102 protein-coding genes (2 of these 102 running past the window's edge) are annotated in these 115,343 nt (G+C 61.8%); 56 read left to right on the top strand and 46 right to left on the bottom strand.

From position 1 onward, the window contains the following. Both M2497_RS12565 and M2497_RS12560 read left to right on the top strand, forming a co-directional pair. On the top strand, positions 1–573 hold the 3' portion of the coding sequence (locus tag M2497_RS12565) for a TIM barrel protein (RefSeq protein WP_248487786.1). Its footprint begins 207 nt before the window's first position; only the last 573 of its 780 coding nucleotides appear in the window; its start codon lies off the left edge, out of view; it ends in the stop codon at positions 571–573. Between the two features lie 19 nt (positions 574–592). Next, entirely contained in the window at positions 593–1,519 is a 927-nt protein-coding gene (locus tag M2497_RS12560; RefSeq protein WP_248487785.1) for a sugar ABC transporter substrate-binding protein, read from the top strand. Between the two features lie 91 nt (positions 1,520–1,610). On the opposite strand, the gene yghU is transcribed toward M2497_RS12560, so the two are convergent. After that, positions 1,611–2,438, bottom strand: coding sequence for a glutathione-dependent disulfide-bond oxidoreductase (gene yghU / locus M2497_RS12555; RefSeq protein ID WP_248487784.1), 828 nt, complete (start codon positions 2,436–2,438; stop codon positions 1,611–1,613). 102 nt (positions 2,439–2,540) lie between these two features. Next, on the bottom strand, positions 2,541–3,764 hold the full coding sequence (locus tag M2497_RS12550) for an MFS transporter (RefSeq protein ID WP_248487783.1): 1,224 nt from the start codon (positions 3,762–3,764) through the stop codon (positions 2,541–2,543). A gap of 100 nt (positions 3,765–3,864) precedes the next feature. On the opposite strand from M2497_RS12550, the gene M2497_RS12545 reads away from it, so the two are divergent. Continuing rightward, complete coding sequence (locus M2497_RS12545; protein WP_248487782.1) at positions 3,865–4,827, top strand: AraC family transcriptional regulator; 963 nt, start codon at positions 3,865–3,867, stop codon at positions 4,825–4,827. A gap of 102 nt (positions 4,828–4,929) precedes the next feature. After that, entirely contained in the window at positions 4,930–5,526 is a 597-nt protein-coding gene (locus M2497_RS12540) for a glutathione S-transferase (RefSeq protein WP_248487781.1), read from the top strand. 151 nt (positions 5,527–5,677) lie between these two features. On the opposite strand, the gene M2497_RS12535 is transcribed toward M2497_RS12540, so the two are convergent. Then, a complete protein-coding gene (locus tag M2497_RS12535) occupies positions 5,678–6,445 on the bottom strand; it encodes an SDR family oxidoreductase (protein WP_248487780.1) in 768 nt (255 codons plus the stop codon). Positions 6,446–6,582: 137 nt separating this feature from the next. On the opposite strand from M2497_RS12535, the gene M2497_RS12530 reads away from it, so the two are divergent. Then, positions 6,583–7,731 (top strand): aldose epimerase family protein, encoded by a 1,149-nt coding sequence (locus M2497_RS12530; protein WP_248487779.1) that lies wholly within the window; start codon positions 6,583–6,585, stop codon positions 7,729–7,731. A 116-nt stretch (positions 7,732–7,847) separates the two neighbouring features. Here M2497_RS12530 and araH read toward each other — a convergent pair whose 3' ends face one another. Genes araH through M2497_RS12495 form a run of 7 tightly spaced genes read right to left on the bottom strand, consistent with a single transcriptional unit; the run spans position 7,848 to position 16,182 of the window. Next, on the bottom strand, positions 7,848–8,816 hold the full coding sequence (araH, locus tag M2497_RS12525; protein WP_248487778.1) for an L-arabinose ABC transporter permease AraH: 969 nt from the start codon (positions 8,814–8,816) through the stop codon (positions 7,848–7,850). 9 nt (positions 8,817–8,825) lie between these two features. Then, positions 8,826–10,328, bottom strand: a complete 1,503-nt coding sequence (araG, locus tag M2497_RS12520) for an L-arabinose ABC transporter ATP-binding protein AraG (protein ID WP_248487777.1) — start codon at positions 10,326–10,328, stop codon at positions 8,826–8,828. Then, positions 10,325–11,329 carry a substrate-binding domain-containing protein gene (locus M2497_RS12515; protein WP_248487776.1) on the bottom strand — a complete coding sequence of 335 codons (1,005 nt, stop codon included), beginning with the start codon at positions 11,327–11,329 and terminating at the stop codon, positions 10,325–10,327. The genes araG and M2497_RS12515 overlap by 4 nt, the downstream gene beginning before the upstream one ends. Before the next feature lie 36 nt (positions 11,330–11,365). After that, on the bottom strand, positions 11,366–12,229 hold the full coding sequence (locus M2497_RS12510; protein WP_248487775.1) for an SMP-30/gluconolactonase/LRE family protein: 864 nt from the start codon (positions 12,227–12,229) through the stop codon (positions 11,366–11,368). A 33-nt stretch (positions 12,230–12,262) separates the two neighbouring features. Continuing rightward, a complete protein-coding gene (locus tag M2497_RS12505) occupies positions 12,263–13,843 on the bottom strand; it encodes an aldehyde dehydrogenase (NADP(+)) (protein ID WP_248487774.1) in 1,581 nt (526 codons plus the stop codon). Between the two features lie 11 nt (positions 13,844–13,854). Beyond that, positions 13,855–14,844 (bottom strand): AraD1 family protein, encoded by a 990-nt coding sequence (gene araD1 / locus M2497_RS12500; RefSeq protein ID WP_248487773.1) that lies wholly within the window; start codon positions 14,842–14,844, stop codon positions 13,855–13,857. Between the two features lie 15 nt (positions 14,845–14,859). Beyond that, entirely contained in the window at positions 14,860–16,182 is a 1,323-nt protein-coding gene (locus M2497_RS12495) for an MFS transporter (RefSeq protein WP_248487772.1), read from the bottom strand. Positions 16,183–16,374: 192 nt separating this feature from the next. On the opposite strand from M2497_RS12495, the gene M2497_RS12490 reads away from it, so the two are divergent. Together M2497_RS12490 and M2497_RS12485 are read left to right on the top strand one after the other, a co-directional pair. Then, positions 16,375–18,111: an IlvD/Edd family dehydratase gene (locus M2497_RS12490; protein ID WP_248487771.1), complete on the top strand. Its 1,737-nt coding sequence runs from the start codon at positions 16,375–16,377 to the stop codon at positions 18,109–18,111. 48 nt (positions 18,112–18,159) lie between these two features. Next, positions 18,160–18,882, top strand: coding sequence for a FadR/GntR family transcriptional regulator (locus tag M2497_RS12485; protein ID WP_248487770.1), 723 nt, complete (start codon positions 18,160–18,162; stop codon positions 18,880–18,882). 5 nt (positions 18,883–18,887) lie between these two features. Here M2497_RS12485 and M2497_RS12480 read toward each other — a convergent pair whose 3' ends face one another. Then, positions 18,888–20,249: a hypothetical protein gene (locus M2497_RS12480; RefSeq protein WP_248487769.1), complete on the bottom strand. Its 1,362-nt coding sequence runs from the start codon at positions 20,247–20,249 to the stop codon at positions 18,888–18,890. Positions 20,250–20,564: 315 nt separating this feature from the next. Here M2497_RS12480 and M2497_RS12475 point away from each other — a divergent pair, with 315 nt between their 5' ends. From M2497_RS12475 to M2497_RS12465, 3 genes are read left to right on the top strand one after another with little or no spacing between them, the layout of a single operon-like run. Next, positions 20,565–21,914: an MFS transporter gene (locus M2497_RS12475; RefSeq protein ID WP_248487768.1), complete on the top strand. Its 1,350-nt coding sequence runs from the start codon at positions 20,565–20,567 to the stop codon at positions 21,912–21,914. Between the two features lie 21 nt (positions 21,915–21,935). After that, positions 21,936–22,925 (top strand): LysR family transcriptional regulator, encoded by a 990-nt coding sequence (locus tag M2497_RS12470; protein WP_248487767.1) that lies wholly within the window; start codon positions 21,936–21,938, stop codon positions 22,923–22,925. Next, entirely contained in the window at positions 22,912–24,324 is a 1,413-nt protein-coding gene (locus M2497_RS12465) for an aspartate ammonia-lyase (RefSeq protein ID WP_248487766.1), read from the top strand. The genes M2497_RS12470 and M2497_RS12465 overlap by 14 nt, the downstream gene beginning before the upstream one ends. Positions 24,325–24,371: 47 nt before the next feature. On the opposite strand, the gene M2497_RS12460 is transcribed toward M2497_RS12465, so the two are convergent. From M2497_RS12460 to M2497_RS12420, 9 genes are all read right to left on the bottom strand, one after another. Then, positions 24,372–26,489 (bottom strand): TonB-dependent siderophore receptor, encoded by a 2,118-nt coding sequence (locus M2497_RS12460; protein WP_248487765.1) that lies wholly within the window; start codon positions 26,487–26,489, stop codon positions 24,372–24,374. A 222-nt stretch (positions 26,490–26,711) separates the two neighbouring features. Then, positions 26,712–27,257, bottom strand: a complete 546-nt coding sequence (locus tag M2497_RS12455) for a peroxiredoxin (RefSeq protein ID WP_248487764.1) — start codon at positions 27,255–27,257, stop codon at positions 26,712–26,714. A gap of 43 nt (positions 27,258–27,300) precedes the next feature. After that, positions 27,301–28,002: a TerC family protein gene (locus M2497_RS12450; protein WP_248487763.1), complete on the bottom strand. Its 702-nt coding sequence runs from the start codon at positions 28,000–28,002 to the stop codon at positions 27,301–27,303. Between the two features lie 122 nt (positions 28,003–28,124). After that, positions 28,125–29,441: a CitMHS family transporter gene (locus M2497_RS12445; protein ID WP_248487762.1), complete on the bottom strand. Its 1,317-nt coding sequence runs from the start codon at positions 29,439–29,441 to the stop codon at positions 28,125–28,127. A 190-nt stretch (positions 29,442–29,631) separates the two neighbouring features. After that, positions 29,632–31,272, bottom strand: a complete 1,641-nt coding sequence (locus M2497_RS12440) for an acetolactate synthase large subunit (RefSeq protein WP_248487761.1) — start codon at positions 31,270–31,272, stop codon at positions 29,632–29,634. 20 nt (positions 31,273–31,292) lie between these two features. Further along, positions 31,293–32,078: a fumarylacetoacetate hydrolase family protein gene (locus M2497_RS12435; protein ID WP_248487760.1), complete on the bottom strand. Its 786-nt coding sequence runs from the start codon at positions 32,076–32,078 to the stop codon at positions 31,293–31,295. A gap of 16 nt (positions 32,079–32,094) precedes the next feature. Further along, positions 32,095–33,135 (bottom strand): isocitrate/isopropylmalate family dehydrogenase, encoded by a 1,041-nt coding sequence (locus M2497_RS12430; RefSeq protein WP_282579048.1) that lies wholly within the window; start codon positions 33,133–33,135, stop codon positions 32,095–32,097. Positions 33,136–33,162: 27 nt separating this feature from the next. Beyond that, positions 33,163–34,083, bottom strand: coding sequence for an NAD(P)-dependent oxidoreductase (locus M2497_RS12425; RefSeq protein WP_248487758.1), 921 nt, complete (start codon positions 34,081–34,083; stop codon positions 33,163–33,165). Positions 34,084–34,103: 20 nt separating this feature from the next. Next, a complete protein-coding gene (locus M2497_RS12420) occupies positions 34,104–35,867 on the bottom strand; it encodes an IlvD/Edd family dehydratase (protein WP_248487757.1) in 1,764 nt (587 codons plus the stop codon). Between the two features lie 139 nt (positions 35,868–36,006). Between M2497_RS12420 and M2497_RS12415 the strand changes: the two genes are divergently transcribed. Beyond that, entirely contained in the window at positions 36,007–36,897 is an 891-nt protein-coding gene (locus tag M2497_RS12415; protein ID WP_248487756.1) for a LysR family transcriptional regulator, read from the top strand. 52 nt (positions 36,898–36,949) lie between these two features. On the opposite strand, the gene M2497_RS12410 is transcribed toward M2497_RS12415, so the two are convergent. Beyond that, positions 36,950–38,041 (bottom strand): NADH:flavin oxidoreductase/NADH oxidase, encoded by a 1,092-nt coding sequence (locus M2497_RS12410; protein WP_248487755.1) that lies wholly within the window; start codon positions 38,039–38,041, stop codon positions 36,950–36,952. A 92-nt stretch (positions 38,042–38,133) separates the two neighbouring features. On the opposite strand from M2497_RS12410, the gene M2497_RS12405 reads away from it, so the two are divergent. After that, positions 38,134–38,433, top strand: a complete 300-nt coding sequence (locus M2497_RS12405) for a helix-turn-helix domain-containing protein (RefSeq protein ID WP_058427156.1) — start codon at positions 38,134–38,136, stop codon at positions 38,431–38,433. A gap of 16 nt (positions 38,434–38,449) precedes the next feature. Here M2497_RS12405 and M2497_RS12400 read toward each other — a convergent pair whose 3' ends face one another. Together M2497_RS12400 and M2497_RS12395 are read right to left on the bottom strand one after the other, a co-directional pair. After that, positions 38,450–39,475: a sensor domain-containing diguanylate cyclase gene (locus tag M2497_RS12400; RefSeq protein ID WP_248487754.1), complete on the bottom strand. Its 1,026-nt coding sequence runs from the start codon at positions 39,473–39,475 to the stop codon at positions 38,450–38,452. A 26-nt stretch (positions 39,476–39,501) separates the two neighbouring features. Beyond that, a complete protein-coding gene (locus M2497_RS12395) occupies positions 39,502–40,365 on the bottom strand; it encodes a hypothetical protein (RefSeq protein WP_248487753.1) in 864 nt (287 codons plus the stop codon). A gap of 404 nt (positions 40,366–40,769) precedes the next feature. Here M2497_RS12395 and M2497_RS12390 point away from each other — a divergent pair, with 404 nt between their 5' ends. The 3 genes from M2497_RS12390 (at position 40,770) to M2497_RS12380 (ending at position 44,026) form a co-directional block, all read left to right on the top strand. Next, the gene (locus tag M2497_RS12390) at positions 40,770–40,961 is read left to right on the top strand and encodes a hypothetical protein (protein WP_248487752.1); all 192 of its coding nucleotides are present in this window, start codon (positions 40,770–40,772) and stop codon (positions 40,959–40,961) included. An 87-nt stretch (positions 40,962–41,048) separates the two neighbouring features. Continuing rightward, the gene (locus tag M2497_RS12385; protein ID WP_058426992.1) at positions 41,049–41,939 is read left to right on the top strand and encodes a bestrophin family ion channel; all 891 of its coding nucleotides are present in this window, start codon (positions 41,049–41,051) and stop codon (positions 41,937–41,939) included. Positions 41,940–42,082: 143 nt separating this feature from the next. Then, positions 42,083–44,026 (top strand): methyl-accepting chemotaxis protein, encoded by a 1,944-nt coding sequence (locus M2497_RS12380; protein ID WP_248487751.1) that lies wholly within the window; start codon positions 42,083–42,085, stop codon positions 44,024–44,026. On the opposite strand, the gene M2497_RS12375 is transcribed toward M2497_RS12380, so the two are convergent. Beyond that, positions 43,964–45,295, bottom strand: coding sequence for a dicarboxylate/amino acid:cation symporter (locus M2497_RS12375; protein ID WP_248487750.1), 1,332 nt, complete (start codon positions 45,293–45,295; stop codon positions 43,964–43,966). The genes M2497_RS12380 and M2497_RS12375 overlap by 63 nt on opposite strands. Before the next feature lie 92 nt (positions 45,296–45,387). Beyond that, positions 45,388–46,443, bottom strand: coding sequence for a tartrate dehydrogenase (locus tag M2497_RS12370; RefSeq protein WP_248487749.1), 1,056 nt, complete (start codon positions 46,441–46,443; stop codon positions 45,388–45,390). A gap of 139 nt (positions 46,444–46,582) precedes the next feature. Here M2497_RS12370 and M2497_RS12365 point away from each other — a divergent pair, with 139 nt between their 5' ends. Further along, positions 46,583–47,503, top strand: a complete 921-nt coding sequence (locus M2497_RS12365) for a LysR family transcriptional regulator (protein WP_248487748.1) — start codon at positions 46,583–46,585, stop codon at positions 47,501–47,503. Positions 47,504–47,570: 67 nt separating this feature from the next. Continuing rightward, complete coding sequence (locus tag M2497_RS12360) at positions 47,571–48,392, top strand: DeoR/GlpR family DNA-binding transcription regulator (protein ID WP_058426997.1); 822 nt, start codon at positions 47,571–47,573, stop codon at positions 48,390–48,392. Between the two features lie 12 nt (positions 48,393–48,404). Here the strand turns inward: M2497_RS12360 and M2497_RS12355 are convergent, their stop codons facing one another. The 6 genes from M2497_RS12355 to ltnD form a co-directional block, all read right to left on the bottom strand. Next, a complete protein-coding gene (locus M2497_RS12355) occupies positions 48,405–49,484 on the bottom strand; it encodes an alpha/beta fold hydrolase (RefSeq protein ID WP_248487747.1) in 1,080 nt (359 codons plus the stop codon). 72 nt (positions 49,485–49,556) lie between these two features. After that, on the bottom strand, positions 49,557–50,339 hold the full coding sequence (otnI, locus tag M2497_RS12350) for a 2-oxo-tetronate isomerase (protein WP_248487746.1): 783 nt from the start codon (positions 50,337–50,339) through the stop codon (positions 49,557–49,559). 15 nt (positions 50,340–50,354) lie between these two features. Beyond that, on the bottom strand, positions 50,355–51,815 hold the full coding sequence (locus M2497_RS12345) for an SLC13 family permease (protein ID WP_248487745.1): 1,461 nt from the start codon (positions 51,813–51,815) through the stop codon (positions 50,355–50,357). A 98-nt stretch (positions 51,816–51,913) separates the two neighbouring features. Continuing rightward, positions 51,914–52,558 (bottom strand): aldolase, encoded by a 645-nt coding sequence (locus tag M2497_RS12340; RefSeq protein WP_248487744.1) that lies wholly within the window; start codon positions 52,556–52,558, stop codon positions 51,914–51,916. Beyond that, positions 52,555–53,847, bottom strand: coding sequence for a 3-oxo-tetronate kinase (gene otnK / locus M2497_RS12335; protein ID WP_248487743.1), 1,293 nt, complete (start codon positions 53,845–53,847; stop codon positions 52,555–52,557). Before otnK ends, M2497_RS12340 begins: the two co-directional genes overlap by 4 nt. Before the next feature lie 10 nt (positions 53,848–53,857). After that, positions 53,858–54,847, bottom strand: a complete 990-nt coding sequence (gene ltnD / locus M2497_RS12330; protein ID WP_282579056.1) for an L-threonate dehydrogenase — start codon at positions 54,845–54,847, stop codon at positions 53,858–53,860. A 171-nt stretch (positions 54,848–55,018) separates the two neighbouring features. Between ltnD and M2497_RS12325 the strand changes: the two genes are divergently transcribed. From M2497_RS12325 to M2497_RS12300, 6 genes are all read left to right on the top strand, one after another. After that, on the top strand, positions 55,019–55,609 hold the full coding sequence (locus M2497_RS12325) for an amino acid synthesis family protein (protein WP_058427004.1): 591 nt from the start codon (positions 55,019–55,021) through the stop codon (positions 55,607–55,609). A gap of 45 nt (positions 55,610–55,654) precedes the next feature. Next, positions 55,655–56,488 carry an alpha/beta fold hydrolase gene (locus tag M2497_RS12320; protein WP_248487742.1) on the top strand — a complete coding sequence of 278 codons (834 nt, stop codon included), beginning with the start codon at positions 55,655–55,657 and terminating at the stop codon, positions 56,486–56,488. Continuing rightward, positions 56,485–57,966, top strand: coding sequence for an aldehyde dehydrogenase (locus M2497_RS12315; protein WP_248487741.1), 1,482 nt, complete (start codon positions 56,485–56,487; stop codon positions 57,964–57,966). Before M2497_RS12320 ends, M2497_RS12315 begins: the two co-directional genes overlap by 4 nt. Positions 57,967–57,978: 12 nt before the next feature. Then, positions 57,979–58,464, top strand: a complete 486-nt coding sequence (locus tag M2497_RS12310; RefSeq protein WP_058427007.1) for a flavin reductase family protein — start codon at positions 57,979–57,981, stop codon at positions 58,462–58,464. A gap of 114 nt (positions 58,465–58,578) precedes the next feature. Next, the gene (locus M2497_RS12305) at positions 58,579–59,331 is read left to right on the top strand and encodes a GntR family transcriptional regulator (protein ID WP_071494895.1); all 753 of its coding nucleotides are present in this window, start codon (positions 58,579–58,581) and stop codon (positions 59,329–59,331) included. Positions 59,332–59,333: 2 nt separating this feature from the next. Next, the gene (locus tag M2497_RS12300; protein ID WP_248487740.1) at positions 59,334–59,897 is read left to right on the top strand and encodes an NUDIX hydrolase; all 564 of its coding nucleotides are present in this window, start codon (positions 59,334–59,336) and stop codon (positions 59,895–59,897) included. A 140-nt stretch (positions 59,898–60,037) separates the two neighbouring features. Here M2497_RS12300 and M2497_RS12295 read toward each other — a convergent pair whose 3' ends face one another. Next, a complete protein-coding gene (locus M2497_RS12295; protein ID WP_248487739.1) occupies positions 60,038–60,331 on the bottom strand; it encodes a DUF1330 domain-containing protein in 294 nt (97 codons plus the stop codon). A gap of 68 nt (positions 60,332–60,399) precedes the next feature. Here M2497_RS12295 and ribBA point away from each other — a divergent pair, with 68 nt between their 5' ends. The 5 genes from ribBA (at position 60,400) to M2497_RS12270 (ending at position 65,603) form a co-directional block, all read left to right on the top strand. Then, positions 60,400–61,509: a bifunctional 3,4-dihydroxy-2-butanone-4-phosphate synthase/GTP cyclohydrolase II gene (ribBA, locus tag M2497_RS12290; RefSeq protein WP_248487738.1), complete on the top strand. Its 1,110-nt coding sequence runs from the start codon at positions 60,400–60,402 to the stop codon at positions 61,507–61,509. Between the two features lie 166 nt (positions 61,510–61,675). After that, entirely contained in the window at positions 61,676–62,701 is a 1,026-nt protein-coding gene (locus M2497_RS12285; RefSeq protein WP_248487737.1) for an ABC transporter substrate-binding protein, read from the top strand. Beyond that, positions 62,698–63,615 carry an ABC transporter permease gene (locus tag M2497_RS12280; RefSeq protein WP_248488193.1) on the top strand — a complete coding sequence of 306 codons (918 nt, stop codon included), beginning with the start codon at positions 62,698–62,700 and terminating at the stop codon, positions 63,613–63,615. The genes M2497_RS12285 and M2497_RS12280 overlap by 4 nt, the downstream gene beginning before the upstream one ends. A gap of 6 nt (positions 63,616–63,621) precedes the next feature. Further along, on the top strand, positions 63,622–64,431 hold the full coding sequence (locus M2497_RS12275; protein ID WP_071494901.1) for an ABC transporter permease: 810 nt from the start codon (positions 63,622–63,624) through the stop codon (positions 64,429–64,431). 17 nt (positions 64,432–64,448) lie between these two features. Then, positions 64,449–65,603, top strand: coding sequence for an ABC transporter ATP-binding protein (locus M2497_RS12270; RefSeq protein ID WP_248487736.1), 1,155 nt, complete (start codon positions 64,449–64,451; stop codon positions 65,601–65,603). 121 nt (positions 65,604–65,724) lie between these two features. Here the strand turns inward: M2497_RS12270 and M2497_RS12265 are convergent, their stop codons facing one another. Beyond that, positions 65,725–67,131, bottom strand: coding sequence for a cytosine permease (locus M2497_RS12265; RefSeq protein ID WP_248487735.1), 1,407 nt, complete (start codon positions 67,129–67,131; stop codon positions 65,725–65,727). A gap of 321 nt (positions 67,132–67,452) precedes the next feature. On the opposite strand from M2497_RS12265, the gene M2497_RS12260 reads away from it, so the two are divergent. Next, the gene (locus M2497_RS12260; RefSeq protein WP_071494906.1) at positions 67,453–67,938 is read left to right on the top strand and encodes a flavin reductase family protein; all 486 of its coding nucleotides are present in this window, start codon (positions 67,453–67,455) and stop codon (positions 67,936–67,938) included. A gap of 42 nt (positions 67,939–67,980) precedes the next feature. Here the strand turns inward: M2497_RS12260 and M2497_RS12255 are convergent, their stop codons facing one another. After that, complete coding sequence (locus M2497_RS12255) at positions 67,981–69,927, bottom strand: methyl-accepting chemotaxis protein (RefSeq protein ID WP_248487734.1); 1,947 nt, start codon at positions 69,925–69,927, stop codon at positions 67,981–67,983. Between the two features lie 188 nt (positions 69,928–70,115). Here M2497_RS12255 and M2497_RS12250 point away from each other — a divergent pair, with 188 nt between their 5' ends. The 3 genes from M2497_RS12250 to M2497_RS12240 all read left to right on the top strand — a co-directional run bounded on the left by M2497_RS12250 (position 70,116) and on the right by M2497_RS12240 (position 75,053). Continuing rightward, positions 70,116–71,159: an LLM class flavin-dependent oxidoreductase gene (locus M2497_RS12250; RefSeq protein WP_248487733.1), complete on the top strand. Its 1,044-nt coding sequence runs from the start codon at positions 70,116–70,118 to the stop codon at positions 71,157–71,159. 163 nt (positions 71,160–71,322) lie between these two features. Continuing rightward, positions 71,323–73,731 carry a glucose/quinate/shikimate family membrane-bound PQQ-dependent dehydrogenase gene (locus M2497_RS12245; RefSeq protein WP_248487732.1) on the top strand — a complete coding sequence of 803 codons (2,409 nt, stop codon included), beginning with the start codon at positions 71,323–71,325 and terminating at the stop codon, positions 73,729–73,731. 56 nt (positions 73,732–73,787) lie between these two features. Continuing rightward, positions 73,788–75,053: a carbohydrate porin gene (locus tag M2497_RS12240; protein ID WP_248487731.1), complete on the top strand. Its 1,266-nt coding sequence runs from the start codon at positions 73,788–73,790 to the stop codon at positions 75,051–75,053. Positions 75,054–75,059: 6 nt separating this feature from the next. Here the strand turns inward: M2497_RS12240 and rpiB are convergent, their stop codons facing one another. After that, positions 75,060–75,542, bottom strand: coding sequence for a ribose 5-phosphate isomerase B (gene rpiB / locus M2497_RS12235; RefSeq protein ID WP_248487730.1), 483 nt, complete (start codon positions 75,540–75,542; stop codon positions 75,060–75,062). 256 nt (positions 75,543–75,798) lie between these two features. Here rpiB and M2497_RS12230 point away from each other — a divergent pair, with 256 nt between their 5' ends. Genes M2497_RS12230 through dhaL form a run of 5 tightly spaced genes read left to right on the top strand, consistent with a single transcriptional unit; the run spans position 75,799 to position 80,722 of the window. Continuing rightward, entirely contained in the window at positions 75,799–77,286 is a 1,488-nt protein-coding gene (locus M2497_RS12230; protein WP_248487729.1) for a sugar ABC transporter ATP-binding protein, read from the top strand. After that, positions 77,283–78,260 (top strand): ABC transporter permease, encoded by a 978-nt coding sequence (locus M2497_RS12225; protein ID WP_248487728.1) that lies wholly within the window; start codon positions 77,283–77,285, stop codon positions 78,258–78,260. The genes M2497_RS12230 and M2497_RS12225 overlap by 4 nt, the downstream gene beginning before the upstream one ends. 14 nt (positions 78,261–78,274) lie before the next feature. Beyond that, on the top strand, positions 78,275–79,033 hold the full coding sequence (locus tag M2497_RS12220) for an SDR family oxidoreductase (RefSeq protein ID WP_248487727.1): 759 nt from the start codon (positions 78,275–78,277) through the stop codon (positions 79,031–79,033). A 36-nt stretch (positions 79,034–79,069) separates the two neighbouring features. After that, complete coding sequence (locus M2497_RS12215) at positions 79,070–80,071, top strand: dihydroxyacetone kinase subunit DhaK (protein ID WP_248487726.1); 1,002 nt, start codon at positions 79,070–79,072, stop codon at positions 80,069–80,071. Between the two features lie 3 nt (positions 80,072–80,074). Continuing rightward, on the top strand, positions 80,075–80,722 hold the full coding sequence (dhaL, locus tag M2497_RS12210; RefSeq protein ID WP_248487725.1) for a dihydroxyacetone kinase subunit DhaL: 648 nt from the start codon (positions 80,075–80,077) through the stop codon (positions 80,720–80,722). A 253-nt stretch (positions 80,723–80,975) separates the two neighbouring features. Here the strand turns inward: dhaL and M2497_RS12205 are convergent, their stop codons facing one another. Together M2497_RS12205 and M2497_RS12200 are read right to left on the bottom strand one after the other, a co-directional pair. Beyond that, entirely contained in the window at positions 80,976–81,953 is a 978-nt protein-coding gene (locus tag M2497_RS12205) for a sugar-binding transcriptional regulator (protein WP_071491483.1), read from the bottom strand. A gap of 88 nt (positions 81,954–82,041) precedes the next feature. Beyond that, positions 82,042–83,214, bottom strand: a complete 1,173-nt coding sequence (locus tag M2497_RS12200) for a XylR family transcriptional regulator (protein WP_058427030.1) — start codon at positions 83,212–83,214, stop codon at positions 82,042–82,044. A 139-nt stretch (positions 83,215–83,353) separates the two neighbouring features. Here M2497_RS12200 and xylA point away from each other — a divergent pair, with 139 nt between their 5' ends. The 4 genes from xylA to M2497_RS12180 all read left to right on the top strand — a co-directional run bounded on the left by xylA (position 83,354) and on the right by M2497_RS12180 (position 88,637). Continuing rightward, positions 83,354–84,670, top strand: coding sequence for a xylose isomerase (gene xylA / locus M2497_RS12195; protein ID WP_248487724.1), 1,317 nt, complete (start codon positions 83,354–83,356; stop codon positions 84,668–84,670). Between the two features lie 284 nt (positions 84,671–84,954). Next, complete coding sequence (gene xylF, locus M2497_RS12190) at positions 84,955–85,947, top strand: D-xylose ABC transporter substrate-binding protein (protein ID WP_248487723.1); 993 nt, start codon at positions 84,955–84,957, stop codon at positions 85,945–85,947. Between the two features lie 5 nt (positions 85,948–85,952). Further along, entirely contained in the window at positions 85,953–87,500 is a 1,548-nt protein-coding gene (gene xylG, locus M2497_RS12185) for a D-xylose ABC transporter ATP-binding protein (protein ID WP_248487722.1), read from the top strand. After that, positions 87,501–88,637 (top strand): sugar ABC transporter permease, encoded by a 1,137-nt coding sequence (locus M2497_RS12180; protein WP_248487721.1) that lies wholly within the window; start codon positions 87,501–87,503, stop codon positions 88,635–88,637. Positions 88,638–88,732: 95 nt separating this feature from the next. Here the strand turns inward: M2497_RS12180 and M2497_RS12175 are convergent, their stop codons facing one another. From M2497_RS12175 to M2497_RS12155, 5 genes are all read right to left on the bottom strand, one after another. After that, positions 88,733–89,326 (bottom strand): LysE family transporter, encoded by a 594-nt coding sequence (locus M2497_RS12175; RefSeq protein WP_071491489.1) that lies wholly within the window; start codon positions 89,324–89,326, stop codon positions 88,733–88,735. Positions 89,327–89,512: 186 nt separating this feature from the next. Further along, positions 89,513–90,340: an iron-containing redox enzyme family protein gene (locus M2497_RS12170; RefSeq protein WP_058427036.1), complete on the bottom strand. Its 828-nt coding sequence runs from the start codon at positions 90,338–90,340 to the stop codon at positions 89,513–89,515. 448 nt (positions 90,341–90,788) lie between these two features. Continuing rightward, positions 90,789–92,039, bottom strand: a complete 1,251-nt coding sequence (locus M2497_RS12165; protein WP_248487720.1) for a glycoside hydrolase family 68 protein — start codon at positions 92,037–92,039, stop codon at positions 90,789–90,791. A gap of 251 nt (positions 92,040–92,290) precedes the next feature. Further along, entirely contained in the window at positions 92,291–93,229 is a 939-nt protein-coding gene (locus tag M2497_RS12160) for a polysaccharide lyase (RefSeq protein WP_248487719.1), read from the bottom strand. A 243-nt stretch (positions 93,230–93,472) separates the two neighbouring features. Next, entirely contained in the window at positions 93,473–94,972 is a 1,500-nt protein-coding gene (locus M2497_RS12155; RefSeq protein ID WP_248487718.1) for a CoA-acylating methylmalonate-semialdehyde dehydrogenase, read from the bottom strand. 109 nt (positions 94,973–95,081) lie between these two features. On the opposite strand from M2497_RS12155, the gene M2497_RS12150 reads away from it, so the two are divergent. From M2497_RS12150 to M2497_RS12130, 5 genes are all read left to right on the top strand, one after another. After that, entirely contained in the window at positions 95,082–96,023 is a 942-nt protein-coding gene (locus M2497_RS12150; RefSeq protein WP_248487717.1) for a LysR family transcriptional regulator, read from the top strand. 184 nt (positions 96,024–96,207) lie between these two features. Then, positions 96,208–96,420: a hypothetical protein gene (locus M2497_RS12145; RefSeq protein WP_248487716.1), complete on the top strand. Its 213-nt coding sequence runs from the start codon at positions 96,208–96,210 to the stop codon at positions 96,418–96,420. Between the two features lie 84 nt (positions 96,421–96,504). Further along, positions 96,505–97,449, top strand: a complete 945-nt coding sequence (locus M2497_RS12140; protein ID WP_248487715.1) for an ornithine cyclodeaminase family protein — start codon at positions 96,505–96,507, stop codon at positions 97,447–97,449. Beyond that, on the top strand, positions 97,446–98,579 hold the full coding sequence (locus tag M2497_RS12135; RefSeq protein WP_248487714.1) for an FAD-binding oxidoreductase: 1,134 nt from the start codon (positions 97,446–97,448) through the stop codon (positions 98,577–98,579). The genes M2497_RS12140 and M2497_RS12135 overlap by 4 nt, the downstream gene beginning before the upstream one ends. Then, positions 98,579–99,205 carry a PAS domain-containing protein gene (locus M2497_RS12130; RefSeq protein ID WP_179029027.1) on the top strand — a complete coding sequence of 209 codons (627 nt, stop codon included), beginning with the start codon at positions 98,579–98,581 and terminating at the stop codon, positions 99,203–99,205. Before M2497_RS12135 ends, M2497_RS12130 begins: the two co-directional genes overlap by 1 nt. Before the next feature lie 129 nt (positions 99,206–99,334). On the opposite strand, the gene M2497_RS12125 is transcribed toward M2497_RS12130, so the two are convergent. Continuing rightward, complete coding sequence (locus tag M2497_RS12125) at positions 99,335–100,111, bottom strand: ABC transporter substrate-binding protein (protein ID WP_248487713.1); 777 nt, start codon at positions 100,109–100,111, stop codon at positions 99,335–99,337. Between the two features lie 263 nt (positions 100,112–100,374). Between M2497_RS12125 and M2497_RS12120 the strand changes: the two genes are divergently transcribed. Continuing rightward, complete coding sequence (locus M2497_RS12120) at positions 100,375–102,057, top strand: AMP-binding protein (RefSeq protein WP_248487712.1); 1,683 nt, start codon at positions 100,375–100,377, stop codon at positions 102,055–102,057. Positions 102,058–102,114: 57 nt separating this feature from the next. Here M2497_RS12120 and M2497_RS12115 read toward each other — a convergent pair whose 3' ends face one another. Further along, positions 102,115–104,076, bottom strand: a complete 1,962-nt coding sequence (locus tag M2497_RS12115) for a methyl-accepting chemotaxis protein (RefSeq protein ID WP_248487711.1) — start codon at positions 104,074–104,076, stop codon at positions 102,115–102,117. Between the two features lie 315 nt (positions 104,077–104,391). Between M2497_RS12115 and M2497_RS12110 the strand changes: the two genes are divergently transcribed. From M2497_RS12110 to M2497_RS12100, 3 genes are read left to right on the top strand one after another with little or no spacing between them, the layout of a single operon-like run. Next, positions 104,392–104,847 (top strand): (2Fe-2S)-binding protein, encoded by a 456-nt coding sequence (locus tag M2497_RS12110; RefSeq protein ID WP_071494947.1) that lies wholly within the window; start codon positions 104,392–104,394, stop codon positions 104,845–104,847. Continuing rightward, on the top strand, positions 104,847–107,066 hold the full coding sequence (locus M2497_RS12105; protein WP_248487710.1) for a xanthine dehydrogenase family protein molybdopterin-binding subunit: 2,220 nt from the start codon (positions 104,847–104,849) through the stop codon (positions 107,064–107,066). The genes M2497_RS12110 and M2497_RS12105 overlap by 1 nt, the downstream gene beginning before the upstream one ends. A gap of 16 nt (positions 107,067–107,082) precedes the next feature. After that, positions 107,083–108,426, top strand: coding sequence for a cytochrome c (locus M2497_RS12100; RefSeq protein WP_248487709.1), 1,344 nt, complete (start codon positions 107,083–107,085; stop codon positions 108,424–108,426). A 2-nt stretch (positions 108,427–108,428) separates the two neighbouring features. Here the strand turns inward: M2497_RS12100 and M2497_RS12095 are convergent, their stop codons facing one another. Both M2497_RS12095 and gabP read right to left on the bottom strand, forming a co-directional pair. Continuing rightward, the gene (locus tag M2497_RS12095) at positions 108,429–109,505 is read right to left on the bottom strand and encodes a GlxA family transcriptional regulator (RefSeq protein WP_248487708.1); all 1,077 of its coding nucleotides are present in this window, start codon (positions 109,503–109,505) and stop codon (positions 108,429–108,431) included. Next, a complete protein-coding gene (gabP, locus tag M2497_RS12090; RefSeq protein WP_248487707.1) occupies positions 109,502–110,911 on the bottom strand; it encodes a GABA permease in 1,410 nt (469 codons plus the stop codon). The genes M2497_RS12095 and gabP overlap by 4 nt, the downstream gene beginning before the upstream one ends. A gap of 347 nt (positions 110,912–111,258) precedes the next feature. On the opposite strand from gabP, the gene M2497_RS12085 reads away from it, so the two are divergent. The 6 genes from M2497_RS12085 to M2497_RS12060 all read left to right on the top strand — a co-directional run. Continuing rightward, positions 111,259–111,540 (top strand): BrnT family toxin, encoded by a 282-nt coding sequence (locus M2497_RS12085; protein ID WP_248487706.1) that lies wholly within the window; start codon positions 111,259–111,261, stop codon positions 111,538–111,540. Between the two features lie 3 nt (positions 111,541–111,543). Continuing rightward, a complete protein-coding gene (locus tag M2497_RS12080) occupies positions 111,544–111,897 on the top strand; it encodes a BrnA antitoxin family protein (RefSeq protein WP_248487705.1) in 354 nt (117 codons plus the stop codon). 191 nt (positions 111,898–112,088) lie between these two features. Further along, complete coding sequence (locus M2497_RS12075) at positions 112,089–113,192, top strand: serine hydrolase domain-containing protein (protein ID WP_248487704.1); 1,104 nt, start codon at positions 112,089–112,091, stop codon at positions 113,190–113,192. Positions 113,193–113,318: 126 nt separating this feature from the next. After that, positions 113,319–114,104 carry a flagellar basal-body rod protein FlgG gene (gene flgG / locus M2497_RS12070; RefSeq protein ID WP_248487703.1) on the top strand — a complete coding sequence of 262 codons (786 nt, stop codon included), beginning with the start codon at positions 113,319–113,321 and terminating at the stop codon, positions 114,102–114,104. A gap of 63 nt (positions 114,105–114,167) precedes the next feature. Further along, complete coding sequence (locus tag M2497_RS12065; RefSeq protein ID WP_248487702.1) at positions 114,168–114,917, top strand: response regulator; 750 nt, start codon at positions 114,168–114,170, stop codon at positions 114,915–114,917. Beyond that, positions 114,914–115,343, top strand: partial view of an ATP-binding protein gene (locus M2497_RS12060; protein WP_058427071.1) — the 5' end (the start) only. It continues 632 nt past the right edge of the window; the window shows 430 of its 1,062 coding nt (coding positions 1–430); the start codon lies at positions 114,914–114,916; its stop codon lies off the right edge, out of view. The genes M2497_RS12065 and M2497_RS12060 overlap by 4 nt, the downstream gene beginning before the upstream one ends.

The following is a 115,343-nucleotide window of genomic DNA, read 5'->3' as shown; positions in this document are numbered from 1 at the left end:
ATCCGCCAACTGCTCGACAGCGCCCGCGAATCCCTGGGGGTAGCCGAGCGGTTGAGTTGCCCCAGCCTCAACCTGCACGGCACCGGCCTGGGCGAAGGCGGCCTGCCCGTTCAACCGGTGAGCCGGACCACCGGGCGCATGTGGCTGAGCGCCTGCAAGACCCTGGAAAAAATCGCCCGCCTGGGGCAGGACGCCGGCCGTGTGTTCCTGCTGGAAAACCTCAACACCGAGGTCGATCACCCCGGCACGCCATTCGCCCGCGCCGACGACACTCTGGCGTTGATCAAGGCCGTGGGCAGCCCGCATTTGAAGATGAACCTGGACCTGTACCACGCGCAGATCGGCGAAGGAAACCTGATCGAGCTGATCCAGCGCGCCGGCCCGCACATCGGTGAAATCCAGGTGGCCGACGTGCCGGGGCGCCAGGAGCCCGGCACCGGCGAAATCCACTACCCGGCCATCGCCCGGGCCTTGCATGCCATGGGCTACAGCGGCGTGGTCGGCCTGGAAGGCTGGGCCAGCGGTGACAGTGAGTTGGCCCTGGCACGTTTCCGCCAGGCGTTCACCCTATAACAATAAAAGGAACCCCCTTATGAACCGCTATTCATTGCTTGCTGCCACGCTGTTGCTGCTGTTCAGCCAATGGACCTTCGCCGCCTATCGCATTGGCGTGAGCATCGCCCGGGTCGACGATAACTTCATGACCTACGTGCGCACCGGCCTCGAAGCCGCCGCCAAGCAGCAGGATGTGCAGATCCAGTTCGAAGACGCCCAGGGCGACGTGGTGCGCCAGCTCAATCAGGTCGAAGGCTTTCTCAACCAGAAGGTCGACGCGGTGATCGTGCTGCCGGTGGACACCGCCGCCACCGCCAACATGACCCGCGCCGCCGTCACCGCCAAGACGCCACTGGTGTACGTCAACCGCCACCCGGACGAACGCACCCTGCCCAAAGGCGTGGTCACCGTGGCCTCCAACGACATCGAGGCCGGGCAGTTGCAGATGCGCTACCTGGCGGAAAAACTCGGTGGCAAGGGCAACGTGGCAATCATCATGGGCGACCTCGCACAGAACGCCACCCACGACCGCACCGAGGGCGCCAAACAGGTGCTCAAGGACTTTCCCGGGATCAAGGTGGTCGAGCAGCAAAGCGCCGAATGGCTGCGCAGCAAGGGCATGGACCTGACCAGCAACTGGCTGCTGGCGGGCACGCAGTTCGATGCCATCGTGGCCAACAACGATGAAATGGCGATTGGTGCGGCCATGGCTTTACAGCAAGCGGGCAAAGCCAAGGGCGATGTGGCGATTGTGGGCATCGATGGCTTGCCCGACGGGCTGGCGGCGATCAAGCGCGGCTTGCTGACGGCCTCGGTGTTCCAGGACCCGAAGGCCCAGGCCACACAGGCCTTGCAGGCGGCGGTGCGAATGATCAAGGGCGAGGCGATTGAGCCGGAGGTGTGGGTGCCGTTTGAACTGATCAAGCCGGAGCAGGTGGCGGTGTTCGAGCAGCGCTACAAATAAATGTGGGAGGGGGCTTGCTCCCGATGAGGGTGGGTCAGTCGATACATCCGTGCCTGATCCACCGCTATCGGGAGCAAGCCCCCTCCCACACTCAGTCCAGGTCGCTTGCGTCATGGCGTTCGGGTAACTGCTCCTCGCCAGACACCCGATTCACCCGCCGTCCACGCTGCACCGCCGGCCGTGCTTCAATCGCATCGGCCCAGCGCAGCACGTGCTTGTATTCATGCACCGAGAGGAACTCCGCCGCGCCGTACAAACGGCCTTTGACCAACCCGCCATACCAGGGCCAGATCGCGATATCGGCGATGGTGTATTCATCACCCGCGATGTATTGGCTCACCGCCAGGCGCTGGTCGAGCACATCGAGCTGACGCTTGGTCTCCATGGCAAAGCGGTCGATCGCATATTCCATCTTGCTCGGCGCATACGCATAGAAGTGGCCGAAACCACCGCCTAGGTAGGGCGCGCTGCCCATCTGCCAGAACAACCACGACAGGCATTCGGCGCGGGCCGCCGGCTCGGTGGGGAAGAACGCGCCAAACTTCTCGGCCAGGTACTGCAGGATCGCTCCGGACTCGAACACCCGAATCGGCGTGGCGTCGCTGCGGTCCAGCAGTGCCGGGATCTTGGAGTTGGGGTTCACCCCCACGAAGCCGCTGCCGAACTGGTCGCCGTCACCGATCTTGATCAGCCAGGCATCGTACTCCGCGCCGCTGTGCCCCAGGGCCAACAGCTCTTCCAGCAGGATCGTGACCTTCTGCCCGTTGGGCGTGGCCAGGGAGTACAACTGCAGTGGATGCTTGCCCACCGGCAATTCCTTTTCATGGGTCGCGCCGGCCACAGGGCGGTTGATGCTGGCGAAAGTGCCGCCATTCTCGGTGTCCCAGGTCCACACTTTCGGGGGTACGTAATCGGTCATGCTTACTGCTCCAAATGTGCTTGCGTTCAACGAAGCGCTCCAGACTAAACCAAAGGTCGATGGCTCGTCACACCGTGAATACGGCCAATCTCCAGGCTGACGTCAAAGATGCAGCGGTGCACCCACGGCGTCATTGCCCGGCACTGTTACCCGCAGTGCAATCAACAGGGCAGCCAACAGCATCAACACACCGGCGCCGAGAAACACGCCGCTGATGCCACTGAGACTGAACATCGCGCCCCCTCCGGCCGCGCCCGCCGCAATGGCCGATTGCACGGACGCCACCACCATGCCGCCGGCACTTTCAGCTTGATCCGGTACAGCGCGGGCCACCCAGTTCGACCACGCCACGGGCACCCCGCCAAAGGCCATGCCCCACAGCGCCAGCAGCAACGCCTGGCCTGGCAGCGAGGCCGGCAGCAACACCAGGGCCAGCGCCGCGACGCCTACCAACACCGGCATCAGCACCAGCGTGCCGCGCGGATAACGCACCAGCATCCAACCGGCCAACAGCGTGCCGACGAAATTGGCGGCGCCGAAGCCCAGCAGCATCAAGGCCAGCCCTTCGGTGCCCACGCCCGTGGTGCTTTCCAGGAAGGGCCGGATGTAGGTGAACAACGCAAAGTGCCCGGTGTGCACCAGCACGCAGCCCAACATGCCGATGGCGATGCCTGGACGCAGCAGCACATCCAGCACCGTGCGCAAGCGTGCACTGCCCGTGGGAGCCAGGCGCGGCAGCGTGAACAGCTGGAACACCAGCGTCACCGTGCCGACCGCTGCCGCTGCCACAAATGCACTGCGCCAGCCGTACACGCCGCCGAGGTAGCTGCCCAGCGGCACGGCAACCACCGTGCCCACGGCAATCCCACTGAAGATGATCGACAGCGCCCGGGGCAGCAGCGCCGCCGGCACCAGGCGCATCGCGACAGCCGCCGCCATGCTCCAGAAGCCGCCCAGGGCAACCCCCAGCAGGATGCGCATCAACAGCAGCACCGCCAGGCTGGAAGAAAACGCCACCAACAGGTTGGAAGCAATCATCAGCAGGGAAAAACCCAGCAGCACCACGCGCCGGTCGATTCCACGCGTCAGGCCCGGCACCAGCAACCCGGCGAACAACGCCACCACCGCCGTCACAGTCACGGCCTGCCCGGCCAGCGCCTCCGACACGCCAAGGTCCATCGCCATTGGCGTCAGCAGGCTGGCCGGCAGGTATTCGGCCGTCAACAAGCCGAACACCCCCATGGCCAGGGAAAACACCGCCATCCAGGCGGGCGCATCGGGCGCCACCTGGGCAGGGTGAGCGGCTTGGGCTACACAATCATTCATCACACGACATCCTCGGTCATTAGCACGACGGCCAGTCTAGGTTTGCCAACCCGGATGATCTATGATTCAAACACTTTAGTTTTTGACCGAAACCCCGAACATGACTGCAGCGGCACCGTTCACCCTGTCCTCCGACCTTATCGACGAACTGCTGCGCGGCATGCGCCTGCGCGGCGTGCAGTATCGACGTATCCAGGCCGGGCCGAGCTTCGGCATGGGCTTTGACGCCAGACCGGGGCATGCCTACTTCCATTTCCTTGCCGCAGGGACAGCCACCCTGCGCACCGACGACGACAGCCTGTTCGAATTGTCCGCGGGCAATGCCGTGTTCATCTCCCACGGCGGTGCCCATGCGCTGCTGTCCAGTGCGGACAGGCCGGTGCAGGACATCGGAGGCTTTGACGCGACGTCGCTGGGCGATAGCGTCTGCGCTGTGGATGCATCACCGGACTCGCCGCCACGTACCTTGCTGTTCAGTGCCTGCATGGAGTTCGAACTCGGCAGTCTCCAGGGGCTGGGCAGCCTGATGCCGGCCTTGATGCTGATCGATGCCCAGGGCCAGCGTTACCCCGGCCTGATGCCGATCCTGGCGGTGATGGAACGCGAAGTCGCCACGGCTCGCGTCGGCTACCCCGGCATCCTCACGCGCCTGGCCGATGTGGTGGCCGCCATGATTGTGCGGGGTTGGGTGGAGTGTGCCTGCGGCAATGCCTCGGGGCTGGTGGCGGCGTTGCGCGACCCACGGTTGGCGGGCGCCCTGCTCGTGCTGCACCAGCAACCCGGGCGCGATTGGAGCGTGGCCGAACTGGCCGCGCAGTGTCATACCTCCCGCTCGGTATTCGCCGAACGCTTCCAGGCGACCTTGGGTATCCCGCCACTGCGCTACATGACGGAACTGCGCATGCGCCTGGCCAGCCAATGGCTGACCCTGGAGCGTTTACCCATCGAAGAAGTGGCGCTGCGCCTGGGCTACACCTCCCAGGCGGCGTTCAGTCGTGCATTCAAGCGCATTACCGGCCAGCCACCGGGGGCCAGCCGGCAGAACATCAGGCGTCCTGCCTGAATGACCGCAGCCTGACCTTTGCAGGCAACATTCAGTCATTGCGCATGCCGATCCTGTGCCCTTACTCTCTGGAGCCATCACCTTGTGAGCAACGGAGGCTTCATGAAACTGATCGGCATGCTGGACTCGCCCTACGTACGCCGCGTGGCCATTTCCCTGGACCTGTACGGCGTGGATTTTGTGCATGAACCACTGTCGGTGTTCAGCACCTTCAGCGAGTTCGCCCAGATCAACCCGGTGGTCAAGGCCCCGACCCTGGTGCTGGATGACGGCACGGTGCTGATGGATTCCAGCCTGATCCTCGACTATCTGGAAACCCTGGCCCCGGCCGACAAAAAGCTGCTGCCCCCTTCCCCCGACGCCCGTGCCCATGACCTGCATATCCTTGGCCTGGCCCTGGCGGCCTGCGAGAAAAGCGTGCAGATCGTTTACGAACACAACCTGCGCCCGGCCGAAAAGCTGCATGCGCCCTGGCTGGATCGCGTCAGCGGCCAGTTGCTGGCGGCCTACTCGCTGCTGGAAAAACAACTGCCTGACAGTCAGGAGTTGACCCAGGCTTCCCTGACAGCGGCAGTCGCCTGGTCGTTCAGCCAGTTCACCGTGGCGTCGGTGGTCGAGGCCGATGCGTTCCCCAACCTGAAACGCCACGCCGAGCGCCTGGAACAGCACTCGGCTTTCAAGCGTTATCCAATCGAGTAGGCAAGCCAGTTCTAATGTGGGGGGCGGCGTGACGATTCGAATTGCCGCCGATAGCGTGGCCTCAGTCTGCACACCTGTTACTGAAACACTGCCATCGGGGGCAAGCCCCCTCCCACATCAGTTCAGTGTTGACTGAAGGATTGAGCCCGACTCAGACCCACCCACCATCCACAATAAAGTTCTGCGCCGAACACATCGCCGAGGCATCCGAGGCAAGAAACAACGCCATGTTGGCGATGTGTTCCGGCAACACACTCCCCGGCAAACATTGGCTGCGGCTGATCAGTTCCTTGGCGGCATCGTCGACCCACATCGCCAGTTGTTTTTCCGTCATCACCCAACCCGGCACCAGCGTGTTCACGCGGATGCGGCTCGGCCCCAATTCTCGGGCCAGGGCGCGGGTCATGCCGTGGGCGGCGGCCTTGCTCGCGGCGTACACCGGGTAGCCGGCCGAAGCCATCATCCAGCCCACCGAGCCGAGGTTGATGATCGCCCCACCGCCCGCGCCCTTCATCATTGGCACCACCGCCTTGGCGGCGAAGAAGGCGTGCTTGAGGTTGACGGAGATCAGCTGGTCGAACATCTGCGAGTCGACCTCCTCCAAGGTATGCCGCACGTCATTGGCGGCGTTGTTCACCAGTACGGTGATCGGCCCCAGGGAGTGTTCGAAACGAGTGATGGCGGCTTTATAGGCGATCTCGTCGGTGATGTCGCAATTGACGAATTCCACGCTGTGCCCGCGCGAACTCAACAGCGCCGCCAGGCGTTCGCCCTGGCTTTGTGCGCGGTCGACAAAGCCGACCTTGGCGCCTTGGGCCGCGAAGGCGCGCACCATGAATTCGCCGATGCCCGAGGCACCGCCGGAGACCAGGACGGTTTTGCCTTCAAGGTCGGGGTAAATGGCGTGCTGAGTCGTCATAAAAGGTTGCCTCGCTTAATTAGTCTTATTTTATTTTGCAAAAATGCGGTTTAAGGCTATAAATTCGCTGTCATATCGACAAAATATCGCACATTAGTAGAACTATTCCACTCAAAACAACAAAAGGAAGTTCGACCATGAAGCATCCTCGTTACCTGCTTTCGGGCCTCGCCCTGTCCATGCTGGTCGCCAGCGGCGGCGCCCAGGCAGCGGGCCTTACCAGCGAACACAAAGCGTTCGGTAAAACCAATGACGGCACCGCCGTCGAGCAGTACATCCTGCGTAACAGCCATGGCATGCAAGCCACGGTGATCACCTACGGTGGCGTGTTGCAGTCGCTGAAGGTGCCGGACAAAAATGGCAAGCTCGACGACGTGGTACTGGGCTTTGACGACGTGCAAGGCTATCAGAGCGGTACGGCGTTCTTCGGCGCAACCATCGGTCGTTTCGGCAACCGCTTGGCCGGCGGCGCCTTCGAACTCGACGGCAAGCGCTACCAGGTGCCACTCAACGACGGCCCCAACTCGCTGCATGGCGGCGCCCAGGGCTTCGACAAGCGGGTGTGGAAAGCCACGCCGGTCAAGGCCAAGGACTCGGTCGGCGTGACCCTCACCTACCTGTCCAAGGATGGCGAAATGGGCTTCCCCGGCAACCTGAAGACCGAAGTCACCTACCGCCTCAACGACAACAACGAACTGCACATCGACTACGCCGCCACCACCGACAAACCCACGGTGCTCAACCTCACCAACCACAGCTATTTCAACCTGGCCGGTGCGGGCAATGGCGACATCCTCAAGCAGGTCGCCACCTTGCATGCCAGCCATTACACGCCGGTGAATGCGACGCTGATTCCCACCGGCGAGCTGGCGCCGGTCAAGGGCACACCGATGGACTTCCTCACGCCGACGCCGATCGGCCAGCACATCAAGGACGATCACCCACAGCTCAAATTTGCCGAGCCGAAACAGGGTGGGTTCGACTTCAACTGGGCGCTGGACACCCAGGGTGATGTGAAGCAGTTGGCGGCCGAGGTGCATGATCCTGCCTCGGGGCGGCGCTTGCAGCTGTTTACCACGGAGCCTGGGGTGCAGTTTTATACCAGCAACTTCCTCGATGGATCGGTGAAGGGCAAGGCTGGCAAGACCTATCAGCACTGGAGCGGTTTTACGCTGGAGACCCAGCATTTTCCGGATGCGCCTAACCAGCCCAAGTTTGCATCCACTCGCCTGAACCCAGGTCAGACCTACACCCAGAACACCGTCTTCAAATTCTCCGCCGACTAAACTTGTGGGAGGGGGCTTGCCCCCGATAGCAGAGTGTCAAAGACAGAGATGCACACTGACACACCGCTATCGGGGGCAAGCCCCCTCCCACATTTGGAACTACATTTGGCTTGGGATCAGCGTTGTTTCATGCGATCGATGACCACCGCCAGCAGCAGGATCGAGCCGCGGATCACGTACTGGTAGAAGGTATCGATGTTCTTCAGGTTCATCGCATTCTCGATGATCGCCAAAATCAACACCCCGGCAATCACATGGCGGATCATCCCCACCCCACCACTCAACGACACCCCGCCCAGCACACAGGCCGAGATCACCGTCAGCTCAAAGCCCTGGCCGATCATCGGCTGGCCGGAGGTCATGCGTGACGCCAGGATCACCCCGGCCAACGCACCGATCACCCCGTGCATGGCAAAGATCAGGATCTTGGTGCGGTCCACATTCACGCCCGCCAGCAACGCCGCTTCCGGGTTGCCGCCGATGGCCATGGTGTTGCGCCCGTAGGTGGTGTAGTTGAGCAGCCAGCCAAAGAACAGGAAGCACAGGATCGTGATCAGGATCGGCACCGGCACCCCCAGCAACTGGCCGTTGCCGAAGATGAAGAACTGATCCTGGGACACACCCACCGCCTTGCCGTTGGCGAAGATGTACGCCAGGCCGCGCACGATCTGCATCGTCGCCAGGGTGGTGATCAGCGCGTTGACCCGCAGCTTGGCGATCACGATACCGTTGATCAGCCCCACCAGCAGGCCCATCAGCAAGGCGGCGCCAATGCCGAGCAGGACACTGTCGGTGTCGCGCATCACAATCGCCGCCACCACCCCGGCGCAGGCGATCACCGAGCCCACCGACAGGTCGAAATGCCCCGACGCCAGGCAGAACAGCATGGTGCAGGCCGCGATGCCCACGGTGGAAATCGCCAGGCCCAGGCCACGCATGTTCAGCGGTGACAGGAAGTTGTCGATCAGCAAGGCGCACAGCAAAAAGATGCTCACTGCCGCCAGCAGCATCGCCCAGTTATCCAGCAAGGCCCGCAGATCCAGAGGCTTGCGTGCCGTGGGCAGCACGTTGTGTTGAGTGGTCATAGTCGTCTCTCAGTTCGCCACGCTGCGCGGCAGGGCCAGTTGCAGCAGGTTGGATTCGGTAGCGTGCTCGCGGGTTTGTTCGCCGCGCATCGCGCCTTCGCACAGCACCAGGATGCGGTCGGAGATGCCCATCACTTCCATCAGGTCGCTGGACACCACAATCACCGCAATGCCCTGGGCCGCCAGGTTATGGATGATCTGGTAGATCTCGGCCTTGGCGCCGATATCGATGCCACGGGTCGGTTCGTCCAGCAGCAGCACTTTCATCGGCATCGACAGCCAGCGACCGAGAATGGCCTTCTGCTGATTGCCACCGGACAGGTACATGATCTTCTGCGCGGCGTTGGGTGTCTTGACCTTCATGGCCTGGATCTGCTGGTCGGCGTTGCCCTTTTCCCAGCCCTCGCGCAGCAGCCAGCCGAACCTGGAGTGGGCACCGCGTGCGCTGATATTGATGTTCTCGGCGACGCTGGACAGCGGAATGATGCCCTCTTTCTTGCGGTCTTCCGGGCACAGCAGCACGCCGGCGGCGATGGCATCCCTGGGCGAGCGCAGTTGCAGCGCCTGCCCGCACAAATGCAGGCTGCCGGCACTGGCGCGCTCCAGGCCGCTGAGCAGCCGGAACAGCTCGGTGCGCCCTGCCCCGACCAGCCCGAACAGGCCAAGGATCTCGCCCTTGCGCACGCTGAAACTGATCGGCTCACGCAGGCCGGGACCGAGCAGGCCATCGACCTTGAGCGCGACTTCGCCGTGCTCACGCGGGCGGTAGTCGTAGATGTCCTGGATGTCGCGACCGACCATGCAGGTCACCAGTTGGTCGTGGGTCAAAGCGCTCATGTCCTCGAACGTACGCACATACCGACCGTCCTTGAACACCGTGACGGCGTTGCAGATGCGGAACACTTCTTCCATGCGGTGCGACACATAGAGCACCACTTTGCCCTCATCGCGCAGGCGCGTGATGATCGCCATCAGGCGGTCGATTTCCCGCGCCGACAGGCTGCTGGTGGGCTCGTCGAAGGCGATCACCTGGGCGCCACGGGACAGCGCCTTGGCGATTTCCACCAATTGGCGCTGGCCCAGGGACAGACGTCCAAGTTTCTCGGCCGGGTCGATTTCATCCGCCAGCCCCTTGAGGCACGCGAGGGCCTGCTTGCGCAGGAGCCCCCGGTTGACCACGCCAAAACGCGACGGCAAGTGGCCGAGGAACAGGTTCTCGGCCACCGTCATTTCCGGCACCAGGTGCAACTCCTGGTGGATCACCGCCACGCCGCTGGCAATGCTGTCGGCGGCATTTCGGAAGGCCATGGCCTGCGCGCCGATCCGCAGCGTGCCGCTGCTGGGAATGTAGGCGCCGCCGAGGATCTTCAGCAGCGTCGACTTGCCCGCACCGTTCTCGCCCATCAGGGCGTGCACCTGCCCAGGGTGGGCGCTGAAGCTGATGCCATCCAGCGCCTTGACCCCAGGAAAGGTCTTGCCGATGCCGTCAAACTGCAGGACGGCAGCGGTCATTGCCACAACCCGATCTTGGTCAGTTCGTCCTTGAAATTGGCGCGGGTGATCAGCGTCACTTCGTCCATCGCCGTGTATTTCGCAGGCTCGGTGCCTTTAGTGACCCAATCGAACATCATCTTCGCAGTGTTGTAGCCCTCGATATGCGGGCTGGGCAGCATCGAGCCAAAGAAGCCGCTTTCAGGCTTTTTCAGTTCGCCAATGGCGTCGGTGCCATTGATGCCGATACCGATCACATTGGCAGCCTTGAAGCCGGCGCTTTCGGTGGCGCGTACGCCGCCCAGCACGGTGTTGTCGTTCATGCCGCCGGTGATCAGGTTTTTCGCGCCGCTGGGCAGCTTGACCAGGGCCGAGTTGGTGGCGTCCATGCTGCCGGGTACGTCGAGGGTCTTGGCGGCGGTGAACAGGATGTGGTCCTTGGGCATGCCGGCCTCTTCCAGGGATTTGACCGAGCCGTCGGTGCGTTTCTTGCCGGTGTCGAGTTCGTTGAAGGTGTTGATCACCGCGTAGGTGTCCTTCCAGTCCCAGCCGCGTTTTTTCGCTTCGGCCGCCATCGCGGCGCCCTGCTTCTGGCCCACTTCAAAGGCCGCCATGCCCAGGTACGGCACGTCCTCCATGAAGTTGCCCTTGGCGTCGACAAAGCGGTCATCCACGGCAATGACTTTCAAACCGTTGGCCTTGGCCTTGGCGACGATGGCCGGGCCGAGGGACACATCCGGCGGGCAGATCACAAAGCCCTTGGCACCGTTGGCAGCCAGGCTGTCGATGGCCGACAGGGTCTTCTCGCCATCGGGCACGGCGATCTTGATCACGGTGAAGCCATGCTCCTTGCCGGCTTTCTCGGCGAAGGCCCATTCGGTCTGGAACCACGGCTCCTCGGCCTGCTTGACCAGGAAACCGATCTTCACTTCTTCAGCGGCCAGCAACAGCCCGCTCAAGCTCATGGCCGAGACCGCCACAGCGGCGCAGCACAGGGAACGCAAACCACGACGACGATTCATACGGGTGACTCCTTGTTGTTGTTTTTAAACGGGGACTTATCCGGCAAAGCGATGACAGGGTGTTCCAGGCACATCGACCTCGATGGCCAACACCGCGCCATCCAAGGGGTGATCCAACGGGCTGGCCGCGCTGGTGATGTACAGAGTGGTCAGGTCCGGGCCACCAAACACACAACTGGTGGGGCGGCTGACGGGCAGTTCGATGATGCGCTCGACGGTGCCGTCGGGGGTCAAGCGCAGCAGGCAACTGCCATCCCAGCGGGCGTTCCAGATATAGCCTTGCACATCCATGGCTGAACCGTCCGGCCCGCCACGCTCGTGGGGACCGAACCACACCTGCGCGGATTCGAGTTGGCCGTCCGGCTGGATAGCGTGGCGGTACAGCGTGGCGTCCAGGCTGTCGCCGAAATGCACCTGCCGGCCGTCATCACTCCACAGCAAGGTATTGGGAATGCCCAGGCCGCTGAGCAACGGCGTGACCTGCGCATCGGCATCGATACGGAACAGGCCACCGGAGCGCCGGGTGATGGGCAGGTCTTCACCCTGCTCGCCGATGTTGTTCTGCATGGTGCCCAGCCACAGGCGGCCCTGGGCATCGCAGCGTGCTTCGTTGCCACGGTTGCCCGGTTGCGGGTCAGCCACGCACAGCAGGGTCAGGGCCTCGGTGGCCAGGTCGAGGCGATACACGCCGCTGCTCAGGGTCACCAGGGCATCGCCGCGTTCACACGGAATGAACGCCGAGACATGCTCGGGCAACTGCCATACCCGCAACTGCCCGCCCATCAGGCGCAGCGCCTGTTTGCCGGCGATATTCACCCAGTACAGCGCCTGGGTGGGCGCGTCCCAGAACGGCCCCTCGCCCAATTGCGCACGGTGCGGGGTAACGGCGATACACGACATGATGCCTCCTGGATTGTTGTTCTCAGGTGCGCGTTACAGCGGGTCGCGGGATGGCGTGCCATCCACCAGCCGCTGGATACGCAACGGGTTGGCGTTTTTCAACGCGTCGGGCAGCAGGCTATCAGGGTAATTCTGGAAGCACACCGGGCGCAGGAAACGCTCGATGGCCAAGGTGCCGACCGAGGTGCCACGGGCATCCGAGGTGGCCGGGTACGGGCCGCCGTGCACCATCGAATCGCAGACTTCCACACCGGTCGGGTAGCCGTTGAGCAGGATGCGCCCGACTTTCTGCTCCAGCAGCGGCGTGAGTTCGGCGAACTGTTGCAGGTCGGCCGGCTCGCCAATGATCGTCGCCGTGAGTTGCCCGTGCAGGCCGTGCAAAGCGGCACTGAGCTGGGCCTGGTCGGCGACTTCGACGAACACGGTGGTGGGGCCGAACACTTCTTCCTGCAGCACTTCATCACCGTCGATCAACAGGTTCACATCGGCCTTGAACAGCTGTGGTTGCGCCTGATGGCCGGCCTGCTGGTTGCCCGCCAGGTGCTGGATGCCCGGGTGCGCCAGGAGTTTTTCCAGGCCTTTGCCGTAGCTGCCCAGGGTGCCGGCGTTGAGCATGGTCTGCGCCGGTTGCGCGCCGATCAGTTGCGCGACTTGCTGGGTGAACGCGGTGAATGCGGGCGACGCGATACCGATCACCAGGCCAGGGTTGGTGCAAAATTGGCCGCAGCCTTGTACCACCGAGGCGGTCAGGTCGCGCGCCACGCTGTCGGCCCGCGTTGTCAGGGCCTGGGGCAATACGATCACTGGGTTGATGCTCGACATCTCGGCGAACACCGGGATCGGCTGCGGGCGCGCCGCCGCCATGTCGCACAAGGCACGCCCGCCCTTGAGCGAGCCGGTAAAGCCCACCGCCTGGATCGCCGGGTGCTTGACCAGCGCTTCACCCACGCCACCGCCGAAGATCATATTGAACACACCGGCCGGCATCTCGGTAGCCTCGGCCGCGCGGATGATCGCATCGGCAACGCGTTCGGCAGTCGCCATATGCCCGCTGTGGGCCTTGAACACCACCGGGCAGCCGGCCGCCAAAGCCGCCGCCGTATCACCGCCCGCGGTGGAAAACGCCAGGGGGAAGTTGCTCGCGCCAAACACTGCCACCGGCCCAAGGCCGATGCGGTATTGACGCAGGTCCGGGCGTGGCAGCGGTTGGCGGTCGGGCAGTGCCTTGTCGATGCGCGCACCGTAGAAATCACCGCGACGCAGCACTGTGGCAAACAGGCGCATCTGGCCGCTGGTACGTCCGCGTTCGCCCTTGATGCGGGCGGCCGGCAGCGCGGTTTCGCGGCAGACCAGCTCGACAAAATCATCCCCCAGCGCGTCCAGCTCATCGGCCACCGCATCCAGGAACTGTGCACGGCGCGAGGCACTCAAGGCGCGGTACGCAGGGTAGGCCTGCGCGGCAGCCTTGGCGGCGGCGTCGACTTCCTGCGGCGTGGCCTGGAAAAAGTCCTGGGGCAAGGCTTCGCCGGTGCTGGCGTCGACGCTTTTCAGCGTGATGCTGCCGTTGGCGCTGCGCTGGCCGCCGATGTAGTTGTGGCCGAGAAACTGAGTCATGGGGTTCTCCATTAAAGGGTGATGACGTTGCCGGGTTCGAACGCCGCAGCGCTGCTGCCGACATGGTTGACCAGCGGCGCACCGAACTCGGCCTGGCTGATCTCGAACACATCGCCGGCCTGGGTCCGTATACCGTCGGCGAATGACAGCGTGGCGGTGCCGAAGAAGTGGATGTGCACATCGCCGGGCTTGAGGAACTGTTGGTATTTGAAGTGGTGGTACTCAAGGTTCTCCAGGCTGTGGCACATATTGGCCTCGCCGCTGAGGAACTCGTTCTGCCAGATCACTTCGCCGTTGCGCAGAATACGGCTGGTGCCCGCCAGATGCTGGGGCAACTCGCCCACGCGCAACTCCGGGCCATAGCTGCAACTGCGCAGCTTGGAATGGGCCAGGTACAGGTAGTTCTTGCGCTCCATGATGTGGTCGGAGAATTCATTGCCCACCGCAAAACCGACGCGATAGGGCTTGCTGTCCGGGCCGATCACATACAGGCCGCCGATCTCCGGCTCTTCACCGGCATCCTCGGCAAACGGTGGCACCGGGAAGGCTGCGCCGGGGCGCACCACGATGCTGCCGTCGCCCTTGTAGAACCACTCGGGTTGCACGCCCGCCTGGCCAGCCGGTGGACGGCCGCCCTCCACGCCCCATCGGAAGATGCGCATGGTGTCGGTCAGCGCCGTGTCGTCGCCGGCCTGGTGCATCTTGTCCCGTGCCGAGGCGCTGCCCAGGTGGGTCAGGCCAGTGCCGCTGATCAGCATGTGGGCCGGGTCCGGGTGGTCCAGCGGCGGCAGAATCCTCAGGTCGGCCAGCAGCGTTGCGTAGTCGTAGCTGTCATCCAGGCCCAGGCTGTCCACGTATTGCGCCAGGCCTACGCCGGCGTCGATGGCGGCGAGGGCCAACTCGCGCACGCTGCGGGCTGTGTGTACTTCGCGCAGCTGGGTGCCGTCGACCACGCCGACGCGGCGGTCACCGTTACGCAACTCGAACTGAACTAAACGCATGACTGTTCTCCTGGATTAAGGTCGGGTGGCGCCACGGGCACTGGCGGCAAATTGGTCGGCGGGCAGCACGTGCTTGCGCTCGAGCAGGCGGTAGACCACCAAGGTCAGGACCAGCCCGAACAGCATCACCCCGGACAGAAAGTACAAACCCGATGCGAGGTTGCCGGTGTATTCCTTGAGCGCGCCGATCACGAACGGGCCGATATAGCCGCCGAGGTTGCCCACCGAATTGATCAGGGCAATGCCCGCCGCCGCACTGGCGCCGGCGAAGAAGCGCCCGGGCAGGGTCCAGAACACGGCGGTGCAGGAAAACATCGCGAACGCCGCCAGGCACAACGCAGCCATTTGCAGCACCGGCACACTGAGCGCGGCACTGAAAAACAGGCCGATGGCGCCCAGCACGTAGAGCACCGCAAGGTGGCCGTAGCGGTCGTTCAAACGGTCGGAGCTGCGCGGGATGATCAGCAGGCCGATGATGCCGAAGATATATGGCACCGCAGCGATAAAGCCGGTGACCAGGTCAGTGCCGCCGAATTGCTTGATCAGGGTCGGCAGCCACAGGCCCAGACCGTAGATGCTCAGGGTCACCGGCAGGTAGAACAGCGCCAGCAGCAACACGCGTTTGTCTTTCAAGGCATGCAGCGGGTTGCCGTGACGGGTCTGGCCGTAGGTTTGCAAGTCTTTGGCGAGCTCGCCGGTGAGCCAGGTCTTTTCGTCGTCGCTCATCCAGGTGACTTGCTTGGGGCCATCCGGCAGGAAGCGCAGCACCGGCCAGGTCAGCAGGATCGCCGGAGTGCCGATGACGATGAACAGCCATTGCCAGCCGTGCAGCCCCAGGATGCCGTCCATGCCCAGCAGGCCACCGGACACTGGCCCGGTGATCATCATCGCGATGGGTTGCGACAGGATGAACAGCCCGAGGATCTTGCCGCGATGGCGTACCGGAAACCATTGGGTGATGTAGTACAGCACGCCGGGGAAGAACCCCGCTTCCGCCGCGCCGAGCAGAAAGCGCATCACATAGAAGCTGTGCGGCCCCTGCACGAAGGCCATGCCGATGGTGATGGCGCCCCAGGTGATCATGATCCGCGCAAACCAGCGGCGTGCGCCGAAGCGGTCGAGCATCAGGTTGCTGGGGATCTCGAACAGGAAGTAGCCAATGAAGAACAACCCCGCGCCCAGGCCATAGGCAGCGTCGCCGATGCCGACGTCGGCGCCCATGTGCAACTTGGCGAAGCCCACGGCGGAGCGGTCCACGTAGGCGATCAGGTACAGCAGGATCAGGAAGGGAATCAGTTTCAGCGTGATGCGCCGAATAAGCCGCAGTTCCTGGCTCATGGGGTCGATCTCCGATTGTTGTTTTTATAGAAGCTCGGGGGACGCCTCTCGCGAAAATCCGCCAGGGCCATACCTCAGTTGAACCAGACTATATAGTATGACTATTTGCAAAACAACTCTTCCAAAGCAGCGTTTTTGCGCTTATGTTTAAGCACGCATAGAACATATAGTCATACAATAAGAGAATCGATCATGCCTGATAAAAAGCCCGGCCTCCGCTCCGCCCAGTGGTTCGGTACCGCCGACAAGAACGGCTTCATGTACCGCAGCTGGATGAAGAACCAAGGCATTGCCGACCATCAGTTCCATGGCAAGCCGATCATCGGCATCTGCAATACCTGGTCGGAGCTGACCCCGTGCAACGCGCATTTCCGCCAGATCGCCGAGCACGTCAAACGCGGCGTAATCGAGGCCGGCGGCTTCCCGGTGGAGTTCCCGGTGTTCTCCAATGGCGAATCCAACCTGCGCCCCACCGCCATGCTCACCCGCAACCTGGCGAGCATGGACGTGGAAGAGGCGATTCGCGGCAACCCGATTGACGGCGTGGTACTGCTGACCGGCTGCGACAAAACCACCCCGGCCCTGCTGATGGGCGCCGCCAGTTGCGACGTGCCGGCCATCGTGGTCACCGGCGGGCCGATGCTCAACGGCAAGCACAAGGGCCAGGACATCGGCTCGGGCACCGTGGTGTGGCAGCTCAGCGAACAGGTGAAAGCTGGCACCATCACCCTGGATGACTTCCTCGCGGCCGAGGGCGGCATGTCGCGCTCGGCGGGCACCTGCAACACCATGGGCACCGCATCGACCATGGCCTGCATGGCCGAGGCGCTGGGCACGTCCCTGCCCCACAACGCGGCGATCCCGGCGGTGGATGCGCGGCGTTATGTGCTGGCGCACATGTCCGGCATGCGTGCCGTGGAGATGGTGCGCGAAGACTTGAAGCTGTCGAAGATCCTCACCAAAGAGGCGTTTGAAAACGCGATCCGCGTCAACGCGGCCATCGGCGGCTCGACCAATGCAGTGATCCACCTCAAGGCCATCGCCGGGCGCATCGGCGTCGAACTCGACCTCGACGACTGGACCCGCATGGGCCGTGGCATGCCGACCATCGTCGACCTGCAACCCTCGGGGCGCTTCCTGATGGAAGAGTTCTACTACGCCGGCGGCCTGCCCGCGGTGCTGCGCCGCCTGGGTGAAGCCAACCTGATCCCGCATCCGAATGCCCTGACCGTCAACGGCAAGACCCTGGGCGAGAACACCCAGGACTCACCGATCTACGGCCAGGACGAAGTGATCCGCACCCTCGACAACCCGATCCGCGCCGACGGCGGCATCTGCGTGCTGCGCGGCAACCTCGCCCCGCTGGGCGCGGTGCTCAAGCCGTCCGCCGCCAGCCCAGAGCTGATGCAGCACCGTGGCCGTGCGGTGGTGTTCGAGAACTTCGACATGTACAAGGCGCGCATCAACGACCCGGAACTGGACGTGGACGCCAACTCGATCCTGGTCATGAAAAACTGTGGGCCCAAGGGCTACCCGGGCATGGCCGAGGTCGGCAACATGGGCCTGCCGGCCAAGCTGCTGGCCCAGGGTGTGACCGATATGGTGCGGATTTCCGATGCGCGCATGAGTGGCACGGCGTACGGCACGGTGGTGTTGCACGTGGCACCGGAAGCCGCTGCCGGCGGGCCGTTGGCCACGGTGCGGGAAGGCGACTGGATCGAACTGGACTGCGCCAACGGCCGCCTGCATCTGGACATCCCCGACGCAGAGCTGGCGGCGCGCATGGCAGACCTGGCGCCTCCGCAGAACCTCATCGTCGGCGGCTACCGCCAGCTGTACATCGACCATGTGCTGCAGGCCGACCAGGGCTGCGACTTTGACTTCCTGGTGGGTTGCCGTGGGGCGGAAGTCCCACGGCATTCCCACTAATTGGGATGCTATGATGCCGCGTCTTTAAGCCAGAGCCTCCCCGTCGTCATGGATCACCAGCCGCCCAAGCCGCGCAAGAGCCAGCATGCCCAGATCGTTCAGGACTTGGGCATGCACATCGTTTCCGGCCGCTTCAAGCCCGAAGAACGGCTGCCCATGGAGGCCACGCTCTGCGAGGAGTACCAGGTCAGCCGCTCGGTGTTGCGCGAAGCCACGCGGGTGCTCAGCGCCAAGGGCCTGGTGTATTCCAAGCCACGGGTGGGCGCGGTGGTGCGGCCTCGCGTGAAGTGGCACCTGCTCGACCCGGACGTGTTGTCCTGGTTGATGCAGTCCACACCCCACAGTGAGTTCTTCAACACCCTGGCCGGTGTGCGGCGCATCCTCGAACCGGAGATCGCCGCCATGGCCGCGACCACCGCCACCGACGAAGACATCGCCACCATCGAAAAAGCCTACCAGGGCATGGAAACCGCGCAGACCCACGAACAGCTGCTGCAGGCCGACCTGGACTTCCACCGCGCCATCGCCGACGCCACGCGCAACGATTTGCTCGCCTACATGTGCAACATGCTGTCGCTGCCGTTGCGCGAGTCGATCAACATCACCAACCGCCGCCCCGACATCCAGGGCCTGAGCCTGCCCCGGCACAAGGCGATCCTCACCGCGATCCAGAACCGCGACGCCCTCGGCGCGCGGCATGCGTCGCTGGTGCAACTGGATGACACGCGGGTGGCGTTGGATACGGTGATGAACGTGTTGACGCCGTTGTAGGCGATTCAGCGCAGGCCATAGGCTTGAATGAGGGTGTCGTCGGCGTAATTCTGTTTGCTCCAGAACACCCGATCACTGGCACCGTCAAACCCGCGCACGCCCATGTACCCGTCCAGCGACAGACGCTTCCAGGAATGGCCCCAGTCCGTCGAATAGAACACCGCATCGGCGGAGATACTCGCCTCGCTCCACCAGTACAGCCAACGCGGCGGCTTATGATCGCTGTAGGTATTGACCACCAGGCTGTTGCGCCCTACCCATAGCCCACGCGCCTGGGTATCGGCACTCAAGGGCGAGAACACACTGGGCAAGTCGCCCACCGTTTTCCAGGCCAGCGTCGCGGTGTTCAATTCGGCGACCACCGCGCGCCCATGGGGCCCCTGGTCGATCAGGCCGATCACGCGCCCGGCGCCGTTGTCCGCAAGCTCGCTGATGTACAGGCCGTTTTCCCGCTGAATATCCTCGACTTGCCACGTGCCGGCCGTGCGCTTCAACTGCACGCGAGTGGTGACACCGATCGCCAGGTTGTCGCTCTTGCCATCGGGATGGCTGCCCCAGAAGCGTTGCGACACCCAGATCACCGCGTGCTGCGCATCCTGTTGCAATACGTGGGTCAGTTGTTCAGTTGAGTCACGCCACTCCTGGATATCCGGGCGCAGGCTGTGGGCGTAGTCTTGGGTCACCGCCAGCGGTTGCGGCACCGTGATCGGCGTGCTGTGGGCGCCACCGTCGGCGGAGTAGTACACCCCGGCCTGCGGCTCGACGTCATCGGCCCAACGCGAGGCCCAGACCTCGTCCTGATTATAGAAGTACGGCGAAACCAGGGTGGCCACACCGCTCACCTCGGGGAAAAACCCGTCGGCCACCCAGCGCCAGGTCTTGCCCTGGTCATCACTGCGGAACACCGCGTTCTGGCCCCCCGCATCGTTGGGTCGATAGAGCGAACTCAGCAGAAACACGCGCGCGCCCTCCGCACTCGCCACCAGGCAGGCCGAGCCGCTGACCTGGGCGACCTGCTTGAACACCCCGTCAGCCCCCAGACGCGCAACCACGGTGGTCTCCGGCTCCGAACGCAGTTCGCCGTCGAGCAAGCCATTCAAGTCCACCCGCTCGCTTGAGGGTTCCAGCTGTTCATATTCATTCGTCACCCGCCCCACCAGCCACGTGCCCTGGGCGGTCACCTTCACTCCGGTGCAATCCTGGCTGACCGCGTGTGGCCGCACGCCCGGCAGTGTGCCCAGCCGTTGTTGATTCGGGCTGGCACCGCCGATTTCCAGCTTGGCGCTGACGATGATCCAGATATACCCGAGCGCAAGACTGGCCAGCAGCGCGACGAACACACGAACGATGAGGGTTGAACGAGGCATGCGATGTCCATATCCGAGGGAATGGACGTGCTTTTCTCATCGATTGGGGGTGGACGTAAATGCTTATTGGCCGCCATCTGTCGCAGCTGTGATGTGGGTCCTACTTTGCGGCGACTCAAGCTCGTGAGTCAGTTGCGCGTACTCGCTCATATCTTTCACGTTTGTGCCCTGTTCAAGAAAAGCGGCTCTCAGTATCAGCTATCTTGATACTCACAGGGCACCTGCTGATTTCGTGAAGCTGTCGCCCTAGACTCGCTCTCAGCCGGTGCCGATGCACCGGTTCCCACAACTATAAAAACGCAAGTGGAGAGACGAATGAGTGGTCAAGTAGCGTTCGAAGACCTTCCGCTGAGCCGCTTCCATATCCGCACGGTATTCAGCGGCACGGGTGGCCAGTTCAGTGATGGTTTCGTACTGGGCATTATCGGGATCGCCGTCAGCATGGCGGCCGGCCCGTTACAGTTGACGGCATTGTGGATGGGCTTGCTGGGCGCCGCGTCCTTGGCGGGACTGTTCCTTGGCAGCCTGTTGGCCGGCCCTATCGCGGACAAGTTCGGCCGGCGGGCAATCTTCGCCTGGGACATGCTGTTGTTCGCCGTCATCTCTGCGTCGCAGTTCTTTGTCACCTCGCCCGAACAATTGTTGGCGCTGCGTTTGCTGCTGGGGCTGGTGCTGGGCTTCGACTATGTCGTGAGCAAGTCGCTGGTGACCGAATTTGCCCCGCGCCGCTATCGGGGACGCCTGCTCAGTGTGCTAGCGGCAGCTTGGGCGGCGGGCTATGTGGCGGCGTATCTGGTGGGCTTTGCCATCCGCGATATCGGCCCAGATGCCTGGCGCGTGATGCTGGCCCTCAGCGGCGTCCCAGCCCTGTTGATTCTGCCCTTGCGCATGGGCGTGCCGGAATCGCCGATCTGGTTGATGGCTCGCGGGCGTAGCCAGGAAGCCATGGCCATTGTGCGCAGCAAGTTCGGCCCGCATGTGTTCCTGCCAGCACCCGTGGCCCCGGCCAATGGGCACAAGCAGCGTGGCAGCTGGGCAGAACTGTTCAGCCCGCGCTGGCGCAAAAATACGCTGGTGGGTTGCGTGTTCTACACCTGCCAGGTGATTCCGTTCTTCGCCCTCGGCACATTCGCACCCAAAGTCCTGGAAGCCCTGAACGTGCAGGACAAGTTTGCCGGTGGCCTGGTCTACAACGTGTTGCTATTGCTCGGCGCACTGCTCGGTCTGCTGGTCATTGATCGGCTGTCCCGGCGCGTATTCCTGGTCGGCACCTTCTACTTGAGTGCTGCGGGCCTGGCAGTATTGGCCTACGCCGGTTTCGGCCCCCTGGGCACCATCCTCGCCTTCGGCATTTTTGCCTGTGTGATGGCGGCGGCGGTCAACCTGGAGTTCGTCTACCCACCCGAATTGTTCCCCACCCATCTGCGTGCCTCGGGGATCGGCCTGGCCGTGGCGGCCAGCCGGTTCGGCTCGGCGGTGGCGACGTTCCTGCTGCCAGTCGCGGTGCAGCACGTGGGGGTCCATGCGGCGTTGGGCGTATGCGTTGGCGTGCTGGTCTTCGGCGGCGTGTTCTGCCACGTGTTTGCGCCAGAAACCAGCAAGGAAGACTTGTCGGGGGTCACGCCCGATCCTCTTCGGACGGACGCCAAGGTTGCCATTGAATAACACCATCAAGTGAGGTTGAGGATGTCTGCGAACAGGCTGATCGACATGTATGCAGTCCAGGTGTTCATCGCGGTTGCCGAGGAAGGCAGCATGTCCGGGGCCGCCGCGCGCATGGGTATTTCCCAGTCCGGCGTGTCACAGATGGTGCGTCAGTTGGAGGAGGAACTGGGGGTGGTGCTGGTGGACCGCACCACCCGGCCCATGGCCCTCACCGCATTCGGGGTTGCCTTGCGCAACCGGGGTTCGGTGTTGAGCGAGGAACTGTCCCACCTCAAGGCTCAGGTGATCGACGCCGGGCGCGGTGTGAACCCCGACCTGCGCATCGGCCTGGTGGACTCCTTCGCCGCCACCTGCGGGTCGGTGTTCACCCGGCAATTGCTCGGCAAGGTCGCGCAGTTGTCCATTCGCACAGGGCTCAGCCCGCAACAAGGTGAATCCCTGTTGCGGCGCGACCTGGACCTGATCGTCACCAGCGACCCGTTGATGGACGCCAATGACGTGATCCGCTATCGGCTGTTTTCAGAAAAGTACTTTGTTATCACGCCCAGGCAAGCGCGCTGCGATATCCACACGGTCGAGGACGTACGCGCGCTGGCCAATGTGCTGCCGGTGGTGCGCTTCAACCGGATGTCCCAGGTGGGGCTGCAGATCGAGCGTCATCTGCGCAGCCTGAACGTACGAGTGCCCAACCGCCTGGAGCTGGATAACGCCGATGCACTGACGTCGATGGTCGCCGAAGGCATCGGTTGGGCCGTTACCAGCCCCATGTGTTTTTTGCAGGCCAGTGCCTGGGTCGACAACGTGACCGCGCACCTCACACCGGACCTGCAACTGGAACGCTCGCTTTACCTGGTAGCACGACGCAATGAATACAGCGCCTTTTTCGCCGATGCGTGCGAAGCGGCGCGTGATGTGATCCGCCACTCCTTCCTGCCCAGGCTCACGGCCCTGGACAAAGGGGTGGAGGCGTTAATCCAATTTGATGAGGGTGATGCTCGTGAGTATTTTTGATGCTGTTGCTACACGGCTGGAAACCGATTACGTCGGCGACGTACAGATTCCGGCAGACAAGCTGTACGGGGTGAACTCGGTGCGCGGGTTCGACAACCTCAGCGTATCACCGCTGACCATCGCTTATTACCCGGCCTTCCGCGATGCCTTTGCCCAGTGCAAGTGGGCGGCCGCACTGGCCAACCGCGCCTGCGGCGTACTTGCCCAGCCCCAGTGCGACGCCATCGTGCAAGCCTGCGCCGAGGTGATCGCCGGCCGGTGCGACGACTCGCTGATCGTTGACCTGCTGGAAGGCTCCGGCGGCACGTCCACCAACATGAACTTCAACGAGGTCATCGCCAACCGCGCCCAGCAATTGATGGGCCACGCGGCGGGTTCGTATGACGTGGTGCACCCCAATGACCATGTGAATGCCTCGCAGTCGACCAATGATGTGTACCCGGCGGCATTGAAGATCGCGACACATGCGATGCTCGGGCCATTGATCGATGAAGTGGAACAACTGGCTACGCGCTTCGACCAGAAAGCCGTGCAGTTTGCCGATATTCTGCACCTGGGCCGCACCTGCCTGCAGGATGCCCAGCCGATGCGCCTGGGCCAGCTGTTTTCCGGGTACGCTGCCCTCACCCATCGCCTGGCGACCGCGCTGGCTGGCGTGCGCGACACACTGCGCACCCTGCCGCTGGGCGGCACAGCGATCGGCACCGGGTTTGGTGCGCCGCCCGCTTATCGCGCCGCGGTGTATCAGCACTTGGTACAGGTCACTGGCATCGAGTACCAGGCCCCCTCGAACGCCTTCGATGCGATGCAGAACATGGATGTGTTTTGTCGAGTTTCGGCTGAGTTGCGCACCGGTTCCGCGTCCCTGGCCAAGATCGCCTCTGACCTGACCTTGCTGTCCTCCGGGCCGGTCGGTGGGATCGGCGAATTGAAGCTGCCCGAAGCCCAGGCCGGCTCGTCGATCATGCCAGGCAAGGTCAACCCGGTGTTGCCCATGGCGATGATCCAGTTGAGCTTCGCCGTCATCGGCAATGATGTGGCGGTGGCGCAGGCGGTCCAGGCCGGTCAGTTGGAGATCAACCACTTCGAGCCGCTGGTGGCGTCCCGCGTGTTCGACAGCATTGCGCTGCTGACCCAAGGCATCCAACGGTTTCGCGAGAAGTGCATCAGTGGGATAACCGCCGATGCCGAACGTAACGAACAACACCTGGCTCAATCAATGGCCGTGGCCACCGCGCTGGTTCCGCAGCTAGGCTACGCCCGTGTGAGCAAGCTGGCACGCCAATCGGTGGCGCAAGGGCGCTCGCTGTTGTCGATTCTGGAAGAGTCGGGGTTGATGAGCCAGGCCGATGCCATGGTGGCGATTGAAAGGTCGTCGCACCCAGTGTTCGAGGGCTGAGGAATACGGTGTGCAATCACCCAGAGGGATTGCACACCGCCCCGGTTTTACAGGGTGTAGGCGATGCCCACCTGCACCGTGCGTGGCGCGCCTGGGTAGGCGTAGAAGTTGCCGAACGCGCCTTCCTCAAAATCGCGGTTGAACAGGTTCTTCACATCCAGGTTCAGGCGCACCTTGTCATTGACCTTGTAGTAGCCCAGCAGGTCTACCACGGTGTAGGCGTCCATGGAGAAGGCGGTGTTGGAGGTCTGGCCGACACGTTCATCGACGTATTTGGCGCCCGCGCCCAGCCCGAGCCCCTTGAGGCGACCGTCCTGGAATTCGTAGACGTTGAGCAGGCTGAAGCTGTTACGCGGGATGTTGGCCAGGTGTGAACCGACGCGGATGGTGTTGTCTTTGGTGACTTCGGCGTCGACATAGGCGTAGCCGCCGATCACGCGCCATTCAGGGGTGAGGTTGCCGGCGACGTTGAGGTCGAAGCCGCGGCTGCGCACTTGACCCGCTGCGACTTTGTAGTTGGAGTCTTCAGGATCGGTGGTCAACACGTTCTTCTTGTCGATCTGGTAGATCGCTGCGTCCACACTCAACTGACGGTCCAGCCCTTCCCATTTGATCCCCATTTCATAGGACTTGCCCTTTTCCGGCTCGAAACCGGCACCGTCGCGACTGGCGCCGGTGTTCGGCTTGAAGGAACGCGCGGCGTCGGCGTAGACCGCCAGGGTCTCAGTCAGGTCATAGGTCACGCCGACACGGGGCGTGACCGCGTTGTCGCTGGCCTCCCAGCTTTGCCCGCCCTTCACGTAGGTCTCGTACTGGTGCTCGAAGCGTTCGAAGCGCGCACCCGCCAGCACCTTCAAGCGTTCGGTGAGGGCCACCTGGTCCTGGACGAACGCGGCGTAGGTCTTGAGGTTTTCCTTGTCATGAGTCGGCGTGCTGGTAAGCGCCGGGCGCGGCTTGCCGTAGACCGGGTTGAAGATATCGCTGGTGTAGGCGGCGGACGAACGCTGGATGATCGACTTGTAGTCGTAATCCTCAAACTCGACGCCAGTCAGCAAGGTGTGATCAAAACCACCCGTGGAAAAATGCCCGGTGAGGTTGAGCTGGGTGTCCTTGTCGGTCCATTCCAGCTTGCGGTAGTTGAAGTTGCGGTTGAGCGTGTGGCCGTCCGCAGCCAGGCTGTTGGCCTCGATGGCGTTGCCCTGCAAGGTGCCGTCCAACCACTGGAAACCACCGCCCAGGGTCCAGTTGTCATTGAGCAGATGCTCGAAACGCAACTGGGCCATGCTGTTGTCGTTATGCAGCTTGCCGACGTCTTTATCGCCCCAGAAGGTATCGCGGGAAGCCGTGCCTTTCTGAGTAGCAAAGCGTGTCAGCCCCCGGTCCAGCGGGTGGTTGTTGCGCATGAAGTCGCCTTCGAAGATCACCTTGGTGTCGTCGCTGGCCTGCCAGGTAAGCACCGGGGTGATGCCGTAGCGTTCGGTTTCCACATGGTCGCGGAAGGTGTCGCCGCCCTCGCCCACCACGTTCAGGCGATAGGCCAGGCGGCCCTCTTCGTCCAACGGGCCGGAGGCGTCCAGGGTGCCGCGCTTCATGCCCTGGTCATTCAATTGGCTGCCGAGGGTGACCGTGCGTTCGGCCAACGGTTGCTTGGTCACCACGTTGAAGGTGCCGCCGGGATCACCACGGCCATAGAGCATGGTCGCTGGGCCGCGCAGCACTTCCAGGCGTTCGATGGTGTTGGCATCCGGCATGTTCGGGTAGCCACGGTTGATCGGGAAACCGTTGCGGTAGAACTCGCCGGTGGTAAAGCCGCGCACGGTGAAGGTAGTGAGACCCTGCCCGCCGAAGTTGTTGGCGCGGCCGACACCGCCGGCATAGTCCAGCGCGTCCTGCAGGCGAGTGGCGCCGATGTCTTCGACCACCGCCTTGGACACTACGCTGATGGACTGCGGGGTTTCATGGATCGAGGTGTCGGTGCGCGTCGCACTGGCTGAACGGGTGGCGTGATAGCCCTGCACGGGACCCTGGGCGGTTTCATAGTCGGCAGTGCCAGTGACGCTGGTGGCTTGCAGCTCGATGGCGGCTTTTTCAACTGGTTCGACCTCCGCCCAGCTCAAGGGGGAAAACGCCTGAAGCACACACACGGAAAGCAGGGTACGACGCATGGAGGATGAACCTAGTGAAAGAGCCAGATGGGGCGGCATATCAGCCAGTTATTTTGGCGGGCATGATAGGCCAAATCATTAACAATTGAAATCCATTCTCATTGGCAGCTTTTCAAGTAACCACTGTGTATCAACGCAAAAAAAAGCCCATCGAATGATGGGCTTTTCATTTCAAGTGTCCGCAAGAAGCGGTTTTCGTCCACGCACCTCAGAGCGCGCTTGTCATGCTTCAGTCAGCTTGTTTTCGACAATCCACACAAGCACCTCGCTTGCATTGGCGCCGGGATCCTGAATGTCTTCAAATACTTTTACGACACGCCCCTCCTGAGTGATCAGCGTTGTTCGGGCATAAAACGTTTGTCCTTCCACATCAAAGGTTTTCAGCCCCAGGCTGGATGCCAACGTGCAGTTGGGGTCTGAGAGTAAGGGGTAGTTAAGGCTCATGCGCTCTACGAACTCTTGCTGGTACGTACTCGCCTGAGTCGAAAGCCCAAACACAGACAAGATGCCTGACTCTGCCAGTTGATTGCGTGTGTCTCTAAACCCACAGGCCTGAGGGGTACAACCTCTGGCGCCGGGAACATCGGACAACCCCTCAGGTGCAGGTTCGTTCGGGTTTCCGGTGCGTGGGTAAATAAAGAGCACACACCACCCTGCAAGACTCGACAAGTCGACATCTACGCCCGTTGTAGAGGGCAACGCAGTTGCGGGCAGTCGACGCCCGAGCAAACTGTTAACGCGGTGATCGGTAGACGAGTTGTTATTCACAAAGCCTCCAGGTTATGGGTTCTGTCTGCATGTATCAGTTGTGTTAGAGGGACGCGTCCTCTCTTTCAGGTTTCGACTTGATCCTGGCGTAGCAATAGCCCGCGCAAATAACCAGCGCCGCCCCGGAACTTGACGCAACGTAGTGCAGGGTTTTATCGACAGTTATGCTGGACTGCACGAGGATGTCCGAACTTGCCATTGCGCCAGCTATCCACCCGAGCAGCCCGGCGCCGAATATGACCACCTGCGGGAACCGGTCGATCAGGGCGAGCAAACCCTTGCTGCCCCCTACGATGATGGGGATGCTGATCAACACGCCCAGGGAGACCACCCACCTATCTCCGCCTGCGGCGCCCGCCAAGGCCAGGACGTTGTCCAGCGACATAATGGCGTCGGCGATGACAATCGTTTTTATCGCGCCCAGTAGCAGGGTTGTCGCCTTGACGGCGCCGTGGTTGTCGTCTTCTGCCTGCATCAATTTGATACCCACGCCTACCAGCAAAATCGCCCCGACGATTTTCAGGCCGGGCAGTGACAGCAACTGCATAGCAAAGAAGAGCATGAGTATGCGCAGCATAATGGCACCCGCCACGCCGAAAAAAATCGCCTTGCGTCTAAGGTGCAGGGGAAGATTTCGACACGCCAAGGCGATGACCACGGCATTGTCGGCCCCCAACATGATGTCAATGGCGACAACTTGCGCGATCGCCAGCCAGGTACCTGGCTGGCTCAAGAACTCAATCAACTGAAAACTCCTGGCTGCGGTGCAGCGAGCATTGGATAGGTTCAAACCGTGGGCATTCGGGGCTGTGCATTTGGGTGTCGAATTACCCCTGGCGAGCGAGACAGCCCTGTAGCGCGTAGCATCTAAGTGAGTTGGTAAAGTGGAAATGCCCCGAATAGCAGCCCGCCCGCCAACAGGCTCAAACTGGAAAGGATTGCCCACTTCAGGGCAAAGCGCTGGTGGTCACCCAGATCGACCTTCGCCAGGGAAATCAGTAGATACAACGCCGGCACCAAAGGGCTGAGCAAGTGCACAGGTTGACCCACGATGGAGGCACGAGCGATCTCCAGGGGGCTGATGCCATATTGAGCAGCGGTGTGGGCGATTACAGGCAGGATGCCGAAGTAAAAGGCATCGTTAGACATGAAGAACGTCAAAGGCATGCTGACCAGTGCAGTGAACGCCGCAAGGAACGGACCGAAACTGTCGGGGATGACACCCAGCAGGCTTTTGGCCATGGCGTCTACCATGCCAGTCCCGGAAAGAATGCCGGTAAATATACCCGCCGCGAATATCAGCGCCGTCACTGCCAATACGTTTGATGCGTGGGCAGCAATCCGCTCCCGTTGTTGCTCAATGCTTGGGTAGTTGACCACTGTCGCGATCGCGAACCCCACCATGAACAATATCTGAATAGGCATTGCATCGACGACGAGGCAGGCAATCAATACCAAGGTAACGATCAAATTGGGCCAGAACATTTTGGGGCGTCGCAGATTTTCACACTCTTCTGCCGAACCATGCCCCAAGGCCAGCGAGCCGTTATGAAAGTCTTCCAGCTGTATCACGCCCAGTCGAGCACGCTCGCGGCGACCCAGCACGATGGCGGTGAACACCAGCATCGCAGCGGCAATCAGCATGGCGGGAATCATCGGCAGAAATATATCCAGCGCATCCACGTGCAGCGCGGCAGCGGCACGGGCCGTGGGGCCGCCCCACGGTGAGATATTCATGATTCCGGTGGCAATGCTCAGCAGGCAAGTGAGACCGAGAACGTCCATGCCAAGGCGCCGGTAGAGCGGCAAAAATGCAGCGCACGCGATCATGTACGAGGTGGAACTGTCACCATCGAGCGACACGAGCATGGTGAGTATCGCGGTGCCCACTAATACTTTCAGCGGGTCGCCTTTTACCAACTTGAGAATATTGCGTACCAGTGAATCGAACAGCCCGGCATCGATCATGATGCCGAAATAGAGAATCGAGAACGTCAACATCACCCCCGTGGGGGCCAACGTCTTGATCCCGTCCAGCATCATCGAGCCCAGCCCGGCAGGGTGACCTCCCAGCACCGCGAAAACGATAGGCACGATGATCAAGGCAATCAGCGCCGACAGGCGCTTCGTCATGATCAGGTACATGAAGCAGATAACCATTGAAAAACCGAGGATTGCCAACATGGCCGGACTCTCTCTTTTTATTAGGCGTACAGGGCCCCAGCGGCCATATCTGGCCGAGCTGAAGATGGTGTGCGGGCAGGCAGGGATCAGGCTAAGGCTCAGGTGCCCCACTGGATGGCAGGCGGTGGATCATGGGAAAACCTCGCGTTTGGGGAACGAAGCACGGTTTCATACCGCTGCACTGACAGTTTCATATCGCTGCGCTGAGCGTCTTGATTTCCCGATGCAGGATGCGGTCATTTTCCGAATAGTCGACCGGGCAGTCGATCACATGCACACCGGGCGTTTGCAGGCAGTGCTGCACCAACGGCGCGAAAGCGCCTGCGCTTTTCACGCGGTGGCCAAAGGCACCGTAGCTTTGTGCGTAGAGCACGAAGTCCGGGTTCGTGTAGTCCAGGCCGAAGTCCTCAAACCCCATCTGCGCCTGCTTCCAACGGATCATTCCGTAGCCGTCGTCGCGCAGGATGATCACCACTAGATTCATCTTCAAACGCACGGCGGTTTCAAGCTCCTGGCTGTTCATCATGAAACCACCGTCGCCGCATACCGCCACAATCGGGGTGTGGGGATAAACCAGGCGTGCCGCCATCGCCGACGGCAAACCGGCCCCCATGGTTGCCAATGCGTTATCCAGCAATACGGTGTTCGGCATGTAGGCCTTGTAGTTGCGGGCGAACCAGATCTTGTAGATACCATTGTCCAGGGCAACGATGCCGTTAGCCGGCATGACCTGGCGCAAGTCCGCAACCAGTCGTTGCGGATAAACCGGAAAACGCTCGTCAGTGGCGCCTTCGGCGACATGTGCCTCGTTGGCTTCGCGAATCGCCAGCAAACGTCGGAAATCCCAAGTGGGCTGCGCAACAATCGCTTCGTTGATCTGCCAGATCGCATTGGCGATATCGCCGACCACCTCGATCTGCGGGAAATACACCGGATCAACCTCGGCGGACCGGAAACTGACATGGATCACTTCGGTACCGCCGCGAACCATGAAAAAAGGCGGCTTCTCGATGACGTCATGACCGATGTTGACGATGAGATCCGCCGACTCCAGTGCACGGTGAACGAAGTCATTGGCCGACAACGCCGCATTGCCCAAAAACCGTGGATGGCGTTCGTCGACGACCCCTTTGCCCAACTGCGTTGTGACGAACGGAATGCCGGTTTTTTCAATCAGTTGAAGCAGCACTCGGGCAGTCGACTTGCGGTTGGCCCCAGCGCCGATGACCAATACCGGGCTACGTGCACCTTGCAACCTGGCAACGGCGGCACAGATGGATTTCGCTTCGGCCACCGGGCGGCGGCTGAGGCTTGGCGCAACGGGCGTGCTGTCGGTGTCTTCGGCGGCGATATCTTCCGGCAGCTCCAGGTGCACCGATCCCGGTTTCTCTTCTTCGGCTAGCCGTATCGCTTCACGGATACGCGATGGAATGTTATCGGCGGAGGCCAGTTGATGGGTGTACTTGGTCAAAGGCGCCATCATCCCGCAGACATCGAGAATCTGGAAACGGCCCTGCTTGGACTTTTTGATGGGCTTCTGACCTGTAATCATCAGCATCGGCATGCCGCCCAGGTAGGCATAGGCGCCGGCGGTCACCAGGTTGGTAGCGCCTGGGCCAAGCGTTGAGAGGCACACTCCGGTCTTGCCGGTAAGGCGACCGTAAGTGGCGGCCATGAAGCCTGCGGGCTGCTCGTGGCGCGTCAGGATCAGCTTGATCGGCGAACGAGACAGCGAGTCCAGCAAGTCGAGGTTTTCTTCGCCGGGGATGCCGAATACATATTCGACCCCTTCGTTTTCCAGGCAGCGCACAACCAGCTCAGCAGCTTTCATTTTTCAATGTGTCCCGAGTTTTAAAGAGAGAACGTCAGCTGTTTATTGAAGTAACTGACTGACAACACGTGACCGGGTCCTTTCAGGTCGAAGGGTTCGCACATGGCGCCAGTCGAGACCAGTTGACCGGCACGCAGCGTCACGCCCCGCTCGGCGGCATGTTGGTAGAGGGCCGCCAGCGAGCTCAGGGGGTCTGTCGCCGTGTCACCAAACAGACCTTTTGCCTTGGGTACTCCGTCCAGATGGACGACAGCCGTTTCAGCCAGCTCACGCATGGCGTGCAGGTCAATGCCCTCGCAAATCGACTTGCCCACGACCAGCGCTTCAAAACCAACGTTATCCGCAGCAAAGCTTGGCCAACCGACTGTCTTGCGGTCGGTGAAACGCGAGCGCACCACCTCGAACGTCACGCAGGTCGTGCGAATATCGTCAGGAACCACCGTCCTGCCCATCAGGGGAGGCAGGTCCCGGTCCAGGACAAAGGCGATTTCGCACTCGATCGTCACCGCGGTATCGGCGGGGAGCTTCAGGTGAATGCCACTTGCATGCAGGCGCGATCTTTCGAGCTGCCCGACCAGGGGCCGTGACAATTTTGCGGCGCGCATTGCGGCGGGGCTGCCCACGCCGAGCTTCCAGCCAGCCAGCGTCCCGCCAGCCAATTCAAACAGTGCGTCCTGTGCGTCATAACCCTGTTCAAGCGTTGGCGGCTTGACGTCGGCAGGCAGCAGGTTCAACAGCTCGCCACTGCGCCACGCATTCAACAAGACTGATGCGGTAGCGTTTGGATCAAAAAGAAAAGTTGTCACGTTGATCTCCGGATTATCAGGCGCGCAGTCGTTGGCAGACGGCGTCGGCAAATTCGAGTGTGGAGGCCTGACCTTTCAGGTCCCCTGTGCGCACATTGTCGATATTCAAGGTGTCGTCGATGGCAACGCGCAGGCGCTGGGCGTGTTTTTCCAGGCCCACATGAGTCAGCATCATGGCCGCTGCCAGCATCAAGGAAATCGGGTTGGCGATACCCTTGCCAGCAATATCCGGTGCAGAACCATGAACGGCCTCGAAAATCGCGGCATCCTTGCCAAAGTTGGAACCCGGCGCCATGCCCAGGCCGCCCACCAGGCCTGCCAATTGGTCGGAGAGAATGTCGCCAAACAGATTGGTGCACAGCAACATGTCGAAGCGCCAAGGGTTGAGCACCAGTTGCATGGCGCAGGCATCAACGATCATGTCCTCTATCTCGACCCGGCCGGCGTACTCCTTGGCGACTTCACGCGCGGCCTCAAGGAACAACCCGGTCAGCTTCTTGAGGATGTTGGCCTTGTGCACGACCGTGATTTTTTTGCGGCCATTTTTAATCGCGTATTCAAAGGCAAACCGCGCAATGCGCTCGCTGCCTTCACGGGTGTTGACGCCACTGGAAACCGCGACTGCACGAGGATCGTCACCCATCGGGATGTAATACTCGTTGGCGACGTAGAAACCCGCCAGATTCTCCCGAATGAGGACCAGGTCGATGTTTTCATAGCGTCCCGGGATCAGCGTCTTGGCGGGGCGGACATTGCCGAACAACTCAAACGTTTCCCGCAGTCGCACATTGGATGAGCGGAAGCCTTCGCCGACCGGCGTCGTCAGCGGACCTTTGAGCACCAGCTTGCGTGCACGGATGCTGTCCAGGGTGGCGCTCGGCAGTGGATCACCCACGGCGGCCACCCCGGCCATCCCCGCTACCTGGACATCCCACTCGAAAGGGCTTCCCAGCGCGTCCAGCACACGGACAGTCGCCTCGACCACTTCCGGCCCGATACCATCACCTGGAATAAGCGTTGCCGGGATTTTGTTTGAGTTTGAAGATGATTTTTCCACAATGGTTTCTCTGTTGTAGATGCCGGGTTACTGAAGATGAGCGATGGCGCCATCGGCTGACGTCGCTGTGGCGCGAAATTCCACGCCTAGCAGCCGCTCATACACTTTGATCATCGCGCCCTTGTCACTGTCGCCATGGCCCTGCAGCACGGCTGTCTGGTAGGTCGCCGTGGCAGCGGATAACACCGGTAGCGGAATGCCCATCTTCGCGCTCAACCCGGCACCACTGATGAGGTCCTTGTAGGCATGCTTGAGCGGGTATCCGCTGCTGAACTGGCCATTCAGAATATGCGGCACAAAAAATTCCGAGGCGTAACTACGCCCTGTTCCACTGTTCACGATTGCGGCGACTTTCTCCGCGTCCAGCCCCAACTTGACGGCCATCGGCAAGATCTCGGCAATCGCGGCGCAGTTGATATCGAACAGCAGCTGATTGATGAGCTTCGTCAGCTGGCCTGCACCGGCTGCGCCCATGTAGAGAGTGTTTGAGGCCATGGTTCTCAAGTAAGGGGCGACGGCATTGAAGACCTGCTCGCGCCCACCGCACATGGCGGTCAGCGTCCCATCGATGGCACGCGAAGCCATTCCGGAAACCGGCGCGTCGAGAAAGTGGATACCCAGCGCAGCCAACCTGGCGTCGATGCTCAGGGTTTGCGCATAACTGATCGTGCTGGTATCGACGACGGTGCTGCCGGGACGCATCCAATTCGCGATGCCGTCGGCACCCAACAGAAAGTTATCGACCACCTCGTCGTCGGGCAGTGACAGAAACACCAGATCGCAGTCGGCCAGGGTGCGGCGATCATTCACCGCTATCGCCCCCAGCCTTTCCAGCTCGGCATAGGCCCGACCGCTGAAGGCATTCACCAGCAAGCCAGGGTGGGAACGGAGCAGGTTGATTGCCATGGGCTTTCCCATTTGGCCCAGCCCGATGAACGCCATTTTCATATTGAAGTTTCCTGATCCGGTCATTTACGCGGTACAGCGCCATTGCGGGTGGTGGCCCGCAGGAAATCGAAATCCACACCGGTGTCCGCCTGAGTAACCGTTTGCAGGAACAGCTTGTGGTACCCCCGTTCGCCGGTGGGTATCAGGACCTGGCTTGCTTCAGCACGGCGGCGCAACTCTTCATCCGGAATCAGCAGCGAAATTTGCCGATTGGACAGGCTGAGGCGAATGCGATCGCCGTTCTGGACGTAAGCCAGCGGGCCACCGACTGCCGCCTCGGGGGTGACGTGCAGAACGATGGTGCCGAACGCCGTACCGCTCATGCGCCCATCAGAGATGCGGATGATGTCCTTCACGCCGGCCTTGGCCAGCTTTTGCGGGATGGGGATGTATCCCGCCTCAGGCATGCCCGGCCCGCCTTTCGGGCCAATGTTCTTGAGCACCAGGACATCCTCGGCAGTCACGTCCAGTTCATCGCTGTCAATTCGGGCGGCGAGATCCGCCATGTTTTCGAAAACCACTGCGCGACCTTCATGCTCCATCAAACCCGCATCAGCCGCCGATTGCTTGATGATTGCCCCGCCGGGCGCCAGGTTGCCGTGCAGTACAGCGATGCCACCCTGGGGATAGATGGGCTGCGAGAAAGGGCGTACCACGTTTTGCGCAAAGGCCGGTTCGGCGCGTTCAAGCTCTTCGCCCAGGGACCGGCCGGTGACGGTCAGCGCGTCAAGGTTGAGTAACGGTTTGAGTTCACGAAGCAACGTGGTCATTCCGCCGGCATTGTGAAAATCCTCCATGTACTGCGTGCCGGAAGGCTTGAGGTCCACCAGTACCGGCGTCTCACGGCTCATACGGTCCAGTGCGGCCAAATCCACGTCGAGCCCCATGCGCCCCGCGATGGCGGTGAGATGGACAATGCCGTTGGTAGACCCACCAATGGCGAGCAGTACACGCATGGCATTCTCGAACGCGGCGGGCGTGAGGATCTGGTCGATGGTTCGACGCTGGCGAGCCATGTCGACAATGCACTTGCCGGTCTCCTCGGCAATTCGCATGCGATCCGAGGTAACCGCCGGTGGCGTAGCGCAACCCGGCACGGTCATGCCAAGTGCTTCAGCGATACACGCCATCGTGCTGGCGGTGCCCATCACCGAGCAGGTCCCCACGCTCGCCACCAGGCGGCTGTTGACGTCTGCGATTTCAACGCTGTCTACCTCGCCGGCACGGAACTTACCCCAGTAGCGTCGGCAATCAGTGCAAGCCCCGACGCGCTCTCCCCGATGACTGCCGGTCAGCATCGAACCGGTGATCAACTGGATGGCGGGGATACCTGCGGAGGCGGCGCCCATCAATTGCGCAGGGACGGTTTTGTCACACCCACCAATCAGGACCACGGCGTCCATGGGCTGCGCCCGAAGCATTTCTTCGGTGTCCATCGACATCAAGTTGCGCAGGTACATGCTGGTGGGCGCCGAGAAGCTTTCGCCGATAGAGATCGTCGGAAATTCCATTGGCAAGCCACCGGCGTGCTGGATTCCACGCTTCAGGGCTTCGACCAGTTGCGGCATGTTGCCGTGACAAGGGTTGTACGCACTGCCGGTGGAAGCGATGCCAATGACGGGTTTCTCAAGCGCCCCATCGGTGTAGCCCGAGCCTTTGATGAAGGCTTTTCTCAGAAACAACGAAAAGCCTTTGTCGCCGTAGTTGGTCAGGCCCCGACGCAGGCCCGAGGCTTCACTCGAATCGTTCAGGGCATTGGAAGGCAGGTCATCGTCAAAAGGCATGGCGTCATATTCCGTATTGCAAGGGAACGGGAATGTTGTGAGGCCATACTAGGAATGCTTGCTCATCATGTGAAATATATTGTTATGATCACTTTGATCACAAAATGTGATGTTATTTTGAACGGGGAGTAACCTCGCAGTGAATCTGAAAGCCCTCAAATGCTGTGTCGAAATAGCCCGTCTCGGCAGTTTCACCAAAGCGGCTCAGTCGATGCACATCGCACAACCGGCGCTGAGCATGGCCGTGACGCGCCTTGAGGAGGAGTTGGGTGTTGTGCTGTTCAACCGCGCACCACGACAAATCACTGTCACGGCCGAAGGCCAATGCTTTCTGAACCGCGTGGAACTGGCACTGCTGGAGCTGGATATGGCGCGCCAGGAACTTCGCGATATGGCTCAGTTGCAGAGCGGCGAAATAAAGCTGGGTGTGCCGCCGATGTTCGGGATCAACTATATCCCGGACCTGCTCCGCGCCTTCCGATGCGAGTACCCCGGGATTGTCATGACCGTCATCGAGGGCAGCGCGGACGCAATCAGCCGACGCCTCGAAAACCGTGAAATCGATGTGGCATTGCTCGAATCGCGGCGAGTGGGGAGCGCATGGGAATCGGTGCTGCTTGGCAATGACGAAATGGTGCTGTGCATGCGAGAGGATCATGCTCTGGCGACCGAACCCCACCTCGAAGCCCATCAGTTACAAGGCGCAGAAATGGTGGTTTTCGATGAGACATTTATGCAGCGTCATCTGCTCGATGCCTTCTGCGAGGCCGCTGGCGTGAGTTATCGAATCGCACTGCAAAGCAACTTCGTCTCCCTGGTGACCAAGGCAACCTTCGATGGCATGGGCATATCCACCCTGCTGCGTTCCGTTCAGGAACGCGAACCGGGGATCGTGGGCGTACCGTTCAAACCCGCCCAACCCATGAGCTTCAGACTGTGTTGGCGAGCCAACGAGTACCTTTCCCTGGCGAACAAGCGCTTCGTGGACTTTGCCCAGACGGCGGGCTTCTTCAACAGCCCCTCAGTTTGAGATGCCGCCAAAAAGCCACCCTTGCGAGTGGCTTGCGTCTGTGGCTACCGCCTCAGCGATAACGTTCCAACCAATGCGCGTAAGGCGCAGGCAAGGTCCACGAGGACTTCTCGACCCCCAGTTCCTTGGCCGCAAAATACGCCCAATGCGGGTCGGCCAGGTGCGCACGCCCCACCGACACCAGGTCCAGGTGCCCGGCCTGCAACGCACCTTCCGCCAGTTGCGGCGTGCCGAAGCCCCAGGCTGACGTGACCGGGATACCAGCTTCGCGACGTACACGCTCGGCAATCGGCCCCATGAACGCCGGGCCCCACGGGATGTGGGTGTCGGGGATGGTGAAACCGACGCTGACGCTCAGCAGGTCCAGGCCACCGGCCTTGAAACGGCGGGCCAGTTCGATGGATTCGGTGAGGGTCTGCTCGTCGTGGCCGTCGTACTCGATCACGCCGAAACGTGCGGTGAGCGGCAGGTTTTCCGGCCAGACTTCACGCACGGCGGCCAGGGTTTCCAGGAGGAAACGGCTGCGGTTGTCGAAGCTGCCGCCGTAGGCATCGGTGCGCTGGTTGGAGTGTTCGGAGAAGAAACTCTGGCCCAGATAACCATGGGCAAAGTGCAACTCGATCCACTCGAAGCCGGCGTCACGGGCGCGGCGGGCGGCGTCGACGAAGTCCTGGCGCACCCGGGCGATGTCGTCCAGGGTCATGGCGCGAGGCACCTGTGGCAGGTTGGCACCGAAGGCGATGGCCGAGGGAGCGATGGTTTCCCAGCTGCGGGCGTCGGAGGCGGCGATATGGTCATCCCCTTCCCACGGACGGTTGGCGCTGGCCTTGCGGCCGGCGTGGCCGATCTGGATGCCCGGCACGGAACCGGCGGCCTTGATCGCCTGGACCATCGGCACGAACGCCTCGGCATGCGCATCACTCCACAGGCCCGCGCAACCGGGGGTGATACGGCCTTCCGGCGCGACAGCAGTGGCTTCGACCACCACCAGGCCGGCACCGCCACGGGCCATGCTGGCCAGGTGCACGAGGTGCCAGTCGTTGACGATGCCGTCATCGGCCATGTATTGGCACATCGGCGGGATAGCGATGCGATTGCGCAGGGTGACATCTTTGAGTTTGAACGGTTCGAACAGTGCGGCCATGGGACAACTCCAGTGAGCAGGTGGTTGATTCGATAGTTCGATGGTAATCGAACTATGGTATTCAACGATAGCCCCCTGTTATGATTCGTTTCATGCGAGCCTTCAAACACCCTCCCCTGCAAGACCTGACCCTTGAGCGCGTGCTGTACGCCCTGAGTGATCCGGTGCGCCTGGAAATCGTGCGCTGCCTGGCCGGCGTACCCGAGGCCACGTGCGGCGAACTAGACGGCGGGCGGCCCAAGTCGAGCATGTCCCATCACTTTCGGGTGTTGCGCGATGCCGGGTTGGTGCAAACCCGCAGCGTGGGCACCACTCATCTGAATGCGTTGCGTGCTGAAGATCTTGAAGGCCGCTTTCCCGGTTTGCTTGCGAGCATTCTGGCCCAGCACTGAGGCCCGTCTTTGCGTTTCACCGGGAAGCAGCCACCGGCTCGCCATCCAGATACACACAGTCCTTGCCATTGCGCTTGGCGGCATACAGGTTGCGGTCGGCGCACTTGAGTACCGCTGACATATCGGCGCCCGCCGAGAAATGCGTCATGCCGGCACTGCACGTGTAGTGATGGGGTGGCGGGACACTGCCGCGAATCGCTTGCAGCAGGCGCGCGGCAAAATCCGTGGCCGCCCAAGGGTCATCCCCCACCAGCAAGACACCGAACTCCTCGCCCCCGATCCGGCCAAAGCTGTCGCTGCCAGGGGTGGCTTTCAGGCAATGAGCCATCGCGCAGAGAATCTTGTCGCCGACATCATGGCCAAACTGGTCATTTTTCAGCTTGAAGCTATCAATATCCATCATCATGAAGTAGCCGCCTTGACCGTCGGCGATCACCTTGGCGAAACGTTCGATAAAGGCCCGTCGGTTCAGGATGGAGGTCAAGTAATCCGTTTCTGCCAGTTCCCGGAACTCACTCTCGACCAGCAACACAGAACGCAGGTTCTTCACGTAGGAATAATTCAAGATGAAGCCGATCGACACCGACGCCAGGCAGAACATCACCAGGTAAACCTCCACCCCGGCATACATCGACACATGAATGGCTGGCCACATCATCGACCAGACCAGTGCAGCGCTTATCAAGAAATCCTCGACGGCAATAAAGAGCAAGGCACTGCTCACTACCAGAATCAGCGCCAGTGGCAAAGCGAATACCTGCAACGCCTGGTGCGTATGTATCACCAGCGCAAAACCGCCGGACAACACCGCGATGTAGACCACACCGAACGCCCGCCAGGCCAAGAAGTTGACCAGCCGCCGGTGAAATCGACACAGCGCCGTCAAACAAATGGTAATGAGCACCGTGTACCAGCCAAATTGCATCACCGGATCCACCAACAGCACCCACCACCAGGCAATCAGGCCGATCCATTCAGCCTGTGCGACAGCGGGCGACAATAACCTCTGCATCCGTGGCCTGAGCTTTAAGTTAGCCGGCATCTCAACACTCCCTGCGCATAAGTTGCCTATCCTTTGCTGGCCTGGCCCAATTCAATACTGTGCAGGGTGATTGCAAATGAATACGCCATAAAACGACGCACCAACTTTACGAAGGGCGGCAACACTTCCAACTGTGTCTTGGAGTGCACTCTAAAGCAGCCCTTTTCAACACCCTCCTGGACCAAACGAATGACATGGGTCTTGGACACGGAAAGTTGTGTCGCCAATGAAAGATAAGAAGACGCCCTGAAACTTGCACCCTGATTGTCCAAGGAACACGCATCGTTATAAATCGCCAACATCAGCATATGTCCAGCATCGCGATTAACCAGCCAGTCACATTCCGGCAGCAATACATCGATGGTCAGCTTATTTGAAAGAAGGGTGGCAAAACCTTTGAAATAAAGTGCCAGGAACGCTTGGTCGTCCAATGCACTCATCCGCTGGACCATCGCCTCACCGGGGCACATCGGCCCCAGCGGCTGCACCACGGAATTGAGCATCGACCTGACTTCATGGCAAGCCTGCGGCGATGGGCTGAACACCCGAAAACGACTGTCGTCAGGGTGGCCAGCGACCTTCATGAACCCCAGGGCCCTGAACAGCAGGAAGATCGACTCCAGGCTGTTCCTGGAACAGAAACCGCGTGCCAGGCAGAACGCTTTCACGTCGGACAACAACGGCGCCGGCTTGGAGAAATATTCACTCAGCAACGTGAAGGACACCATCAAACGGTTGAACTTCAGCGCTGTCTTGTAAAAAAACGGTCGTTTTGAATAGGGACCAAGCAGAATGGCGTAGTGCGCGCGGATACTGCACTCAAATTCCCGGTGACGTTCCAACGCCTGCGCGGAATGATCCAAAGCCAACTTCAACGAACTGACGCACATGAGAAAGAGCCCTGATCAACCTACTGGATTTCACTGATCGATGGCGCAGTACTGCTGCAACCAGGTCTCACAACTACTCACGTCGTAAACACCACCAGTGATGGCGTTTTGCCTTGAACGCAATGTATCGCGATTAACCCGACAGACATCATCGCTACCAAAATTGTTCCAAAAAGTGCTGCCCTCCTTGAAACCGGCCTGCCGATTTACGTTTTGCAACAATCATCCAATGCGCGTAAGACTGACTACCAAATAAGGTCCCTCGGCATTTCAAAGAAATGTTGTACGGTCGCAGCGCTATTGAAACAGCGCATTCATACACGCCGGCTTATTCATCATTAAATGCGCCAGTGCTTGGCTGTTTTCCACTCATTCAATACCGACTTGTTACGCTAGGACTTGTTATGAACTGTTCAATCGACTTGTTCGCCGATGCCATCGAATCCAAAGCTCACGAAATCCTGAAAAACGCCCACCAACTGGAACAGCACGGCCATGATCGACTGGCCCGCAATGTCATCGAGCAAGCACGCACGCTCCTCACTGCACTGGAAGAACTGCGACGACTCTCACGGGAGCCGGTGTGCACCACTTAAACGATTCAGGCCATGGGGCGAACCTTTCACCGCGACCCGCGTCCGAGCTTAAGCACTGTTGCTTACCGTTCGCCGCGAGGTCCCCATTTGAAAGCCGCCATCCTCAAAAAGTACCGCCTGATCATCAAGACCATGGGCTACGTGGGCTGGGCGCTGTTCTGGCTGTTGCTGTGGGACGTCGCCGTCACCGTGGACTTCATGTTGTTTCTCACCTACAAGATCAATCTGCCGCTGATGCCCCTGACCCTGCTGGGTTCGGCGCTGGTGGTGCTGATCAGTTTCCGTAACAGCAGTGCCTACAACCGCTGGTGGGAAGCCCGCACCCTGTGGGGCGCAATGGTCAACAATTCGCGCAGTTTTGCGCGCCAGGTGCTGACCCTGCTGGACGACCCCGACGGCGAAGTGAACCCGGTCAAGGCCACCCTGCTGCGTCGCCATGTGGCCTATGTGAATTGCCTGGCCGCGCACCTCAAGGGCCAACCGTGCCCCGAAGAAGTCCGTGCGTTTATCCCCGGCGATGAGTTTGCGCGCAACGGCGCCACCAACAACTTTGCCAACGATATTCTCACCGGCTCGGCGGCGTTGCTGGCCAGGGAGTACAAGGCCGGTCACCTGGACAGCATCCGCCTGGCGCGGCTGGAGTCGACCCTGGTGGACTTGTCCAACGCCCAGGGCGGCATGGAACGGATCGCCAACACCCCGCTGCCCTACCCTTACGTGTACTTCCCCCGGCTGTTTATCTCGCTGTTCTGCCTGATCGTACCGGTGGGCCTGGTGGAGTCGCTGGGTTGGTTTACCCCGCTGGCCTCGACGGTGGTGGGCTTCATGCTGCTGGCCATCGAGCGCATCGGCACCGACCTGCAAAGCCCGTTCAACTCCAGCGAACACCAGATCCAGATGGACACCATCTGCGAAACCATCGAGAAAAACCTGCAGTCGATGCAGCGTGATGCGCTGGGCGGCGAACGCATCGGTTAAACCTTCCCTCGGCCCTAAAGTGCGTGCCCGCGCAGTCGATATACAGGGGGTACGCATGGCCACACCCCCTAAAAACAACACATGCGACGCTCGACGCTACTGTTTTCTCCTTGCCAAAATTATAAATACCCGCGGGTGAAGTCATGAATATCAAGCAAAAGCTGACCTGGGCATTTGCCGCCATCGCGTGCGTGCCGGTTATCCTGGTGGCCGTGCTGGTCGTGTTGAATCTGCGCGAGGGGGCCCAGGCCAATTTCCTCGACAGCAGTGGCCGTGAGATCCGCCAGATCGACAATGGCATGAAGCAGTTCTTCGAGGGCATCAGCCAGAACGTCGACTATGTGGCCAAGGACCCGCGCGTTGTCGCGGCCAAGGACCTCAAGAGCTACGCCGGCGCCGACGCCGCACAGATCCCCCTCACCCCCACCAACACCGCGCTGCTGGAGATTTTCGACCAGTTCGCCAAGAGCCATCCGAGCACCGCCTACCTGTCCCTGGGCCTCGCCGACGGCGGCTACGCCAGCTGGCCCGACGACACCAAGCTGAACAACTACGACCCACGCGTACGCCCGTGGTACCAGGCGGCCATCGCCGCGCCGGGTAAAACCGTGCGCACTGGCGCCTACTATTGGGCGCCGGACGACGTGACGCTGATCGGCACCGTGCACACCGTCACCGACGCCGCCGGCAAGATCCTCGGCGTGGTCGGCCTGGACGTCTCGCTCAAGCAGCTCACCGAACTGGTGCGCAACATCAAGCTCGGCGACAGCGGCTACCTGATGCTGGTGGAAGGCAACGGCAACGTGCTGGTAGACCCCAGCGACGCCAAGCACAACTTCAAGCCCCTGGCCGACCTGGGCCCCAACTACGCCGAACTGGCCAAGCGCGGCGACGGCGTGAGCCAGATTGACATCGATGGCGTGGCCTACATGGCCAACATGGTCAGCTCCAAAGACCTCGGCTGGCGCTTTATCGGCCTGATCAAGCGCGACGAAGTGATGGCCGGCGCGACCCGCCTTACCTGGTTGATCGCTGCGATTGCCGCCGCGCTGGCCGTAGTCTTCGCGATTGTCGGCGCCAGTTTCGCCAGCGTGATCGTACGTCCGATTCGCGGCGTGGCCGACGGCCTGCAAGAGATCGCCGAAGGTGAAGGCGACCTGACCCGCCAGCTCAAGGTGCAAGGCAAGGACGAAACCGCCAGCCTGGCCGGCTGGTTCAACCAGTTCCTGAGCATGATTGCCCAGTTGGTGCAGCGCATCGGCAATGCCTCGTCCGACCTGCAAACCGCCGCCGCCGACACCAGCGAAGTCGCCCACAACATGAACCAGGCCGCCGGCCGCCAACGTGAAGCGGTGGAACTGGTGAGCACCGCGTTCAACGAAATGGTGGCCACCGCCAACGAAGTCGCCCGCTCCTGCAGCGCCGCCGCCACCAGTGCCGATGAAGGCTACCGCGATGTGCACGACGGCCAGCAGCACATCGGCGAAGCCACCGGCAGCGTGCTCCAGCTCAGCGAAGACCTGCAACGCTCGACCCAGACCATGCAGCAGCTGGAGCAGGACAGCAAAAACATCAACACCATCCTCGACACCATCCGCTCGATTGCCGAACAGACCAACCTGCTGGCGCTCAACGCCGCCATCGAGGCCGCCCGCGCCGGTGACCAGGGCCGCGGCTTTGCGGTAGTCGCCGACGAAGTTCGCGCCCTCGCCCGCCGCACCGCCGACTCCACCGGCGAGATCGACAGCCTGCTCGGCAACCTCGCCCGTCGCACCCAGGAAGTGACCCAGCAGATGCAAGGCAGCCTGCTGGTGTCGCACACCAGCGTGGAACGCATCCAGCAGGCCCGCGACAGCTTCGACAAGATCCGTGGCTCGGTGGACTCGATCCGCGACCAGAACACCCAGATCGCCACCGCCGCCGAAGAACAGCACCAGGTGGCCGAAGAGATCAACCGGCACATCGCGCAAATCCATGCCGATGCGCAACTGGTCGAAGGGTTTGCCCATTCGGCGCAGACCGGGTCAGGTCGGTTGACGGATATTTCCGGGCAGCTCAAGGGGCTGGTGGGGCGATTCAAGTTCTGAATGTGCACCTGGGCTCTCGACTTCACCGTCGAGGGCCTTGCGCATTTTCACCGTATCCAACGCCCCCACCCACTTGGCGATCGCCATGGTGCCCACGCCATTGCCGATGGTGTTGGTGATCGCCCGCGCTTCCGACATAAAACGGTCTACCCCCAATAGCAGCACCATGCCCGCCACCGGAATAGTGCCCAGTGACGACAGCGTTGCCGCCAGGATAATAAAGCCTGAGCCGGTCACTCCCGCCGAGCCCTTTGAGGTGAACATCAACACCGCCAGCACAATCAACTGATCAGTTAGGTTCAACGGTGTGTTGGTGGCCTGGGCGATGAAAATCGCGGCGATGGTGTAGTAGATCGCCTGGCCGTCGGGGTTGAAGGTCAGGCCCGAGGGGATGATCATGCCGGCCACCGGTTTGGACACCCCGGCCCTCTCCATCTTGGCAATCATTTGCGGCAATACCGACTCCGACGAGCTGGTGCCGAGCACGGTGAACAGCTCTTCCTTGATGAACTTGAGAAACTTCCACAAACTGAAGCCGCTGTAGCGGCAAATCGGCCCCAGCACGAAGATCACAAACACCGCGCACGTCAGGTAGACACAGGCCATCAGCTTGCCGAGGGAAAACAACGAACCGAAGCCGTACTTGCCGATGGTGAACGCGATGGCGCCAAACGCACCGATAGGCGCCAGGCGCATGACCATGTTGACAATACGAAACATGCCCTGCATGAGGCTGTCCAGCGTGTCCACGAACGGTTTGCCGCGCGGCCCCACAGCAGCCAGCGCAACGCCCAGCAGGATAGAAAACAGCAGGATTTGCAGCACATTGCCCTTGGCAAACGCATCCACCAGGGTGTCGGGAATGATGTTCATGACAAAGTCCATGAACGAGGCGTGCTTGACCGCCGTGGTGTAGGTGGCAAGGCTTGAGGTGTCGAGGGTGGCCACATCGATGTTCATGCCGGCGCCGGGCTTGAACACATCCACCACCACCAGCCCGACCACCAGGGCCAGGGTGGATACCACTTCGAAGTAGATCAACGCGCGAAAACCCACGCGGCCCAGCTCTTTCATGTTCTCCATCTTGGCAATGCCGGTGACCACCGTAAGGAAGATCACCGGTGCCAGGAGCATCTTGATCAGTTTGATAAATGCATCGCCCAATGGCTTGAGCGCGGTCCCGGTGTCGGGCACAAGCACCCCGACAATCGCACCGAGGATGACCGCGATGAGGACTTGCACATAGAGTTTGCCAAATATTCTTTTCATGACAGGGCCCTGATTCTTATTGTTGTCAGGAAATGCCAGGGGGGCGGACGTGACCGCCGGCCCTTGGCGTTGTGCCGCAGTACTCCCGTGAATCAGCGGTTGATCAGCTCGATGACGGCATCGGTGATCTGGCGGGTGCTGGCAGTGCCACCCAGGTCAGGGGTGTGCAGGCCGCTTTCGGTGACCGCCTCGATGGCTGACATCAATTGCCGGGCGGCGCCTGGCTCGCCCAGGTGTTCGAGCATCATGGCGGCGGTCCAGAATGTCGCGATGGGGTTGGCCACGCCTTTACCGGTGATGTCGAACGCCGAACCATGGATCGGCTCGAACATCGACGGGAACCGGCGCGAAGGGTTGAGGTTGGCCGTGGGCGCAATACCCAGGCTGCCGGACAGTGCGGCGGCGAGGTCGGAAAGAATGTCAGCATGCAGGTTGGTGGCCACAATCACATCCAGGGTCGAAGGTTTGAGCACCATGCGCGTGGTCACGGCGTCGACCAGTTCCTTGTCGATTTTCACATCCGGGAAGTCCTTGGCCACTTCGTAGAAAATCTCATCCCACAGCACCATGCCGTGACGCTGGGCATTGGACTTGGTGACCAGGGTCAGATGCTTGCGGGGGCGACTGCGGGCCAGGTCGAAGGCAAAACGATGAATACGCTCCACACCGGCACGGGTGAACACCGACACTTCAGTGGCCACCTCTTCGGGCAAGCCGCGATGCACCCGCCCGCCGTTGCCGGAGTACTCGCCTTCGGAGTTTTCCCGTACCACCACCCAATCAATCTGGTCGCCGTTGTGCAACGGGCTTTTCACCCCCGGCAACACCCGCGCCGGACGCACGTTGGCGTACTGGTCGAAGCCTTGGCAGATCGGCAGGCGCAGGCCCCACAGGGAGATGTGGTCCGGCACGTTCAAGGCCCCCACTGCACCGAAGAAAATTGCGTCGAAGGTCTTCAGCTCTTCCAGCCCCCCCTCAGGGATGTAGTAGCCGTTTTTCAGGTAGTTATCGGAGTTCCACTCGAAATGCTTGAAGTTCATTGCAAAACCGGCTTTGTTCGCGAGACTTTGCAGGACTTCAACGCCCGCGGCGATCACTTCCACGCCGATACCGTCTCCTGGAATTGCCGCAATGTTGTATGCACTCATCATTCACTCCACTTCGTCACGTTTGTTGTTGTGTCCCGCCGCAGCCAGGCTGTCCAAGCGGGGGGTGATCGGAGTATATGTAGCGATCAAAGCAGCATGATCGACTCGAAATCACTACATAAATAACCTTGAGTTACGAATGAGCCAAACCCTGGATTTGTCGTTTTTCTACCTGCTCGCCAACAAAGGCAGCTTGGTCGCCACCGCGCGCGAACTGGGGGTGACTCCGCCGGCAGTGAGCAAACGCCTGACGGCACTGGAGGCGCGCCTGGGCATTCGCCTGGTCAACCGCACTACCCGCTCGATGAGCCTGACTTCCGAAGGTGAGCTGTATTTCACCCATGCGGCGCGCATCCTCACCCAGATCGACGAACTGGAGCAGGTGCTCAGCAGCAGTCGCGCCACGCCCAAGGGCCTGATTCGGGTGAATGCCTCGCTGGGGTTCGGCCGCCGTTATATCGGCCCGGCCCTGGCAGCGTTTTTTGCGCAGTACCCGGAGGTCGAAATCCAGCTGGAAATCAGCGATCACCCGCTGGACTTGACGACCCACGGTTTCGACCTCGGCATCCGCTTCGGCAGCCTGCCGGACGCGGCGTTCCATGCACGCAAGATCGCCTCCAACCGCCGCCTGCTGTGCGCTTCGCCGCTGTACCTGGACAAATACGGCACACCCGAAAAGCTCGCCGACCTGCACCAGCACAACTGCATCTTCATCCGTCAGAACGAATCGCCGTATGGCGTGTGGTCGTTCACCCACGGCGGGCATACGGACAACATCAAAGTGCACGGCGCCCTGGGCTGCAACGACGGCGAGGTAGCGCTGAACTGGGCACTGGAGGGCTACGGGATTCTACTGCGCGCCGAATGGGACATCGCTCGCTACGTGCGCAGCGGGCGCCTGCGCCTGGTACTGGAGGACCAGACCCCCACTCGCGCCGATGTGTACGCGGTATACCCGCAACAACTGCACCTGTCGGCACGGGTGCGCAGCCTGATTGACTTTCTGATCGAACGCTTCAAGCACCTGGACACAGTCGATGACGCACTGATGACTGACTGAAGTGCATCACCTCGGAACGCATATTCGCTACTATGTGCCCCAGCCCCCAGACCGACCCGGAGCCTCAATGCCAACCCCCAAGGACACTGCCCCCGACAGCAGCACGCCGATGATTCCCGAGCAGCGTCGCGAGCAAATCCTGCGTCAGTTGCGCAAGCATCAGGTGATGAGCGTGCACCAGTTGATGGAGATGTTCGACTGCTCGCACATGACCGTACGCCGTGACATTGCACTGCTGGAACAGGAAGGCCGGGCGTACTCCGTCACCGGGGGCGTCAGGATCGCCAGCCAGTTGCACAGCGAGCCGAGCCATCAATCCAAAGCCGTAGTGGAATTGCCACAAAAGCAGGCGATGGCACGACTGGCAGCACGTTTGCTGCACGCGGACATGACGGTGTACCTGGATGCCGGCACCAGCACCCTGGAGATCGTCCCCTATATCAAGGCGCTTTCGGGGATGACGGTGGTCACCAACGATTTCGGGATCGTGCAGGCCCTGATGGATGCGCCCCAGGTCACGGTGATCCACACCGGTGGCCAACTGGACCATGACAATCACTCTTGCGTCGGCGGGCTGGCGGTGGCGACTTTGCGCCAGGTGGTCACGGATATCGCTTTTGTGTCCACCAGTTCCTGGGACCTGCACCGTGGCATCACCACCCCCTCGGCGCTGAAGGTCGAGGTCAAGCAAGTGGCGATGCAATCAGCTGCTCAAGTAGTACTGGTGGCCAGCAGTTCCAAGTACGGCACCTTCAGCATGTACCGCATCGCCGGGCTGGAGCCGTTCGATGTGATCATCAGCGACGACGCCCTGGCCCCGGCGGCCGCTGACGGTATCCGCAAGCGCGGCATCGAACTGATGCTGCCGGGCGATCCAACGCCGGCGTGACCCGACGGCGTGTTAACGCGCCTGGCGTACCTGCTCGGTGTGTTGCATGAACGCCGCCAACTCCCGGGTGTAGAACTTCGCCATCGCCGTAGTGCCATGGCCGCGCGTCTCAGCGCTGGCCGGGATCAGCAGCAAACGCGCGTCCTTGATGTGTTTCAGGGACGCCTCCAGAGTGCCGGTTTCGGGCGGATTGCGCTCGTCATCCGCCGAATTGATCGCCAGTACCGGGGCCTGGATATTGCCCAGCCCGGGGGCAGCGTTGTAATCGGCAGACGATTGCCATTGGTAGATAAAGTCGTTGGCGTCAACCGTTTGCGCAGCGTTGAGGCGCTCGTCCACCAGCTTGTCGGCCAGCGCTCTGCTCGGCGCAGCCGCCTGGTAAGCCAGGGTGCCGCCACTGGTGCCTACACTGAATAGCGCATTGGCCAGACGTAACGAAGGCGGCTGCTGGGTGTAATTGCCGCTATTCCACGCAGGGTCCTGCCTGATCGACTCCACCAGCAGCCGACGCATCATCCAGTTGCGTGATGACATCTGTGTGGGCTGCGATGCCATGGGCACCAGACCATCCATCATCTGAGGCCAGGTCTGGCCCCACATCCAAGTCTGCATGCCGCCCATGGAATTACCGATGACCAGGCGCAGGTGCTTGACCCCCAGGCCCTCGGTCACCAGTCGATACTGCGCCTGGACCATATCGGCATAGTTGTAGGCGGGAAACGTGGCGCGCAGCCCATCCGACGGTTTCGTCGACTGGCCGACCCCTATGCCATCGGTGGAAATAATGTAGTACTTGCTGGCGTCCAGCGGCTGGCCAGGCCCGAACAACTCGCCGCCGAAATCCTTGCCCAGCACGTCGCTGCCAGGTCGATACGTGCCGTGCAGATACAGGACCGCCGGGTGAGCCGGATCGCCCAGCGTCAGGTAATGCAATTTCAGGTTGGTCAGCTTTTCACCCGTGTGAAAAGTGAACTCGGGCGCGACCCAATCGCCCTCCGTCGCCGATGGCAATGGTGCAGCGCAGAGCATCGAAGGTACACAAGACAACGCAAACAGCCAGCCTGGAGCGGGCCGGGCGGTGAAGTGCTGCATAGGGGAACTCCCGTTATTTTTGTTTTTATGGTGAAGCCCCCTGCTTACCGGTTATGCAGGGGATGTTTCGGATCAGCGGGCCTTCCAGTCCCGCAACCATTGCAGGCCAGCCGAGGTATCGGCTTTGGGACGGTATTCGCAGCCGACCCAGCCGGTGTAGCCCAACTGGTCCATCAGCTCGAACAGGAACCCATAGTTCAGCTCACCCAGGTCCGGCTCGTGGCGGTCGGGCACTCCGGCAATCTGGATATGACCGATGCCGTCGACGTCACGACGCAGCTTGGTCGCCACATCGCCTTCGACAATCTGACAGTGATAGCAGTCGAACTGCACCTTGAGGTTGCTTGCGCCGACTTCACGACAGATCGCCTGGGCCTGGTCCTGGCGATTGAGAAAGAAGCCCGGTATGTCACGGGGGTTGATCGGCTCCACCAACACCGTCACGCCAACCTCGGCCGCCGCAGCGCTTGCATAGGCCAGGTTCTCCAGGTACACGGCGTGATGGCGTTCGCGCAGGCTTGGCGACGGCAACAGCCCCGCCATCACATGCACACGGGTATTGCCCAGCACCGCGGCGTATTCCAGGGCACGGTCGAAGCCGCTGCGAAACTCGGCCTCGCGCCCCGGCAAGGTGGCAATGCCTCGCTCACCCGCCGCCCAGTCACCCGGCGGTGCATTGAACAACACTTGGACCAGACCGTTATCACTCAAGCGCTGCTTGAGGGTGGCGGCGCTGTAATCGTAGGGGAACAGGTATTCCACGGCATCAAAACCATCGGCTTTCGCCGCAGCGAAGCGCTCGAGGAAATCATATTGCGGGTACAGCATGCTCAGGTTGGCAGCAAAACGAGGCATGTAAGCTCCTAGAAATCAGACAAATGGCCAGATCAGCAGGGTCATCAGGAACCCCAGGGTGCCGAGCAACGTGGTGATGACTGTCCAGGTACGCAGACCGTCTGCCACATTCAGCCCGGCCAGCTTGGTGAAGATCCAATAGCCTGCATCGTTGATATGGGACATCGCCAGCCCGCCACCGCCCATGGCCAGGCACAGCAGCGCCATATGGTTAGGCGTGAGGTTGAGGGTGGCAATCAGCGGGCTGATGATTCCTGCGGTAGTCACCAGGGCCACGGTCGTAGAACCCTGCACCGCGCGCAGCAGCATGGTCAACAGGAAGCCCAGGGCCAGCACCGGCAGACCGGTGGTGCGCAACATATCGGACACGACTGCGCCGATCCCGGTGTCCACCAACACTTTACCGAACACCCCGCCAGCGCCGGCGATCAGGATCACCATGGCCACGCCCGGCAAGGCGGAGCCGATGACATCCGACACCTGGCTGCGGCTCCAGCCCCGACGCGAGCCCAGCAGCCAGGCACACAGCAAGGTGTCGATCAACAGCGCCACCAATGGTGCGCCAAGCACGGTCATCACTGCGCGCAACGTCGACTCTATCGGAAGCAACGATGTGGCCAGGGTGCCCAGTAGAATCAACACAATCGGCAGCAGGATCAGGCTGACGATCAGCCCGAAACCCGGCGCAGGCGCCGCAGGCAACTTGGCGGCGATGGCACTGGTGGACTCCTCCAGGCCCATGTGGGATTCGGCCACGGCGTTCTGTTGCGCGGCCTGGTTGCTGCCGCTGGTCCAGGCCCGCAAGTCTTCATTGGTCACATGGGGGCCATAGACTTCGGCGCGAATGTCATCGGTCATCGGATAAAAGCGGCGAGTCATGCGCCCCGCCACGCGGTAGCCGACGTAACACAGCAACGCGGTGATCGGCAGGCCGAACATCAGCACCCGGCCCAGGTCCGCACCCAGTTGGCTGGCCGCAGCCACCGCACCCGGATGAGGCGGCAGGAACGCATGTACCGTGAGCAGTGCCGCACACATCGGCAACGCAAACACCAGCAGCGGCTTGCGTGCCCGGCGTGCTACACCGTAGGCCAGCGGCATCAGGATAATCACCCCGACTTCAAAGAACACCGGCACGCCGATGATGAATCCGGCAATGGTCAAAGCCAGCGGCGTACGGCTGTTGCCGAAGCGCTCGATCAGCGACTTGGCCAAGGCTTCGGCGCCGCCGGACAGCTCGATGATCCGCCCGATCATCGCGCCCAAGGCAATGATGATCGCGATATGACCAAGGGTCTTGCCCATGCCACCTTCAATCGTCGCCACCAGATCAGCCGGTTTCACCCCGGCCACCAGCGCCACCACAATACTGACCAGCATCAGTGCGACAAAGGGCTGGAATTTGTACTTGAGGACCAGAAACAGCAGCAGCGCGATACCCGCGCCGGCGGTCAACATCAAAATCAGTGGGCTCATTCGGGAATGTCCTGTTGTTATTGTTTTTTGGTGCAAGCCGCCCCCCGTCACGATCCGCAGGCGGGTCTCGCGGGAGGCTTGCAATATCGATCTACGGCTTACCAGTGCGCGCCGAACGTCTCGCGTAATTCATCCAAGGCGGCCCGACTCAGCGGCTCGGGCCGGGGGTTGCTCATCAGCCAGAGCCTGGCGGTTTCTTCCAACTCTTCCAGGGCGTAACTGGCCTTGGCCACCGAGCTTTCCCAGACCACCGGCCCCAGTCGTTCAAGCATCACCCCACGCACGCTGTTGGCCAGTTGCGCCACTTGCTCGGCGACGGTGGGCGAGCCCGGACGCTGGTAGTCGATCAAAGGAATGTGCCCGACCTTCATCACTTGATAGGGCGTGAGCGGCGGCAGAATAGCGTCTGGCCGCCACACCCCGGCCAGGGTCAACGCCACCAGGTAGGTCGAATGGGTATGCACCACCCCGCCCACCGAGGGATTGCGGTCATACACCTGACGGTGCAGGGCCAGGGTCTTCGAAGGTTTGTCCCCGGACACCCACTCGCCTTCCAGGTTGACCTTGGCAATCGCCCCAGGTGCAAGACGCCCCAGACAGACGTCGGTAGGCGTAATCAACCAGCCATCATCCAGGCGCGCACTGATATTGCCGGCGCTGCCGACGGTATAGCCACGTTGATACAGGCTATGGCCGACATCGCAGATCTCTTCGCGCAGGGCCTGTTCGTCGATGCCAGTCATTGGGCACCTCCTGCCAGGTGCACAAGGGCCTTGGCAAAGAACTCGCGCCCCCCGAAGTTGCCCGATTTCAGTGCCAGTGCCAGCGGTTCGGCGGAACTGCTGAGCGTGGCCGGCACACCGGGGTCGATCTGTGCACCAATCTGCAACAGGCTGACGCCGAGGGCCTTGACCACCGCACCGGAGGTTTCCCCTCCGGCGACTACAAAGCGTCGCACTCCCTGCTCACGCAGGCCGGCAGCGAGCTCGCCCAATGCGTTCTCTACCAGGGTGCCGGCACGTTCGACGCCCAGTTGTTGCTGCACCGCCTTGACCTCGGCCGGGGTGCTGGTGGCGTAGATCAATACGGTGTGCGCACTGTTGCGAGCAAAGGCCAGCGCCCGCGCCACCACCGGTTCACCGGCGGCCAGGGCGATGGGATCGATGCGTAATGCCGGGCGGCCCGCCTCGCACCAGGCTGCAACTTGTCCAAGGGTCGCCACCGACGCACTACCGGCCAGCACCACCTCGCCCCCCCTGACCGTGGGCAATGCATTCACATCAAAATCGCGCAATTTACCCGCGCGGCGGAAATTGCCCGGCAGGCCCAGGGCCAGGCCCGAGCCGCCAGTGAGCAGCGGCAAGTCGGCGCAGGCGCTGCCCAGGGTATAGAGGTCCTGGTCCGACAGCGCATCGGCGATGGCAATGCCCACGCCTTGCTCGCGCAGTTCGGCGATCCTGGTGCGTGTCGCGTCCACACCGGCGGCGACCGCGTCGTACCGCAGGAGCCCAACCGGCAATGCAGTCTGGTTTTGCAGCACCCGCACCAGATTAGCGTCGCACATGGGTGTCAGCGGGTGATGCTGCATACCCGATTCATTGAGCAACTGGTCCTGCACGAACAAGTGGCCACGGAAAATCGTGCGACCGTTTTCCGGGAACGCCGGGCAGGCCAGGGTGAAATCAGCATCGAGCGCCTTGAGCAAGGCCTCACTGACCTGGCCTATATTGCCGGCGGCGGTAGAGTCGAACGTTGAGCAATACTTGAAGAAAATCTGTTCGCAGCCCTGCGCGCGCAGCCATTCCAGTGCGGCCAGGGATTCCTCGACAGCGTCTGCGGCCGGCGTGGTGCGCGACTTGAGGGCGATGACAATGGCATCTGCATCCAGGCCGTCTGCAACTTCTCGGCTGGGGATGCCAATGCTCTGCACCGTGCGCATGCCGCCGCGCACCAACATGTTGGCCAGGTCGGTGGCACCGGTGAAATCGTCGGCAATGCAACCCAGCAACGGGCGTGTGGTGTGGTCAGTCATAAAATGTTCCTTACACCGGTTCGGGCTTGGCAGTCGGCAACTCGATACCGGGGAAAATCTTGATCACCGCCGAGTCGTCCTCGCGGCCAAAACCGGCGCTGGAGGCCTGCATGAACATCTGGTGCGCAGTGGCCGACAGCGGCAGTGGGAACTTGCTGGCACGGGCGGTATCCAGCACCAGGCCGAGGTCCTTGACGAAAATATCCACCGCCGACAGTGGCGTGTAGTCGGCCTTGAGGATGTGCGGCACACGATTTTCGAACATCCAGGAATTGCCGGCGCTGTGGGTAATCACCTCGTACAAGGCATCGGCATCCACCCCTTCACGCAGGCCCAGGGCCATGGCCTCGGCGGACGCCGCGATATGCACGCCGGCAAGCAATTGGTTGATGATCTTGACCTTGGAGCCGAGTCCATGGACGTCGCCCAGGCGATAAACCTTGCCGGCCATGCCCGCCAGCACCGCATCGGCCTTGGCATAGGCGGCCTGTGGGCCTGAGGTCATCATGGTCATCTCACCGGCGGCGGCCTTGGCCGCACCGCCGGAAATCGGCGCATCCAGGTACAGCAGCCCGTGTTCGCCCAGCCGCCGGCCGAGGTCCACGGCGTAGGTCGGGGCCACGGTGGCGCAACCGATCACCAGGCTCGCAGGGCGCAGCGCCGCCACAGCACCGCCCGTACCAAACAGCACAGTCTCGGTCTGCTCGGCGTTGACCACCACGGTGATGATCACATCACAGGCCTCGGCCATCTGCGCCGGTGACGAGCACGCCACTCCGCCTTCCCCGGCGAACTGCCGGGTGACTGCCTCACGTACATCACAGGCATGCACACTGAAGCCAGCGCGCAACAGCGAGCGGGCAATGCCCAGCCCCATCGCGCCCAAACCGATCACACCGACATTCTTATTATTCATAGGTACTCCAGGGGAAAACGGCGGCTGACACCACACCGGCGAGCCGCATTGGAATTGGGACCGATCATCCACCAATGAACGGATTATGTGAAGTATTTTTTCAATCTAACATTTTTTAACATTGCTTCGAAAAGACCTTCATACACCACCCTCTATCGCCTCACCCCACGCAAACTCATTCGCGATGCTTGTGCTTTACGTATTATGGTATACCATCATACGCAAACCACTCCCCCACACCTGATGGAGCCGCTCATGAGTTTCGAAATCCGCAAAATCGTCAGCTACACAGAAGAAACCTTCATCGAAGGCGGCAAGGCCGCTGATACCCCCGTGACCATGGTCGGTCTGGCCGTAGTATTGAAAAACCCATGGCTGGGCCGTGGTTTCGTCGAAGACCTCAAGCCGGAAATCCGTGCCAACTGCTCCGACCTCGGGGCGCTGATGGTCGAGCGCCTGGTGGGCATCATTGGCGGCGCCGACAAGATCGAAGCCTATGGCAAGGCTGCCGTGGTCGGTGCCGATGGCGAGATCGAGCACGCCAGCGCGATCATCCACACCCTGCGCTTCGGCAATCACTACCGTGAAGCGGTCAAAGCCAAGAGCTACCTGAGCTTCACCAACAAGCGCGGCGGCCCGGGCACTTCCATCCAGGTCCCGATGATGCACAAGGATGACGAAGGCCTGCGCTCGCACTACATCACCCTGGAAATGCGCATCGAAGATGCCCCGCGTGCCGACGAAATCGTCGTGGTACTGGGTTGCGCCGATGGCGGCCGCCTGCACCCACGCATCGGCAACCGTTACATCGACCTGGAAGAACTGGCTGCCGAAAAGGCTCAGTAAGCCAGGCCGGCACCCCCAATAAGAAAAGGCATGCAGGAGCGCTCCATGATTCGGCTCACCGCTGAACGCACCCCGGCTGGCACCAGTTATCTGGCGACCGGCCAAGGCCAGCCTGTGGTTTTGATCCACGGCGTGGGCCTGAATAAAGAAATGTGGGGCGGGCAAGTCGTTGGCCTGGCCACGCACTACCGCGTGATCACCTACGACATGCTCGGCCACGGCGCCAGCCCGCGCCCGGCCTCCGGCACGCCGTTGCTGGGGTATGCCGACCAGCTGCTGGAACTGCTCGACCATCTGCAAGTGCCCCAGGCCACGGTAATCGGTTTTTCCATGGGCGGTCTGGTCGCACGGGCGTTTGCCCTGCACTACCCCGAACGCCTCAAGGGCCTGGTGGTGCTCAACAGTGTGTTCAACCGCAGCCCGGAACAGCGCGCCGGCGTGATCGCGCGCACCGCCCAGGCCGCCGAACACGGGCCGGACGCCAACGCCGAGGCGGCGCTGTCACGCTGGTTCAGCCGCGAGTACCAGGCGGCCAACCCGGCGCAGATCGCGGCCTTGCGCGAAACCCTGGCGGGCAATGATCCCCAGGGTTACCTCACCACGTATGAGCTGTTTGCCACCCAGGACATGTACCGCGCCGACGACCTCAAGACGCTGCGCGCCCCCACCCTGGTTGCCACCGGCGAACTCGACCCCGGTTCGACGCCGGAGATGGCGCGCCAACTGGCCGATCGCATCCCCGGCGCCACCGTTGCGGTGCTGGCCGAACAACGGCATATGATGCCGGTAGAATCGCCGCGCCTGGTCAACCAGTTGCTGCTGGGTTTTCTAGAGACCGTGTACGCCCAAAACAATCCAATAAAGGGGATCGTTGCATGACACTCGCACGCTTCCAGATGTGCATCGGCGGTGAATGGGTCGATGCCCTGTCCGGCAAGACTTTCGACAGCCTCAACCCGGCCCTGGCCGAACCCTGGGCGCAACTGCCTGACGCCGACGAAGCGGATGTGGAGCGCGCCGTACAGGCCGCGCAAACCGCCTTCGACAGCCCGGCCTGGCGCGGCCTCACCGCCACCGCACGGGGCAAACTGCTGCGCCGCCTGGGCGATCTGATCGCCGAGAACAAGGAACAACTGGCCCAGCTGGAAAGCCGCGACAACGGCAAGTTGATCCGCGAAACCCGTGGCCAGGTCAGCTACCTGCCCGAGTTTTTCCACTACACCGCAGGCCTGGCCGACAAGCTCGAAGGCGGCACCCTGCCGCTGGACAAGCCGGACCTGTTCGCCTACACCGTGCACGAAGCCATGGGCGTGGTCGCCGCGATCATTCCGTGGAACAGCCCGCTGTACCTGACTGCGATCAAACTCGCGCCGGCACTGGCGGCGGGCAATACCATCGTGATCAAACCGTCGGAACACGCTTCGGCGACCATCCTCGAACTGGCACGCCTGGCCCTCGAAGCCGGCATCCCGGCGGGTGTGGTCAACGTGGTCACCGGCTACGGCCCGAGCACCGGCGCCGCCCTCACCCGCCACCCGCTGGTGCGCAAGATCGCCTTCACCGGCGGCGCGGCCACGGCGCGCCATGTGGTGCGCAGCAGCGCGGAGAACTTCGCCAAGCTGTCCCTGGAACTGGGCGGCAAGTCGCCGAACATCATCTTTGCCGATGCGGACCTGGACAGCGCCATCAACGGCGCGATTGCCGGCATTTATGCCGCGTCCGGGCAGAGTTGCGTATCGGGTTCACGCCTGTTGGTGCAGGACGACATCTACGACGAATTCGTCGAGCGCCTGGTGGCACGTGCCCAGCGCATCCGCATCGGCAACCCGCAGGATGACGCCAGCGAAATGGGGCCCATGGCCACCGCGCAGCAACTGGCCGTGGTCGAAGGCCTGGTGGCGGACGCAATTGCCGAAGGCGCGCGCCTGCGCACCGGCGGCAAGCGCCCACAGGGCCTGGGCGATGGCTGGTTCTACGAGCCGACGCTGTTCGAATGCGACCGCAATTCGATGAAGATCATGCAGGAAGAAGTGTTCGGCCCGGTCGCCTCGGTGATCCGCTTCAAGGATGAAGCCGAAGCGCTGGCCATTGCCAACGACTCGCAGTTCGGCCTCGCCGCCGGCATCTGGACCCGCGACCTCGGCCGCGCCCATCGCCTGGCCCGGGACGTGCGCTCGGGGATCATCTGGGTCAACACCTACCGTGCCGTGTCCGCGATGGCGCCGATCGGCGGCTTCAAGAACAGCGGCTACGGACGCGAGAGCGGCATAGATTCGGTACTGGCCTACACCGAGCTGAAAACCGTGTGGATCAACCTGTCCCAGGCGCCCATGCCTGATCCTTTTGTGATGCGCTAAGAGACCCCGACCATGATCGAACCCGGCATTTACAAAGACGTCATGAGCTCCTTCCCGTCCGGCGTCACGGTGGTCACCACCCTCGACCCGGACGGCGGCATCGTCGGCATCACCGCCAGCGCGTTCAGTGCGCTGTCGATTGACCCGGCGCTGGTGCTGTTCTGCCCCAACTATGCCTCGGACACTTACCCGATCCTGCGCGACAGCAAGCGTTTTGCGATCCACCTGCTGTCCGCCGACCAGACCGCCGAAGCCTACGCCTTTGCCGGCAAGGGCAAGGAAAAGGCCAAGGGCATCGAGTGGCACCTCAGCGACCTGGGCAACCCGCTGCTGGCCAAGGCCACGGCGATCATCGAGTGCGAGCTGTGGCGCGAATACGACGGTGGTGACCATGCGATCATCGTCGGTGCGGTGAAGAACCTGATCCTGCCCGCACAACCGGTCACGCCGATGATCTACCACAAGGGCAAGCTGGGGCCATTGCCGGCCTTGGCCTGAGGCAGGCTGGGGGCCGTGAGGGTTTGTCGCTTAAAGGACACCGCGTGATAAACTCGCCGACAATTTCGGCCCCTGATCGGCCCCCTGTTAACCGTTACATACAGAGCAGCCCCCATGAAACGCCTGCCACTCGACGACAGCTTCAAGGTCAATCACAACCCGGTCACCCTGCGGGAAATCGTGCTGGAGAAACTGCGCAGCGCCATCATGAACTTCCAGTTGTTGCCGGGCGACCGCCTGGTGGAGCGCGACCTGTGCGACCGCCTCGGCGTCAGCCGCACCTCGGTGCGCGAAGCCTTGCGTCACCTGGAATCCGAAGGCCTGGTGGAATTCGCCGATGCCAAGGGCCCGCAGGTGGCGATCATCACCCTGGCCGATGCGGTCGACATCTATGAACTGCGTTGCGTGCTCGAAGGCCTGATCGTGCAGCTGTTCACCCTGCGCGCCAAGGCCAAGGACATCAAGGCCCTGGAAAAAGCCCTGGAGGAGAACCGCAAGGCCCTCAAGGACGGCGAACTGCAACAGGTCATCGATTCGGTGCAAGGGTTCTACGATGTGCTGCTGGAAGGCTCCGGCAACCATGTCGCAGCGACCCAGTTGCGCCAGTTGCAGGCCCGTATCAGCTACCTGCGCGCCACCTCGGTGTCCCAGGAAAACCGCCGCGCCAGCAGTAACCAGGAAATGGAACGCATGGTCCAGGCGATCAAGAGTGGCGACCCGCTTGCCGCGCACCAGGCCTGCGTCGATCACGTGCGCGCCGCCGCTGCCGTGGCCCTGGACTACCTCAAGCGCAAACAGGAAGAGACCGGCAAGCTGCCCGAGATCACCCTGCCCATCGCCCTCAAAGAACCGCGCATAGGCCACTGACCATGCCCAGCCCGCGCTTTTGCCCGACCTGCGGCAGCAGTGACCTCGGTCACCAGTTGCCACCGGGCGATACCCATGAGCGCCTGATGTGCCGGGGCTGCGGCTATATCCACTACATCAACCCCAAGATCATCGCCGGCTGCATCATCGAGCAGGACGGCAAGTATCTGTTGTGCCAACGGGCAATCCCGCCTCGCCCGGGCACCTGGACCCTGCCGGCCGGCTTCATGGAAAGTGGCGAGACCACCGAACAGGCCGCGCTGCGGGAAGTCTGGGAAGAAAGCGGCGTGCGCGCGGAAATCGTCTCGCCCTACTCGATCTTCAGCGTGCCCAGGATCAGCGAGGTGTACATCATCTTCCGCGCGATTGCGCTGGAGATTACCGGGCAGTTCGGGCCGGAGACGCTGGATTATAAGTTCTTTGCGCCTGAGGAGATTCCCTGGGACAGCATTTACTATCCGGCGATCCGGCAGATCCTAGAACGCTATATCGAGGAGCGGCAGGCCGGGGTGTATGGCATCTATATCGGCAATGACGACAGCGGCAAGATCCACTTCATCCGCTGACCTCTCGACCAAACAGGGTTCCAATGTGGGCGGGGGCTTGCCCGCGATGGTGGTGGTTCAGTCACCTTATCCAGTGGCTGACACACTGTTATCGGGGGCAAGCCCCCTCCCACATTTAACCCAACGTCTGGCCTGATCATCTAGGGTGCCAGCCCTTCAACGATGATGATCTGCGCCACCCCTGCCCCTTCACGGTGCGCCTTCGCCTCCTGATATTCGGCAGACTCATAACACGCCACCGCCTGCTCGTAGCTATCAAACTCAATCACCACATTGCGCTGCCGTGCCGGTCCGCCTTCCAGCGCGACACTGCGCCCGCCCCTGGCCAGAAACCGCCCGCCAAACTTCGCAAACGCCGCCGGCGCACGGCTGGTGTATTGCGTGTATTGCTCGGCATCCGCCACATCCACGTGGGCAATCCAGTAGGCCTTCATCGCACATCCTCTTGTTGAATTTTTGTGGTATACCATAATACATACAACCAACAAGCCGAGCATCCTCCATGTCCTTCAACAGCATCGCAGACATCATCGAAGACTATCGCCAGGGCAAGATGGTGCTCCTGGTGGACGACGAAGATCGGGAAAACGAAGGCGACCTATTGTTGCCTGCGGCGTGCTGCACCGCCGAGACTATCAGTTTCATGGCCCGCGAAGCCCGTGGCCTGATCTGCCTGACCCTGACCGATGAACATTGCCAGCGCCTGGGCCTGGAACAGATGGTGCCGAGCAATGGCAGCGTGTTCAGCACTGCGTTTACCGTGTCCATCGAAGCGGCCACCGGCGTGACCACCGGGATCTCTGCCGCCGACCGTGCGCGCACGGTGGCGGCCGCCGTGGCACTCGACGCCGGCCCTGCCGATATCGTGCAACCGGGGCATATTTTCCCGTTGCGCGCCAAGGACGGCGGCGTGCTGACCCGCGCCGGCCACACCGAAGCCGGTTGCGACCTGGCGCGCTTGGCCGGGCATGCACCGGCCTCGGTGATCGTCGAGGTGATGAACGATGACGGCACCATGGCGCGCCGCCCGGACCTGGAGGTGTTTGCGCGCAAGCACGGCATCAAGATCGGCACCATCGCCGACCTGATCCACTACCGCCTCAGCACCGAACGCACCGTGGTGCGTATCGGCGAACGCGACCTGCCCACGGTGCACGGCACGTTCCGCCTGATTACCTTCGAAGACCGCATCGACGGCGGTGTGCACATGGCGATGGTCATGGGCCAGCTGCGCCGCGACACGCCGGCACTGGTGCGCGTGCATGTGATCGACCCGCTGCGCGACCTGGTCGGCGCCGACTACAGCGGCCCGTCCAACTGGACCTTGTGGGCCGCCTTGCAACGCGTCGCGGCTGAAGGCAGCGGCGTGGTGGTGGTGCTGGCCAATCATGAGTCGTCCCAGGCGCTGCTGGAGCGCGTGCCGCAACTGACCCAGGCACCGCGCCAATTCAATCGCTCGCAGTCGCGGATTTACTCGGAAGTAGGCACCGGTGCACAAATTCTCCAGGACCTCGGCGTGGGCCTGCTGCGCCACCTCGGCCCACCGCTGAAATACGCGGGCTTGACCGGCTACGACCTGGAAGTGGTGGAGAGTATTCCGTTCGTTGAATGACCTTGGCCAGATGGCCGGTATGGCAAAATGCTTGCGCAAAGTTTGGAATACCATAATATGATATTCCACAGGTTGGATGACCCTGCAAAGGCCATCCACACCGACTGCTCCCGATAGGCGGGCACTCAAAAGCCCCGCTCATAAACACAACAATGAGGGCGTAAAAATGGTGTTGAACACACGTATCAGCGCAGTCCTGTTCGCGGGTTTGCTGGCCACCGCCAGTCATGCCGCCATGGCGGCCGAAAGCGTCAACTTCGTCAGTTGGGGTGGCAGCACCCAGGACGCACAGAAGCGGGCCTGGGCCGACCCGTTCAGCAAAGCCAGCGGTATCACCGTGGTCCAGGATGGCCCCACTGACTACGGCAAACTCAAGGCCATGGTCGAGAGCGGCAACGTGCAGTGGGACGTGGTGGATGTGGAGGCCGACTTTGCCTTGCGCGCCGCCGCCGAAGGGCTGCTCGAACCCCTGGATTTCTCGGTGATCCAGCGCGACAAGATCGACCCGCGCTTCGTCTCCGACCACGGCGTCGGCTCGTTCTTCTTCTCCTTCGTACTCGGCTACAACGAAGGCAAGCTCGGCGCCGGCAAGCCTCAGGACTGGACCGCGCTGTTCGACACCAAGACCTACCCCGGCAAACGCGCCCTTTACAAATGGCCAAGCCCCGGCGTGCTCGAACTGGCACTGCTGGCGGACGGCGTCCCCGCCGACAAGCTCTACCCGCTGGACCTGGACCGCGCCTTCAAGAAACTCGACACCATCAAGCAAGACATCGTCTGGTGGGGCGGCGGCGCGCAATCGCAACAGTTGCTGGCCTCCGGCGAAGTCAGCATGGGCCAGTTCTGGAACGGCCGCATCCACGCCTTGCAGGAAGACGGCGCACCGGTGGGCGTGAGCTGGAAACAGAACCTGGTAATGGCCGACATCCTGGTCGTGCCCAAAGGCACCAAGAACAAGGCCGCCGCGATGAAGTTCCTGGCCAGTGCCAGCAGCGCCAAGGGCCAGGCCGACTTCTCCAACCTGACCGCTTATGCACCGGTGAACATCGACAGCGTACAGCGCCTGGATTCGGTCCTTGCGCCCAACCTGCCGACGGCGTATGCCAAGGACCAGATCACCCTCGATTTCGCCTACTGGGCCAAGAACGGCCCGGCCATTGCGACACGGTGGAATGAATGGCTAGTCAAATGAAAATGGCGGCAACCACACCGACCGGGAGCGCCCTCGGCGCTGCCGGCGCGCTTTCCCGCAACGTCGGGACACCGTCCCTGGCGCAACGCTGGCGGGGGTCGAGCAACCTGATCCCGGCCCTGCTGTTCCTGGGTCTGTTCTTCCTGGCTCCGCTGATCGGCCTGTTGCTGCGCGGCGTGCTGGAACCGGTGCCAGGCCTGGGCAACTATGAGCAACTGTTCGCCAACTCGGCGTACGCGCGGGTGTTGCTCAATACGTTTTCCGTTGCCGGCCTGGTGACGCTGTTCAGCCTGCTGCTGGGCTTTCCGTTGGCCTGGGTCATTACCCTGGTGCCGCGTGGCTGGGGCCGGTGGATCCTGAGTATCGTACTGCTGTCGATGTGGACCAGCCTGCTCGCCCGCACCTATTCCTGGCTGGTGCTGTTGCAGGCCTCCGGCGTAATCAACAAGGCGTTGATGGCCATGGGCATCATCGATCAGCCGCTGGAGATGGTGCACAACCTCACCGGCGTGGTGATCGGCATGAGCTACATCATGATTCCGTTCATCGTGCTGCCGTTGCAGGCGACCATGCAGGCCATCGACCCGATGATCCTGCAGGCCGGCTCGATCTGCGGCGCGAGCCCCTGGACCAACTTCTTCCGGGTGTTCCTGCCGCTGTGCCGGCCGGGGCTGTTTTCCGGTGGGTTGATGGTGTTCGTGATGTCCCTGGGTTACTACGTCACCCCGGCGTTGCTCGGCGGTGCGCAGAACATGATGCTGCCCGAGTTCATCATCCAACAGGTGCAATCGTTCCTCAATTGGGGCCTGGCCAGTGCCGGCGCGGCGCTGCTGATCTTCATCACGCTGGTGCTGTTCTACTTCTACCTGAAGCTCCAGCCGGAATCCCCGGTTGGCGCCAGCAACGCGAGGTAAGCCGTCATGCTCCTGACCCCCAATGCCATGAGCCGCAGGATGCGCTTGGGCCTCTATACCACCACCGGGCTGATCGGCTTGTTCCTGTTGCTGCCGATCGTGTTTATCGTGTTGCTGTCGTTCGGCTCATCCCAATGGCTGGTGTTCCCGCCACCGGGCTGGACCCTGAAATGGTACGGCCAGTTCTTCTCCAATGCCGACTGGATGAACGCCGCCATGGCCAGCCTCAAGGTGGCGGTGCTGACCACCGTGTTCGCCGTTGCCCTGGGCCTGCCCACCGCGTTTGCCCTGGTGCGCGGGCGCTTCCCCGGCCGCGAGTTGCTCTACGGCCTGTTCACCCTGCCGATGATCGTGCCGCTGGTGATCATCGCCGTGGCGGTGTACGCGCTGTTTCTCAAGCTCGGCTACACCGGCACGATGTTCGCGTTTGTGGTCAGCCATGTGATCGTCGCCTTGCCGTTCACCATCATCTCGATCATCAACTCGCTGAAGCTGTTCGACCAGTCGATTGAAGATGCCGCGGTGATCTGCGGCGCGTCGCGCTTGCAAGCGGTGTTCAAGGTGACCTTTCCGGCGATCCGCCCCGGCATGGTCGCCGGTGCACTGTTTGCCTTCCTGGTTTCCTGGGACGAAGTGGTGCTCAGCGTGATGATGGCCAGCCCGACCCTGCAAACCCTACCCGTGAAAATGTGGACCACCCTGCGCCAGGACCTGACGCCGGTGATCGCCGTCGCGTCGACGCTGCTGATCGGCCTGTCGGTGCTGGTCATGGTGATTGCCGCCGTCGCCCGTCGACGCACTGAAACCCGCGCTTGAACGCCGAGGATTAACCCATGAGTGCCGTGATCAAAGACCCCACTCGCAACCCTGGCCAACCCCTGGTCAGCCTGCGCAACCTGAACAAGTACTACGGCGAATTCGCCGCCGTGGCCAACATCTCGCTGGACATCCAGGACGGCGAATTCCTCACCTTCCTCGGCTCCAGCGGCTCGGGCAAAAGCACCACCCTGTCGATGCTCGCCGGGTTTGAAACCCCCAGCAGCGGCGAGATCCTGGTGGGCGGCCAATCCCTGGTCAACGTGCCGCCGCACAAGCGTGACATCGGCATGGTGTTCCAGCGCTACTCGCTGTTCCCGCATTTATCGGTGCGCGACAACATCGCCTTCCCCCTGGCGATCCGCAAACTGGCCAGCGCCGAGCGTGAAAAGCGCGTCGACGCCATGCTCAAGCTGGTGCAACTGGAACCGTTCGCCCACCGCCGCCCTTCGCAACTCTCCGGCGGCCAGCAGCAACGCGTGGCCATCGCCCGAGCGCTGGTGTACGAACCGCGCATCCTGCTGATGGACGAACCCCTCGGCGCCCTCGACAAAAAGCTGCGTGAGGACCTGCAAGACGAACTGCGCCAGCTGCACCGGCGCCTGGGCATCACCATCGTCTACGTGACCCACGATCAGGAAGAAGCCATGCGCCTGTCGCAGCGCATCGCGATTTTCAGCCACGGCAAAATCGTCGGCCTGGGCAGCGGTTTCGACCTGTACCAGAACCCGCCGAATGCGTTTGTCGCGTCTTTCCTGGGCAACTCCAACTTCCTCAAGCTCAAGGCCCAAGGCAATGGGGCGGCGTCGTTCGAAGGACAATCGCTGTCGATCCGCCTGACCAGCGGGCTACGCAGCGAACAGGATGTGCTGCTGATGGTGCGCCCGGAAAAGGCCCTGGCGCTGAGCGTGGCGCAGGCTGACCTTGAACCCTTGGCAGCCGGTTGGAACGAAGTGTCCGCCATCGTCGGCGAGGTATTGTTCCTCGGCGAAAGCCAGACCTGCAGCGTAAAAACCCTCGGCGGCACCTCGATGACAGTCAAGGCACTGTCCGCCGCCGGCATGCCACTCAAGGCCGGCGACCCGGTGCGGGTGCGCTGGGCCACGGCGGATGCGTGTGTGTATACCGAATGGGCTGAAAGCGATCTGAACAAGGCCGCCGGCGCGCACTGAGTCACCCCTTGGGCCGCCACAACGTCGGGTTGTGGCGGCCTTTTTTCGCCTGCGCAACACCCGAACATTGCAGGCAAAAAAATACCCGGCACATGGCCGGGCACTTTTGCCGTCACGAGGATTAGTCGGTGTAACCCACGTTCACCAACTTGACCCGCTGCGTCTGCTGGCGCGTCGCCAAGCAGTAATACAACGGACACGTCACTACCAACCCCACCAGCCACGACAGGTCTGCGCCGTCCACCAGGTTGGCCCACGGCCCCACGTACAGCGACGTATTGGCAAACGGCAGTTGCACGAGGATGCCGATGAAATACGCCACGATTGCGTGCAGATTGAAGCGCCCGTAAACACCGCCGTCCGCCTGGAAGATCGAGGCAATGTCGTACACCCCGCGCTTGATCACGTAGAAGTCGATCAGGTTGATCGACGCCCACGGCACCAGCACCAGCAGCAGCGCGAGGATTAGGCCGATGAACTGCGAGATGAAGTCCGCCGACGCACCCAGCGCCACCACGCAGCAGCCCGCGAGAATCACGCCGGACAGCACCACGCGCACCTTGATGCTCGGCGTCCACTGGCTGGCGAAGGTCTGGATCGAGGTGATGATCGATAGCACCGCGCCATACAGATTCAAGGCGTTGTGGCTGATGATGTTGAGCAGGAACAGCACCATCAGGATCGGGCCGAGCCAGCCTGTGGCCTGCTTGACCGCGACCATGGCTTCGGTGCCTTCGGGCGTGGCCAGTGCCGCCACCAGGCCGAAGGCGAAGGACAACATGGTGCCGAGGGTCGCGCCCAGGTAGGTCGCGATGAACGGCCGGGTAATGCCGATATCCGCCGGCAGGTAGCGTGAGTAGTCGCTGGTGTAGGGCGAAAAACTGATCTGCCAGATAACACCGAGCGACACCGTGGCCAACCAGCCAGCGGCATTGAAGCCGCCACGGGTGAGGAAGTCCGCCGGCAGGTCATGGGCGAAGATGTAGATGAAACCGGCCAGCAGCGCGCTGCCCATCACCCAGGTGCCGATGCGGTTGAGGCTATGGATAAAGCGGTAGCCGATCACGCCGATGGCGGTGGCGCTGAGCGCACCGATCAGGATGCTCGCCGGAACCGGCACCGACGGCACGATGCCGACGATGGACTTGCCGGCCAGCACGATGTTGGAAATGAAGAAGCCGATGTAGATCAGCGCGGCAAAGAACACGATCAACAGCGCGCCATAGCGGCCGAACTGGCCCCGGCTCTGCACCATCTGCGGGATACCCATGCGCGGGCCCTGGGCGGATGCGAGGGCAATCACGATGCCGCCGAGCAGATGCCCGAGGGCAATCGCCAGCAGCCCCCACACCAGGTTGAGATGGAACACCTGGGCAACCATGGCGCCGGTGACAATGGGCAGCGGTGCAATGTTGGTGCTGAACCATAGGGTGAACAGGTCGCGGGCCTTTCCGTGGCGCTCTGCGGGAGGGACGTAATCGACCGTGTGATGCTCGATCAGGGGGTCTTGCCGGGACATCTGGGGCATGGAAATGAACTCGCGTTGGTCTGATCTTATAGTTGTTTGACGCCAAACCGGGGGCGCTTCATGGCGCCCCTCAGATGAACACCATATTATGGTATTCCAACATTTTCACAAGACTGATCCGTAGTCCTGGCACGCATCTGATCTGCAATTGTGCCACATGGCTTATGGCTGTTTCTCGCTGAAAACCCCGTATTTATTGGTGATATGACCAAAGGCATGCGTTCATCGGGTGGCTGAAAAAGATCTTGCACGCGTCGTATTACGGTATACCATCAGACCTATAAATCCATAAAAACCGCCACACTGTCTGAGGACCTTCCCATGATCGATGCCGCCATCTACAAACAAGTGATGGGTTCGTTTCCGTCCGGGGTCACCGTGATCACCACGCTGGATGACGAGGGCCAGATCGTCGGGCTGACCGCCAGTGCCTTCAGCTCGCTGTCGATGGACCCGGCCCTGGTGCTGTTTTGCCCCAACTACAGCTCCGACTCGTACCCGGTGCTGATCAAGAACAAGCGCTTTGCCATCCACGTGCTCTCCGGTGGGCAGCAGACCGAAGCCTACGCCTTTGCGCGCAAGGGCAAGGACAAGGCCCAGGGCATCGAATGGACCTTGAGTGAACTGGGCAACCCGATCCTAGCGAATGCCACGGCGGTGATCGAGTGCGAGTTGTGGCGTGAATATGAAGGCGGCGACCACGCGATCATGGTGGGCGCTGTGAAGAACCTGATCGTGCCCCGGCAGAACGCCGGGCCACTGGTGTATTGCCACGGCAAGATGGGCGCCCTGCCCATGCCGGCCTGACTGCACTCTCTGTAGGAGCGAGCTTGCTAGCTCCTACAAAAATCAGGTGCGGAAGCGGCTGACCAACTGGTTCAACGTCTGCGACAACGCCGTCAACTGCTGTGCATCCTGGCGCGTGGAGTCGGCCAGGCTCGCCACCAACTGCGCATCCCCGTGAATCTGGCTGATGTGCCGATTGATATCCTCGGCCACTTGGTGCTGCTCTTCAGCGGCGGTGGCGATCTGGGTGTTCATGTCGCGGATCACATCCACCGATTCACGGATCAACCCAAAGCTGGCCCGCGCCTCATTGATCGACACCACGGTTTCCTGGGACACCTCCAGGCTCGCGTGCATCTGCTTGCCCATCTGGTGCGTGCGCCGCGCCAGGTTGCCCAGCAGTCCGTCGATCTCGCCGGTGGAATCCGCCGTGCGCTTGGCCAGGGCACGTACTTCGTCCGCCACCACCGCAAAGCCACGGCCCTGCTCTCCGGCGCGGGCGGCCTCAATGGCGGCGTTGAGGGCCAGCAGGTTGGTCTGCTCGGCGATGGATCGGATGGTGCCGAGGATCGACTGGATATCGTTGCTGTCTTTTTCCAACTGCTCCATGGCCTGGGCAGAGTGGCCGATCTCTTCGCTCAAGCGCCCGACACTGCTCACCGCCGCATCGATCTGCTGCTGCCCGGTGTGGGCCTGGCGCTGGCCGTTGTCGGCCGAGTCGGCGGCCTGGCTGCAGGAGCGCGCGACTTCGTTGGAAGTGGCGACCATTTCATGGAAGGCCGTGGACACCATGTCCACGGCTTCACGCTGGCGCTCGGCGACATCGGCCATTTCCACCGAGACCTCAGTGGCACTGCCGGAGCGGGTATGGATCTGCCCGGCGGCCTGGCCAATGCGCTGGATCAGCGTACGGATCGCTTCCAGGAACTGGTTGAACCAGCCGGCCAGTTGCGCCGTTTCATCGCGGCCGCTCACCGTCAGGCGTGCGGTCAGGTCACCTTCGCCCTGGGCGATACCTTCCAGGCCGCTGGCCACGCCGCGAATCGGCTTGACGATCAACCCGGCAAACCACGCGCCCGCCATGGCAAACAGCACGCCACACACCACGGCAATGGCGGCAATCAGCCAGGTCAGGCGCGCCGCACCGGCCATCACCTCGCTTTCCCGCACTACACCGACAAAGCGCCAGCCCAACGCCTTGGACGGCCACACCAGCGCCATGTAGCGCTCCCCCGCCAACTCGACCTGCACCAGGCCTTCGCCGGCCTCGCTCAACTGGCGATAACCCTCGCCCAACTCGCCGAGTTTCTTGAAGTTGTGGGACGGGTCATTCGGGTCCACCAACACTGTGTTGTTGGCCTCCATCAACATCAGGTAACCGCTCTCCCCCAGCTTGATCTGCTTGACCAGATCGGTGAGCTGCTTGAGCGACACGTCGATGTTGACCACCCCGCTGACCTTGCCCTGGCGGTCGTTGAAGCTTTGCACCGTACTGACCAGCACCACGTCGTCGGCCGCCCAGTAATAGGCCTCGGTACGCCGGGTCTTGCCCGGCTCTTCCATGGCCGCCTTGTACCACGGGCGGGTGCGCGGGTCGTAGCTGGCAAGCTTGGGATCGCCGGGCCAGAACACATAGCCGCCGTCTTCGGTGCCCAGCGACAAATAGGTGTAGGCCGAATGACTCTTGGCCAGCCCTTCGAACAGCGCGAACAGTTGCTGGTCACGCTCGCCAGGGGCGAGTTGCGCGGCGTCGCTGGCCAGGTAACGCTTGAGGTCGCCATGGATGCCCTGCAATTGCGGGTGCGCCGCCAGGTAGCCGACGTTCTGGCTGATGCCTTCGAAAAACAGCTGCATGGCATTGTCGACCTGGCGGATCTCGCGCCCGCTGCTGTCGACAAAGCCGTCCCGCGCCGCGTGGCGCACATTGAGGATGATCAGCACAGCCACCAGAATCACCGGCAGGCTGGCGATCACTGCAAAGGCCAGGATCAATTTTTGTTTTATGTTCATCAGGCTCGCCTTCCTTGTGAGGTGAGGGTGTGACCGTTGGAGAGAAATGTTTTGCGGATATTTCGTATTATGGTATACCAACAATCAATCCGCCGAACAGCCGTCATCACTGGCATGCTTCAGATTGGCGAGAGCACTTAAGGGCCTGCAGTCGACAGGCCGATCACAATAGATCCGAGGTAAGCGTCATGAAGTTTTCCCTGTTCGTACACATGGAACGTTGGGACGAAAGCGTCAGCCACCGCCAGTTGTTCGAAGACCTGACCGAGTTGACCCTGATGGCCGAGGCCGGTGGCTTCAGCACCGTGTGGATTGGCGAACACCACGCCATGGAATACACCATCTCGCCAAGCCCGATGCCGCTGCTGGCTTACCTCGCAGCCAAGACCACCACCATCCACCTCGGCGCCGGCACCATCATCGCGCCGTTCTGGCACCCGCTGCGGGTGGCCGGTGAATGTGCGCTGCTGGACGTGATCAGCAACGGGCGCATGGAAGTCGGCCTGGCCCGTGGCGCCTACCAGGTGGAATTCGACCGCATGGCCGGCGGCATGCCTGCCAGCAGCGGCGGCCAGGCCCTGCGCGAAATGGTCCCGGTGGTACGTGCGTTGTGGCAAGGCGACTACGCCCATGACGGCGACATCTGGAAATTCCCCACCTCCACCAGCGTGCCCAAGCCGATCCAGCAGCCCAACCCGCCGATGTGGATCGCCGCCCGCGACCCGGACTCCCACAACTTCGCCGTGGCCAACGGTTGCAACGTGATGGTCACGCCGCTGATGAAGGGCGACGAAGAAGTCCTCGACCTGAAGAACAAATTCCAGGCTGCCCTGGACAACAACCCTGGCGTACCGCGCCCGCAACTGATGGTGCTGCGCCACACCCACGTGCACGCCGAGGACGATCCGGACGGCTGGAAAGTCGGGGCCAAGGCCATCTCCCGGTTCTATCGCACCTTCGATGCCTGGTTCGGCAACAAGAGCGTGCCGGTCAACGGCTTCCTGGAGCCCAGCCCGGAAGAGAAGTTCGCCGGTCGCCCCGAGTTCGAGCTGGAGAGCCTGCACAAGACCGCAATGATCGGCACCGCCGCAGAAATCATCCCGCGCATCCAGTACTACCAGGAACTGGGCGTGGATGAGTTCAGCTTCTGGTGCGACAACAGCCTGTCCCATGCCGAGAAGAAGAAGTCGCTGGCGTTGTTTATCGAGCAGGTCGTGCCGGCGTTTCGTTGATCGTTGACAAGAGCCGCTTGCCGCTGACACCGGGCAAGCGGCTTTTTGTTGTGCGCGATCATCACCATCCCCGTAAGAGTCTATTACCACGCACAATGTACTAACTGGTTACTTATCTTGCTAAAATCGCGTCTTTGCCCTCTCACATTCGAGTGCTGTCGACATGAAACGAGCATCGCGCGCCGCTGGCGCCTCTAGAATCTTACTGCTGGGCCTGGGCGTGATCATCGCCCTGCTCGGCCTCGCGCTGGCCATTGGCGGCGGCAAACTGGTGAGCCTGGGAGGTTCCTGGTACTTCCTGATCGGCGGTGCGGCCATGGCCGTGTCGGGCCTGCTGATTGCCCGACGCAAGCCGGCGGGCGCGTGGCTGTTCGCGGCCTTCCTGGTCGGCACGGCTCTCTGGGCGGTGGCGGATGTGGGCCTGGTGTTCTGGCCGCTGTTCTCCCGCGTGTTCATGTTCGCGGTGATCGGCACGGTGGTAGCGCTGGTGTACCCGCTGCTGGTCAACCGGCCTGCTCGCGGCGCCTATGGCGTGGCGGCGGTATTGGCGGTGGGCGTGGCCGTGGCGGCGGGCAATATGTTTGTTGCCCACCCAAGCGTTGCTCCCACCGGTAACGGCCCTGGCATCACGCCGGTGGCCGCTGCCGATGAGCAGAAAGACTGGGCGCACTACGGCAACACCGAAGGTGGCAGCCGCTTCGCTGCGCTGGACCAGATCAATCGTGACAACATCAACAAGCTTAAAGTGGCCTGGACCTACCACACCGGCGACGTCGCCATCAGCGACGGCAACGGTGCCGAAGACCAGCTCACCCCGCTGCAGATCGGCAACAAAGTGTTCATCTGCACGCCGCACAACAACCTGATCGCCCTCGACGCCGACACCGGCAAAGAGCTGTGGAAGAACGAGGTCAACGCCAAATCGGCGGTGTGGCAGCGTTGCCGTGGCATGGCCTACTTCGACGCCACCGCGCCGATTGCCCAGCCGACCCAACCGAACAGCTCGCCGATCATCGCCGCCAGCGTGCCTGCCGGTGCGCAGTGCCAGCGTCGCTTGCTGACCAACACTATCGATGCACGCCTGATCGCCGTGGACGCCGACACCGGCCAATTCTGCGAAGACTTCGGCACCCACGGCCAGGTGGATTTGAAAGCCGGCCTGGGCAACGTACCGGACAGCTACTACCAACTGTCCTCGGCACCGCTGATCGCCGGCACCACCGTGGTGGTCGGCGGTCGCGTGGCCGACAACGTGCAGACCGACATGCCCGGCGGCGTGATCCGTGGCTTCGACGTGATCACCGGCCAGATGCGCTGGGCGTTCGACCCCGGCAACCCGCAAGACAAAAAAGCCCCGGCCGACGGCAGCACCTACGTGCGCAGCACGCCGAACAGCTGGGCGCCGATGTCCTATGACCCGCTGATGAACACGGTCTTCCTGCCGATGGGCAGCTCGTCCACCGACATCTACGGTGTCGAGCGTACGCAACTGAATCACAAATACGGCGCGTCGGTACTGGCGCTGGACGCCTCCACCGGCGCGGAAAAATGGGTGTACCAGACCGTCCACAATGACCTGTGGGACTTCGACCTGCCGATGCAGCCGAGCCTGATCGACTTCACCCCGCCGGGCAGCGACAAGGCTGTGCCTGCGGTGGTGATCGGCACCAAGGCCGGGCAGATCTACGTGCTCGACCGTGCCACCGGCAAGCCGCTGACCGAGGTGAAGGAAGTCCCGGTCAAGGCCGCCAACATCCCCAACGAACCCTACTCGGCGACCCAGCCAAAATCGGTCGGCATGCCGCAGATCGGCGCACAGACCCTGACCGAATCGGACATGTGGGGCGCCACGCCGTTTGACCAGTTGCTGTGCCGCATCGACTTCAAGGGCATGCGCTACGACGGCCTGTACACCGCGCCGGGCACCGATAAATCCCTGAGCTTCCCGGGCTCCCTGGGCGGCATGAACTGGGGCAGCATTTCCACCGACCCGGTGCACGGTTTTATCTTCGTCAACGACATGCGCCTAGGCCTGTGGATCCAGATGATTCCGTCGCAGAACAAGGCCCAGGCCGCGTCCGGTGGCGAAGCGCTGAACACCGGCATGGGCGCTGTGCCGCTCAAGGGCACGCCGTATGCGGTGAACAAAAACCGCTTCCTGTCGGTGGCCGGCATTCCGTGCCAGGCGCCGCCGTTCGGCACCTTGACCGCGATCGACATGAAGACGCAAAAGGTCGCCTGGCAAGTGCCTGTCGGCACCGTGGAAGACACCGGCCCGCTGGGCATCCGCATGCACCTGCCGATCAAGATCGGCCTGCCGACCCTTGGCGGCACCCTGTCGACCCAGGGCGGCCTCATCTTCATCGCCGGCACCCAGGACTTCTACCTGCGCGCCTTCAACAGCGGCAACGGTGATGAAGTCTGGAAAGCCCGCCTGCCCGTCGGCAGCCAAGGCGGCCCGATGACCTACGTGTCGCCGAAAACCGGCAAGCAGTACATCGTCATCACCGCCGGTGGCGCACGCCAGTCCACCGACCGTGGCGACTACGTGATCGCCTACGCCCTGCCATAACCCCCCGTTCGCGCGTCGCCTCCCCGGCGTCGCGCCTTGTGCCTGGAAAAACCCGCATGACCCCCACTTCTCATATTCCCCTTGGGCGCCTGCTGCTGGGCCTGGCCCTGGGTGCCGCCCTGCCCGTGCAAGCCGATGACACCACCCTGACCGGCGACTGGGGCGGCCTGCGCCGTGAACTCGACGCACAGGGCATCCGCTTCAGCGGCGACTACAGTGGCGAAACCGCCTACAACGCCCATGGCGGCCAGCACCGCTCGGCGCGCTACTCGCAGAACCTCAAGCTCGGCGTGCAGTTCGACCTGGGCAAGCTCTACGGCCTCACCAATGGCGATCGCATCCAGCTCACGATCAATGACCGGCGCGGCAACAGTGCCTCCGAGGACCTGGTGGGCAACCGCCTGCCGATCCAGGAAAACTACGGCGGCCTCTACACTCGCCTCACCGAGTTGAGCTACGAACGCACGCTGTTCACCCCGGCGCTGAACGTCAAGCTCGGCTACATGGCCATGGGCAATGACCTCGGCGGCCTCGACAGCGGGATTCTGTGCAACTTCATGAACGCCGGGTTCTGCGGGCACCCGCTGAATATGTCCGGCGGCAGCGGCTGGACCAACTACCCGAATGCACGCCTGGGTGCGCGGGTTAAATATGACTTCTCGCCGGCCTGGCAACTGCGCGTGGCCGCGTTCAACGTCGACCCGCAAAGCAACGGCAACTCCAGCCGCGCCTGGCGCCTGGACCCCAAGCACACCACCGGCACCGTGGTGCCGATCGAATTGATCTACAAACACACCGGCAGCCTGCCGGGTGAATACAAGCTGGGTTATTACTACGACAGCTCCGACGTGAAACGCATCGGCAGCAACAAGGAAGTCAGCGGTCGCGGCGGTCACTACCTGCTGATCGACCAGGCGGTGTGGGCTTCGGATTCATCCAGCGGTCGTGTGCTGCACGCCTTCGGCCAGTATTCTGCCGCCAGCGAAGCGGCCTCGCCGTTCAGCAAGTGGTACGGCGCAGGTGTGGTGCTGTACAAACCGTTCGAAAGCCGGCCGCGGGACACCGTAGCGCTGGGCTATGGCCGTGCCGTGCCGAACCCGCGCAGCCGCGAGGTGCAGGAGCTGGCCGCCTTCAAGGCCGGGACCGACTACCCCAACCTGAACAACGCCGAACAACTGATCGAACTCAGCTACGGCTACCAGGCCACCCCCTGGCTGACCCTGCGCCCGGATGTGCAATACATCATCGAGCCGGGGGCGTTTTCCGGTGACAACATCGACAACGCCCTGGTGCTGGGCCTGCAGGTCAAGGCGCTGTTCTGAAGCGGCTCAGTCGTCTGACGGCAACGCCCTGTTCGCCTGTTCGAGCGCAGTGATGCGCTCGACTTTCTTCCCGGAGCGCTCCGCTTCGAACTCCGACTCCAGGAACACTTTGACGATGCTCTTGGCCAGCTCGGGGCCGATCACCCGTGCACCGATGGACAGGATCTGCGCATCGTTGCTCTTGCGGGCGCGCTCGGCCGAATAGGTGTCGTGGGCCTGGGCCGCCCGCACACCCTTGATCTTGTTGGCGGAAATCGCCATGCCGATGCCGGTGCCACAGATCAGCACACCCAGGCGCTGCTCACCCGCCCCCACCGCCGTGGCCACCGCCGCTGCGATGTCCGGATACAGCACCGGGCTGGACGAATGGCAGCCAAAGTCCTCGACCCCATACCCCAGGCCTTCGATAAAGCGCTTGAGCATTTCCTTGAGCTCAAAGCCCGCCTCGTCGCATCCGATGGCCACCGAAAACGTCGTTTGTGCACCCATTACTGTTTCTCCATCAGACCGATCAAATGATCGCTCACTGAAATTATGCACAATCATTAGCGGACGACAGCCCTGCTGCTGTCAAGGCTTATTTCAAGGCAGCAACCCGCGAAAACCCTAAAACCTCAGGCGAATGCTGCGCCAAGCCATTGACAAAACCAACTCGACCAGTTTAAACATATGATCACTATCCGATCATATGATCAGGCTTTTGCCTAAGCCTACCTAATAAGAAAATCAGCAAGAGGACACACCGATGGCCCCGCCATTACTGCTCCAGGCTGAACAAGTTTCCAAGGCCTACGCCGGGGTCCCTGCCCTGCGCGACGGGCGCCTGGCCCTGCGGGCCGGCAGCGTGCACGCACTGTGCGGCGGCAATGGCGCCGGCAAATCCACCTTCCTCAGCATCTTGATGGGCATCACCCAGCGTGACGCCGGCAGCATCCTGCTCAACGGCCAGCCGGTGCAGTTCGACCGCCCCAGCGCGGCGCTCGCCGCCGGGGTGGCGATGATCACCCAGGAGCTGGAACCCATCCCCTACATGACCGTCGCCGAAAATATATGGCTGGGCCGCGAACCGCGCCGCGCCGGTTGTATCGTCGACAGCAAGGAACTGAACCGACGCACCCGCCAACTGCTGCAAAGCCTGGAGTTCGACGTGGATGCCACCAGCCCCATGCATCGCCTGAGCGTGGCGCAGATCCAGCTGGTGGAGATCGCCAAGGCGTTCAGCCATGACTGCCAGGTGATGATCATGGACGAGCCCACCTCGGCCATCGGCGAACATGAAGCGCAAACCCTGTTCAAGGCGATCCGCCGCCTGACCGCGCGTGGCGCCGGAATCATCTATGTGTCGCACCGCCTCAGTGAACTGGCGCAGATTGCCGACGACTACAGCATCTTCCGCGACGGCGCCTTTGTGGAAAGCGGGCGCATGGCCGATATCGACCGCGCCCACCTGGTGCGCGGCATCGTCGGCCAGGAGCTGCAGCGCATCGACCATAAAGTCGGCCGCGAATGCGCTGCCACCACGTGCCTGGATGTCAGTGGCCTGAGCCGCGACGGCGAGTTCCAGGACATCAGCCTGCAACTGCGCCAGGGCGAAATCCTCGGCATCTATGGGCTGATGGGCTCGGGCCGCAGCGAATTCCTCAACTGCCTGTATGGCCTGACCCTGCCGGACGCCGGCAGTGCCACCCTGCAAGGCCAGCCGCTGCCCGTCGGCACACCGGCGGCGACCATCCGCGCCGGCATGTCCCTGGTCACCGAAGACCGCAAGGACAGTGGCCTGGTGCTCAGCGCCAGCATCCTCGCCAACATCGCGCTGTCGGCCTACAAGCAATTGTCGAGCTGGTCGGTGATCAATGCGCGCAAGGAACAGGCCCTGGCGCAGAGCATGGTCAAGCGCCTGCAGATCAAGATCTCGTCCCTGGACTTGCCGGTGGAGTCCATGAGCGGCGGCAACCAGCAGAAAGTGGTGCTCGCCAAATGCCTGTCGACCCAGCCGATCTGCCTGCTGTGCGATGAGCCGACGCGCGGCATCGACGAAGGCGCCAAGCAGGAGATCTATCACCTGCTCGACGAGTTCGTGCGCGCCGGCGGTGCGGCCATTGTGGTCTCGTCCGAGGCGCCGGAATTGCTGCACCTGAGTGATCGCATCGCGGTGTTCAAGGGCGGCCGCCTGGTGACCGTCAGCAGCGATACCGCCCTTTCCCAGGAAGCCTTGTTGAGTCTTGCCTCATGAACAGTAAAGTCCTCGCCGCACCCGTCACTGCCCCGCCGCGCAATCGCCTGCGCCTGTCCCTCGACCGCTTCGGTCTGCCGCTGGTGTTTATCCTGCTGTGTCTGGTGATGGCGTTTTCCAGCGAATACTTCATGACCTGGCGCAACTGGATGGACATCCTGCGCCAGACCTCCATCAACGGCATTCTGGCCGTGGGCATGACCTACGTGATCCTCACCAAGGGCATTGACCTGTCGGTGGGCTCGATCCTGGCCTTTGCCGGTTTGTGCAGCGCGTTGGTCGCCACCCAGGGCTATGGCCTGCTGGCGGCGGTGAGTGCGGGGATGTTTGCCGGGGCCATGCTTGGCGTGGTCAACGGTTTCATGGTGGCCAACCTGAGCATCCCGCCCTTTGTCGCCACCCTCGGCATGCTCAGCGTGGCGCGGGGCATGACCTTTATTCTCAACGACGGCAGCCCGGTCACCGACCTGCCGGACAGCTTCCTCGCCCTGGGCATCGGCAAGCTCGGCCCCATTGGCGTGCCGATCATTATCTTTGCGGTGGTCGCGCTGATCTTCTGGATGGTGCTGCGCTACACCACCTACGGGCGCTACGTGTACGCCGTGGGCGGCAACGAAAAAAGCGCGCGCACCTCCGGCATCGGCGTGCGCAAGGTCACGTTCTCGGTGTATGTGATTTCCGGCCTGCTGGCGGGGTTGGCCGGTGTGGTGCTGGCGGCGCGCACCACCTCGGCCCTGCCCCAGGCGGGTGTGTCTTATGAGCTGGATGCGATTGCGGCGGTGGTGATCGGCGGCACCAGCCTGTCGGGTGGCACCGGCAGCATTGTCGGCACGTTGTTTGGCGCGCTGCTGATCGGTGTGATCAACAACGGTTTGAACCTGCTCGGGGTGTCGTCGTATTACCAACAAGTGGCCAAGGGATTGATCATCGTGCTTGCGGTGTTGATTGATGTCTGGCGCAAGAAAAAACGCTAAGTGGAGTGTGTGCAATGTCCAATTTCTGGAACCAGGCGTTCGACCTCACCGGCCGTTGCGCCGTGATCACCGGGGGCGCCGCCGGTATCGGCCTGGCCTGTGCCCAGTTGCTGGTGGAGCGCGGCGCCCGGGTGGCGTTGCTGGACCGTGACCCGGCGGTGGTCGAAGTGGCTGCCAGCCTCGGCGCGGGTCATGTGGGGCTGGTGGCTGACCTGCGCCAGCTCGATTCGCTGCAGGCCGCCGTCGACCAGGCCGCTGCCGGGCTCGGGCGCATCGATTACCTGGTCAACAGCGCGGGGGTCGCGCTGCTCGACAAAGCCCTGGACGTAGATGAAAACGCCTGGGACACCACCCTGGATATCAACCTCAAGGCCAGCTTCTTCATGGCGCAGGCCTGTGCCCGGTACATGATCGAGCAAGGCGGCGGGCGTATCGTCAACCTCGCCTCCCAGGCCGCCGTCATCGGCCTGGACCGGCATGTGGCCTACTGCGCGAGCAAGGCTGCCGTGGTCGGCATGACCAAGGTACTGGCTATGGAATGGGCGCCCCACGGCATCAACGTCAACGCCGTGTCGCCAACCATCGTCGAAACCGCGCTGGGCAAGAAAGCCTGGGCGGGCGAACTGGGCGAACGGGCCAAATTGCAGATCCCGGTGGGGCGCTTCGCCCAGCCGGAAGAAATCGCCGGCCTGGTGCTCTACCTGGTCAGCGACGCGGCCAAGATGATCACCGGCGAAAACGTGGTGATCGACGGCGGCTACAGCATTCAGTAAACCGATTCCAGACGAATAAGAACAAGGAAACACCCTATGAATCGAGTCATCAATGATCCGGACCTGGTGGTCGAGGACATGCTCGCGGGCATCCTCCTCGCGCACCCTGAACTGGTGCAGTACGAGAGCAATCCACGGGTCATCGGCAAGCGCACCCTCTCACCGGCCGGCCAGGTGGGCATCGTCACCGGCGGCGGTTCGGGGCATGAGCCGGCGTTTCTCGGCTATGTCGGACCGGGGCTGGTGGATGCGGTGGCGGTGGGCGAGATCTTCTCTTCGCCCACCGCCAAGAGCTTCTTCGACGCGTTCCGTGCCGCCGACCAGGGCGCGGGCGTGGCATGCCTGTATGGCAACTATGCCGGCGACAACATGAACGTGAAGCTGGCGATGAAAATGGCCGCCAGCAAAGCCATGAACATCCGCACCGTGGTCGCCAACGACGACGTGGCCTCCGCCCCGCCTGCGGATATCGCCAAGCGACGCGGCGTGGCCGGCGAGATTTTCATGTGGAAGATCGGCGGTGCCGCCGCCGCCCAGGGCTACGACCTCGACGGCGTGATCCGCGTGGCACAGAAGGCCGTGGACCATTGTCGCTCCATCGGCGTGGGGCTCACGCCCTGCACCATTCCGGCGGTGGGCAAACCCAACTTCCAGATTGCCGACGGCCTGATGGAACTGGGCATCGGCCACCATGGCGAACCGGGTATCGAAGTGGTGCCGGTGGAGTCCGCCGCCGCCATGGCCGAGCGCATGCTTGCGCCGATCCTGGCCGACCGCGACTTCACCCAGGACCAGAGCGTGGTGGTGCTGGTCTCGGGCCTGGGCGCCACGCCGGTGATGGAGCTGTATATTTTCTACGCCGAGGTCGAGCGCCAACTGCGCGCCAAGGGCCTGCGCATACACCGCTGTTACGTGGGCAACTACTTCACGTCCCTGGAAATGATGGGCGTGACCCTGACCCTGCTTGGCCTCGACGCCGAGCTGAGCCGCCTGATCGACCAACCTTGCCGCTCCATCGGCATGACCCAGTCGGAGTGAAGCATGCGCGAACATTTCTCGAGCAACACCGGCAGCGCCATTGTCACCAACCTGGTGTCGATCATCGTTGCCAACCGCGAATACCTCAGTGAAGTGGACGGCGCCATCGGCGACGGCGACCACGGCATCAACATGGCCAAGGGGTTCTCGCGCTGCGGCAAGACCCTGGAGGGCCGCGAACTGTCCCTGGCCGAGGCGCTGGACGAACTGACCCTGGCGTTGATGGAAGGCATCGGCGGCTCCATGGGTCCGCTTTACGGCAGCCTGTTTATCGGCATGGCCGACGAAGTGCGCGGCCACGACAGCATCGACGGGGCGACCTTCGCCAGGCTGCTGCGTGGCGGCCTGACTTCACTGCAGGACATCAGCGATGCGGGTGTGGGTGACAAGTGCCTGATGGATACGTTGATCCCGGCGGTGGAAGCGTTTGAACAGGCCCAGGCCAGCGGCGCGACGTTCCGCGAAGCGTTGCACCGAATGAAAAGAGCCGCCTCCCAGGGCCGTGATTCCACCCGCGACCTGGTGGCCAAGATCGGCCGTGCCAGCCGCCTGGGGGAGCGCTCCCTGGGGGTATTGGATGCGGGCGCGGTGTCGTGCTGCCTGATCCTGACCAACCTGGCCGAATCGGTTGAGGCGCGGTTGGTCGGGTAGTTGTGAGCCGGCTTTCTGTGGCGAGCGGGCTTGTTGTGGCGAGCGGGCTTGCCCCGCGCTGGGCTGCGAAGCGGCCCCAGAACCTGTCAATGAGTTCTAACTGAATAAATGCGGTGCCTGGATTGGGGCGGCTTCGCCACCCAACGCGGGGCAAGCCCGCTCACCACAACAAGCCCGCTCACCACAGAAAGCCCGCTCGCCACAACAAGCCTGTTCACCACAACAAGCGGGCTCACCACATACAAGATGTCACCTAGCGGCGCGTTGCATCATCCAGGGCAAGGATCGTGTAGGCATTCGACACGGTCGTCGCCAGGGTGTTGATCACCCCGGAGCGCAACGCACCGAGGGTGGCCGCCGCCTTGGTATTTTCGCTGGCAATCGCTACCACGTCGGGAATGCGCACCAGCTCCTGTACCGACAGCCCGATCACGCGGCCCTGCATGGCGTTGACCGCCGGCTGGCCGTGGATGTCGATGAAGTCGTAGCCCATCATGTCACCGACCGTACCGGACACCCGGGCCTGGGCGATTTCCTGGGGCGAGAACCAGCCCATGCGCACCATGTTGCTGTTCTCGCTCATGTCGCCGATGCCGATCAAGGCGATATCGGCGCGGCGCGCACGGTCGAGGGTGGAGCGCACGGTGTCGTTGTTGATCAGCACGCTGCGCAGTTCCGGGTTGGCCACCAGGGCCGGGGCGTACAGGGTTTCGCTCTCGGCGCCGAAACGCAGGGCCAGGCGCCGGCAGATATGGTCGGGGTTCATGTATTCGCCGGCCTTGAGCGAGCCGCCGATGGCGCAAACGAAGGTGCAGTTGCGCGTCACCGGCAGGAACACGTTCTCGGCCACGGCGCCCACGTTGCGGCCCATGCCGACGGCGACGATCATGCCGTCGCTGAGGGTCTTGTTCAGGTAGTTGGCCACCAGGCTGGCCACGGCCGAGCGCTGGGTGTCGGGGTCGCCGTGGTCGACCGCGATCAAGGCGCGGTCCAACTGGAAACGCTCGACCAGCGCCTGCTCCAACTCCGTGTTCAGGGCCGGATGCTGCAACACCCGCACCTCCACCACCCCTTCATCACGGGCGCGCTTGAGCAAGCGGCTGACCTTGACCCGCGACAGGTCGAAGCGCTTGGCAATGGCTTCCTGGGTGATGTTGTCGAGGTAATAAAGCATGGCCACTTCGGTCATCAGGTCGATGTCGCTGGCGGCACGCTGGGCACTGTCGGTCATGGGAGCTTCCATTTACGCCACAAAAAACCATTCTCCCTAGTCTGTACGGTGCAAGTCCAGCGGCGAATGGGCGATGCCTGCAAAGTTTCTAATGGCTGTGCTGGTATTCCCGTGGCGTGCAGCCAAACTCGCGACGGAACACGGTGTGCAGGTACTGCGCCGACTTGAAGCCGCACTGCTGGGCGATATCGGCGATCGCCAGGTGGTTGCCCTGCAAGCCCTTGGCGGCGCTGGCGAGTTTGAAACGCAGGATCTCATCGTGCACGCTGCATCCGCGCGCCTTGCGAAAGTGCGACTCCAGCGATGAACGCGACACCCCGACATAAGCCGCCACCTGGGCGGTCTTGATGCCCTGGCAGGCGTACTGACGGATAAACAGCAACGCCTGCATCACATAAGGGTTGCCCAAGGGTTGGTGCAGGCTCGACGCCTGCACGTTGATCGCATCCGGCGGCACCAGCACCTGCGTACCCGTACAAGGCTTGCCATGCAGCATCTGGTGCAACAGCGCGGCGGCGGTGCGGCCCATGGTTTCGGTGCCCTGGATCACCGAGCTCAACGGCACGCGTGTGAGGGTGCGGGTCAGTGGGTCATTGTCGATACCGATCAGCGCCACCTCTTCCGGCACCGCGATGCCGGCGGTGAGACAGGCTTGCAGCAGTTGCCGGGCGCGGGCGTCGGTGACCGCGATAATCCCGATGGGCTTGGGCAGGCTTTGCAGCCAGGCGATCTGCTGCTCCACCGCGCTGTCCCACAGCGGCGCGCTGGTGCCCAGGCCGCGATAGATCTGCACTGGCAAGCCATCGCGTTGCAGCAGCCGCTTGAAGGCCTTTTCGCGCTCCTGGGCCCAGCGATTGGCCTGGGCTTCGGGCAGGCTGAAACAGGCAAACCGCGTCACTCCAGCCTCGATCAGATGCTCGTAGGCCAGTTTCATCAAGGCCGCGTTGTCGGTGGCCACATAGGGGATGCCCTTGGGGTAGGCGCGTGCATCTTCATAGGATCCGCCCACCGCCACCACCGGCACCTTGCTGCCGGCCAGCGCCTCGCCGATCAGTGGGTCATCGAAGTCGGCAATGATGCCGTCGCCCTGCCAGCGCTCGATACCTTTGAGGCGGCACAGGAAGTCCTCCTCGAGGAACAAGTCCCAGGAAGCGCGGGTGCTGCTCAGGTAATTGCCGATGCCGGCGATGATGCCGCGGTCGTAGATTTTGCTGCCGTTGAACAGCAAGGCGATGCGGTGCACGGGCGGTAGGGTTTTCATTGTTGTTGTCCTGGGGCCGGTCGCAACAGCCTAGCCCCTGCCGCGCAAAATCGCACTGTCCGTTGGTGATTTTCATAATCAGCAGGCCAGGTGCCGTTGCTAGTATCCAGACACCGCTAAGAACAATAAGGAAAACGCCATGCCGTACTTCCCCGGTGTCGAGAAGGTTCGCTTCGAAGGCCCCAGCAGCGACTCACCCCTCGCCTTTCGCCATTACGACGCCAACAAAATCATCCTCGGCAAACCGATGCGCGAGCACCTGCGCATGGCGGCCTGCTATTGGCACACCTTCGTGTGGCCAGGGGCGGATATGTTTGGCGTGGGCACGTTCAAGCGGCCATGGCAGCGCAGTGGCGACCCGATGGAACTGGCCATCGGCAAGGCGGACGCGGCCTTCGAGTTTTTCTCCAAGCTGGGCATCGACTACTACAGCTTTCACGACACGGATGTCGCCCCCGAAGGCAGGTCGCTCAAGGAATACCGCAATCACTTTGCGCAGATGGTCGACCACCTGGAACGCCATCAGGAACAGACAGGCATCAAACTGCTGTGGGGCACCGCCAACTGCTTCAGCAACCCGCGCTTTGCCGCCGGCGCCGCGAGCAACCCGGACCCGGAGGTGTTTGCCTACGCCGCCGCCCAGGTGTTCAGTGCGATGAACGCGACGCTGCGGCTCAAGGGCGCCAACTATGTGCTGTGGGGCGGTCGTGAAGGCTATGAAACCCTGCTCAACACCGACCTCAAGCGCGAGCGCGAACAGCTCGGGCGCTTTATGCGCATGGTGGTGGAGCACAAACACAAGATCGGCTTCACCGGCGACCTGCTGATCGAGCCCAAGCCCCAGGAGCCGACCAAGCACCAATACGATTACGACAGCGCCACGGTGTTCGGCTTCCTGCATGAGTTCGGGCTGGAGCATGAGATCAAGGTGAACATCGAGGCCAACCACGCGACCCTGGCCGGGCACAGTTTTCATCATGAGATCGCCACTGCTGTGTCCCTGGGGATTTTCGGCAGCATCGACGCCAACCGTGGCGACCCGCAGAACGGCTGGGACACCGACCAGTTCCCCAACAGCGTCGAGGAAATGACCCTGGCCACCTATGAAATCCTCAAGGCCGGGGGTTTCAAGAATGGCGGCTACAATTTCGATTCCAAGGTACGCCGCCAGAGCCTTGATGAGGTGGACCTGTTCCACGGACATGTGGCGGCGATGGATGTGTTGGCGCTGGCGCTGGAGCGGGCGGCGGCCATGGTCGAGAACGACCGGTTGCAGCAGTTCAAGGACCAGCGTTACGCCGGCTGGCAGCAACCGCTGGGCCAGGCGGTGCTGGCGGGGGAATTCAGCCTGGAATCCCTGGCCGAGCATGCCTTTGCGCAGGAGTTGAACCCGCAGGCGGTGAGTGGTCGGCAGGAGATGCTGGAAGGTATTGTGAATCGCTTTATCTACCGGTGACTGTGTGACATGCGGGCTTTTTTTGTGGCGAGCGGGCTTTTTTTGTGGCGAGCTGGCTTGTTGTGGCGAGCGGGCTTGCCCCGCGTTGGGCTGCGAAGCAGCCCCAAAACCAGGCGCCTCGGTGTGCCAGGTGAAAACATGTTGCCGGGAAAGGGGCCGCTTCGCGCCCCAACGCGGGGCAAGCCCGCTCACCACAGCAAGCCCGCTCGCCACAACAGAACCGCTCACAACAAAAAACCCGTTTCGCCACTGTCTTTCCAACAACAATAAAAGGACGCACAACCATGAAACGCACCCTCATCGCCACTGCCCTGGCCTTGCTCGCCCTGCCGGTCCTGGCCGACTCAGCCCACCCGAAGATCGGTTTTTCCATCGATGACCTGCGCCTGGAACGCTGGTCCCGCGACCGCGATTACTTCATCGCCGCCGCAGAAAAACTCGACGCCAAGGTCTTCGTGCAATCGGCCGATGCCAACGAGCAAAAACAGATCTCGCAGATCGAAAACCTGATTTCCCGTGGCGTCGATGTGATCGTCATCGTGCCGTTCAACGCCACCGTGCTCACCAACGCCGTCGCCGAAGCCAAGAAAGCCGGGATCAAGGTGGTGTCCTATGACCGCCTGATCCTAAATGCGGACATCGACGCCTACATCTCCTTCGATAACGAAAAAGTCGGCGAAATGCAGGCCAGCGGCGTGCTGCAAGCGGCGCCCAAGGGCAACTACTTCCTGCTCGGCGGCGCGCCCACCGACAACAACGCCAAGGTGCTGCGCGAAGGCCAGATGAAGGTGCTGCAACCGGCCATCGACAAGGGCGATATCAAGGTGGTTGGCCAGCAATGGGTGAAGGAATGGAACCCCACCGAGGCCCTGAGCATCGTGGAGAATGCCCTGACCCGCAATAACAACAAGATCGACGCCATCGTCGCCTCCAACGACGCCACCGCCGGCGGCGCGATCCAGGCCCTGGCCGCGCAGAAACTGGCGGGTAAGGTGCCGATCTCCGGCCAGGACGCCGACCTCGCGGCCATCAAGCGCGTGATCGACGGCACCCAGACCATGACCGTGTACAAGCCGCTCAAGCTGATCGCCACCGAAGCCGCCAAACTCTCGGTGCAACTGGCACGTAACGAGAAACCCACCTACAGCTCGCAGTACGACAATGGCAGCAAACAGGTCGACACCATCCTGCTCACCCCGACCCCGCTGACCAAGGCCAATATCGACCTGTTGGAGAAAGACGGGTTCTACACCAAAGAGCAGATGGCCGGGCAGTAAGCGCCATGGCCGACTACCTACTGCAAATGAACGGCATCGTCAAACGCTTTGGCGGTGTCAACGCGCTGGACGGCATCGATATCAAGGTGCGGCCGGGGGAATGCGTCGGCCTGTGCGGCGAGAACGGCGCCGGTAAATCCACCTTGATGAAGGTGCTGTCGGCGGTGTATCCCCACGGCACCTGGGACGGCGAAATTCTCTGGGACGGGCAGCCGCTCAAGGCCCAGTCGATCAGCGAAACCGAAGCGGCCGGTATCGTGATCATCCACCAGGAACTGACCCTGGTGCCCGACCTGTCGGTGGCCGAAAACATCTTCATGGGTCATGAACTGACCCTGCCGGGCGGGCGCATGAACTACCCGGCGATGTTCCACCGCGCCGAAGCCTTGATGCGCGAGCTCAAGGTGCCGGACATGAACGTGGCGCTGCCGGTGTCGCAGTACGGCGGCGGTTACCAGCAGCTGGTGGAAATCGCCAAGGCCCTGAACAAACAGGCGCGGCTGCTGATTCTCGACGAGCCCTCCTCGGCCCTGACCCGCTCGGAAATCGAGGTGCTGCTGGATATCATCCGCGGTCTCAAGGCCAAGGGCGTGGCCTGCGTGTACATCTCGCACAAGCTCGACGAAGTGGCGGCGGTATGCGACACCGTTGCGGTAATCCGCGACGGCAAGCACATCGCGACCACCGCCATGGCCGACATGGACATTGCGCAGATCATCACCCAAATGGTCGGCCGCGAGATGAGCAACCTCTACCCCACCGAGCCCCATGCGGTAGGCGAGGTGATTTTCGAAGCGCGCAACGTCACCTGCTACGACGTCGACAACCCCAGGCGCAAGCGCGTGGACGATGTGTCCTTTGTGCTCAAGCGCGGGGAAATCCTCGGCATTGCCGGGTTGGTCGGCGCCGGGCGCACGGAACTGGTGTCGGCGCTGTTCGGCGCCTACCCCGGCCGCTACAGCGCCGAGGTGTGGCTGGACGGCCAGGTGATCGACACGCGCACCCCGCTCAAATCGATCCGCGCCGGGCTGTGCATGGTGCCCGAGGACCGCAAGCGCCAGGGCATCATTCCCGACTTCGGCGTGGGCCAGAACATCACCCTGGCGGTGCTCGACACCTACGCCCACCTGACGCGCATCGACGCCGAAGCCGAACTGGGCAGCATCGACCAGCAGATCGCGCGCCTGCACCTCAAGACCGCCAGCCCGTTCCTGCCGATCACCAGCCTGTCCGGTGGCAACCAGCAAAAGGCCGTACTGGCGAAAATGCTCATGGCCAAGCCCCGCGTGCTGATCCTCGATGAGCCCACACGCGGGGTGGACGTGGGCGCCAAGTATGAGATCTATAAACTGATGGGCGCGCTGGCGGCCGAGGGGGTGTCGATCATCATGGTCTCCTCGGAACTGGCCGAAGTGCTCGGCGTGTCCAACCGCGTGCTGGTGATCGGCGACGGCCAGTTGCGCGGCGACTTCATCAACGAGGGACTCACCCAGGAACAGGTGCTCGCCGCGGCGCTCAGCCAACACAATAATAATGATCGGAAGACCGCGTAGATGAATCAGCTCAAACAGCTGTTTACCCGCTACAAAATGCTTGCCCTGGTGATCGTCGTCGCGGTGATCTGGCTGTTTTTCAGCTGGCAGACCGAGGGTGGCTTCCTCACGCCGCGCAACCTGTCCAACCTGCTGCGGCAGATGTCGATCACCGGGATCCTGGCGTGCGGCATGGTGCTGGTGATCATCAGTGGCGAGATCGATTTGTCGGTGGGCTCGTTGCTCGGCTTGCTGGGCGGGTTGGCGGCGATCTTGGACGTGGTGTATCACGTGCCGCTGTTGGCGAACCTGAGCCTGGTTGCCCTGTGCGGCTTGATGATCGGGTTGGCCAACGGCTACATGACGGCCTACCTGCGTATCCCGTCGTTTATCGTTGGCCTGGGCGGGATGTTGGCGTTTCGCGGGATTCTCCTGGGGATCACGGGCGGTACCACCATTGCGCCGGTGTCGCCTTCCTTGGTGTATGTGGGCCAAGGGTATTTGCCCCATTCGGTCGGGATCGGCCTCGGTGTCTTACTGTTTGCCCTGACCCTGTTCCTCACCTGGAAACAACGGCGCAACCGCGCACTGCATGGCCTGGCGGCGCATTCATGGGTGCGTGATGTGTTGCGCGTGGTGGTGATCGGCGCGGTGCTGGCCGGGTTCGTCACCACCCTCAACAGCTACGACGGCATCCCCGTGCCGGTGCTGCTGTTGCTGGTACTGCTCGGTGTATTCAGCTACGTCACCAGCCAGACCGTGTTCGGCCGCCGCGTGTATGCGGTGGGCAGCAATATGGAAGCCACGCGCCTGTCGGGCATCAACGTGCAGGCGGTGAAGCTGTGGATCTTCGGCATCATGGGCGTGATGTGTGCGCTCGCTGGGTTGGTCAACACTGCGCGCCTGGCTGCCGGCTCGCCGTCGGCGGGGAGCATGGGCGAGTTGGATGCCATCGCCGCGTGCTTTATTGGCGGCACATCGATGCGCGGCGGCTCGGGCACGGTGTATGGCGCGTTGCTCGGGGCGCTGGTGATTACCAGCCTGGATAACGGCATGTCGATGCTGGATGTGGACAGTTACTGGCAGATGATCGTGAAGGGCAGCATTCTGGTGTTGGCGGTTTGGGTGGATGTGAGTACCCGCACAGGTCGGCGCTAGGAACGCAGGATTAATGTGGGAGGTGGCTCGCCCCGATGGCGGTGGATGAGTCAGCTTACCTCTAGCTGACTCATCCACCGCCATCGGGGGCAAGCCTATAGCGATAGAGCACAAGCCATCTGCCAGCCCGCAAATCCAATCAGACACACCCCGCTCGCTCGATTGAGCACACCAAAACCTGAACGTTCAGCAAACAGCTTCTTCATCCCCCCACCCCCTGCTGCATACAACATTTGCCCGAGAAACGAGCCCACTAGAACACCCAGCAAATTCCAGTAGATTCCCTGCCCCTGAAGCTGGGCGCCGCTGGCGATGGCATAGGAAGAAATCGCCGCAATGGTGAACGGGCTAGTCAACGTCAGTAAAAAGACCGGTACAAATCCTGCGGTGCACGTTATCTGCATCGTGCCAGCAGCGTTCTTGAATGTGGTAACACCAAGATAAAGGAGGTAGGCAATCGCTCCCCACGTCAATAGCTGATGATTGGCGACCCAAAATGCTTCGACCACCTTCAAGCCTGTAAAGGCGACAGCTGCAAATACCGCGTCGGCAACTGCCGCCCCCAGGGCTGCGGGCAATGCACTGCGAAAGCCAAAGACGATGGACTGCCTTAGAATGATCAAGGCTATCGGTCCAACGCTTATTGAAAGCAGTGTCGAAAATAGCATTGCACTCAGAAAGTCGTGCATTTACCTCACAATCTCTCTGAACATTTTTTTCTTTGCCCGACAGTGCGGACACTGAAAATTGTCGTCTAGCTCGCCCCACCTTGTTCCTGCCTCAACGTCGACTAGAAGCTCACCCAATGCCTCGGAATAAACGTAGTGACAGATCTGACACTCATAAGACTTATACATGTAGACAATCTCCAGAATTCAAAGACTCTGCGGGTCGGCAAGGCGACGATTAAGTGCCGAAAACATATGTTCAAAACCGTCCATGAATGCCATCGCACCGCGCATGGCTTGTGGAGCGATACCTGGGTTTTTCTCCAAGTATGAAATTACGATCTCCCGCCCGGTCGCTACGTGCATGGGTTCGACTTCGCAGTGGATAGCGAAGAACGCCAAGACCGGGTCTTCCTCATCCACCAAGCCATACTCACGGGCGTATTTTTTAAACCCTTCAAGAAAGTACTGAAACTCTCTGGACGAGGTCATTTCCGAAGCCAAATGAAAACCCAACGCTTCGCCCAAAAACTCGGAGCGGTACATCCTATGCGTGTTATTCCCCATCGCAGTACCCTCTGGGAGTACGTTAGACGGATTAAACAGATCAGCATCGGAAAGCCCCAGATGAGTCGTCAGTTGTTTAAACATCTGATGATGGGTAGGCAGCATATGTTTACTATGCTGGTGCAGACCATACTCATCAACCGAAGCATAAAGAATATGCGCAGCCTTGGCTGTGCCATTCCACATATCCTCCTTGATCCATTCATCCGTAACACGTGCAGCCAACGCAACGATTCCCGCAGGCACGTCTTTAAAAAAAGCCCAAAGGGTGCCAAAAAACAAGGCCATACCCTGATGCGTCAGAGGACGAGCAGAGATAATCTCGCCGAATTTTTCAAGTTCCCTAAGCGCGGCATGCCGGACAATTGCATTAGCCACCTCGTTGTAACCGGCCTCGCACACTCTATAAATCTCATTCTTAGAGAGCCTTTCATTTGATCTGTTTTTTACTGAATTTTGAGCATCCATCATTTTCATCCTTGTTTTTATAAAAAAATGATTTCACACCTTTTAAAGCAAGCGATTAAATTATTTATCCGCACATAAATTTGTCAAGCCAAAACACCTCATGATTTTTTATCACACATCTTAAACGCTCACTGTAGAGCGTTCCTGCACGATAAAAAAAAACCGCCAGCAAACCAGCAACTAAGTCCTACCGATAATACTGTAGGCTGCGTTTGTAAGACGAATACCATCCGAAGGAAATTCCCATCACCAATTAAACCATCCATTAGTTTATTTATTCATCAATTAAACATGCTCGCACTGACACACCCTGCTCTACACCGCCAGCTTGCTCGACAGTGCTTCGGCCACCGAACTGGATTGCGGTTAAAAAAGTGGGAGGAGGCAAGCCCCCTCCCACTTTTGCATCGGTTTACACCAGATGATCAGGCTGACGATTGCACGGCAGTCACTGGCTCAACACTACATCGCGCATCGCCGGGATGTAGCCATAGTCATAAGCCTCCTGCACAAACGAACGATCGCCCTTCAACACAATCCTGACCGTCGGCGCTTCGGTGCCGCCGATACGGTAGTCATCGCCAGTGGTGGGCACACTGTCGATAAACGATGTCACGAGGCCGTTGGGCATTACACAGTGGGAGTATGTCTGGAAGGGCTGCGAAGGCGGATTGCCGAGCACCAGGCCGGAGGCGTTCATCGGTGTGTAAGGGCCGAACAGCCGGTCGCTGACGAAACCATACACGCCATCCGGGCCCGTCACGCCGTCCGCGTAGGTGAACTTGTGACTGATGGTGAACAGGTAGTACTTGTTGTCCTGGAACACATAGTGCGGCCGTTCGGTCTGGTCGTTCACACCAACGGCGGTCACCAGCGGTGGCAAAATCTCCCATTCGTCACCGTTGAGGTCTTTGGCCACCGCAATGCCGATGCAGCCGACCTGATAACGCGCACCGCCGACATCTTCATGCCCGGGCGGCACCAGGCCTATTTCATTCGGGCCTACTTCGTGTGTCCCGCGCTCGCCGGCAACGTTGCCTTCGAACACCATGAACAACCTGCCATCTTTTGGATCGATAAAGGGGCTAGGATCGCGAAAGTTCCAAGTCGAATTTTGCGCTTCGGTTTGGTAATAGATACCGTCGGCATCAAACAACGATTTGACCTGATCAAAGCCCCGCAGGGTCACGCCGGTATCCGAGGTGACCACCTGGCCCCTGACTTTGGCAATGGTGGCGCCCGGTGTGACGCAGGTGTAATACAGGTCGATATCACCGTTGTTATTCAGCAGGATCGGTGTGCCCGCCCATTCACGCGTGGTCGGCGAAACCCCTTCGGCCATGACACGACCGCCGAAGATCCAGTCCTTACCGGCGCGCGAGTACCAGTAGCAGATACGCGCATGACCATGGCGGTCTTCCCAGTCGCGCTTGATGTCGTAACGGCCATCGGCGTTGATGAATTGTGGATCATGGGGGCGACGATCAGCCGTCAGGGTGAAGATCACTGACCAGCCATTGACCGATACCACCGTGCCATCCAGTTCACGCAAGGGCATGGTGTCCCAGATAAAGACCGTGTCACTCATGACAGGAAAGTCAGGACTCACTAACGGCTGTGTCGTCGTCGGGTCATTCTCATTAACTTTCAGCGCATCGGCCCGTGTCCAGCGAGTGGGTGTGTGATTCGCATGTTTCATGATGATGTCCTTTTACTGACGCTTAAGTGACAAGCGAAGATTAAATAGCACATGACAGCCAGCAACTTAATGGTGACTGAAAGAGCAAGGGATAGTTGGCTCTGCAAGTGCGAAACAAGGTTTAACATGGAAGTCTGCCTGTCGCAACATGAAGAATTATTTAGATTAGAAAGGCCATCACTGTATTTATATCCTTGATATAAATACAGTGGCACCCGCATTAAGTGATCACTAAGTAGAAAGCTAGCTAATCAACTACCAAAGACCAGTGCAACCGACTGGGCGCCGGCATTCTTCTGGGTAAAATCCTTGGCTTGTGCGGCGGTCTTCAAGGTATAGCCATAGTTGGATGAGGCCGTCCACTGCGCCTTGGGCGACTTCTGATTAGTGATCGGCGGCACACTGTTGATATCGGTGAAGGTCCCGTTGCCCTTGTCATCCAACATTCCTTTATTTTGGCTGCCTTCGCCAAAGTAATTACTTTCAGAAAGGATATTGGCATTTTGTGCCAGGGTAAAACCGAGGTGAAAGTTATTGGTGTAGTTGTTGTACACATGAAAATAACCGTAACGCATCAAGCCAGGCGCACGCACTTCCATATTGTCGAAGCGGTTATGGCACAGCGTCAGGTGCGGGTAACCATTGAACGCGGCATTGTTATCATCCGCCGGGTGACCGAAGATCAGACCATACTTATGACTGCCAAAGAAGCAGTTGCTGATGGTGGCATAATCGGCCTTTTCCCCGATATACAGTAGTTTATCTTCGCTACCGTCCGTGGTGGACCAGCTGTGCCCGACGAAAGAGCAATGGTCGATCCAATACTTGCTGCCGTAGTTCAAGTAGACCTGGATATCGTCATTGGCCTTGATACTTGCCGAATGCTTGAAGATAAGATTCTGCAGAATGATGTTCTGCGACTGCACCGTTGCACGCAGGTGAATATTCTCCAGGGTACGGTTCTGGAACGAGCCAATCAGTGTCTTGTTGGCGCCCATGTTGACTTTGGTCAGGCTCGACGCCGAGATATTACTGTTGATCACCAGTACCCGTGGGGTGGTGTCGCCGATATTGGCCTTGAGTTGATCGAGCGTGGTGATACTGACCACAGGGCCGGACCAGCCACCTGTCACTTTTGCCGCCTGGGCGAAACCGATCAGACCGGTGAGTTTGCTTTCTGGGTAGGACATGAGTTCCCTCTCTATCAATAAAAATGGCTCGGTAAAACGAGCCTGTGCATCAAGTTAATCCGTTAACTTGCACACAGTGTCTGGCAGGACTGAGGTTGCCGGTGTTGGTCGATCAGCGCTTAAACACTGTGTTTATATACAGTATTGTGCATTCGCACGACCGTCAACCCTCAAGTGGAAAACAATCGAAAGTGGGAGGGGGCAAGCCCCTCCCACATTTGCCCTGCTGTGTTCTTTTGACCGTTATTTGGACACCGGCATCGCAAACTCCGCGCCCTGCTCGATGCTTTCCGACCAGCGCTGCATGATCGACTTTTGCTTGGTATAGAAGCGCACGCCCTCGGTGCCATAGGCATGCATGTCGCCGAACAGGCTTTTCTTCCAGCCGCCAAAGCCGTGCCAGGCCATCGGCACCGGGATCGGCACGTTGATGCCGACCATGCCCACTTCAATGCGCCGTGCGAATTCGCGGGCGATGTTGCCGTCGCGGGTAAAGCAGCTGACGCCGTTGCCGAACTCGTGATCGTTGACCAGCTTGATCGCCTCGGCAAAGTCATTCACACGCACACACGCCAGTACCGGGCCGAAGATTTCTTCGCGGTAGATGCTCATCTCTTGGGTCACGTGGTCGAACAGGGTCGCGCCGAGCCAGAAGCCATTTTCCAGGCCTGCCTCGGTGGGTACATAGTCGCGCCCGTCGAGCAGCAGTTGCGCGCCGGCCTGCACGCCTTGTTCGATGTAGCCGCTGATGCGTTCCAGGGCGGCGCGGGACACAATCGGGCCCATCTCGGCCTTGAGGTCGCGACCGTCGGTGATGCGCAGGTGCTTGGCGCGTTCGGTCAGCGCCGCGATGACTTTGTCACCCACATCGCCCACCAACACCGCCACCGAGATGGCCATGCAGCGCTCGCCGGCACTGCCGTAGGCGGCGCCCATCAAGGCGTCGACGGTTTTTTCGATGTCCGCGTCGGGCATCACCACCATGTGGTTTTTTGCGCCGCCCAGGCCTTGCACGCGCTTGCCGTTGCGCGCACCGGTCTCGTAGATGTATTGCGCAATCGGCGTGGAGCCGACAAAGCTCACAGCCTTGACGTCCGGGTGTTCGATCAGCGCGTCCACCGATTCCTTGTCGCCCTGCACCACGTTGAACACGCCTTTGGGCAGGCCGGCTTCACGCAGCAGTTCGGCCATGAACAGCGAGGCGCTCGGGTCGGTGGGGCTTGGCTTGAGAATGAAGGTGTTGCCCGCCGCGATGGCGATCGGGTACATCCACATCGGCACCATCACCGGGAAGTTGAACGGCGTCACGCCCGCCACCACGCCCAGCGGTTGGCGCATTGTCCAGTTGTCCATGCCACGGGACACCTGGTCGGAATGCTCGCCCTTGAGCAGGTTGGGGATGCCGCAGGCGAACTCCAAAATATCGATGCCACGGTCGACTTCGCCCTGGGCGTCGGTAAAGACCTTGCCGTGTTCGGCGACGATGATGCGCGCCAGGTCGTCCTTGCGTTCGCGCAGCAGGTGCAGGTATTCGAACAGCACGCGAGCACGGCGGATCGGCGGCGTGTCGGCCCAACCGGCGAACGCGGCCTGGGCAGCGGCGACGGCTTCGGACACGGTCTGGCGACTGGCCAGGGCGACGCGCCCGGTCTTTTCGCCGGTGGCCGGGTTGTAGACGTCCTGATAGCGATCGTCGCGGGACACGCGCTGGTCGTTGATGTAGTGCTCGATGGTCGTGGTCATGGCAGTAGATCCCAGGTGGATAGCGTTGGGGACCACGATAGGCTTTCGGTTTGTTCCAAACCAGAGCAGAATCCAGAACTGATTGTCCAATATAGCGAACAATGCACCCATGGAAAAATCCGAGATCGAAGGGCTTTGGACCCATATCCACTGGCTGTCGGTGCTAGAGGAACAAGGCACCTACACCGCCGCCGCCGCACGCCTGGGCGTGAGCAAGTCGGCGGTGAGCCAGCGTATTTCCGACCTGGAAAAAGCCACCGGCACGCGACTGGTCACCCGTACCACGCGCAGCGTCAGGCTGACCGATGCGGGGCTGTCGTTGACCCGTGAAGTACGCAGCGCCTATGCGCAGATCGCCCGCAGCTTTTCCTCGGTACGCGACTCGGTCGGCGAGATTCGCGGGCTGGTGCGGCTGACGGCGCCAGTGGCGTTCGCCCGTCAGCAATTGGTGCCGCACCTGTCGGAATTCCTGCAACAGTACCCGCAGGTGCGCATTCAACTGGACGTGTCCGACGCCCTGAGTTCACTGGCCGCCGAAGGCTACGACCTGGCCGTGCGCCACGGCTTCCAGGTGCCGGAAACCCATGTGGCCTGGAAGCTGTGCGACACCGGCTCGGTACTGGTCGCCACCCGGGAATACCTGCAACGCCACGGCGAGCCGCGCGAACCCAATGACCTGTGCGCCCATAACTGCCTGTTCTACCCCCGTGGTGCCGACCAACCCGCCTGGACCTTCGAGCGCGCCAGCAAGAACCTCGAGCGCGTGACCGTGCCCATCGCCGGCAGCTTCGCCACCAACAACAGCGAAGCCCTGCGCGATGCGGCCCTCAATCACCTGGGCATCGCCCTGCTCCCCGACTTCAGCGCCCACGCCGCATTGGCCGGCGGCAAGCTGGTGCAGGTGCTCAAGGGCTGGACACTCAAGGGTGCGTTTGCCGATGAGATCTATTTGATCCGGCCATATTCGCCCCATGTGCCGAAGGCGGTGAGTGCGTTGGTCGGTTATCTGAAGGAGAAGTTGTCGGCCGGGTTTAGGTTCACAGCGCCTTAATGGCCCGACCAAAATAGCAATAAGTGGATCTTTCTGAGGAACCAATCGCGCCGTAGGATTGCCCTGCGGCCACCACCCTACAGGCCGTTGCAGCTCTATCTCAAGGGCTCTCCTGCGCAGAGTGTTGGTCATCATGAATTGGAACATCGTCCCCTCCACAGCTTTTCAAACCACAGCAGCCGTGATGTCCGCGATTGCCCTGCTCGGTTGCCAACCGCCCACGCGGGCTGACTTCATCAAGTACCCGTCGCTGCAACAGCGCTGGTCGATGATCTGTGATCCGCGCAGCAACCTGGCCGAGGCAAATGTGGAGGGCTGCCAGCACTTCCATGAGTGGCAAGCCGTCAGCCGGGAACCGGTGCTGGACAATCTGATGAATCAGAACCTGGGCAAGTGAACCGCCAGCTTTTTTTCAGGGGGATATTGCCCGCAAGAACTAAAAGTCCATAATAGACAAATTAGTTTAGTTGCGGAGACTCCCATGTCCAGCTCACCCCACGTGCTCCACCAGGCCCAGGCCCGCGAATTGCTCGCTCAAGTCGATGTGCCGCAGATCCTGCGCAAGCTGTTCCAGGACCTGGCGGCCGGGCAAGCCGTGCAGCCGGCGCAGCAGCTGGTGGAGTTTCCACGCGCCGCCGGTGACTTTATCAACTACCTGGGCGTGCTGGCCGAGGATGGGGTGTACGGGGTCAAGACCTCGCCCTATATCGTGCGTGAGCAAGGGCCGCTGGTGACCGCTTGGACCTTGTTGATGTCGATGCAGACCGGCCAACCCCTGCTGCTGTGCGATGCGGCGGAACTGACCACGGCCCGCACTGCGGCAACCACAGCGCTGGCGGTGGAGGCATTGGCGCCATTATCCGCAAGGCGCCTGGCGATCATTGGCAGTGGCAAGGTGGCGCAGGCGCATGTGCACTACGTCAAACAACTGCGTGACTGGCAGCACATCAGCCTGTTTTCGCCGAGCCTGGCCAACGCCAGCGCCGAGGCTATCACCCAACTCAAGAGCCTGGACCCACGGGTGGTCATCGCCGACAGCTGCGATGCGGCCTTGGCCGACGCCGATGTGATCCTGCTGTGTACCTCGTCGGCCGGACCGGTGCTCGACCCCGCCCGCTTGAGCAAACCGGCGCTGATCACCTCGATCAGCACCAATGCGCCGCGTGCCCACGAAGTGCCGCCGCACAGCCTCAACGCGATGCAGGTATTCTGCGACTATCGCCAGACCACCCCTAGCGCGGCAGGTGACATGCTGATCGCCACCGAACAACACGGGTGGGACCCGCGTGCCATCGTGGGGGACTTGCCCGAACTGCTCAGCGAATGGGTGCAACCTCCGACCTACGACCGTCATGTATTCTTCCGCTCCATCGGCCTGGGCCTGGAAGACATCGCCCTGGCCAATGCCCTCTGGAGACAGCTATGAACCACGCAGATTTCATCATCATTGGCGGCGGTATCGCCGGCGCCTCCACCGGTTTCTGGTTGTCGCAGCACCGCAAGGTGCTCGTGCTGGAGCGCGAAAGCCACCCGGCCTATCACTCCACCGGGCGTTCGGCGGCACTGTTCAGCGCCGCCTATGGCACCCCGCAGGTGCGGGCGCTGACCCTGGCCAGCCGGGCGTTTTTCGACAACCCGCCGCCGGGTTTCTGCGAACACCCGTTGCTCACGCCACGGGGCGAAATGACCGTGGACTTCATCGGTGATGCAGCCGAGCTGAACACCCAATACCAGAGTGCCAAGGCCACCGTGGCCCAGGTCGAGCTGCTCAGCGCCGACCAGGCCTGCGCGAAGTTGCCGATCCTGCGCCGCGAAAAAGTTCACGGTGCGCTGTATGACCCCACCGCCAGTGACATCGACACCGACGCCCTGCACCAGGGCTACCTGCGCGGTATCCGTCGCAACGGTGGCGAGGTGCGTACCGACAGCCACGTGCTCGGCTTGAGCCGCGACGGCGACGGCATCTGGCTGGTACAAACCCAGGACGCCTCCTACACCGCGCCGATCATCATCAACGCCGCCGGCGCCTGGGCCGATCACATCGGCGGGCTCGCCGGGGCCGCGTCCATCGGCTTGCAGCCCAAGCGGCGCTCGGCGTTCATCTTCGCCGGCCCCGACGGCGTCGACAGTCATCACTGGCCGATGCTGGTGGCGCTGGACGAATCCTTCTACATGAAACCCGACGCCGGCATGTTCCTTGGCTCACCGGCCAACGCCGACCCGGTCGCCCCCCAGGACATTCAGCCTGAAGAACTGGACATCGCCATGGGCATCTACCAGATCGAAGAAGCCACGACCCTGACCATCCGCCGCCCGACCCGCACCTGGGCCGGTCTGCGCAGCTTTGTGCACGACGGTGATTTGCTCGCGGGTTTTGATTCCGTGGTACCAGGCCTGTTCTGGGTAGCGGCACAGGGCGGTTATGGCATCCAGACCTCACCGGCCATGGGCCAGGCCAGTGCCGCACTGGTGCGCGGCGCAGCGCTGCCGGAGGCGCTGACACGCTTCGGCCTCGACGCTGGTATGCTCTCCCCTGCCCGCCTGGAGCCCCATTGATGAACACCGCTGAACAAGACACCGTCATGCAGAACTTCCGCGCAATGGCCGACGCCATCGCCACGCTGTTCTTCCCCCACGCCGAAGCGGTGCTGCATGACCTGCGCTCGCAAAAGGTCGATTACATCGCCAACAACCTGTCCAAGCGCAGCATCGGCGATGACTCGGCGCTGGAGGACATGCTCGACGCCGACGTCAGCGAGGTGAATATCGGCCCGTACGAAAAGCTCAACTGGGACGGTCAGAAAATCCGCAGCCTGAGCACCGTGCTGCACGACCACCAAGGCCGACGCCTGGCGGTGCTGTGCATCAACCTGAATATTTCACTGTTTGAAAACGCCAAGGCGGCGCTGGACTTGTTCCTGTCGCCGAGCAAGCTGATCCCGCAGCCGGACGCGTTGTTTCGTGATGACTGGCAGGAACGCATCAACACGTTTTTGCATGCGTGGTTGCGCGAGCGGCAGTTGAGCCTGAATTTGCTGACGCGCGACCACAAGCGTGAGCTGGTGCTGGCGTTGCATGCCGAAGGCGCGTTCAAGGGCAAGAGCGCGTCGAACTATGTGGCCAATGTGCTGGGCATGGGGCGGGCGACGGTCTACAAGCATTTGAAAGAATTAAAAACCTGATCGAACACTGTAAATCAAATGTGGGAGGGGGCTTGCCCCCGATGGCGCTGCATCAGCCAATACATCTGGCAATGAAAGACCGCTATCGGGGGCAAGCCCCCTCCCACATTGATCGAGTTTGCCTGGGCGTCAGTCGCCGTAGATGTCGGCCTTGAAGTACTGCTGCGAAATCTTCTGGTACTCGCCACTGGCGCGAATGCCGTCGATGGCCGCGTTCAACTGGCTGACCAACTCGCTATTGCCCTTGCGCACGGCAATCCCGGCGCCCTCGCCCACGTATTTCGGGTCCTTGAGTTCCGGGCCGACAAACGCGTAGCCCTGGCCACGGGGCATCTGCAGGAAGTCATTCAAGGGGATGGTGTCGGCGAAGATCGCATCCAGCCGCCCGGCGGCCAGGTCCATGTAGATCTCTTCGTTATTGTTGTAGCGCTTGACGTTGATGCCCTTGGGCTCGAACACCTCGGTGGCGTAGCGATCCGTGGTGGTTGCGCGCTGCACGCCGACGGTCTTGCCCTTGAGGCTGGCGTACTGGTCGTCCACCACGGCGCCTTCCTTCATCACCAGCCGCGATGAGGTGAAGTAATACTTGTGGGTGAAATCCACCGACTTCTTGCGGTCTTCGTTGATGGTCATAGACGACAGCGCCATATCGATTTTCTTCACCTTGAGGGAAGGAATCAGGCCGTCGAACTCACCTTCGACCCACACGCACTTGACCTTCATCTGCGCACACAACGCATTGCCGATGTCGTAGTCGAAGCCGACGATCTTGCCTTCCTCGGTCTTGGACGCGAACGGTGGGTAAGCCGCCTCGATGCCGATGCGCAGGGTTTTCTCGGCGGCGGCCAAGGGGCCGGATGCAAGCAGGCTCAAGGCCAGGACGGTGACGAGGGAGCGTTTCTTCATGATCGGGTTCTCGCAAGTTGTTGTTGGTTTGGCAAGAGTGGGAAAGAGATGAATCGCATGTTTTTGTACTTATAATTCCATCTTGGACTTTTATGTCTTAACCGTCAATCTCACTGCTGCCTGGCGCAACACCCATGACTTTTTTGCACAACGCACCGGTGTTTTTGAGCGTTCTGCTCTGATTTATGCGTGCCTATACTCGGTCCAGCCTCTCGGTCCAGCCGGGGGGTCAGTCCCCACAACAATAATTAAGGACAGCCACCATGACCCAGCCCTTCCTGGCCGCTCGGGATTTTCTGCTCGCTCACCGCACCGACTACGCCACCGCTGTCCGGGATTTCCGTTGGCCGCAACTGGACGAATTCAACTGGGCCCTGGACTATTTCGACACAATGGCCGAGGGCAACGCGGCAGATGCACTGTGGATCGTCGAAGAAGACGGCAGTGAGCAGCGCTACAGCTTCCAGCAACTGGCCACGCGCTCCAATCAGGTGGCCAACCACTTGCGCGCCCTCGGTGTGCGTCGCGGTGACCGGGTGCTGTTGATGCTCGGCAACGATGTGGCGCTGTGGGACACCATGCTCGCCGCGTTCAAGCTCGGCGCCGTGGTCATCCCCGCCACCGCCCTGCTGAACCCCGACGACCTGCGCGACCGCATCGAACGCGGGCAGGTGCGTCACCTGGTGGTCGGCGAAGCCCACGTGCATAAATTCGCCGGGCTGGCGGACGGTTGCAGTCGCGTCTGCGTGGGCTCGGCGCCGCAAGGTTGGGTGGCCCACAGCGCCGCCTTCGAACACCCCGAGCACTTCGAGGCCGAAGGTCGCACCCTGGCCACCGACCCGATGCTGCTCTACTTCACCTCCGGCACCACATCCAAGCCAAAGATGGTGCTGCACAGCCACCAGAGCTACCCGGTGGGCCACCTGTCGACCATGTACTGGATCGGCCTGCAGCCGGGCGACCTGCACCTGAATATCTCGTCACCCGGCTGGGCCAAGCATGCCTGGAGCTGCCTGTTCGCCCCGTGGAATGCCGGCGCGTGCATCTTTATCCATAACGTCGCACGGTTCAGCGCGCCGGCCTTGCTCAGTGCGTTGGAACGCTACGGCGTGACCAGCCTGTGCGCGCCGCCCACCGTGTGGCGCATGCTGATCCAGGAGGATCTCGCCAGCTACAAATCACGCCTGAGCCTGCGCGAACTGGTCGGCGCGGGCGAGCCGCTGAACCCGGAAATCATCGAGCAGATCCAGCACGCCTGGGGCTTGCCGCTGCGTGATGGTTTCGGCCAATCGGAAACCACCGCGCTGGTGGGCAACACGCCAGGCCAGCTGCTCAAGCCCGGCTCCATGGGCCGCCCGCTGCCGGGCTACCAGGTGGCCTTGCTCGACCCGGACGGCATTCCGGGCAGCGAAGGCGAAGTCGGCCTGCCCCTGGATGTGCGCCCCCTCGGCCTGATGCTGTGCTACGAGGACAGCCCGGAGAAAACCGCCGAGGTCATGCGCGACGGCTACTACCGCACCGGCGACACCGCGCAGGTCGACGCCGACGGCTACATCACTTTCGTCGGTCGCGCCGACGATGTGTTCAAGGCGTCCGACTACCGCATCAGCCCGTTCGAGTTGGAAAGCGCCTTGATCGAACACCCGGCGGTCATGGAAGTGGCCGTGGTGCCGAGCCCCGACCCGTTGCGCCTGGCGGTGCCCAAGGCGTTCCTGATCCTGGCCCATGATGCGCCGGGCGACGCCGAGCTGGCCCGGCACATCCTGGCCTTTGCCCGCGAGCACCTGGCGCCTTACAAACGGGTGCGGCGTATCGAGTTCGTCAGCGAACTGCCCAAGACCATCTCCGGCAAGATCCGCCGCGTGGAACTGCGGCAGATGGAGGTGGTGCGGCGCCAGGGCGACACGCGAGGTGAGCGGGAACACTTCGAGGAAGATTTCGCTTAACCAACGCCCTGTGACGCAGGTGGCTGCATTCGGCAGGGCGTGCTGTGCGCCAATCGATCAGGCCACCTTGAACCGATTGACCAGACGTTGCTGCTGCTCGGCCAGGCGCGCCAGCTCCTGGCTGGTAACGGCCGTCTGTTCGGCCCCGGCACTGACCTGGATCACCAGGTCATTGATCTCGTTGACGTTACGGTTGATGTCCTCCGAGACCGCACTCTGCTCTTCGGCGGCCGAGGCGATCTGCATGTTGCGATCACTGATACCCGACACCCCTTCAGCGATCTCTTGCAGCAACTCACCCGCACGTTCCACCTTGCTCGCACCGTCCTGCGCCTTGCCCAGGGTTTCCTGCATGGACGTGGCCGCACGGTCGGAGCCGGTCTGCAGGTTGCTGATCATCTGCTGAATGCTGCCCGTGGACTCCTGGGTCTTCTGCGCAAGCACACGGACTTCGGACGCCACCACGGCGAACCCACGGCCATGGTCCCCGGCCCGCGCCGCTTCGATCGCCGCATTCAAGGCCAGCAGATTGGTTTGCTCGGCAATGCCGCGAATAACGTCAAGCACGGTGGAAATGCCGTCGCTTTCCTGTTTCAGATCACCAATGATCAGCGCGGTTTCCTCGGCCTGCCCCGAGAGCTGACGGATCAGCGCGATGGTGCTTTCTATTTCGGCACGCCCTTGTGCGGTGCTGGTATTGACCCGCTGCGACATCTGCGCCGCATCGTTGGTGCTGTGCGCCACTTCGCGCACGGTGGCGCTCATCTGGTTGATCGCCGTCGCTACCAGCTCGGTGCTCTGGCGCTGCTGCTCGACGCTCTGGCTGGTCTGGATCGTGACCGTGGAGGACTCCTCCGCCGCCGTCGCCACTTGGGCGGTGGCGTTGCCGATTTCCTGCACGACGCCACTGATCTCTTGCGCCATGCGGTTGAGGTTGTGTGAGATCTGGCCGAATTCGTCCCGGCTCTGGTACGTCGCCCGTGCCGTGAGATCGCGCTGCGCCAGGTCGTTCAGTACCCGGTTCAGGTCGCGCACCGCCGAACCGATCATGCGGATGATCAGCCAGGACAACACCACGACCGCCAACAGGGCCACAACCACCGCGCCAATGGTCAACCACAGGGCACGACTGGCGGCATCGCGCTCATGCTTCGCCAGGTCGCTGACACTTTGGCCCAGGGCTTCTTCCACTTGGCTCATCAGGTCGATGCGGCGGGTGGAGGTTTCAAACCACGCCTCTGGCCTGATGCCCAGCGCCTGCCCCATCGGCACTTCAAACGCCAGGCGTTGCAACCTGCCAACTTCCACGGCGGCGGGGTTTTGCATGTGCTCATCGAATTGTTGAAGCGTGACTACCGGTGCCTTGCGGCGGAACGCATCGTAGTAGGCATTGAACTCACCCAGGTTGCGGCTGAAGCGCGACAGCAGCGTCGCATCAAAGTGGTCCTGGTTGAATACCAGCCCCAACACCACACGCTCGCGTCCGGCGCGTTCTTTCATTTCGATGAATTGGTTCAAGGCGCCGAGGGCATAGACCAGGGTCGCGTTGTTGACGCTGGCTTCCAGGGAATGGGTATACCCGACCAGGGCTTGGATGATCTCGGTGTAACGCGCGCCGGACTCGGTGCTATTGAGGCTCAGTTTGTCGATTTGCCCACGGGTTGCCGGCAGTTGGTCCAAGGCACGCAGCACGCCATCCAGGCTCGCACCACCCGATGCCGTCAAACCGCGTACCACCTCGACCGCCGCGCTGGAGTCCTGGCGCATCTGCAACATCCTGTCGCCCATCGACTGGCCGCCACTGCCCAGGAAAACCCCGCTGGCGCCGCGCTCACGTTGTAGCGTGGTAATGAGTCGGCTCAGCTTCTGCGCGGTGGCGCTGGCCGTCACGGTCGCGTCCATGTCGCGCAGCGTCTTGTAGTTGTCCACCACGAACACGCCGGCCAACGTCAGGAACCCGAGCATGGGCAGTAGCAGGATCAACAACAGTTTCAGACGCAGTGGTGCATTCTTGAGCATTTGCCTAAAGCCTCATTTCCATGGGTCGCAGTAACGCACCGCGCCAGAATAGTGGCGCCATGATATCACCGCTACAACCCGCTCTACGCCCGCCCTGCCCATTCATGCCCGCCGATCCGACCTTGCATTGACCTGGATCAATCGCCGCCTCGATAACACCAGACTGGCCCATTTCTCTTGAATACTTGCCTGATCCTCCGACTTATCGATTAACGGATAGATAGCCCTTGCGCGCTGGTCTAGAGTTCGACAATAAGCGGCCACTGCGTTCACACCTAAAACAGGCCGCACCTACCGATGATCAGCAGGTGAGCCATGGAATTACGAATCAACCAAAAGGCCTATCAGGTCGATGCCGACGCGGACACCCCATTGCTGTGGGTGATCCGCGATGACCTGGGCCTGACCGGCACCAAGTACGGCTGCGGCCTGGCCCAGTGCGGCGCCTGTTCGGTGCTAGTGGACGGCAATGTGGTGCGCTCCTGCGTCACGCCGGTGGCCGGGGTGGTCGGGCGGGAAATCACCACCATCGAAGCGATTGAAGACGACGAGGTGGGCAAGCGTGTGGTCGCGACCTGGGTCGAGCAACAGGTGGCGCAATGCGGCTACTGCCAGTCCGGGCAGGTGATGGCGGCCACGGCGCTGCTCAAGCACACCCCCGCACCGAGCAAGGCGCAGATCGACGCGGCCATGATCAACCTGTGCCGCTGCGGCACGTACAACGCCATCCATGCGGCCGTCGATGCCCTGGCCAAGCAGGAGGGCGCGTAATGAACATCCTCAACGAACTGCTCGATGCACCGGTCAACCTGTCACGCCGCCGCTTTCTGGCGAGCACCGCCGTGGGCGCGCTGGTCATCGGTTTCGGCCTGCCACTGGGCTCGGGCCGGGTGCAAGCCGCCACTGCCGCTGAACGCGGTACCCAGGTGCCGGCGTTTCTGGAGATTCGCCCGGACGGCACGGTGCGCCTGCTCAGCCCCTTCATGGAAGGCGGGCAAGGCACCCACACCGCCATGGCGCAGATTGTCGGCGAAGAACTGGATGCCGACCCCGCCACTTTCATCGTCGAGGCCGCGCCGCCCGGCGAAACCTATGTGGTGATGGAGAACGGCCTGCGCATCACCGGCGGCAGCATGTCGGTGCGCATGAGCTACCCGACCATGCGCCGCCTCGGCGCCCTCGCCCGCGCGATGTTGCTGCAGGCCGGCGCCAAACAATTCGGCGTGCCGGTGGGCGAACTGACCACCCAACCTGGCCGAGTCGTGCACGCGGCATCCGGCCGTTCGCTGGGGTATGGCGAACTGGCCAGCAGCGCCCTCGACATGCCCGTGCCCGATCCCGCCAGCATCACCCTGCGCGACCCGAGCCAGTTCCGCTGGATCGGCAAGCCGGTCAAGCGCCTCGACGCCTACGACAAATCCACTGGCAAGGCGCTCTACAGCATCGACCTGAAAGTCGACGATATGCTCCACGCCGCCGTCCAGCACGCGCCACGCCTGGGCATGACCGTGGGCAGCCTGCGCAACCAGGCGCAGGTCGAAGGCATGAAAGGCGTGCATTCGGTGCACGTGCTGCCCGGTGCGGTGGCGGTGGTGGCTGAACGCTGGTGGCACGCCAAGCGTGCGGTGGAAGCGGTCCAGGTCGACTGGCAGGAAGCGGCCGCCGACTCGACGCTGCGCGTGATGCCGGCGGACTTCTCCAGCGACAAGCATTTCGAGTTCCTCGCCGCCCAGCAAGGGCCGGCCCGTGACGATGAGAACGAAGGCGACGTGGCCGCCGCGCTCAAAGGCGCCAAGACCCAGGTCGAAGCGACGTATCACAACCAGTACCTCAACCACGGCCAGTTGGAGCCGCCCTCTGCCCTGGCCCGCTTCAACCCGGACGGCACCCTGGATATCTGGCTGCCCAACCAGGCGCCGGACATGTTCCGCACCGACATCGCCAAGCGCACCGGCCTGGACGCAGCGAAGATCAACCTGCACTCGCCGTTGCTCGGCGGCTTTTTCGGCCGGCATTTCCTGTATGACTCGGCCAACCCCTACCCGCAGGCCATCGCGCTCGCCAAGGCGGTGGGCCGTCCGGTCAAGCTGATCTGGAGTCGTGAGGAAGAGTTCCTGCGCGATGTATTGCGCCCGGTGGCCGTGGTCAAGTTCCGCGCCGCACTGGATGACAAAGGCCTGCCGGTGGCCATCGAAGCGGTAAGCGCCACCGAAGGCCCGACCGAAGCCCTCGCCGGCAAACAGGGCGACAAGATCGACCCCACGGCGGTCGAAGGATTGTCGGGCAAGTCCTACGCCATCCCCAACAAACGCATCGCGCAGATCTACGTCAAAGGCGCGCCCATGCTCGGCTACTGGCGTTCGGTGGGCAATTCGCTGAATGACTTTTTCTATGAATCGTTCCTCGACGAACTGGCGGACAAGGGCAAACAGGATCCCTATGAACTGCGCCTGCACCTGCTGCGCGACAACCCACGGCTGACCACCCTGCTGAACGCCGCGGTTGAACTGTCTGGCGGCTGGAAGCGTGGCCCCTTCACCGCTGAAGACGGCAGCCGACGCGCACGCGGCGTGGCCATGGCATCGCCGTTCGGTTCGCACACGGCGGCGATCGCCGAGGTGTCCATCGAGAATGGCAAGGTCAGGGTGCACGATATCTGGCAGGCCATTGACCCGGGCAGCATCGTCAACCCGGCGATTGTCGAGGCCCAGGTGAATGGCGCGGTGGCGCTGGGCTTGTCTCAGACCTTGCTGGAAGAAGCGGTGTACGTGGACGGCAAGCCACGGGCGCGCAACTACGACCTGTATCCGATCCTGGCGCCGGCGCAGATGGCGCGGGTGCATGTGCGGATCGTCGAGAGTGGCGAAAAGATGGGCGGTATCGGCGAGCCACCGTTGCCCGCCGTGGCACCAGCCGTGGCGAATGCAGTGGCGCAATTGACCGGCCAGCGTGTTCGCAGCCTGCCCTTGAGCCGACACACCTTCAGCTGACTTTCAGGAAATGCCCATGAACAACCGTCGATTCGCAAGAACCGCAGGCTGGCTGGCGCTGCCCTGCCTGGTCGCCGCAGGCCTGCTGGCCTGGTACGTCACCCGTGAGCCCGCTACACCGTTTGCACAAACACCGGCCAACGCCACCTTCGAGCCGGCTCTGGTCAGCCGCGGTGAATATGTCGCGCGTGTCAGCGACTGCGTGGCCTGCCACAGCCTGCCGGGCAAGGCGCCGTTTGCCGGTGGCCTGGAAATGGCCACGCCGTTGGGGGCGATCCATGCCACCAACATCACCCCGGACAAAACCACCGGGATCGGCACCTACAGCCTGGCCGACTTTGACCGCGCGGTACGCCATGGCGTCGCGCCGGGTGGTCGACGGTTGTACCCGGCGATGCCCTACCCCTCCTATGTCAAGCTCAGCGACGACGACATGAAAGCGCTGTACGCGTTCTTTATGCAGGGCGTACAACCGGCCAACCAGCCGAATATCCCCAGTGATATTCCGTGGCCGCTCAACCTGCGCTGGCCCATCGCCCTGTGGAACGGCGTGTTCGCACCGACCGCGCCGTACGCGGCCAAACCCAACCAGGACGCGCTGTGGAATCGCGGCGCCTACATCGTCCAAGGCCCCGGCCACTGCGGCAGTTGCCACACGCCACGCGGGCTGGCCTTCAACGAGAAGGCACTGGATGAGTCAGGTGCGCCGTTCCTTGCCGGCGCCCTGCTCGACGGCTGGTATGCACCGAGCCTGCGCCAGGACCCCAACACCGGACTGGGCCGCTGGGACGAGGCGCAGATCGTGCAGTTCCTCAAGACCGGGCGCAATGCCCATGCGGTGGTCTACGGTTCGATGACCGAAGCCTTCAACAACTCCACGCAGTTCATGCAGGACGACGACCTGGCCGCCATCGCCCGCTACCTCAAGTCACTGCCCGGCGACCCACAGCGCGACGGCACTCCCTGGCAGTATCAGGCGGTCGCCGCCAACCCGGACACCCCCGGCGCCAACACCTACGCGACCCGCTGCGCCTCGTGCCACGGCCTTGACGGCAAGGGCCAGCCCGAATGGATGCCACCCCTGGCCGGCGCCACCTCGGCCCTGGCCAAGGAAAGCGCCTCAGCCATCAACATCACCCTCAACGGCTCGCAACGCGTGGTGACGGCTGGCGTGCCGGACGCCTATCGCATGCCGGCGTTCCGTGAGCAACTGACCGACCCGCAAATCGCCGAGGTGCTCAGCTATGTGCGCGGCACCTGGGGTAACAACGGCGGCGCGGTGGATGTGAAGGCGGTGAGCAAGTTGCGCGGGCACACCGACCCGGCGAGCAGCAGCCCGATCATCTTGCATATGCGCTGAGTTCAGGGCTTCAGGTTTTTCACACTGGCAAACGTTGCCTCGCCCCGCGCCTGCTCCAATACATTCATTGGCGCGGGCGCCGGCAATGTGTGCAACGCCGGCTTGAGCACGATGGACCGCTCGCTGTCCGTGACGGAACGCTCGTCACTGGGCGGCACGCCGAAGTACTCGCGATAGCACTTGGAGAAATGCGGCGTGGACACAAAGCCGCAGAGCACGGCCAATTCGACGATTGAAATCGGTGTCTGCTTGAGCAACTGCCGCGCGCGGATCAGCCGCAAGCGAAGGTAGTAGCGCGAGGGCGAACAGTGCAGGTACTTCTGGAACATGCGCTCGAGCTGGCGACGCGACAGCGCGACATACGCCGCCAGTTCATCCAGGTTGATCGGTTCTTCCAGGTTGGCTTCCATCAATGCCACGACTTCCTGCAGCTTGGGCTGCTGGGTGCCGAGCATGTGCTTGAGGGGTACGCGCTGGTGGTCCTGCTCGTTGCGGATGCGCTCGTAGACAAACATGTCCGAGATCGCCGCCGACAGTTCATGCCCGTGATCACGGCCGATCAGGTGCAGCATCATGTCCAGGGGCGCCGTGCCGCCTGAACTGGTGAGCCGGTCGCGGTCGAGGCTGAACAGGCTGGAACTGACCGTCACCCGTGGAAAGGCCTCCTGCATCGCCGCCAACCACTCCCAATGCACGCTGCATTCATACCCGTCGAGCAAGCCGGCCCGCGCCAACACAAAGCTGCCCGTACAAATGCCCCCCAGTCGCTTGGCGTAACGCGCCTGGCCGCGCAGCCACTTGACCAGTTCGCCGGTCACGGTGCCCTGAATGCCGATGCCGCCACACACCAACACAATCTCGGCGGAGGGCACACTGAGGATCGAACCGTCAGGCGTGATGGGCACACCGTCACTGGCCCACACCGGGTTGCCGTCCGGGCTAGCCGTGTGCCACGTGTAAAGCTCCTGGCCCGAGAGCTGGTTGGCCATGCGCAACGGCTCCACCGCCGCCGCCAGCGACATCAGGGTGAACTGGTCCAGCAGCAGGAAAACGATACTGCTGACCGGGCGGCCACTCATGATTGCGAAACTGCGGCCACTGGTTTTTGCGTGGGTTCCGGGTGCCGCGCCGTGAGCAAGCCGATCAAGGAAATTATCAGGGCCAGCACGAAGGTCGAAGAGACTTCGAAACGGTGTTCGGGCGTGAACAGCATCACCGTCAAGGCCGCGCAGATAAACGCGATGACCAGCCAGGTCAGCCACGGAAACAACCACATCTGGAAGCTCAGCGTGACCTTGCGCTGGCGCAGGATCTTGCGCATGCGCAACTGCGAAACCGCGATCACCAGGTACACCAGCAAGGCGATGGCCCCCGAACTGGCCAACAGGAACTGGAACAGCCCCGCCGGCATGAAGTAGCTGAGCAGGGTCACGCCCGCGCCGAGAATGGTGCTGGCGATCACCGCCGCCCTCGGCACACTCGCCGCCGAGGTCTTGTTCATCAGCGCGGGTGCATCTCCACGCTTGCCGAGGGAAAACAGCATGCGCGAGGCGATGTAGATGGAAGAGTTCATGCAACTGGCCACGGCGATCAGCACCACCACGTCCACCAGCAGCTTGGCGTGGGGAATGTTCATCAATTCCAACGCACGCTGATAGGAGCCGACCGAGGCCAGCAATGGGTCATCCCACGGCACCACGGAGATCACCACGAAGATCGACAACAGGTAGAACACCCCGATGCGCCACATCACCGAGCGCGTAGCCCGGGCGATGTTCTGCGCCGGGTTGCTGGACTCGGCCGCCGCAATGGTGACCGCTTCGGTGCCGATAAAACTGAACATGATGGTGATAAAGGCACCGACCACCGCCGACAGCCCGTTGGGCGCAAACCCGCCATGGTCCTGCATCAACTGGCCGAGCCCACTGGCCTCACGTTCCGGCACCCAGCCCATCAGCACCGCAAAGCCCACGCCGATAAAAGCGATGATCGCGATCACCTTGGCCATGGCGAACCAGAACTCGAATTCGCCGTACTTGGACACACTGAACAGGTTGGTGACCACCAACAAAAAGATCGACAACAAGGCAAACAGCCAAGCGTCGATCTGCGGGAACCACTGGTTGAGGATATGCCCGGCGGCCAGGGCCTCGATGGGAATCACCAGCACCCAGAACCACCAGTACAGCCAGCCGATGGTAAAGCCGGCCCACCGGCCGATGGCCTGGTCGGCGTAGGTCGAGAATGAACCGGTGTCCGGGTTGGCCACCGCCATCTCCCCCAGCATGCGCATGACCAGCACCACCAGCAGGCCGGAAAACAGATAGGCCAGCAGCACCGCCGGCCCCGCCGCCGCAATCGCATGCCCGGACCCGACAAACAACCCCGCGCCGATAATCCCCGCAATGGAAAGCATGGTGACATGGCGCGGCTTGAAGCCTTGCGCCAACTGGCCGTTCGAGTCGCTGGAATGGAGGCTATTCATTGTTTTTGTTGTTCTCGGTGATCGGCGTGAGGACTGACTGGAGGGTCAGGCGATCATCATTTTTGAATGATGAGTCACCTTACGCGGGCTGACCGGCGCGAAAATAGCCTGGAAACGGCGGGGGTTGGTCTGATATCGACATAAGACCTTATCTGGCTATGGAATCGGAATCTGACTACTTAACGGATCACCGGTTACGCACGGACATACGCGGGCACCCTCCTCAAAATCGATCCCTCACTGATAGGTAGGGATGTGCGTACCCAAATCGGGACCCGCAGACGCTGAACCAATGCCCTGACTGTCGCTTTGTCCAATTGCTTTTATATACATATAAAATATGCATAATGAGAACTTTCAGGATTCAATACGACAAAGCAAAAAGCATCGCTAATCAGCAAAAGCACAAGGGCGTGAGCCTTGCCGATGCAGAACCGGTGTTTTACGACGAGACCGCTCTAACCATACAAGACAATGATCACGACGAAGAGCGTTGGATAATCATGGGTACGGACGCAAAGGGACGCGTATTGGTAGTGGCCTACACCTACCGCGATCCAAATTTCGTACGGATTATCAGTGCCAGGCGTGCATCCAAAAATGAACGACGCCAGTACTTGGAGGCTTGAACCATGAAAGACGAATACGACTTCAGCTCCGGCAAGCGAGGTGCAGTCGCCAGCAACAAAGGCAAAACCCGCATCACTATCATGCTGGATGATGCGGTGATCGCAGCCGCCCGCGAGCGAGCGGAAAATGCAGGTACGGGTTATCAAACCGTGATCAACAACCTACTGCGCCAAGTGTTGGTTTCCCAAGACGCGCATAACCTCGGATCCGCACCGACGAGAAAAGCCAAAACCCTGCAAGTCATCAAGGAGGGAATCAGCCTTTGCGAAGTCGAAGCGCTGGAACAGCAGCTGATCGCACTCGCTGGAGAGTTGCATCGAGTACTAGGCACGCCAGCCGACCAAATCAAAGGCTAAATCCACTCTGTCGAGATGATCATTTGCCCACACGCTCGATAAACATCCAACAGGTAGGTGAAATTCACCCACCCCCAGTGAGGGCTGGCCCTATCAACTACATGCACCCTCCATCAAACCTCCCGCAAACATCCACCCCCCTCGCGCACACTGGCGCCTCCTGAAACCGCAAAAACGCTTCAGAGGTGCCCATGTTCCGAACCCTTGCGGCGAGCATCCTGCTGATGTCCGCGCCCCTGGCGATAGCCACGCCGCTCACGGACGAACAGCGCTCGGCCATCGACCGCTATGTCAACGCAGAAATAACCCGGCAGCAGTTGCCGGGCCTGGCCCTGGGTATCTACCGAAACGGCCAGGCCGTGCTCGCCAAGGGCTATGGCCTGGCGAATGTGGAACTCAACGTGCCCATGAGCGCCGACAGCGTGTTGCAATCCGGCTCGGTGGGTAAATCCTTTACCGCAACGGCGGTCATGATGCTGGTGGAGCAAGGCAAGGTCGGCCTGGACGACAGCATCCGCACGTACTTCCCCGAGGCACCGGCGAGTTGGGCGCCGATCACGGTCGCCCATCTGTTGTCCCACACGTCCGGCTTGTCCGCCTACGACACACCAGCGCTGCAAAAGCCCGGTGGCCCATTGGATATACGCCGCGACTTCAGCGAAGCGCAGCTGGCCAAGGCGATCACCAAGCTGCCGCTGGACTTCAAGGCCGGGCAGAACTGGGCCTACGAAAACACCAATTTCGTGCTGCTCGGCATCCTGATCCAGCGTGTCAGCGGGCAGCCCTATGGTGAGTTTCTCCAGCAGCGCATCTTCATACCGCTGGGTATGCGCTCATCACGGGTCATCTCGGACCTTGAGATAGTGCCCAACCGGGCGGCGGGCTACGAGCGGGTCGACGGTGAGCTGAGGAACCAGGAATGGGTGTCGCCGACCTTCAATGCCACGGCTGACGGTACGCTCTATTTCACTGTCCGCGACCTGGAGCGCTGGGACCGCGCCCTCTACGATGAAACCCTGCTGACACACGCCTCGCTGCAACGGATGTGGACGCCCTACCCCTACGCCGGCAAACAGCGGGCGCAAGGCTACGGGTTCGGCTGGGAAATCCGCACGATCAACGGCCACCCCGTGGTCGAGCACGGCGGCTCCTGGCAAGGCTTTACCTCGTCCATCGCGCGCTACCTCGACGACCGGTTGACGGTGGTGGTGCTGACCAACCTGGATGCCGAACACAGCTACCCGGAAGTCATCGGACGTGGCGTCGCCGGCCTGATCGAACCCGGATTGAAGTGATCAGGGCCAACAAAAAATGCCGCTCTCCATCATTCCTCCACAAAACCTCCCCTGAATGCGCACGTTCGTTGCGCACAATAGGTTTCATCAGAGTGCCCGGTCGACCGGGTTCACACGGAGAACGGCATGATTCCAGCCCTGTACGTCGCAAAAACCGGCTTGTCGGCCCAGGACACGCAGCTGACGACGATTTCCAACAACCTGGCGAACGTTTCGACCACTGGGTTCAAACGTGATCGCGCCGAGTTCCAGGACTTGCTCTACCAGATCAAGCGCCAGCCGGGTGCGCAGTCGACACAGAACACTGCACTGCCGTCGGGGTTGCAACTGGGCACTGGCGTGCAGATCGTCGGCACCCAGAAAAACTTCAGCGCCGGCAGCCTGCAGACCACCGCGCAACCGCTGGACCTGGCGGTGAACGGGCGCGGTTTTTTCCAGGTGCTGCAGCCGGACGGCACCACCGGCTATACCCGCGACGGCACCTTTCACCTGAATGCCAATGGCCAGGTGGTCACGGCCAGTGGCTTTGCGCTGGAACCGGCCGTCGTGGTGCCGGACAACGCCAAGACCTTCACCGTGGGCCAGGATGGCACGGTGTCGATCACCGTGGCCGGCAACCCCGCTGCGCAAGTGATCGGCAACCTGCAGACCGCCGACTTCATCAACCCTGCGGGCTTGCAGGCAATCGGCAACAACCTGTTCCTGGAGACCGCCTCCAGCGGCGCGCCACAGGTCGGTACGCCGGGGCTCAATGGCTTCGGCACCACCCTGCAACGGTCCCTGGAGACCTCCAACGTGAGCACCGTTGAAGAGATGGTCAACATGATCACCACGCAACGGGCCTATGAGATGAACTCCAAAGTGATTTCCACCGCCAACCAGATGTTGGGCGCCCTCACCCAGAAGCTATGATCAACACTTGAACGCGTGGCCAGGGAGCGGCAAACACGACAAGGCTTATTCACCGAGCAGACTATGAACGATTTCCCCGTTACATCGACGCCCCGTCCGAACAGCGTCCGAGACACCCAGGCGCTGATCCTGATCGCCGAAGACGAGCCCGAGATCGCCGACATCCTGATCGCCTACCTCAAGCGCAGCGGTTTTCGTACCGCCCACGCCCTCGACGGCCGGCGCGCCCTGGAATTGCACCAGACGCTCAAGCCGGACCTGATGCTGCTGGACGTGCTGATGCCGCACGTGGATGGCTGGAAGGTCCTGGCCGAGGTGCGTCATCGCGGCAATACGCCGGTGATCATGCTGACCGCCCAGGACCAGGACATGGACAAGCTGATGGGCCTGCGCATCGGTGCCGACGACTATATCGTCAAGCCGTTCAACCCGGCCGAGGTGGTGGCGCGTACCCAGGCCGTGCTGCGACGCTCCATCGACTACAAATATGCCGCCGGTGCCAATGTGTTGCGGGTGGACGGGTTTGAAATCGATATCGAAAGCCATCAGGTCACGCTGAATATCGAGGGCAAGGTGTTGCCGCTGCTGCTGACCGTCACCGAATTCAAATTGCTCGCCCAGTTGGCTCGGGCACCCAAGCGCGTGTTCAGCCGCGCGGAATTGCTGGCGCTGTGCTCACCGGAAAGCGACAGCCTGGAACGCACGGTCGACAGCCATATCAGCAAGTTGCGCCGCAAGATCGAAGACCTGGGGCTGCAGGGCGTGCCGGCGAGCATTCGCGGCGTGGGCTACCGGTTCGGGAGTGGCGTGTGAAGAAGCTCAATGGCTTGAGCCGCCAGATCATTGCGGCCATGTCGGCGGTGGTGCTCTGCGTGATCGCCCTGGCCGTGATCGGCTCCTACGTGTTCTATGCGCTGTTGTGGACCTACTGGCCGCTCTCGGACGAGCAGGCCGATGCCTGGCTGCCGGCCAATGTCGAGTGGGCGTGGATGGCCTTGACCACCTGCGTCAGCCTGGCGGTGGGTGCCTTCGTGGCCACGCGGCTGTCGCGGCGGATCCTGATGCCGCTCAACTCGGTGGCCGAGAACCTGCGCAAACTGGCGGATGGCGACCTCGACGTGCAAGCCGTCGCCGGTGACCAGTCCATCGGTGAAGCGGCGATCCTGGTGGATGACTTCAACAGCATGGCCCAGCGCTTGAAGCGCATGGCCCAGGAGCAGGCATTCTGGAATGCGGCGA

The organism is Pseudomonas sp. CYM-20-01 (assembly GCF_023169845.1).
Lineage (GTDB): Bacteria > Pseudomonadota > Gammaproteobacteria > Pseudomonadales > Pseudomonadaceae > Aquipseudomonas > Aquipseudomonas azotoformans.
This window is presented reverse-complemented; position numbering and strand designations above follow the sequence as displayed.

Bases quoted from the DNA above. Each gene is read 5' to 3' on its own strand.
- M2497_RS12405 (WP_058427156.1), top strand. From the start codon at position 38,134: ATGCGAGCCTTCAAACACCCTCCCCTGCAAGACCTGACCCTTGAGCGC.
- M2497_RS12120 (WP_248487712.1), top strand. From the start codon at position 100,375: ATGACCCAGCCCTTCCTGGCCGCTCGGGATTTTCTGCTCGCTCACCGC.
- M2497_RS12505 (WP_248487774.1), bottom strand. From the start codon at position 13,843: ATGACTCAGTTTCTCGGCCACAACTACATCGGCGGCCAGCGCAGCGCC.
- gabP (WP_248487707.1), bottom strand. From the start codon at position 110,911: ATGAATAGCCTCCATTCCAGCGACTCGAACGGCCAGTTGGCGCAAGGC.
- M2497_RS12340 (WP_248487744.1), bottom strand. From the start codon at position 52,558: ATGACTGGCATCGACGAACAGGCCCTGCGCGAAGAGATCTGCGATGTC.
- M2497_RS12140 (WP_248487715.1), top strand. From the start codon at position 96,505: ATGTCCAGCTCACCCCACGTGCTCCACCAGGCCCAGGCCCGCGAATTG.
- M2497_RS12080 (WP_248487705.1), top strand. From the start codon at position 111,544: ATGAAAGACGAATACGACTTCAGCTCCGGCAAGCGAGGTGCAGTCGCC.
- araG (WP_248487777.1), bottom strand. From the start codon at position 10,328: ATGACCGCTGCCGTCCTGCAGTTTGACGGCATCGGCAAGACCTTTCCT.
- M2497_RS12105 (WP_248487710.1), top strand. From the start codon at position 104,847: ATGAACATCCTCAACGAACTGCTCGATGCACCGGTCAACCTGTCACGC.
- M2497_RS12550 (WP_248487783.1), bottom strand. From the start codon at position 3,764: ATGAATGATTGTGTAGCCCAAGCCGCTCACCCTGCCCAGGTGGCGCCC.
- M2497_RS12485 (WP_248487770.1), top strand. From the start codon at position 18,160: ATGGATCACCAGCCGCCCAAGCCGCGCAAGAGCCAGCATGCCCAGATC.
- M2497_RS12160 (WP_248487719.1), bottom strand. From the start codon at position 93,229: ATGTCCTACCCAGAAAGCAAACTCACCGGTCTGATCGGTTTCGCCCAG.
- M2497_RS12480 (WP_248487769.1), bottom strand. From the start codon at position 20,249: ATGCCTCGTTCAACCCTCATCGTTCGTGTGTTCGTCGCGCTGCTGGCC.
- M2497_RS12470 (WP_248487767.1), top strand. From the start codon at position 21,936: ATGTCTGCGAACAGGCTGATCGACATGTATGCAGTCCAGGTGTTCATC.
- M2497_RS12410 (WP_248487755.1), bottom strand. From the start codon at position 38,041: ATGGCCGCACTGTTCGAACCGTTCAAACTCAAAGATGTCACCCTGCGC.
- M2497_RS12475 (WP_248487768.1), top strand. From the start codon at position 20,565: ATGAGTGGTCAAGTAGCGTTCGAAGACCTTCCGCTGAGCCGCTTCCAT.
- araD1 (WP_248487773.1), bottom strand. From the start codon at position 14,844: ATGCGTTTAGTTCAGTTCGAGTTGCGTAACGGTGACCGCCGCGTCGGC.
- M2497_RS12295 (WP_248487739.1), bottom strand. From the start codon at position 60,331: ATGAAGGCCTACTGGATTGCCCACGTGGATGTGGCGGATGCCGAGCAA.
- M2497_RS12375 (WP_248487750.1), bottom strand. From the start codon at position 45,295: ATGAAAAGAATATTTGGCAAACTCTATGTGCAAGTCCTCATCGCGGTC.
- M2497_RS12400 (WP_248487754.1), bottom strand. From the start codon at position 39,475: ATGCCGGCTAACTTAAAGCTCAGGCCACGGATGCAGAGGTTATTGTCG.
- M2497_RS12420 (WP_248487757.1), bottom strand. From the start codon at position 35,867: ATGCCTTTTGACGATGACCTGCCTTCCAATGCCCTGAACGATTCGAGT.
- M2497_RS12200 (WP_058427030.1), bottom strand. From the start codon at position 83,214: ATGAAAACCCTACCGCCCGTGCACCGCATCGCCTTGCTGTTCAACGGC.
- M2497_RS12395 (WP_248487753.1), bottom strand. From the start codon at position 40,365: ATGTGCGTCAGTTCGTTGAAGTTGGCTTTGGATCATTCCGCGCAGGCG.
- M2497_RS12150 (WP_248487717.1), top strand. From the start codon at position 95,082: ATGGAAAAATCCGAGATCGAAGGGCTTTGGACCCATATCCACTGGCTG.
- M2497_RS12110 (WP_071494947.1), top strand. From the start codon at position 104,392: ATGGAATTACGAATCAACCAAAAGGCCTATCAGGTCGATGCCGACGCG.
- M2497_RS12540 (WP_248487781.1), top strand. From the start codon at position 4,930: ATGAAACTGATCGGCATGCTGGACTCGCCCTACGTACGCCGCGTGGCC.
- rpiB (WP_248487730.1), bottom strand. From the start codon at position 75,542: ATGGGTGCACAAACGACGTTTTCGGTGGCCATCGGATGCGACGAGGCG.
- M2497_RS12560 (WP_248487785.1), top strand. From the start codon at position 593: ATGAACCGCTATTCATTGCTTGCTGCCACGCTGTTGCTGCTGTTCAGC.
- M2497_RS12515 (WP_248487776.1), bottom strand. From the start codon at position 11,329: ATGAATCGTCGTCGTGGTTTGCGTTCCCTGTGCTGCGCCGCTGTGGCG.
- M2497_RS12270 (WP_248487736.1), top strand. From the start codon at position 64,449: ATGAGTGCCGTGATCAAAGACCCCACTCGCAACCCTGGCCAACCCCTG.
- ribBA (WP_248487738.1), top strand. From the start codon at position 60,400: ATGTCCTTCAACAGCATCGCAGACATCATCGAAGACTATCGCCAGGGC.
- M2497_RS12225 (WP_248487728.1), top strand. From the start codon at position 77,283: ATGAACAGTAAAGTCCTCGCCGCACCCGTCACTGCCCCGCCGCGCAAT.
- M2497_RS12495 (WP_248487772.1), bottom strand. From the start codon at position 16,182: ATGAGCCAGGAACTGCGGCTTATTCGGCGCATCACGCTGAAACTGATT.
- M2497_RS12460 (WP_248487765.1), bottom strand. From the start codon at position 26,489: ATGCGTCGTACCCTGCTTTCCGTGTGTGTGCTTCAGGCGTTTTCCCCC.
- M2497_RS12115 (WP_248487711.1), bottom strand. From the start codon at position 104,076: ATGCTCAAGAATGCACCACTGCGTCTGAAACTGTTGTTGATCCTGCTA.
- M2497_RS12445 (WP_248487762.1), bottom strand. From the start codon at position 29,441: ATGTTGGCAATCCTCGGTTTTTCAATGGTTATCTGCTTCATGTACCTG.
- M2497_RS12265 (WP_248487735.1), bottom strand. From the start codon at position 67,131: ATGCCCCAGATGTCCCGGCAAGACCCCCTGATCGAGCATCACACGGTC.
- M2497_RS12170 (WP_058427036.1), bottom strand. From the start codon at position 90,340: ATGGATGCTCAAAATTCAGTAAAAAACAGATCAAATGAAAGGCTCTCT.
- M2497_RS12175 (WP_071491489.1), bottom strand. From the start codon at position 89,326: ATGCACGACTTTCTGAGTGCAATGCTATTTTCGACACTGCTTTCAATA.
- M2497_RS12310 (WP_058427007.1), top strand. From the start codon at position 57,979: ATGATCGAACCCGGCATTTACAAAGACGTCATGAGCTCCTTCCCGTCC.
- M2497_RS12085 (WP_248487706.1), top strand. From the start codon at position 111,259: ATGAGAACTTTCAGGATTCAATACGACAAAGCAAAAAGCATCGCTAAT.
- M2497_RS12095 (WP_248487708.1), bottom strand. From the start codon at position 109,505: ATGAGTGGCCGCCCGGTCAGCAGTATCGTTTTCCTGCTGCTGGACCAG.
- M2497_RS12275 (WP_071494901.1), top strand. From the start codon at position 63,622: ATGCTCCTGACCCCCAATGCCATGAGCCGCAGGATGCGCTTGGGCCTC.
- M2497_RS12425 (WP_248487758.1), bottom strand. From the start codon at position 34,083: ATGAAAATGGCGTTCATCGGGCTGGGCCAAATGGGAAAGCCCATGGCA.
- M2497_RS12230 (WP_248487729.1), top strand. From the start codon at position 75,799: ATGGCCCCGCCATTACTGCTCCAGGCTGAACAAGTTTCCAAGGCCTAC.
- xylF (WP_248487723.1), top strand. From the start codon at position 84,955: ATGAAACGCACCCTCATCGCCACTGCCCTGGCCTTGCTCGCCCTGCCG.
- M2497_RS12325 (WP_058427004.1), top strand. From the start codon at position 55,019: ATGAGTTTCGAAATCCGCAAAATCGTCAGCTACACAGAAGAAACCTTC.
- M2497_RS12075 (WP_248487704.1), top strand. From the start codon at position 112,089: ATGTTCCGAACCCTTGCGGCGAGCATCCTGCTGATGTCCGCGCCCCTG.
- M2497_RS12510 (WP_248487775.1), bottom strand. From the start codon at position 12,229: ATGTCGTGTATCGCCGTTACCCCGCACCGTGCGCAATTGGGCGAGGGG.
- M2497_RS12260 (WP_071494906.1), top strand. From the start codon at position 67,453: ATGATCGATGCCGCCATCTACAAACAAGTGATGGGTTCGTTTCCGTCC.
- M2497_RS12255 (WP_248487734.1), bottom strand. From the start codon at position 69,927: ATGAACATAAAACAAAAATTGATCCTGGCCTTTGCAGTGATCGCCAGC.
- xylG (WP_248487722.1), top strand. From the start codon at position 85,953: ATGGCCGACTACCTACTGCAAATGAACGGCATCGTCAAACGCTTTGGC.
- M2497_RS12130 (WP_179029027.1), top strand. From the start codon at position 98,579: ATGAACACCGCTGAACAAGACACCGTCATGCAGAACTTCCGCGCAATG.
- M2497_RS12315 (WP_248487741.1), top strand. From the start codon at position 56,485: ATGACACTCGCACGCTTCCAGATGTGCATCGGCGGTGAATGGGTCGAT.
- M2497_RS12490 (WP_248487771.1), top strand. From the start codon at position 16,375: ATGCCTGATAAAAAGCCCGGCCTCCGCTCCGCCCAGTGGTTCGGTACC.
- M2497_RS12380 (WP_248487751.1), top strand. From the start codon at position 42,083: ATGAATATCAAGCAAAAGCTGACCTGGGCATTTGCCGCCATCGCGTGC.
- M2497_RS12180 (WP_248487721.1), top strand. From the start codon at position 87,501: ATGAATCAGCTCAAACAGCTGTTTACCCGCTACAAAATGCTTGCCCTG.
- M2497_RS12360 (WP_058426997.1), top strand. From the start codon at position 47,571: ATGCCAACCCCCAAGGACACTGCCCCCGACAGCAGCACGCCGATGATT.
- M2497_RS12240 (WP_248487731.1), top strand. From the start codon at position 73,788: ATGACCCCCACTTCTCATATTCCCCTTGGGCGCCTGCTGCTGGGCCTG.
- M2497_RS12280 (WP_248488193.1), top strand. From the start codon at position 62,698: ATGAAAATGGCGGCAACCACACCGACCGGGAGCGCCCTCGGCGCTGCC.
- M2497_RS12545 (WP_248487782.1), top strand. From the start codon at position 3,865: ATGACTGCAGCGGCACCGTTCACCCTGTCCTCCGACCTTATCGACGAA.
- M2497_RS12145 (WP_248487716.1), top strand. From the start codon at position 96,208: ATGTCCGCGATTGCCCTGCTCGGTTGCCAACCGCCCACGCGGGCTGAC.
- M2497_RS12345 (WP_248487745.1), bottom strand. From the start codon at position 51,815: ATGAGCCCACTGATTTTGATGTTGACCGCCGGCGCGGGTATCGCGCTG.
- M2497_RS12355 (WP_248487747.1), bottom strand. From the start codon at position 49,484: ATGCAGCACTTCACCGCCCGGCCCGCTCCAGGCTGGCTGTTTGCGTTG.
- M2497_RS12135 (WP_248487714.1), top strand. From the start codon at position 97,446: ATGAACCACGCAGATTTCATCATCATTGGCGGCGGTATCGCCGGCGCC.
- M2497_RS12245 (WP_248487732.1), top strand. From the start codon at position 71,323: ATGAAACGAGCATCGCGCGCCGCTGGCGCCTCTAGAATCTTACTGCTG.
- M2497_RS12285 (WP_248487737.1), top strand. From the start codon at position 61,676: ATGGTGTTGAACACACGTATCAGCGCAGTCCTGTTCGCGGGTTTGCTG.
- M2497_RS12250 (WP_248487733.1), top strand. From the start codon at position 70,116: ATGAAGTTTTCCCTGTTCGTACACATGGAACGTTGGGACGAAAGCGTC.
- M2497_RS12165 (WP_248487720.1), bottom strand. From the start codon at position 92,039: ATGAAACATGCGAATCACACACCCACTCGCTGGACACGGGCCGATGCG.
- M2497_RS12370 (WP_248487749.1), bottom strand. From the start codon at position 46,443: ATGAGTGCATACAACATTGCGGCAATTCCAGGAGACGGTATCGGCGTG.
- M2497_RS12530 (WP_248487779.1), top strand. From the start codon at position 6,583: ATGAAGCATCCTCGTTACCTGCTTTCGGGCCTCGCCCTGTCCATGCTG.
- otnI (WP_248487746.1), bottom strand. From the start codon at position 50,339: ATGCCTCGTTTTGCTGCCAACCTGAGCATGCTGTACCCGCAATATGAT.
- araH (WP_248487778.1), bottom strand. From the start codon at position 8,816: ATGACCACTCAACACAACGTGCTGCCCACGGCACGCAAGCCTCTGGAT.
- M2497_RS12390 (WP_248487752.1), top strand. From the start codon at position 40,770: ATGAACTGTTCAATCGACTTGTTCGCCGATGCCATCGAATCCAAAGCT.
- flgG (WP_248487703.1), top strand. From the start codon at position 113,319: ATGATTCCAGCCCTGTACGTCGCAAAAACCGGCTTGTCGGCCCAGGAC.
- M2497_RS12205 (WP_071491483.1), bottom strand. From the start codon at position 81,953: ATGACCGACAGTGCCCAGCGTGCCGCCAGCGACATCGACCTGATGACC.
- dhaL (WP_248487725.1), top strand. From the start codon at position 80,075: ATGCGCGAACATTTCTCGAGCAACACCGGCAGCGCCATTGTCACCAAC.
- xylA (WP_248487724.1), top strand. From the start codon at position 83,354: ATGCCGTACTTCCCCGGTGTCGAGAAGGTTCGCTTCGAAGGCCCCAGC.
- otnK (WP_248487743.1), bottom strand. From the start codon at position 53,847: ATGACTGACCACACCACACGCCCGTTGCTGGGTTGCATTGCCGACGAT.
- M2497_RS12220 (WP_248487727.1), top strand. From the start codon at position 78,275: ATGTCCAATTTCTGGAACCAGGCGTTCGACCTCACCGGCCGTTGCGCC.
- M2497_RS12215 (WP_248487726.1), top strand. From the start codon at position 79,070: ATGAATCGAGTCATCAATGATCCGGACCTGGTGGTCGAGGACATGCTC.
- M2497_RS12305 (WP_071494895.1), top strand. From the start codon at position 58,579: ATGAAACGCCTGCCACTCGACGACAGCTTCAAGGTCAATCACAACCCG.
- M2497_RS12365 (WP_248487748.1), top strand. From the start codon at position 46,583: ATGAGCCAAACCCTGGATTTGTCGTTTTTCTACCTGCTCGCCAACAAA.
- M2497_RS12100 (WP_248487709.1), top strand. From the start codon at position 107,083: ATGAACAACCGTCGATTCGCAAGAACCGCAGGCTGGCTGGCGCTGCCC.
- M2497_RS12320 (WP_248487742.1), top strand. From the start codon at position 55,655: ATGATTCGGCTCACCGCTGAACGCACCCCGGCTGGCACCAGTTATCTG.
- M2497_RS12440 (WP_248487761.1), bottom strand. From the start codon at position 31,272: ATGAAAGCTGCTGAGCTGGTTGTGCGCTGCCTGGAAAACGAAGGGGTC.
- yghU (WP_248487784.1), bottom strand. From the start codon at position 2,438: ATGACCGATTACGTACCCCCGAAAGTGTGGACCTGGGACACCGAGAAT.
- M2497_RS12065 (WP_248487702.1), top strand. From the start codon at position 114,168: ATGAACGATTTCCCCGTTACATCGACGCCCCGTCCGAACAGCGTCCGA.
- M2497_RS12535 (WP_248487780.1), bottom strand. From the start codon at position 6,445: ATGACGACTCAGCACGCCATTTACCCCGACCTTGAAGGCAAAACCGTC.
- M2497_RS12300 (WP_248487740.1), top strand. From the start codon at position 59,334: ATGCCCAGCCCGCGCTTTTGCCCGACCTGCGGCAGCAGTGACCTCGGT.
- M2497_RS12155 (WP_248487718.1), bottom strand. From the start codon at position 94,972: ATGACCACGACCATCGAGCACTACATCAACGACCAGCGCGTGTCCCGC.
- M2497_RS12125 (WP_248487713.1), bottom strand. From the start codon at position 100,111: ATGAAGAAACGCTCCCTCGTCACCGTCCTGGCCTTGAGCCTGCTTGCA.